Annotated in this window: 109 protein-coding genes and 1 pseudogene (1 of these 110 running past the window's edge); 48 read left to right on the top strand and 62 right to left on the bottom strand. The window is 40.8% G+C overall.

All coding sequences use genetic code 11. The annotated features are described in order from the left end of the window. The 3 genes from DSM107010_RS07015 to DSM107010_RS07005 form a co-directional block, all read left to right on the top strand. Nucleotides 1–721: the 3' portion of an ABC transporter substrate-binding protein gene (locus DSM107010_RS07015; RefSeq protein WP_106168077.1), read on the top strand. It extends 539 nt beyond the left edge of the window; 721 of the gene's 1,260 nt are visible here — the last part of the coding sequence; the start codon falls outside the window, past its left edge; the stop codon is at nt 719–721. An 80-nt stretch (nt 722–801) separates the two neighbouring features. Continuing rightward, nucleotides 802–1,638 (top strand): carbohydrate ABC transporter permease, encoded by an 837-nt coding sequence (locus tag DSM107010_RS07010; protein ID WP_241994148.1) that lies wholly within the window; start codon nt 802–804, stop codon nt 1,636–1,638. 77 nt (nt 1,639–1,715) lie between these two features. Continuing rightward, nucleotides 1,716–2,045: a peptidase M35 gene (locus tag DSM107010_RS07005; protein ID WP_015156582.1), complete on the top strand. Its 330-nt coding sequence runs from the start codon at nt 1,716–1,718 to the stop codon at nt 2,043–2,045. 40 nt (nt 2,046–2,085) lie between these two features. Here DSM107010_RS07005 and thyD read toward each other — a convergent pair whose 3' ends face one another. Beyond that, nucleotides 2,086–3,003, bottom strand: a complete 918-nt coding sequence (gene thyD / locus DSM107010_RS07000) for a thylakoid membrane protein ThyD (protein WP_106168079.1) — start codon at nt 3,001–3,003, stop codon at nt 2,086–2,088. A gap of 57 nt (nt 3,004–3,060) precedes the next feature. Then, nucleotides 3,061–3,432: a photosystem II reaction center protein Psb28 gene (gene psb28 / locus DSM107010_RS06995; RefSeq protein WP_015156580.1), complete on the bottom strand. Its 372-nt coding sequence runs from the start codon at nt 3,430–3,432 to the stop codon at nt 3,061–3,063. Between the two features lie 159 nt (nt 3,433–3,591). Here psb28 and DSM107010_RS06990 point away from each other — a divergent pair, with 159 nt between their 5' ends. Continuing rightward, a complete protein-coding gene (locus DSM107010_RS06990) occupies nt 3,592–4,167 on the top strand; it encodes an SMI1/KNR4 family protein (RefSeq protein ID WP_106168080.1) in 576 nt (191 codons plus the stop codon). A 73-nt stretch (nt 4,168–4,240) separates the two neighbouring features. Here the strand turns inward: DSM107010_RS06990 and DSM107010_RS06985 are convergent, their stop codons facing one another. From DSM107010_RS06985 to DSM107010_RS06895, 19 genes are all read right to left on the bottom strand, one after another. Further along, nucleotides 4,241–5,560, bottom strand: a complete 1,320-nt coding sequence (locus tag DSM107010_RS06985; RefSeq protein ID WP_106168081.1) for an APC family permease — start codon at nt 5,558–5,560, stop codon at nt 4,241–4,243. 241 nt (nt 5,561–5,801) lie between these two features. Continuing rightward, nucleotides 5,802–7,076, bottom strand: coding sequence for a hypothetical protein (locus DSM107010_RS06980; protein WP_106168082.1), 1,275 nt, complete (start codon nt 7,074–7,076; stop codon nt 5,802–5,804). Nucleotides 7,077–7,884: 808 nt separating this feature from the next. Then, nucleotides 7,885–9,747, bottom strand: a complete 1,863-nt coding sequence (locus DSM107010_RS06975) for a hypothetical protein (protein WP_127022648.1) — start codon at nt 9,745–9,747, stop codon at nt 7,885–7,887. Nucleotides 9,748–9,825: 78 nt separating this feature from the next. Further along, nucleotides 9,826–11,118, bottom strand: coding sequence for an NAD(P)/FAD-dependent oxidoreductase (locus DSM107010_RS06970; RefSeq protein ID WP_106168756.1), 1,293 nt, complete (start codon nt 11,116–11,118; stop codon nt 9,826–9,828). A 96-nt stretch (nt 11,119–11,214) separates the two neighbouring features. Next, entirely contained in the window at nt 11,215–12,171 is a 957-nt protein-coding gene (locus DSM107010_RS06965; RefSeq protein WP_106168757.1) for a lysylphosphatidylglycerol synthase transmembrane domain-containing protein, read from the bottom strand. Next, nucleotides 12,168–13,163 carry a glycosyltransferase family 2 protein gene (locus DSM107010_RS06960; RefSeq protein ID WP_106168758.1) on the bottom strand — a complete coding sequence of 332 codons (996 nt, stop codon included), beginning with the start codon at nt 13,161–13,163 and terminating at the stop codon, nt 12,168–12,170. The genes DSM107010_RS06965 and DSM107010_RS06960 overlap by 4 nt, the downstream gene beginning before the upstream one ends. Before the next feature lie 174 nt (nt 13,164–13,337). Further along, on the bottom strand, nt 13,338–14,252 hold the full coding sequence (rfbD, locus tag DSM107010_RS06955; protein WP_015156570.1) for a dTDP-4-dehydrorhamnose reductase: 915 nt from the start codon (nt 14,250–14,252) through the stop codon (nt 13,338–13,340). Further along, nucleotides 14,249–14,794: a dTDP-4-dehydrorhamnose 3,5-epimerase gene (rfbC, locus tag DSM107010_RS06950; protein WP_015156569.1), complete on the bottom strand. Its 546-nt coding sequence runs from the start codon at nt 14,792–14,794 to the stop codon at nt 14,249–14,251. Before rfbC ends, rfbD begins: the two co-directional genes overlap by 4 nt. 4 nt (nt 14,795–14,798) lie before the next feature. Beyond that, entirely contained in the window at nt 14,799–15,725 is a 927-nt protein-coding gene (gene rfbA, locus DSM107010_RS06945) for a glucose-1-phosphate thymidylyltransferase RfbA (RefSeq protein ID WP_015156568.1), read from the bottom strand. A 42-nt stretch (nt 15,726–15,767) separates the two neighbouring features. After that, the gene (locus tag DSM107010_RS06940) at nt 15,768–16,601 is read right to left on the bottom strand and encodes a class I SAM-dependent methyltransferase (protein WP_106168759.1); all 834 of its coding nucleotides are present in this window, start codon (nt 16,599–16,601) and stop codon (nt 15,768–15,770) included. 87 nt (nt 16,602–16,688) lie between these two features. Beyond that, the gene (locus DSM107010_RS06935; RefSeq protein WP_127022645.1) at nt 16,689–17,603 is read right to left on the bottom strand and encodes a hypothetical protein; all 915 of its coding nucleotides are present in this window, start codon (nt 17,601–17,603) and stop codon (nt 16,689–16,691) included. 10 nt (nt 17,604–17,613) lie between these two features. Continuing rightward, on the bottom strand, nt 17,614–19,101 hold the full coding sequence (locus tag DSM107010_RS06930) for an MBOAT family O-acyltransferase (protein ID WP_106166934.1): 1,488 nt from the start codon (nt 19,099–19,101) through the stop codon (nt 17,614–17,616). Nucleotides 19,102–19,295: 194 nt separating this feature from the next. Next, a complete protein-coding gene (locus tag DSM107010_RS06925) occupies nt 19,296–21,587 on the bottom strand; it encodes a GH39 family glycosyl hydrolase (protein WP_015156564.1) in 2,292 nt (763 codons plus the stop codon). A gap of 120 nt (nt 21,588–21,707) precedes the next feature. Further along, nucleotides 21,708–24,023, bottom strand: coding sequence for a GumC family protein (locus DSM107010_RS06920; RefSeq protein WP_106166933.1), 2,316 nt, complete (start codon nt 24,021–24,023; stop codon nt 21,708–21,710). Nucleotides 24,024–24,776: 753 nt separating this feature from the next. After that, nucleotides 24,777–25,712, bottom strand: a complete 936-nt coding sequence (locus DSM107010_RS06915; protein WP_015156562.1) for an NAD-dependent epimerase/dehydratase family protein — start codon at nt 25,710–25,712, stop codon at nt 24,777–24,779. Nucleotides 25,713–25,777: 65 nt separating this feature from the next. Beyond that, on the bottom strand, nt 25,778–26,857 hold the full coding sequence (gmd, locus tag DSM107010_RS06910) for a GDP-mannose 4,6-dehydratase (protein ID WP_106166932.1): 1,080 nt from the start codon (nt 26,855–26,857) through the stop codon (nt 25,778–25,780). A 55-nt stretch (nt 26,858–26,912) separates the two neighbouring features. Beyond that, on the bottom strand, nt 26,913–27,833 hold the full coding sequence (locus tag DSM107010_RS06905; RefSeq protein ID WP_127022642.1) for a hypothetical protein: 921 nt from the start codon (nt 27,831–27,833) through the stop codon (nt 26,913–26,915). 169 nt (nt 27,834–28,002) lie between these two features. After that, the gene (locus tag DSM107010_RS06900; protein ID WP_106166930.1) at nt 28,003–28,947 is read right to left on the bottom strand and encodes a glycosyltransferase family 2 protein; all 945 of its coding nucleotides are present in this window, start codon (nt 28,945–28,947) and stop codon (nt 28,003–28,005) included. Next, a complete protein-coding gene (locus DSM107010_RS06895; RefSeq protein WP_106166929.1) occupies nt 28,935–30,065 on the bottom strand; it encodes a glycoside hydrolase family 99-like domain-containing protein in 1,131 nt (376 codons plus the stop codon). Before DSM107010_RS06895 ends, DSM107010_RS06900 begins: the two co-directional genes overlap by 13 nt. Before the next feature lie 939 nt (nt 30,066–31,004). Here DSM107010_RS06895 and DSM107010_RS06890 point away from each other — a divergent pair. The 12 genes from DSM107010_RS06890 to DSM107010_RS41110 all read left to right on the top strand — a co-directional run bounded on the left by DSM107010_RS06890 (nt 31,005) and on the right by DSM107010_RS41110 (nt 43,232). Then, complete coding sequence (locus DSM107010_RS06890) at nt 31,005–31,865, top strand: DUF3102 domain-containing protein (RefSeq protein WP_106166928.1); 861 nt, start codon at nt 31,005–31,007, stop codon at nt 31,863–31,865. 579 nt (nt 31,866–32,444) lie between these two features. Continuing rightward, a complete protein-coding gene (locus DSM107010_RS42085; protein ID WP_256498615.1) occupies nt 32,445–32,579 on the top strand; it encodes a hypothetical protein in 135 nt (44 codons plus the stop codon). A 385-nt stretch (nt 32,580–32,964) separates the two neighbouring features. Then, the gene (locus DSM107010_RS06885) at nt 32,965–34,227 is read left to right on the top strand and encodes a glycosyltransferase family 4 protein (RefSeq protein WP_106166927.1); all 1,263 of its coding nucleotides are present in this window, start codon (nt 32,965–32,967) and stop codon (nt 34,225–34,227) included. Between the two features lie 3 nt (nt 34,228–34,230). Then, complete coding sequence (locus DSM107010_RS06880) at nt 34,231–34,995, top strand: FkbM family methyltransferase (protein WP_106166926.1); 765 nt, start codon at nt 34,231–34,233, stop codon at nt 34,993–34,995. Nucleotides 34,996–35,334: 339 nt separating this feature from the next. Continuing rightward, complete coding sequence (locus DSM107010_RS06875; RefSeq protein ID WP_127022639.1) at nt 35,335–36,201, top strand: ABC transporter permease; 867 nt, start codon at nt 35,335–35,337, stop codon at nt 36,199–36,201. Between the two features lie 97 nt (nt 36,202–36,298). Continuing rightward, nucleotides 36,299–36,898, top strand: a complete 600-nt coding sequence (locus DSM107010_RS06870; RefSeq protein ID WP_106169222.1) for a class I SAM-dependent methyltransferase — start codon at nt 36,299–36,301, stop codon at nt 36,896–36,898. 90 nt (nt 36,899–36,988) lie between these two features. Beyond that, nucleotides 36,989–38,293, top strand: coding sequence for an ABC transporter ATP-binding protein (locus DSM107010_RS06865; protein ID WP_106169223.1), 1,305 nt, complete (start codon nt 36,989–36,991; stop codon nt 38,291–38,293). Between the two features lie 4 nt (nt 38,294–38,297). After that, complete coding sequence (locus tag DSM107010_RS06860; protein ID WP_015156550.1) at nt 38,298–39,227, top strand: FkbM family methyltransferase; 930 nt, start codon at nt 38,298–38,300, stop codon at nt 39,225–39,227. 58 nt (nt 39,228–39,285) lie between these two features. Beyond that, nucleotides 39,286–40,212 carry a methyltransferase domain-containing protein gene (locus DSM107010_RS06855; protein ID WP_106169224.1) on the top strand — a complete coding sequence of 309 codons (927 nt, stop codon included), beginning with the start codon at nt 39,286–39,288 and terminating at the stop codon, nt 40,210–40,212. A 63-nt stretch (nt 40,213–40,275) separates the two neighbouring features. Continuing rightward, a complete protein-coding gene (locus DSM107010_RS06850; RefSeq protein ID WP_106169225.1) occupies nt 40,276–40,917 on the top strand; it encodes a class I SAM-dependent methyltransferase in 642 nt (213 codons plus the stop codon). Between the two features lie 62 nt (nt 40,918–40,979). Then, nucleotides 40,980–42,158: a glycosyltransferase family 4 protein gene (locus tag DSM107010_RS06845; protein ID WP_199755427.1), complete on the top strand. Its 1,179-nt coding sequence runs from the start codon at nt 40,980–40,982 to the stop codon at nt 42,156–42,158. A gap of 471 nt (nt 42,159–42,629) precedes the next feature. Next, a complete protein-coding gene (locus DSM107010_RS41110; protein ID WP_241994147.1) occupies nt 42,630–43,232 on the top strand; it encodes a glycosyltransferase family 4 protein in 603 nt (200 codons plus the stop codon). Nucleotides 43,233–43,707: 475 nt separating this feature from the next. On the opposite strand, the gene DSM107010_RS06830 is transcribed toward DSM107010_RS41110, so the two are convergent. The 14 genes from DSM107010_RS06830 to DSM107010_RS06765 all read right to left on the bottom strand — a co-directional run bounded on the left by DSM107010_RS06830 (nt 43,708) and on the right by DSM107010_RS06765 (nt 63,274). Beyond that, nucleotides 43,708–45,327, bottom strand: coding sequence for a hypothetical protein (locus tag DSM107010_RS06830; protein WP_106166979.1), 1,620 nt, complete (start codon nt 45,325–45,327; stop codon nt 43,708–43,710). 311 nt (nt 45,328–45,638) lie between these two features. Beyond that, nucleotides 45,639–47,096: a glycoside hydrolase family protein gene (locus DSM107010_RS06825; RefSeq protein ID WP_106166978.1), complete on the bottom strand. Its 1,458-nt coding sequence runs from the start codon at nt 47,094–47,096 to the stop codon at nt 45,639–45,641. Nucleotides 47,097–47,298: 202 nt separating this feature from the next. Beyond that, nucleotides 47,299–48,243 carry a glycosyltransferase family 2 protein gene (locus DSM107010_RS06820; RefSeq protein WP_127022636.1) on the bottom strand — a complete coding sequence of 315 codons (945 nt, stop codon included), beginning with the start codon at nt 48,241–48,243 and terminating at the stop codon, nt 47,299–47,301. A 5-nt stretch (nt 48,244–48,248) separates the two neighbouring features. Next, nucleotides 48,249–49,739 carry a lipopolysaccharide biosynthesis protein gene (locus DSM107010_RS06815; protein ID WP_206751816.1) on the bottom strand — a complete coding sequence of 497 codons (1,491 nt, stop codon included), beginning with the start codon at nt 49,737–49,739 and terminating at the stop codon, nt 48,249–48,251. Nucleotides 49,740–49,741: 2 nt separating this feature from the next. After that, complete coding sequence (locus DSM107010_RS06810) at nt 49,742–50,752, bottom strand: glycosyltransferase family 2 protein (RefSeq protein ID WP_106166975.1); 1,011 nt, start codon at nt 50,750–50,752, stop codon at nt 49,742–49,744. 69 nt (nt 50,753–50,821) lie between these two features. After that, nucleotides 50,822–51,781 carry a glycosyltransferase family 2 protein gene (locus tag DSM107010_RS06805; protein WP_106166981.1) on the bottom strand — a complete coding sequence of 320 codons (960 nt, stop codon included), beginning with the start codon at nt 51,779–51,781 and terminating at the stop codon, nt 50,822–50,824. A gap of 198 nt (nt 51,782–51,979) precedes the next feature. Beyond that, a complete protein-coding gene (locus DSM107010_RS06800) occupies nt 51,980–53,467 on the bottom strand; it encodes an NAD(P)/FAD-dependent oxidoreductase (RefSeq protein ID WP_106166974.1) in 1,488 nt (495 codons plus the stop codon). A 43-nt stretch (nt 53,468–53,510) separates the two neighbouring features. Then, a complete protein-coding gene (locus DSM107010_RS06795) occupies nt 53,511–54,536 on the bottom strand; it encodes a glycosyltransferase family 2 protein (RefSeq protein ID WP_015156537.1) in 1,026 nt (341 codons plus the stop codon). Nucleotides 54,537–55,549: 1,013 nt separating this feature from the next. Further along, nucleotides 55,550–56,365, bottom strand: coding sequence for a polysaccharide lyase family 20 protein (locus DSM107010_RS06790; protein WP_106166973.1), 816 nt, complete (start codon nt 56,363–56,365; stop codon nt 55,550–55,552). 431 nt (nt 56,366–56,796) lie between these two features. Further along, nucleotides 56,797–57,732 (bottom strand): class I SAM-dependent methyltransferase, encoded by a 936-nt coding sequence (locus tag DSM107010_RS06785; RefSeq protein ID WP_127022633.1) that lies wholly within the window; start codon nt 57,730–57,732, stop codon nt 56,797–56,799. A gap of 193 nt (nt 57,733–57,925) precedes the next feature. Then, a complete protein-coding gene (locus DSM107010_RS06780; protein WP_015156534.1) occupies nt 57,926–58,882 on the bottom strand; it encodes an FkbM family methyltransferase in 957 nt (318 codons plus the stop codon). A gap of 86 nt (nt 58,883–58,968) precedes the next feature. Further along, nucleotides 58,969–60,072 (bottom strand): glycosyltransferase family 4 protein, encoded by a 1,104-nt coding sequence (locus DSM107010_RS06775; RefSeq protein ID WP_127022631.1) that lies wholly within the window; start codon nt 60,070–60,072, stop codon nt 58,969–58,971. 89 nt (nt 60,073–60,161) lie between these two features. Further along, nucleotides 60,162–61,037: a class I SAM-dependent methyltransferase gene (locus DSM107010_RS06770; RefSeq protein ID WP_106167266.1), complete on the bottom strand. Its 876-nt coding sequence runs from the start codon at nt 61,035–61,037 to the stop codon at nt 60,162–60,164. 626 nt (nt 61,038–61,663) lie between these two features. Beyond that, a complete protein-coding gene (locus DSM107010_RS06765; RefSeq protein ID WP_051033292.1) occupies nt 61,664–63,274 on the bottom strand; it encodes a helix-turn-helix domain-containing protein in 1,611 nt (536 codons plus the stop codon). 779 nt (nt 63,275–64,053) lie between these two features. Between DSM107010_RS06765 and DSM107010_RS06760 the strand changes: the two genes are divergently transcribed. Then, complete coding sequence (locus tag DSM107010_RS06760) at nt 64,054–64,383, top strand: hypothetical protein (RefSeq protein WP_106167277.1); 330 nt, start codon at nt 64,054–64,056, stop codon at nt 64,381–64,383. 844 nt (nt 64,384–65,227) lie between these two features. On the opposite strand, the gene DSM107010_RS06755 is transcribed toward DSM107010_RS06760, so the two are convergent. Beyond that, on the bottom strand, nt 65,228–66,025 hold the full coding sequence (locus tag DSM107010_RS06755) for a DUF3102 domain-containing protein (RefSeq protein ID WP_106167267.1): 798 nt from the start codon (nt 66,023–66,025) through the stop codon (nt 65,228–65,230). Nucleotides 66,026–66,660: 635 nt separating this feature from the next. On the opposite strand from DSM107010_RS06755, the gene DSM107010_RS38215 reads away from it, so the two are divergent. After that, nucleotides 66,661–67,089 carry a hypothetical protein gene (locus DSM107010_RS38215; RefSeq protein WP_106167268.1) on the top strand — a complete coding sequence of 143 codons (429 nt, stop codon included), beginning with the start codon at nt 66,661–66,663 and terminating at the stop codon, nt 67,087–67,089. A 2-nt stretch (nt 67,090–67,091) separates the two neighbouring features. Continuing rightward, nucleotides 67,092–67,514 (top strand): cell division protein SepF, encoded by a 423-nt coding sequence (locus DSM107010_RS06745; RefSeq protein ID WP_015156528.1) that lies wholly within the window; start codon nt 67,092–67,094, stop codon nt 67,512–67,514. 279 nt (nt 67,515–67,793) lie between these two features. Here DSM107010_RS06745 and DSM107010_RS06740 read toward each other — a convergent pair whose 3' ends face one another. The 9 genes from DSM107010_RS06740 to cysE all read right to left on the bottom strand — a co-directional run bounded on the left by DSM107010_RS06740 (nt 67,794) and on the right by cysE (nt 73,498). After that, a complete protein-coding gene (locus DSM107010_RS06740; RefSeq protein ID WP_015156527.1) occupies nt 67,794–68,063 on the bottom strand; it encodes a hypothetical protein in 270 nt (89 codons plus the stop codon). A gap of 853 nt (nt 68,064–68,916) precedes the next feature. Continuing rightward, nucleotides 68,917–69,480, bottom strand: coding sequence for a (2Fe-2S) ferredoxin domain-containing protein (locus DSM107010_RS06735; RefSeq protein ID WP_106167270.1), 564 nt, complete (start codon nt 69,478–69,480; stop codon nt 68,917–68,919). Nucleotides 69,481–69,485: 5 nt separating this feature from the next. After that, on the bottom strand, nt 69,486–69,707 hold the full coding sequence (nifT, locus tag DSM107010_RS06730) for a putative nitrogen fixation protein NifT (protein WP_015156525.1): 222 nt from the start codon (nt 69,705–69,707) through the stop codon (nt 69,486–69,488). Beyond that, a complete protein-coding gene (locus tag DSM107010_RS06725) occupies nt 69,704–69,970 on the bottom strand; it encodes a nitrogen fixation protein NifZ (RefSeq protein ID WP_015156524.1) in 267 nt (88 codons plus the stop codon). The genes nifT and DSM107010_RS06725 overlap by 4 nt, the downstream gene beginning before the upstream one ends. A gap of 35 nt (nt 69,971–70,005) precedes the next feature. Next, a complete protein-coding gene (nifV, locus tag DSM107010_RS06720) occupies nt 70,006–71,193 on the bottom strand; it encodes a homocitrate synthase (RefSeq protein ID WP_106167271.1) in 1,188 nt (395 codons plus the stop codon). Between the two features lie 335 nt (nt 71,194–71,528). Further along, nucleotides 71,529–71,624 (bottom strand): DUF2949 domain-containing protein, encoded by a 96-nt coding sequence (locus DSM107010_RS42850; RefSeq protein WP_106167272.1) that lies wholly within the window; start codon nt 71,622–71,624, stop codon nt 71,529–71,531. A gap of 44 nt (nt 71,625–71,668) precedes the next feature. After that, on the bottom strand, nt 71,669–72,223 hold the full coding sequence (dpsA, locus tag DSM107010_RS06710; protein WP_106167273.1) for a DNA starvation/stress protection protein DpsA: 555 nt from the start codon (nt 72,221–72,223) through the stop codon (nt 71,669–71,671). A gap of 95 nt (nt 72,224–72,318) precedes the next feature. Further along, a complete protein-coding gene (locus DSM107010_RS06705) occupies nt 72,319–72,573 on the bottom strand; it encodes an Asr1405/Asl0597 family protein (RefSeq protein ID WP_106167274.1) in 255 nt (84 codons plus the stop codon). 235 nt (nt 72,574–72,808) lie between these two features. Further along, on the bottom strand, nt 72,809–73,498 hold the full coding sequence (gene cysE, locus DSM107010_RS06700) for a serine O-acetyltransferase (RefSeq protein ID WP_106167275.1): 690 nt from the start codon (nt 73,496–73,498) through the stop codon (nt 72,809–72,811). Between the two features lie 844 nt (nt 73,499–74,342). On the opposite strand from cysE, the gene nifB reads away from it, so the two are divergent. The 4 genes from nifB (at nt 74,343) to nifU (ending at nt 78,462) form a co-directional block, all read left to right on the top strand. Then, nucleotides 74,343–75,818: a nitrogenase cofactor biosynthesis protein NifB gene (nifB, locus tag DSM107010_RS06695; protein ID WP_106216734.1), complete on the top strand. Its 1,476-nt coding sequence runs from the start codon at nt 74,343–74,345 to the stop codon at nt 75,816–75,818. 2 nt (nt 75,819–75,820) lie between these two features. After that, complete coding sequence (locus DSM107010_RS06690) at nt 75,821–76,156, top strand: 4Fe-4S binding protein (RefSeq protein ID WP_015156518.1); 336 nt, start codon at nt 75,821–75,823, stop codon at nt 76,154–76,156. Nucleotides 76,157–76,251: 95 nt separating this feature from the next. Beyond that, complete coding sequence (gene nifS, locus DSM107010_RS06685; RefSeq protein ID WP_106170940.1) at nt 76,252–77,475, top strand: cysteine desulfurase NifS; 1,224 nt, start codon at nt 76,252–76,254, stop codon at nt 77,473–77,475. Nucleotides 77,476–77,577: 102 nt separating this feature from the next. After that, complete coding sequence (gene nifU, locus DSM107010_RS06680) at nt 77,578–78,462, top strand: Fe-S cluster assembly protein NifU (protein WP_106170937.1); 885 nt, start codon at nt 77,578–77,580, stop codon at nt 78,460–78,462. A 63-nt stretch (nt 78,463–78,525) separates the two neighbouring features. Here nifU and DSM107010_RS42080 read toward each other — a convergent pair whose 3' ends face one another. Continuing rightward, complete coding sequence (locus DSM107010_RS42080) at nt 78,526–78,648, bottom strand: hypothetical protein (RefSeq protein WP_256498613.1); 123 nt, start codon at nt 78,646–78,648, stop codon at nt 78,526–78,528. Between the two features lie 2 nt (nt 78,649–78,650). On the opposite strand from DSM107010_RS42080, the gene nifH reads away from it, so the two are divergent. The 16 genes from nifH (at nt 78,651) to fdxB (ending at nt 90,423) form a co-directional block, all read left to right on the top strand. Further along, entirely contained in the window at nt 78,651–79,541 is an 891-nt protein-coding gene (gene nifH / locus DSM107010_RS06675; RefSeq protein WP_015156515.1) for a nitrogenase iron protein, read from the top strand. Then, nucleotides 79,528–79,749, top strand: a complete 222-nt coding sequence (locus tag DSM107010_RS06670; RefSeq protein ID WP_158631745.1) for a hypothetical protein — start codon at nt 79,528–79,530, stop codon at nt 79,747–79,749. The genes nifH and DSM107010_RS06670 overlap by 14 nt, the downstream gene beginning before the upstream one ends. Next, the gene (nifD, locus tag DSM107010_RS06665) at nt 79,736–81,217 is read left to right on the top strand and encodes a nitrogenase molybdenum-iron protein alpha chain (protein ID WP_127022625.1); all 1,482 of its coding nucleotides are present in this window, start codon (nt 79,736–79,738) and stop codon (nt 81,215–81,217) included. Before DSM107010_RS06670 ends, nifD begins: the two co-directional genes overlap by 14 nt. A 168-nt stretch (nt 81,218–81,385) precedes the next feature. Then, nucleotides 81,386–82,924 carry a nitrogenase molybdenum-iron protein subunit beta gene (gene nifK, locus DSM107010_RS06660; RefSeq protein WP_106171456.1) on the top strand — a complete coding sequence of 513 codons (1,539 nt, stop codon included), beginning with the start codon at nt 81,386–81,388 and terminating at the stop codon, nt 82,922–82,924. Between the two features lie 83 nt (nt 82,925–83,007). Next, complete coding sequence (locus DSM107010_RS06655) at nt 83,008–83,325, top strand: Mo-dependent nitrogenase C-terminal domain-containing protein (protein ID WP_106171454.1); 318 nt, start codon at nt 83,008–83,010, stop codon at nt 83,323–83,325. 239 nt (nt 83,326–83,564) lie between these two features. Then, nucleotides 83,565–86,342: a bifunctional nitrogenase iron-molybdenum cofactor biosynthesis protein NifEN gene (locus DSM107010_RS06650; RefSeq protein WP_127022622.1), complete on the top strand. Its 2,778-nt coding sequence runs from the start codon at nt 83,565–83,567 to the stop codon at nt 86,340–86,342. Then, the gene (locus DSM107010_RS38210; protein WP_158631744.1) at nt 86,332–86,472 is read left to right on the top strand and encodes a hypothetical protein; all 141 of its coding nucleotides are present in this window, start codon (nt 86,332–86,334) and stop codon (nt 86,470–86,472) included. The genes DSM107010_RS06650 and DSM107010_RS38210 overlap by 11 nt, the downstream gene beginning before the upstream one ends. Further along, a complete protein-coding gene (gene nifX / locus DSM107010_RS06645; protein ID WP_015156510.1) occupies nt 86,450–86,860 on the top strand; it encodes a nitrogen fixation protein NifX in 411 nt (136 codons plus the stop codon). The genes DSM107010_RS38210 and nifX overlap by 23 nt, the downstream gene beginning before the upstream one ends. Continuing rightward, nucleotides 86,857–87,333 carry a NifX-associated nitrogen fixation protein gene (locus tag DSM107010_RS06640; RefSeq protein WP_015156509.1) on the top strand — a complete coding sequence of 159 codons (477 nt, stop codon included), beginning with the start codon at nt 86,857–86,859 and terminating at the stop codon, nt 87,331–87,333. Before nifX ends, DSM107010_RS06640 begins: the two co-directional genes overlap by 4 nt. A 25-nt stretch (nt 87,334–87,358) precedes the next feature. After that, a complete protein-coding gene (locus tag DSM107010_RS06635; protein ID WP_015156508.1) occupies nt 87,359–87,589 on the top strand; it encodes a CCE_0567 family metalloprotein in 231 nt (76 codons plus the stop codon). Continuing rightward, on the top strand, nt 87,586–87,900 hold the full coding sequence (gene nifW / locus DSM107010_RS06630) for a nitrogenase-stabilizing/protective protein NifW (RefSeq protein WP_015156507.1): 315 nt from the start codon (nt 87,586–87,588) through the stop codon (nt 87,898–87,900). Before DSM107010_RS06635 ends, nifW begins: the two co-directional genes overlap by 4 nt. A gap of 11 nt (nt 87,901–87,911) precedes the next feature. Next, nucleotides 87,912–88,748 (top strand): HesA/MoeB/ThiF family protein, encoded by an 837-nt coding sequence (locus DSM107010_RS06625; RefSeq protein ID WP_106168608.1) that lies wholly within the window; start codon nt 87,912–87,914, stop codon nt 88,746–88,748. Nucleotides 88,749–88,842: 94 nt separating this feature from the next. Further along, the gene (locus DSM107010_RS06620) at nt 88,843–89,214 is read left to right on the top strand and encodes an iron-sulfur cluster assembly accessory protein (protein WP_015156505.1); all 372 of its coding nucleotides are present in this window, start codon (nt 88,843–88,845) and stop codon (nt 89,212–89,214) included. Nucleotides 89,215–89,350: 136 nt separating this feature from the next. Beyond that, a complete protein-coding gene (locus DSM107010_RS06615; protein ID WP_015156504.1) occupies nt 89,351–89,650 on the top strand; it encodes a 2Fe-2S iron-sulfur cluster-binding protein in 300 nt (99 codons plus the stop codon). An 11-nt stretch (nt 89,651–89,661) separates the two neighbouring features. Then, nucleotides 89,662–90,051, top strand: a complete 390-nt coding sequence (locus DSM107010_RS06610) for a FeoA family protein (RefSeq protein ID WP_106168609.1) — start codon at nt 89,662–89,664, stop codon at nt 90,049–90,051. 75 nt (nt 90,052–90,126) lie between these two features. After that, nucleotides 90,127–90,423, top strand: coding sequence for a ferredoxin III, nif-specific (gene fdxB, locus DSM107010_RS06605; RefSeq protein ID WP_106168610.1), 297 nt, complete (start codon nt 90,127–90,129; stop codon nt 90,421–90,423). A gap of 48 nt (nt 90,424–90,471) precedes the next feature. Here fdxB and DSM107010_RS41105 read toward each other — a convergent pair whose 3' ends face one another. After that, the gene (locus DSM107010_RS41105; protein ID WP_241994146.1) at nt 90,472–90,648 is read right to left on the bottom strand and encodes a hypothetical protein; all 177 of its coding nucleotides are present in this window, start codon (nt 90,646–90,648) and stop codon (nt 90,472–90,474) included. On the opposite strand from DSM107010_RS41105, the gene DSM107010_RS06600 reads away from it, so the two are divergent. Next, nucleotides 90,631–91,299, top strand: coding sequence for a class I SAM-dependent methyltransferase (locus DSM107010_RS06600; RefSeq protein WP_127022619.1), 669 nt, complete (start codon nt 90,631–90,633; stop codon nt 91,297–91,299). The two genes, DSM107010_RS41105 and DSM107010_RS06600, sit on opposite strands and share 18 nt — an antisense overlap. Here DSM107010_RS06600 and DSM107010_RS06595 read toward each other — a convergent pair. Beyond that, complete coding sequence (locus tag DSM107010_RS06595; RefSeq protein WP_015156500.1) at nt 91,273–91,482, bottom strand: TOBE domain-containing protein; 210 nt, start codon at nt 91,480–91,482, stop codon at nt 91,273–91,275. The two genes, DSM107010_RS06600 and DSM107010_RS06595, sit on opposite strands and share 27 nt — an antisense overlap. A gap of 251 nt (nt 91,483–91,733) precedes the next feature. Here DSM107010_RS06595 and modA point away from each other — a divergent pair, with 251 nt between their 5' ends. Together modA and DSM107010_RS06585 are read left to right on the top strand one after the other, a co-directional pair. After that, complete coding sequence (gene modA, locus DSM107010_RS06590) at nt 91,734–92,540, top strand: molybdate ABC transporter substrate-binding protein (RefSeq protein ID WP_127022616.1); 807 nt, start codon at nt 91,734–91,736, stop codon at nt 92,538–92,540. Nucleotides 92,541–92,993: 453 nt separating this feature from the next. Further along, a complete protein-coding gene (locus tag DSM107010_RS06585) occupies nt 92,994–94,592 on the top strand; it encodes a helix-turn-helix domain-containing protein (RefSeq protein WP_127022613.1) in 1,599 nt (532 codons plus the stop codon). Between the two features lie 180 nt (nt 94,593–94,772). Here the strand turns inward: DSM107010_RS06585 and DSM107010_RS42075 are convergent, their stop codons facing one another. Further along, a complete protein-coding gene (locus DSM107010_RS42075; RefSeq protein WP_258184042.1) occupies nt 94,773–94,907 on the bottom strand; it encodes a hypothetical protein in 135 nt (44 codons plus the stop codon). A 53-nt stretch (nt 94,908–94,960) separates the two neighbouring features. On the opposite strand from DSM107010_RS42075, the gene DSM107010_RS06580 reads away from it, so the two are divergent. Together DSM107010_RS06580 and DSM107010_RS06575 are read left to right on the top strand one after the other, a co-directional pair. Next, entirely contained in the window at nt 94,961–96,733 is a 1,773-nt protein-coding gene (locus DSM107010_RS06580) for a S8 family peptidase (RefSeq protein WP_015156497.1), read from the top strand. A gap of 148 nt (nt 96,734–96,881) precedes the next feature. Continuing rightward, complete coding sequence (locus tag DSM107010_RS06575) at nt 96,882–97,106, top strand: DUF1344 domain-containing protein (protein WP_015156496.1); 225 nt, start codon at nt 96,882–96,884, stop codon at nt 97,104–97,106. 59 nt (nt 97,107–97,165) lie between these two features. On the opposite strand, the gene DSM107010_RS06570 is transcribed toward DSM107010_RS06575, so the two are convergent. Further along, a complete protein-coding gene (locus DSM107010_RS06570) occupies nt 97,166–97,477 on the bottom strand; it encodes a hypothetical protein (protein ID WP_015156495.1) in 312 nt (103 codons plus the stop codon). A gap of 363 nt (nt 97,478–97,840) precedes the next feature. On the opposite strand from DSM107010_RS06570, the gene DSM107010_RS06565 reads away from it, so the two are divergent. Continuing rightward, complete coding sequence (locus DSM107010_RS06565) at nt 97,841–99,637, top strand: PAS domain S-box protein (protein ID WP_106167739.1); 1,797 nt, start codon at nt 97,841–97,843, stop codon at nt 99,635–99,637. A 17-nt stretch (nt 99,638–99,654) separates the two neighbouring features. Beyond that, nucleotides 99,655–101,208, top strand: a complete 1,554-nt coding sequence (locus DSM107010_RS06560; protein ID WP_106167738.1) for a hybrid sensor histidine kinase/response regulator — start codon at nt 99,655–99,657, stop codon at nt 101,206–101,208. A gap of 55 nt (nt 101,209–101,263) precedes the next feature. On the opposite strand, the gene DSM107010_RS06555 is transcribed toward DSM107010_RS06560, so the two are convergent. The 5 genes from DSM107010_RS06555 to DSM107010_RS06535 form a co-directional block, all read right to left on the bottom strand. Then, a complete protein-coding gene (locus DSM107010_RS06555; protein ID WP_106167737.1) occupies nt 101,264–102,781 on the bottom strand; it encodes an aminotransferase class I/II-fold pyridoxal phosphate-dependent enzyme in 1,518 nt (505 codons plus the stop codon). Between the two features lie 193 nt (nt 102,782–102,974). Continuing rightward, on the bottom strand, nt 102,975–103,268 hold the full coding sequence (locus DSM107010_RS06550; RefSeq protein WP_015156491.1) for an NIL domain-containing protein: 294 nt from the start codon (nt 103,266–103,268) through the stop codon (nt 102,975–102,977). A gap of 263 nt (nt 103,269–103,531) precedes the next feature. Continuing rightward, nucleotides 103,532–104,068: a 2'-5' RNA ligase family protein gene (locus DSM107010_RS06545; protein ID WP_015156490.1), complete on the bottom strand. Its 537-nt coding sequence runs from the start codon at nt 104,066–104,068 to the stop codon at nt 103,532–103,534. A gap of 13 nt (nt 104,069–104,081) precedes the next feature. Then, nucleotides 104,082–104,318: a hypothetical protein gene (locus tag DSM107010_RS06540; protein WP_106167736.1), complete on the bottom strand. Its 237-nt coding sequence runs from the start codon at nt 104,316–104,318 to the stop codon at nt 104,082–104,084. After that, nucleotides 104,291–104,611 (bottom strand): carbon dioxide-concentrating mechanism protein CcmK, encoded by a 321-nt coding sequence (locus DSM107010_RS06535; protein ID WP_041463413.1) that lies wholly within the window; start codon nt 104,609–104,611, stop codon nt 104,291–104,293. Before DSM107010_RS06535 ends, DSM107010_RS06540 begins: the two co-directional genes overlap by 28 nt. Before the next feature lie 253 nt (nt 104,612–104,864). On the opposite strand from DSM107010_RS06535, the gene DSM107010_RS06530 reads away from it, so the two are divergent. Beyond that, nucleotides 104,865–108,065: a tetratricopeptide repeat protein gene (locus tag DSM107010_RS06530; RefSeq protein WP_106167735.1), complete on the top strand. Its 3,201-nt coding sequence runs from the start codon at nt 104,865–104,867 to the stop codon at nt 108,063–108,065. 78 nt (nt 108,066–108,143) lie between these two features. Here DSM107010_RS06530 and DSM107010_RS06525 read toward each other — a convergent pair whose 3' ends face one another. The 7 genes from DSM107010_RS06525 to DSM107010_RS06495 all read right to left on the bottom strand — a co-directional run bounded on the left by DSM107010_RS06525 (nt 108,144) and on the right by DSM107010_RS06495 (nt 114,087). Continuing rightward, nucleotides 108,144–108,332 (bottom strand): CPXCG motif-containing cysteine-rich protein, encoded by a 189-nt coding sequence (locus tag DSM107010_RS06525; RefSeq protein WP_015156486.1) that lies wholly within the window; start codon nt 108,330–108,332, stop codon nt 108,144–108,146. Between the two features lie 22 nt (nt 108,333–108,354). Further along, the gene (locus DSM107010_RS39450; protein ID WP_241994144.1) at nt 108,355–108,519 is read right to left on the bottom strand and encodes a hypothetical protein; all 165 of its coding nucleotides are present in this window, start codon (nt 108,517–108,519) and stop codon (nt 108,355–108,357) included. Between the two features lie 80 nt (nt 108,520–108,599). Further along, entirely contained in the window at nt 108,600–110,867 is a 2,268-nt protein-coding gene (locus DSM107010_RS06515; RefSeq protein ID WP_127022610.1) for an FdhF/YdeP family oxidoreductase, read from the bottom strand. Between the two features lie 223 nt (nt 110,868–111,090). Further along, nucleotides 111,091–111,951, bottom strand: coding sequence for a 3'(2'),5'-bisphosphate nucleotidase CysQ family protein (locus DSM107010_RS06510; protein ID WP_015156484.1), 861 nt, complete (start codon nt 111,949–111,951; stop codon nt 111,091–111,093). A 65-nt stretch (nt 111,952–112,016) separates the two neighbouring features. Next, nucleotides 112,017–112,829, bottom strand: a complete 813-nt coding sequence (locus DSM107010_RS06505; protein WP_015156483.1) for a TlyA family RNA methyltransferase — start codon at nt 112,827–112,829, stop codon at nt 112,017–112,019. Nucleotides 112,830–112,835: 6 nt separating this feature from the next. Beyond that, nucleotides 112,836–113,264: a DUF29 family protein gene (locus DSM107010_RS06500; protein ID WP_041463411.1), complete on the bottom strand. Its 429-nt coding sequence runs from the start codon at nt 113,262–113,264 to the stop codon at nt 112,836–112,838. A gap of 49 nt (nt 113,265–113,313) precedes the next feature. Continuing rightward, the gene (locus DSM107010_RS06495; protein ID WP_106169203.1) at nt 113,314–114,087 is read right to left on the bottom strand and encodes a nucleoside phosphorylase; all 774 of its coding nucleotides are present in this window, start codon (nt 114,085–114,087) and stop codon (nt 113,314–113,316) included. Between the two features lie 176 nt (nt 114,088–114,263). Between DSM107010_RS06495 and DSM107010_RS06490 the strand changes: the two are divergent. Then, a pseudogene (locus DSM107010_RS06490) lies at nt 114,264–115,268 on the top strand (dynamin family protein); the annotation flags it as partial. Nucleotides 115,269–115,343: the final 75 nt, after the last annotated feature.

Raw genomic sequence — 115,343 nt, 5'->3', positions numbered from 1 at the left:
CGATCGCGATCGCGATGGGAGAGTCGAGCGATATGGTTTTGCTTTAGTTCCAGAACTTGCTCGCCAAGTTTTTATTATCGAAGCTTTTGGGGGAAAGTTGATCGACTCGAATGGAGAAGTTGCATTTGCCGAGCCAGAGAGTTTAAAAGGTCTACAATTACTAGTAGATTTATATCGCTTAGATAAATCGGCAGCTCAACCTTCTGATGTTGGCACGAGTTCAGCAGGTGAAATGTTCGGTCAAGAAAGAGTCGCAATGGCGATCGATGGTCCTTGGTTAATTCCCTATTTAAAAGAAACTTTTCCTCAGCTTGAGTATGCTACTGCTGAAGTCCCAACTATTAATCAGAAAAAAGGCACAATGGCTTATACAGTTGCCTATGTGATGAATCGAAAATCGAAACATAAAGCAGCAGCCTGGGAATTAATCTCTTACTTAACCGGACAAGAAGGAATGCAAGCCTGGACGAGCCAAGGTTCTGTATTTCCTACCCGTAGATCTGTAACTGATACCCTACAAGCCGATCGCAATCCTCTTTATTCACCTTTTATTGCTGGAGCTGAATATGCTACTATTTGGCAACTAAATGAAGACTTACCAATTATTCTCAATAATTTTAACAATCAATTTGTCAGTGCTATAATCGGTCAGCAAAGTTTAGTTTCGGCAATGACAAAAGCGCAGAAAACTGCCAATAAAGAAATAGCTTTATCGAAGTAGATATAGGAATTAGAGTGATTGGCGATCGCATTTTTAAAAATAAACCTCAGCCGAGAAATACCTCAGTGGGTTATCTTTTTATGGCTCCTATAATTATTATTTTAGGAGTATTTGTACTTTTACCTATTCTGATTGCCTTGGTTCTAGCTTTTTATAAAATTCAGATTTTAGGAGAATTTAACTACAGATTCAACGGCTTCAAAAACTTCACTCGTCTCCTCAATGACGATCGCGTGTGGATTGCCCTCAGAAATACGGTTGAGTATGTGGCGATCGTCGTCCCAATTCAAACTATAATTGCTCTCGGCTTGGCTTTAATTCTAAATGCTAACTTAAAAGGTAAAAATTGGTTTAGAATTATTTTTTTTATGCCGACAGTTACTTCCTCGGCAGTATTAACGATAATCTTTTTATGGATGTATAATTCAAATGGTTTAATAAATAGCGCTCTGGCTTTTTTAGGTTTACCAACTTATAACTGGATTGGCGATCCAAATGTTGCTTTAAAAGCAATTACAATTATGAATATTTGGTCAACAGCACCTTTATTCATGGTTATTTATCTAGCTGCTTTACAAGATATTCCTGAAAGTCTTTACGAAGCAGCAGCAATTGATGGCGCAAGTTGGTGGGATAAACTAGTTTATATCACTCTACCAAGTCTAAAATCCGTCACATTTTTTGTTGTCGTGATGGGGATTGTTGGTACATTCCAATTATTCGATCAATCATACATTTTCTCTCGCGGTACGGGTGGTCCAGATAACTCGACCTTAACAGTTGTATTGCTGATTTATCAATATGCTTTTAAGAGCTTAGATCTGGGTTACGCCGCAGCAATTGCTTTGATTTTAGCTTTGGCGATCGCCATTACTACACTAATACAACGTTATTTTTTCTCCGAAAAGGCGAATTAATCCAAACGTTATAATACATATATTCGCTCGATCGCACCAGACAGCCAAACGCTACATCGCTGTAAGGAGGAAAAGCTATGAGGTTAGCAAGATTACTGACAGCAATGCTGGCGATCGCATCACTAGCGATCGCCCAACCCGCACGTTCGGACGAAGAACCGATTTTCGATCTTTCCGAAACTCAGTTGCGGTTACCAGGAGAATCGGAGGCTGAGTTAGAAGCAAGGAACGAGCGGCAAAGAGCAGAATTTAATACGGATATTACCAGAGCGCTATACGAAATCGAACAAACTAGAACTTTTGCCCAACCCATTCAAGCAGAATTTCAAAGGAGAGTTTTCGACCTCGAACATCGTCCTTTTACTCCCGATCCAGCTAGAGATCTACCGAGTAATTTCAGGCTATGAGCAGTCAGCAAATTTCACTTTTGCTAGCTAATCCTACCGACTACACAATTGTTTTTAATGCTTCTTTAACACTAGGATATTGATAGTTGAAACCCGATGCTTGAGTGCGTTTGGGTAAAACCTGCTGCCCTTCTAAAACCACGATCGCCCCTTCTCCTAATAATGCCTCGATCGCAAGGTTGGGAACGGGCAACCAGGAGGGACGCTGCATCACCTCTCCCATCGCCTGCGCTAACTCTGACATCCGTACTGGATTTGGTGCTGTCGCATTGAATACTCCTTCCATTTCCGGTTTTGTCAATGCTGCGATAATTAAGTTTACCAAGTCATCGCGATGAATCCATGAAAACCACTGGCGACCGCTACCGATGGGACCACCAGCAAAAAGTTTGAAGGGAGTAATCATTTTGGCGATCGCACCTCCCATTCCCAAGACAATTCCAAAGCGCAAAATTACCAATCGCGTCCCTAATTCCTTGACTTTCTGCGCCTCTGCTTCCCACTCTTGACAGACTTGGGCGAGAAAATCACTACCAGCAGGACTGGATTCATCAAATGTCGCAGTTTCACTCGTCCCGTAGTAGCCAATTGCCGAGGTATTGACTAACACGCTAGGTTTGGGATTTGCTTTGGCGATCGCCTCGACAACTTTTTGCGTCCCTAGCTTGCGACTATTGAGAATTTCTTGTTTGCGTTGGGGTGTCCAACGTCCTTCACCAATTGGTTCTCCGGTTAAGTTGACTACGCCATCACAACCCGCGATCGCATCTTGCCACGCACCCGATTCTGTTGGTGTATAGGCAATAATTTCTACATTTGGAAAAGTAGATTTAGGAAATACTTTTTCTGCTTTATTGACGTTGCGACTAAATACGACAACTTGATGACCTTCTAATTTTAGTCGTTCGACCAGACGACTACCAACAAATCCAGTGGCTCCAGTAATTGCTACTTTCATAAATCTAGGGAGTGTGATTACGTTCTTAGTAAGGGCGCATAGCTATGCGCCTTTATTCTATTTATTTGATTCGCTGAAAGCCATACCGTTAGCCTCTGCATAGCGATTCATAAACCGCATAAATCTCTCCCAGTGGTCTTCTTGCTCGATCGCAAATGTACAATCTAAGCGTTGAAATTCATCTCCGTCCATGCCACCAAAAATGAATTTTGTCGAGTCAGGCGTGACTTGGATTTCACCTTCTTCATCGACCAAACGCACGAAGTTATTGAATTTTTTGGTAAAACTATTGAATCTTTCCAAAGATTTGAGTTGCTCAAAGCGCAGTAAAACCGAACGAACTCCCGAACGGCGATCGCGGCGTAAGCTAACGTTACTCAGTTCTTCGGGAATCCCTTCAAAGAAATAAATTGCAGCTACAGAAGTCATTAGACAGTGACCAGTGACCAGTGACCAGTGACCAGAACAATTTGCATTTGGTCAACATATATTAATTATCCCTCTAAAGTGAATGCTTAAAACAGGCATTGATTCAAATCTATAATCTTTCAGTGGTATTAATGTACTACGATAGTAGGCGATCGCGTTATGGAAGACATCTGGAAAGGAATTGAAGCTTGGTTAGCGGTCAATGCACCTGAATTATTGGACAGTCTGAAACCTGGTGCGACAGAAGCAGAGATCCAAGAAACAGAAAGTTTTCTAGGTGTGTCTTTACCAGAAGATGTTAAGGCGTTTTATCGCATTCATGATGGACAATGGGCGTGGTATGACAAACCAGAATTAGAGCGATATAACTCGCTCTATAATCTACACCGATTCTTGCCCTTATCTCGCCTACGGGAAGAATGGAAAATTTGGCTAGATGTGTTTGAAAACTTAGAACCAGAGTATCAATGGGTAACTCTCAACAGTGGTGAGACAATTCCCACTTGGAGCGAGAAATTTATTCCTCTCACCTCTGATGGTTGTGGAGATGCCTATTTTCTGGATTTGAGTGCTGTACTGCTGGGTGGGAATGTCGGTCAGATTATTGAAAATCGTAAATGTAATGGACTTTATCCAGTGGCTTCTAGTTTTCGAGTTTGGTTAGAGATGTTTATAGCAGATTTAGAAGCCGGACGCTATTGGTATGATGGCGAAATAATGGTCGTAGCTCGATAATCTGGGTATCGAGCTACGACAAGCAACTGAAATCAGTATGGAGCGATCGCCTTTTTGCAAACTAATTTGCCAACTAAGTGCTTGGTATGTGTCCTTTTCGGAAAGCCTTTTGGATCAGAATTAAAAGCATTCCAATTCCTGCAAATATCAACGCCAAAATGTGACTTGCAGGAGAAGCAAAAGCCACCAAAACGAGATCGAACAGTAACGCGATCGCCGGAATTATCAAGGGAACCCGAAACCCGCTAGTTTCAGGTTCTCGACGTTTGATCGACAGTAGTGAAAGGTTGACCAGACAAAACATTGCCAGAATCAAGGTGGCAGTGGTTCCTGCTAAAAATTGCAGTGTCCCGGAGAGCGCTAGAAAAATGGCAATGGGTAAAATGACCAACAGCGTTCGATAAGGCGTGGCTCTACGTCGATGTAATTTTCCTAACCAAGCTGGTAGCAATCCTTCACGCGACATCCCAAACAACAGCCGCGATGCCGTGACAAAATTGAGCAGCGCCGTATTGAGTACGGCAAATAGAGCAATGATTGTAAAAATGACCTGGGGAAAATTGGGCTGCGCTCGACGCACCACATCCAGTAGCGGAGCGCTAGAAGCAGCAAGCTCTGATGGATTGAGTACCTGAATTGCCAGCCAGGAGACGAGTATGTAGACGACACCCGCGATCGCCAAAGCAAGTAAGATTGCTATTGGCACGTTGCGTTCGGGATTTTTGACTTCTTCCGCCACATTGACAATATCCTCAAATCCAATGAAGGCATAGAAAGCCAGTGCTGCTCCCTGAATCACTGCCGTCCAACCGATTGCTGGCGCGTTGGGAACAGCAGCAGGATTAACCGTGCCACCACCGCTCAAAAACAAGGTTGAAACCAAAATGACGATCGCAAGACCCGAAACCTCGACAGAGGTGCAAAAGATATTCAGCGCCGAGGATTCCTTCATGCCTCTGAAATTGACATATGCCAGCACAGAAAAAAGCGCTAGGATAATCAGCCAATCTGGAATAGCTGGTGCAAAAGCGTTGAGATAGCCAGCAAACGCTTTCGACAGCGTTGCCATCGAGACTAAGCAGGTACAAAACATTAACCAGCCAACTAAGATTGAGAGCCAGTCAATGCGAAATGCCCTGTGGACAAAACAGGCGACTCCACCACTTTGTGGAAATCGACTGCCCAGTTCGGCGTAACTTAAAGCGGTGAATGCCGCGACAATCATAGCGGTCAAGAACGAAGCCCAAACCAAAGTACCGGAAAGTCCGGCAATTTTTCCGACTACTGCATAAATTCCCGCACCCAGAATGTCGCCTACTCCATAGACAACCAGAGTTGGCAATCCAAACACTCGCTTGAGCGAATCTGTTTCTACTACATCATTTACTTGCATGTAACTTTTTTATTTCATAATAATTTTCAATTCTGTAGCTTTTGCGATCGCTCGCATATAGAGTTGTCATAATGCTTTACGGTACAGCTGAGTCCCTGCTGCATCTGTATCGAGATCTACCGCTCATGGAGTAGGATTGCTGTAGAAGCACGATCGCGAAAGCTAGCCGATCGCTCATACAGATTTCAAGTTTTGCGATCGCTATCAGATTTTTTACCTGCTCGTATTTAATACTATAGGTTTATAGACTGAAGTATGTCTCCAATATCCTTCCTAGTATTTGTTTTCCATAATCATTTAAGTGGTAATTATCTCGCATCCAAATGCTATATGGATTACCGTTAGCATCTGGTGAACCGAGCCCAGCAGCGGTAGCCGGTCCATAGATAAACTCACTTTGAATTCCTGTCATGTCCAGGTATTCTAGATTATTTGCATAAGCAAACCACAATAAGTTACCGCGATAATCATTAGGAATTGTCGTATTATTTGTCGGATTTTGATCGAGTTCCTTAATACTTGGATTCAGTTGATAGTCAATTGGGTTAGGATAGTTGTTAGGGCTCCATGCTTTCGTCAACAACAAGATCTCGGTTTTGTGCTTAGTGACGCGATCGCTAGCTCTCACTTGGTTAACTACGCTTTGGAAATCACTTATGTTATTGCCATTGCTGATTCCTCCAATTATCAGCAGATCTGGCTTATATGTCAGTATGCAGTCCTGCACGCAATTTTTATAGTACTGAACCCCCGTACCACCTATTACAGAGGGGATAATTTCAACTTTACTACCAGGATACTCACGTTCTAAAAAGACATCTATAGGTGCTGTTGCTGTATCATTCTGAATGCTGTCTCCGAGCATAACGATGCGGAGATTCTGCCCATTTCGTAACTTTTGCATCGTGAGCGGAATACGTTGCCATCGGCTGGTTTTGGGAACATAATTCAGTTTGGCAGGAAAGCTATTATAAATTCCGTCAGCCCACTGTGCTACCTCTTGGGAAGTTGTTGACTGTACGGTAATATCATCAATAAAAAGAGGCTGCGAACCGAGCGAGTGAAAATTGATTCTCATTTGAACTGGTAGTAGGCTCCCGTTCGCTCCAACAGTAGCTTTGGTTCGGAAACGAAATTCATTATGCACCCAGTTGTTCGACTGAAAAACACTAGAGAATGTAGCATCTGGTAATTGGTTGCCAGTTTGCTTGTCATAGAACGTCGCCGACCAATATCCATAACCAACACTTCCGGGGTTATTAGTCGTTCCAGGAGCTTTACTGTTGAACGAGAGCCGATACCATTGCAGGGGAGTGGTATTTAGTAGAGGACTCGACCATGCATCATCAAATGTATAGTTTGTAGGACCAGGATGCTGAACTCGAATGGAGCGAGTACCAGATGTACCCCCAATAACCCAACTAGCACCAGGACCACGAAATATCCAGCCTTCGGAAGTCGGGCTTCGTTCAAAAGTAGAATAGAGAATTATCGCTCCCGCCAATACTTCAATCATTGTTAACAACCTTGTTTTAGAAGATATTTAGTGCTTGAGATGAGGTTGACTTATTAAAAATAGCCGTCTGTTGTATAGAACTGGAGAATAAAGGTGATATAGAAGATATTGCTAGGTATCAATCTACATAAGCAATTCCTTTGTTTGAAATAACTACTTCAAACTCAGTTATCTGAAGATGACTAAGTAACGTTTCTGCTTTGACGAACAAGCTACTGATGTCTTTAGTTAAAAATACCAGTTAATTATTTTATAGATCGCAAAAACTACTCAAGTTGTTCTATATATCTACAATGCCATAGTTTTTTCTTCTATAATTACTGACTCGTATAGATTTAACACCTAAACTTAGTAGCAGCGACACTAATAGATATTATTTTTTTAAAGTTTTGAAGCAATTGAGAACTCTATCACAAGCATTTATCGAAGGCATACTTTACAAATATCGATCTCGTGCTTCAGAATAACCTTTTATGCAACTGAATTGCGTTTAACAATATCTAAAGCTAAGATAGAAACTTATATTTAAAGCTTGCTATAAATTAGTTTAATTCTAGTCTATGTATATTGTCAATACGATAAATTCAATAAGCATCGGAAATTATAAGTATTAATTTTGAATAATGATGGCGATTGCAAATAAGAGTTATCTAAAAATACGACTGTTATTGCCATATTTTTATCTTGGTAACGAGATTGCAAGGATAAAAGCGGCGAGCTATTTAGTAAATTTAAACTTTACTATAAAAAATCTACTTAATAGTAGGAAAAACTTCGAGATAGCACGTAATTTTTAAAAAAAATAATTTTATTTTGTATATCTGTATAAACGTAGATCGAGGATATCATCAAGATCTTTGCTTTTCAGATCTTTACCATTGGGAAATAAATCTCTTACTGTACTTACTAGTTGGTAGTCTTTAATGAATTCTTTGATGAATCCATGTAATTCCTTTGGAGCCGCTTGGTTAAATACGCCATAGAAATCTGGCGAGCCGTCAAAAGTATCATCAATTGGACGAGCGCCGACTGTACTAATAATCCATTCTGGAGGATTTTCTCTAAGTGAAGCAATGGCTTTTTTAATATCGTTTAAAGTATAAAAATCACTATATGTAGTATCGACTAATGTTGGATTTTTACACTGTAATAAGGTATAAAGAACAGGTGCTGAACCATAGATAAAACAAGATTCACCTGGTTTAATATTTTGACGTAGCATTGAGAAAGCAACAGCTTTATCTTTTGGAACTTGAATAAATTTTGTCATTGGTGAATCTAGAGAATAGCGAACATCCCCATATAAACCCTTGTTACTAAATCCTCCTATTTGAGACACGGTAAATATAATAACTGTAATTCCAATAAATAGTAAACAAAAGCTTTTTTTCCAGTAAGTAGGAACCTTAGATGACATTAATATAGTTATAATAGTTAGTGGCATCAACATTACAGAGTCTAAATATGCTCTGCCAGGCCACGACATCTGCATAGCCCAGGTCGAGCCGAGGGTGAGAGCTATTAGTAAGGGAAAAATTGGCTCTGGTACTCCTAAAAGTTTCTGACTGAACTTAGGAAAAATACAACTTCCTAAAAGAGCGAAGCTAAAGAATGTACTTGGTAAATCGTAGGTGAATAAAAGAGCTGTACTAGCAATTATAGTTGGTAAATTATGAGTATTTATTAAATGTCCTATCAGTGAAATACTAATTCCAATCAGTAATAGTGAAGGAAGTAGCAATATCCCAACTAAGTTTACATTATATTTAGAATTTGCTTTGGTCGGATACTGAATTAATCTAAAGACTATTGCAGATAATAATATAGGAATAATAACAACTTTGACAACTTCTTTAATAGAAGAATCAAATTTAATACCACCTAAGAAAACATCTATTAATGCAGCAAAACCACCAACTCTCTTTTTCTCAGATGCATCTAAAAAAAGCTGTTGAAAGGCTGGGATAAGAGCTTGATTCAGAGCTAAGAATAAAACTAATGCTCCTAAACTTAATAGAAGACCTGTAATAAAAGGAGTAGTTAGAGTACGTAAATATTTTTTTGGGTTCCGTAAGGAATAAATTAAGATAACTCCTAATGTTACTAATATGCAAAGGGTTCCATTGCTCTGACGCGCTGCTATAACGAGAGCAAGAGAGAATCCAGAAATAGCAATATATAGAAATGATAAAGTAGAACTTCCTTTTTCTAGCTTGTTTAACCCAAGAATAATGAAAAGAGCGGAAATCGACAAAAATAAGTATACGTAAGAAGTACTCCAGTGAACTAGTGAAGAGTTCATCAAAGCAAATCCACTACAAAGGGCTACTGATATAACCTGAGATGAGAATTGACGAAATATGAAATAATAAACTAGCAAATTAGTCGTCTTAACTATAAAAGCGGCGAACAAGCTAGCATAGTAACTTTGACCTAAAATATTTTGGAAGAAAGCGTCAAAGATAATGGGTATAAAACCAACTTGGAATACATAGTCTCTGTAAGGAAAGTCATTATGAAGTAATCTATTGCCAAGATGAAAGTATAAAGCTGAATCTCTCCAATTCATACCATAAAATGACCAAGGAAAAGAAGAGAAAAATGCGACAACTAATAAAATAATGAGAGCAAAACTCTTTTTATGATGCTTAAAACTAAGTAGAGTATTCATTTCATCCTTTGCTATTGAATCGAAAATTATTTTTTATTAGAAGTTCTTAAGTTCAACTAACTCGATATTGAATTAGTTTTAAGAAATTTGCAATACAGCATCTGCATTGAGTGCTACTTTTATACTATTATTCACGCTCCTTTCATCTGGATATACGTGTGCCATGCTAGCTATATAAAGATTGGGAATTGGAGTTTTGTAAGCTGGAATCTTGTCAGAAAAATTTTTATCGCAAACCGTAGCAGCTGTTTTTGTGCGAAAGACTTGGATATCTTTAATTCCTTTAGTTTCTAGATCGGGGTAAATTGACTGTAGCTGTTTCTTAAAAAGACTAATAATTTCTGGATCGCTTTTAGATAATATTGGTTCCCTCCAAGTAGCATATCTAGATAAATACGTGACGTGTAACCCTTGATATTCCTTTGAAGATAAAAAGTTCGTTTGCTCGATTACGCCTCCAAAATCAAAACCAGGATCTCCGACATTTAACCAATAGATGTTACTTAAAGGTTTTTCTGTAACAACAACGACGCAGATAGCCCCAAAATATTCAATTTTTTCTAGCTGTTTGCGATAGTTAGAAAATTTGCTTGGAATGAGCTTAGCTAAATAAATGGTGGGAATAGTGACTAATATTTTATCAGCTCTAAACTCTCCTTGAGGAGTTTTTACACCTATAACGCGATCGTTCTCGAAGAGTAGCTCTGTGACTGGAGTATTTTTGAAAATAATTACTTTCTTTTCTCTAAGTTTAACCTCAAGCGCATCAACTAATCTTTGTAGACTTCCCTTTAAATATCCTAGTTTTTCTTTTCCTTTGGAGCGAGATTTCAACCTCTGTGTCATTCGTCCAATCATCCAAGCAAGTGGAATCTTAGCGGCGTATTCACCAAATTTAATTTCAAGCATTGGATACCAAATAGTATTGGTAACTCGTCTCCCTGCCCACTTATAAAACCACTCTAAAGCAGAAATATTTTCATATTTTTGCCACTTTCTTTGTTTAGATAGAAATAAACTAGTTAGCCCAAAGCGGATTTTATCTAATAAGCTTAATTTTGGAAATTGTAATAAATCTTTTGTGGTTGTGAAAGGATGAATATTTCCATAACGATACATGCCCATTTTTGTTTCAACAAATCGTACATCTTGAGAAAGATTTAGTTCTTTTAGTAGCCAGTTAATCTCTGCGTCGTGAGTAAAAAAGTGATGATAAAAGCATTCGAGCTTTGTTCCTCCAATGTCAAAAGTTGATAATAGCCCTCCTAGCTTACTAGAAGCTTCTAATAGAGTTACTTTTTCACCACGTTTAGCTGCGATGTAGGCAGATGCTAAGCCAGTTGCACCACCTCCGATAATTAATAGATTCATTGCTTTGTTCAAATCTCTTTTTGTGATTTAGATATAGATTGAATTATTCGGACTTTGTAATTGCAGTCTAAAAATTGCTCTGTGTAAAAGCTAGGTTTACTCAATTTCACTTTTCAGCTTTGTTAATGACGTAAAGCCAAAGTAAGGAATGTAGCTCAATCCCCAGATTGTTATAGGTAAATACTGACAGGCATGAATGACTACAATACAGGCTAAAGCTGTTTCTGATGGCACTTGCCAAACATTTAGAGCTAGCGTTCCGAAATATTGAAAAGCTCCTAAATATCCTGGAGCAGTTGGAGCTAGGATGCCTAAATTGACTAACCCCATTACAAATAAGGGAGCTGTTAGCGGCACTTCCAGTTCAAAAGCTTGAATAGCAATATGGAAAACGATTCCCTCCACTAACCAAATAGTAAGGCTCAATCCTAATATAGTTAAAGGAAGGAATGGAGTTCGCCACACTAATGTTAATCCTTTGGCAAACTGCTGGAGAAAATTTTGTAACTTTGTCGAAGGTAAAATATTAGTTTTTGTATCCCATAGAGAACGAGTCAAAGTTAACAGCATGACTATTGTTAACGCTCCTCCAAAGATAGCGAGTCCTAAAACTCCTACTGACGAAACCCATGTAGGAATGCTACTGTTTCTCGTTCCCAAATATAACAATCCTACTAGCACTAAACCATCAAAAATACGTTCGACTAGGATACTGGCTAGAGCAAAAGAGCGACTAATTTGACAACTTTTACCGATCGCCTGCGCCCTAACAATTTCACCTAAACGAGCTGGTAAGATATTATTGGCTCCATATCCTAAAACTACTGCTCCCAAAGAATCACCCATAGAAACTCTATGAGGAAGTAAAAATTTCCAGCGCCACGCTCTGATGATGAATCCTAAACAATATACTCCTACCATCGTTATGAGAGTGGATAAAGAAACTTTATTAAAAGCCTCTATTACTGATACCCAATCCAATCTACGAAAAACAAAGTAGAGAAAAATAAAACTAATTAACCACCCTAACCAAACTAGTGAATTGCGTTTCAAATTCTAATATCTCCTGGGAGAAGTGTCGCAGTATTGTAAGCCTCTTTTTTAGTTTCAAAACCATCCTGTTCTTTGACAATATAGAGTGGACGTTGCTTCACCTCATCAAAAATTCGCCCTAGATACTCACCAAAAAGTCCCAACGTTGTTAGTTGAGCGCCTCCAAGAAATAAAGTTGCTAAAATCAAAGATGTAAAGCCTGGTACATCTTGAGGAGAATAGCCGAAAACCCTAAATCCTAAAATCCGATGCAGGAAAAAGAATACAATACTTACTAAGGAAAAGAAACAAATGAATAGACCGAAAATGCCACTAACTTGTAAAGGTCGATAGGAGAAGTCGATCATGCCATCCAGGGCCAGACGCAAAAGTTTCTGAAACGTATATTTTACCTCTCCAGCAAAACGCTTATGTCGTTCGTAGGGAATACCAATTTGCCGATAACCTATCCAAGAGCGCAGTCCTCGGACAAAACGATTGCGTTCGGGCATGACATTCAACCAATCCACGATGGTTCTATCCATAATGCAAAAATCTCCTGAATCTAAGGGGATCTTAATAGACGAACACCACGCTAGTATGCGGTAAAAAATGTAGTAAGCAGAGCGTTTGAAGATATTTTCTTTTCTTTTAGTTCTAACTCCGTAAACTACTTGATATCCTTGTCGCCACTTATCTAAAAAGCGGTAAAGTTCTTCAGGAGGATCTTGCAAGTCAGCATCCATGACAGCTATCACATCGCCAGTTGTATAACGAAGACCTGCACTGACAGCTGTTTGATGACCAAAGTTACGAGAAAAACTAATATACTTAAAACGCGAATCTTTTTGATAGAGTTTGCGTAAAAGAGAAAGAGTTCGATCGGTACTTCCATCATCTACGAGGATGGCTTCAAACGCAGAATTCCAAGTAGGGGAAGCACCAACGATACGCTCGTAGAGCTTCGGAATATTCTCTTCTTCGTTGAAAAGTGGGATTACAATTGACAGCATTGGAAGAGTAGTTCTTAAGGTGAAGTATCGTGACGATCGCTCAGTTTGAGGTATTCTGTAGATCGAAAAGTGAAATCTCAAACTAGCATTCAGTCAGCATTTTAAGAGCTGAAGCGCGATGCTAAAACACCCTGATAGTTTTCAATAGTTCTCAACCAGAAAGGGCTGTAGCAGTTAACTCGCGATCGCTTCTGGAGTTAGTAACAACTGTAGGGTTCTTTGCCAGTTTGGTAATACGATCCCGAATGTATCAGATAACTTTTGATTGTTTAATACAGAATAAGCCGGTCGCTTTGCTGGTGTAGAATACTGCTCTGAGGCGATCGCGACTAACCTCTGTAACTTGAACGTGTTAAACTTTCGCTCTTGTTCGAGAATCGCTTTAGCAAAACCATACCAACTAACTTGTCCCGTAGCACTCAAGTGATATATCCCACTTTTATGAGCTAAGAAATCATATAGATTGTGTTTTGTGGCTTGAAATAAAATTTGTGCTGTAGCTTCAGCAATTAAGCGACTCCAGGTGGGAGATCCAACTTGGTCGTTAACGACTCGCAATTCCTCTCGTTCCTGAGCTAGCCGCAGGATTGTCAGCAGAAAATTGTTCCGATGTCGGCTATATACCCAACTAGTGCGAAGGATAGAATACGAGCCACCCACTGCCTCAATAGCCTGCTCGCCTATGAGTTTGGTTTTACCATAAACATTTTGAGGGTTGGGTAAATCTAGCTCGGTGTATGCTGTACTTTTTTTACCATCAAACACGTAGTCTGTTGAATAGTGAATGACTGCTGCACCTAGTAATTTTGCTTCTTCTGCAATGATGCCAGGGGCAATTCCATTCACTGCCATTGCTGTATCCGAATCTAATTCAGCTTTGTCCACAGATGTATACGCAGCAGCGTTAACAATTAAGGTGGGTTTAACTTCGCGCAGCGTCCGACGAATAGTGTCTGGTTGAGCCAAATCCATTTGCAGCGCTCTTTGACTGGTGCTGCGTCCTGTAGAGATGACTTTACCCAAAGGCATTAAGGTCTGCTGTAGTTCCCAACCTACTTGCCCAGTTAGACCTGTCAATAGAATTTTCATGCAAATACCTCTGCTTCTCGTAGCAATTTCCCAGCTCGATCTTTGGCAGATAGAACTGGCTCATTTTCAAGAGGCCAAGCGATCGCCAGATCGGGATCGTTCCACAAAACACAGCGTTCGTGCTGTGGAGCATAATAATCTGTGGTTTTATATAAAAACTCTACGTATTCAGTGAGTACCATAAACCCGTGAGCAAAGCCTTTAGGAACCCAAAGCTGCTGGTTATTTTCTGCACTTAAAAAGGCTCCTACCCATTGACCGAAAGTCTTCGATTGCTTTCTTAAATCTACCGCAACATCAAATACGGCTCCTTGTACAACTCTTACAAGCTTGCCTTGAGGTTGCTGAATTTGATAGTGCAGACCACGCAATACATTCTTGGTAGAGCGAGAATGATTGTCTTGGACAAAACGAGCTGAAATGCCGATTTTTTCCCAAAAAGCCTTTTCGTTATAGCTTTCGTAAAAGAAGCCTCGGTTATCTCCGAACACGTGCGGCTCAATTATGAGAACGTCAGGAATGGCAGTTTCTATAACTCTCATGGTTCTATCCTTTAAGCGCATAAAATGCCTGCTCTAGCTCGCTGAGTGTCGTCATCACATGAGATTCATCATCTAGAAGCTCCATCAAATATCTTCCATAACTACTTTTGAGCATAGGTTTAGCAAGGTAGCGCAACTGAACTGAGTCAATATATCCTTGTCGATAGGCAATTTCTTCAATGCAAGCAATTTTGAGTCCTTGCCGTTCTTCTAAAGTTTGAATAAAGTTAGCTGCCTGATGCAACGATTCGTGTGTACCTGTATCCAACCAAGCATATCCTCGACCCAAAACCTCTACTCTTAGCTGACCTCGGTTGAGGTAAACTGAATTCACATCTGTAATTTCTAATTCATTACGAGCAGAAGGCTTAAGGCTCGTAGCGATTTTCACTACCTGAGAGTCATAAAAGTATATTCCAGGTACTGCATACTTGGACTTAGGAATGAGAGGTTTTTCTTCAATACTGACAGCACGTCCGCGAGGATCGAACTCAACTACACCGTATTGTCGCGGGTCTTTAACTGGATAACCAAATATTAATCCTCCTTTGCGAAGCATGGAAGCACGAGCCAATATTTCACTTAACCCATGTCCGTGAAAAATGTTATCACCTAGAATCAGACAAACTGGTTCGTTTTGAATAAAATCTTGACCTAAGATAAAAGCTTGCGCTAACCCTTCAGGTTTAGGCTGTTCGATATAACTAAACTTCAATCCCCACTGACTACCATCTTTCAATAACTCTTGAAACAGCGGTAGATCGTTAGGTGTAGAAATAATCAATATTTCTCTAATCCCCGCTAGCATTAGTATGGATAAGGGATAGTAAATCATTGGTTTGTCGTAAACAGACATTAACTGCTTACTAACAACACGAGTTAAAGGATAAAGTCGAGTTCCAGAACCACCAGCTAAAATAATGCCTTTCATTTGATATACCTCAGTTGATGATGTAAAACGACTAGTTTTACGTTAATTTCCGCTGGAATGAAGTTGATAATAACTAGGATCTACCGTAGCGACAGAGAGACTTTCATGATGAAAAACCTTTCTAGTAATAAAAACATAGCTGTTAAAAATTCCTAGTTTTTGGTCGGAGTAATTAGAAAAATCCACTCTTGTCTCAAATCCGAGCGAGTGTAAGAAATGAAAAAGATCGATTCCAAAAGTTCTATAGGCTAAAATCTTGCCGCGAATTTTATCTCCATGATATTCGGGAGGCAAAAGATATACGTCCTCATCCGTAGAAGTGTCAACGCGAACAAGAGTCGGTCTATCAAAATAACAAGGAACAGTAAAAATATGATAACCTCCTGTTTTCAAAACTCGATTGACTTCAGAAAATCCTCTTTGATAATCTCTTACATGTTCAAATACATCTTCTGTGATGACAAGATCGAAAGTTTCATTATCAAAAGTTAATTTTTCTAAATTTTGACAGAATACTCTTTCATGAATTTCCGTTCCTGTTTTGATATTAGGTGAGAAAATTGAGGATGTGTATGAGTCATAATTACTTAATACTTTATAAAAAGCATCGTTCGTGTCAGTACTATAAATTTTTAAGCTTTGTTTTTTTGGAATACAAGAAATAGAAGGGGTATTTTGAATAACTTCACTAAGAATGATTTTGGCAACGTGTCTTTTTCTAGACGAGCTACGACAAAACATGCAGTACATATTATTGCGTGCCATATCCACATTCAAGCAGACGAATAACGATATTTTTCCACATACATTACATCTCCCCAGCTTGTGAAAAGCAAAATTTTTTACTGCACTTTTAGCAACATTTAAGGCTCGCACGATCGCATCTCCAGAAATAGTTTTAACTCCCTTATTCTAAATTTTCACAACCTAAGTTTCAATGGAGAAAAAATCAGAAAAAATCAGTTAGTTGTGACTTTGATTCAGTAATTTATTAACTACTCGATCGAGTTGAGAAACATACTCTTTAGCATTTGACTGGACTAAATGAATTCCATCACTCGTTATCCATTTACCAGCGGGTAATTCTGGTAACCACTCAAAAGAGTTTTTCGGAAAAAGCGATTTTAGTAATTCTCTAATTTGCCTTTGTTTTGTAGTATTATCAACAACTGGTTCGCCAGGTATATCAAATAAAATAACTCGAACAGCTTCTTTTTGAATATCTGCAATTTGATTTTTGATAAACTCAGCTTCTTTTACTATCAACTGTTTTTGTTGAGTATCTAGTTCAATATTACGATCCTCAACCAACTGTTCTATCATTTTTTTACGAAAATCTGAATTAATAACTTGTTTTTCATCTTGGCGTTCAACGTCTTTTGCATTTCTTTGTTTATACTCATTTTCTAAATACTGCATTAAAACGCTAGTAGGACGATATTCTTGCCTAAACATCGGAAAATGAATTTTTATAAATGATGTTAAAGGATGAAATAAAGGATTGACTAACTTAGTATCTAATTTTCGCCCGATAGTATCATTTAATTCAACTAATAACAAACGCGGTTTTATGTCTTTTCTTCTAACAATCTCTAAGCCAGTTTGGGTAGAACCTCCAGACATACCTAAATTAGTTGCTCGATTGCTGAAATATTTAATAGGAAGATTATTTGCTAATGAACTTCCTACTAAAACAATAGGTGTTGAGCTTCGATCGTAAATATATTTTTCTGCTTTAATAATATTAGCTTGCCATTGATTGATTCCTTCACTAGAAGGTAAAAAACCATAGAATATAGAACTTTGATATAAAATAAGGCAAGCTATACAAACTAATAACGGACGAATTACTAAACTTAAGTTAGAAATAAAAAACATGCGATCGCTCCTAAAACTGAAAGTATATAAATGTATCAGTGCTGCCAGCATCGAGAAGAGTCAGTGCTAGTAGTATTCCTAAAACTAAATCCATACCACTTTTTAATGAAATATTTTTTAGTAGTTTATGATTAGAAAAATATTTATAAGTTAAGAAATAAAATGAGTGCGAGATAATAACTGGTAAAGCAAATAAAGTAGTAGGGACGATGAGGTCGAGAGACAATTTTTGATGAATATTTCTAGTTAAAGTAATGAAAAAATCTATTGCAGCATCAAAATTAACTAATTTGAAGAATATCCAACCTATTGAAACAAAGCTAAAGATCAGAACCCAACGAATTAAATCTAATAAGAATTGCTGCCAAAAAGAATTTGACCGAGCTTGTATTTCTTTTGATGTTTGGTTGACACCTAGTAATCTTTCTACAGCTAATCCGCAACCGTGGAAAATACCCCATACTGCATAGTTCCATGTTGCTCCATGCCACAGTCCGCCTAGTGTCATAACGACTATCAAGTTGATATAGGTTCTAATTTTACCTTTTCTATTCCCTCCCAAAGGAAAGTATAAATAGTCTCTTAGCCATGTTGATAATGAAATGTGCCAGCGTCTCCAAAATTCTGACAGCGAGAGAGATACATAAGGAAAATTAAAGTTTTGTGGTAGTCTATAACCTAGAGCCGCAGCTAGACCTATCGCTATTAATGAGTAACCAGCAAAATCTGCAAATATCTGTATTGAGTAGCCAACTAATAGAACTATATTTGTCATAGTTCCTAAGCTTTGATAGTAAGGAAAGCTAATCCAGTACGTGTAATCCTTTAAATTGTCAGCTATTACCATTTTTAAATAATAGCCAATTATCAGCGATCGCAAAACATCGTACCAAGGTATATTCTTCAAAAATTTTGGTTGAATTTGAGCATAAAAGTCACTTGCTCTTGAAATAGGTCCTGAAATTAAGCTGGGAAAGAAAGTAATAAACAATGACGTGCTAAGAAGATGATGCCTGAAACTGATTTTTTTGCTATAACTTCCTCTTAAAACGAAACTTTGTTCTCTAGTAAGATCGACTAGTAAACCAATAGATAAAAATGTGTAAAAAGATAAACCAATAGGTACTGGTAGATCGGATAGCAAGGTGATAATGCTATCGGTCAAAACATTTGATATATGAAAAGTAGTAGTAATAAAATTAGTTATAAGTATGCCGTATTTAAAAAAACCTAAAATAAGCAAGTTTCCTACTATGCCTAAAGTCATCCAAAGGCGTTTTTTGCGTTTGTTCAATAAGTTGATTATTTGAAAACTAGCAATCGCGTTAAGGCTAATTGATAGCGCTAGCAATCCAGTAAGCCATGAGGAGTTCCATCCGTAGAAAATGAAACTTCCAGCAATGATGATTATGGGTTGCTGTTTTTGAAAAAACGGCAAGTAATAAATTATAGAAGTAATTAAAAAGAAAATAGCAAATTCTGGGCTTGTAAATAACATGGCTTGTTATTTTTTGACTAAGGTTTGAATAGTTTAGTAACTAGTAATTAGGTGTTGAAGATCGTCAGTCGTGAAAAATTTTATCCACAGCTTGATGCTAATCGGAACTGATAATATTGGTCTATTGGCGATCGCTAAATGATTCGTGCAAGCTTTCAGCGGGGCGATCGCTCGTTAATGGTTCATTCTCAAACTTAGTTTTCTTGAATAGGTCTGAGAACAATACCTTCAAAAAAAGTGGTATAGAGTTTATCTGGAGTCGTCCGTCCTGCGGTCAACTCAAGGCGAAAAGTATGCTGACCTTGAGATAACTCTACAACACCAAGTTCTTGATAAAGTTCTGGACCACCCGTAGCTGCCATCTCCTCTGGTTTGACCAATTCATTCTTAGTTTGTGTCTGCCGATTGACACGCCAATAGCTTTTAAGTGGAGCTGTAACTTGTGTCTTCTGACCTCCATCAATACTCCATGCAAACGGTGATGTCCAACGATACTTCTCAAGTAGGGAGTTTGTGGTTATGCCCGTAAACAGTAATTGGTAACGTCCAGGCTTAGGCACGTTAATCGGGATCTCGACTGAGTATCCTTCTGGACTGGGTTCGCTGCTTGCAAATATTTGCAGAAAAGGTTGCCAGAAGTCACTCGCAGGTGGAGGATTGTGCTTTCCAGGTTGAGCCAACATCCATTCCTTTGTCCATTTACCTGTTTTGGCTAAAAATACGTACTGTAAAGGATCGGATTTCTCTCGCGGTAGGCTGTACTTGGCTATTTTAATTTTACTTGCATCTCGGATGAAAGTCGTTTGGTCGATTGGTAGAGTGACCTCACCATTCTTAAGCTTTAGGGGTTTGCTGCGACCCATGGCATCAATAAGCTGAGGAGTTTTATCTGGTAAAGGTGTTACTGCATATGTGACACTTCCACCACTCAAACCAGCTTGTAAGACTTTCCATGTTGCGATCGCCTCGTTGCCTTTTTGAAAGACGTAAATTTGCGCGGATGGGCGATCTATGCTTTCCACTACCTGCGCATTACCGATAATATGCGCCGCTACTGAGTAAGTAATTCCATCTGGGAGCGGCGTTAAGTCGCGATCTACAAGTGCAGCAAAGCTATCGTAATTCGTGCCAAATCGTTTGTGGAAGAAATGAAATTGCCGTGCATATCCTTCCTTCATCCCTCTAAGACTAACTAAAGTTGGATCTTCCGTTCCCCAGATGGGACGTTCCGCTGGCACGCCGTGTTTTGAGAGTAAGGCTTTATAAGGGGCTAAGTCATTAGTGTGAAAAGAAAAGACATCGATGAGAGGAGCTACGCCTTGCTTTAGCACTCGATCTAGAAAGGACACGCCATGACTAGTAAAACCAGATGCAACAATTTGAGCTTTCGGGTTAGCAGATTTCACTGCTCTGGCAGTTTGCCGGATCAGTTCGGCAAATTCCTCTGGTGTTCCTAACCAAAAGTTATTAGCATCTGGTTCGTTCCAGATTTCCCAAAATTGAATTTCTTGCTTAAACTCCCGCGCAGTTTTCTCCACAAGTTGATTCCATAACTGATAGTCTCTCGGCTTTACACGCGCCCATACTGCTGCACCTTCGCCTGTTTCTTGGGTTTCCTGTGGACGAGAAGACAATTCGCGAGGCATTTCTGCAAACTCGCCCATAACGCTAATCCCTTCCCGATGCAGAGCCTGAGCTATTCCTTTCCACTTGCTAAAACTAACTGAAACCTGCGAATCATTTTTGTTGGCACTAAGCAAGGGACACAAAGTATGCAGTTTCAGAAAATCAGCTTTTGCAACGATTTTTTGAAAAAAGTTGTCAGACTCTGTTTTATCTGTTGGCTGAAGTTGATTTGAAGAGGCAGAGATTTTTAAATCCCGCGCTTGAGCTGAGGTCGGCTTAACTTGTAGATTTTCATAAGACCAATGCCAAAAGTTGAGGCGACTCCAAGCAGCACCCAGTAGTCGGTGGCTGCGAGCTAAAGCGGCTGCTTTAGCAGGATCGTTTTCTCCATCATAAGGAATTGTAAACAAACCCCAGCGAGAGTCAGGGTTAACTGGACTAGGATCGAACACCACCCCAACTCTGGTTTTAGCCTCAACTTTTGACTGCCCTGCGCGGGCTGAAACTGTCAAGTAATACAATCCACGACTAGGTAGTTGAAGATGCAACGGAATCCCTTTAAGTGGATCGACCTGAGATCGTAATGGAATCTTAGCATTGCTAGTCCAAGAACCATTATGCTCCCGGATCTTATACTCTACAACGTCAGGCTTATTTCCTGAAACTTGAATCATTAAGTCAACTGGCTGAGACTCAATAAATAAGTTACCAGGTTGTTTTGAACTCACCCTAACTTGAAAAGCATCAGACGTACTAACAGCATCATTGAAAGTAGAAAGAACCACTGTTGCTGTACATGCGATCGCCAGGACAACATGGAAAAGGACGGCTCTTTTGGCAGAAGGTTTAAGCAATCTCATCTGTCTATAGGTGAAACTAGATGGAACCTAAGTTGGAAAATCTCTTGGAATACGATGTATTCTTCCAAGTCATCTGAGAATCTAGCAGCCTGTGTGTTCTTACTGTCTCACGACTGAATTCTAGAAAATTCCTCTACCTGCTAAATTAGGGTTAGTTGTAAAACCCCGCTCTAGATTGTCCTGGGAAGTCCCGTCATATACAGTGTACCTACTGTTACACTCCTTAGACTCATTAATTATGGCTCCAATAACGTTCAGCTTACTTAAGGCTTCTAAAGATTGATTGAGGTCAAATCGAGTCACGCGATTGAGGCGTTCGACTACCACAGTACCACTACAGAGTGATGCAACAATGCTGGCATCCGCCAATCCCAATATAGGAGGAGCATCTACGAGTACCAAATCGTAAGATTGTTCAAAAGACTCGATTAGATGCTTCATGCGTTGAGAGCTTAATAGCTTAACTATATCTGTTGGTGTTGGTCCTGCCGTCAAAACATCCAGTGAAGGTTGCACAGATTGAATGCAATCCCGCTCCCGTACATCTGCTTCTTCAGTCAATAGTGTAGATAACCCTCGATCGTTAGATAGATTCAGTAGTTTGTGAATATTGGAGCGTCGTAGATCCGCATCAATTAGGAGAACTCGCCGTTGTAAACGGGCTACACTCAGTGCCATACCCGCAGCCAGTGTTGACTTACCCTCACCAGTCAGTGCTGAAGTTAGTAACAAAGACTTGAAGGATAGGGGCGAGCCTAAGATTTGAATGTTTTGATATATCAGATCCATCGACTCGCGGAAAGGAAACCAGTTTAATGCTTGTATTCGTTGAGAGGTTAAACTTTGCTGTTTGAAGAAAGGTAGAGCGATCGACGGCTTCTTAAGCTCAAAGTTTGGTAATTTTGGTGTAATACCTAATACAGGTAGGGAACTCAGTTTCTGTAGTTCGTCGCAAGAGTGAATAGTATCATCGAGTGCTTCAAGAAGAAAGGCAGCTCCAATACCTAAAACTAAACCAAATACTGCCCCTGATACCAAAAGCATTATTCTGCCAGTTCCCATGTATACGCCAGGTTCGGGATCTCGGATGATTTGCCAGTTAAATCCGCCCTGCGCAATTTTAATCCCCAAATTTTGTTGCGTCTGGAGAAGTTGCTCCAGGGTTTTTCGATTGATCGCAATTTCTGGCATGAGACGGTTGTACTCTGCTAATAGTTGTGGGTATTTAAGCAGAGTAGAGCGCAGTTGCTGTTCCGATTTAGCAAGGCTTTGGTCGCGGGCACTCAAACCAAACCAAACTACCTGTGCATCAACCAAGGCATCAACTAGCTTCCGGTCAGAATCGCCAAGCTGTAGTTGTTTGGGCAGAGATTTTTCTGTGGTACTTAGTTGGGCAGGTAATCGATCCGCAGAGCGCCCTGCTTCCGTACGTAATAGACCAATTAGGTTTTGACGCTGCTTGAGTAAATCTTGAACTTTGGGGTAATCGTCTCTGTATTGCACCCGCAGCTTTTCTAAAGTGACATCTAGTGCTTGAATTTCATCCAGTAATGACTGATAACGAGGAGATTGGCTGAGACGAGAGGCAATGAGTGCTTGTTGTGGCGATCGACTTATTTGCTGCTGTAGCTTATTGTAGCGAGCTTGTTGATCCTGAAACTGGGCGCGAATTGTTCGTCGCTCGCTCTCGACAGCCGCCAGTGCATCCAACAAATTTTTTGCCTGTACTTCTGGGTCGAGTAGTTTATTTTGCTTGCGAAAATTTTCTAGGTTCGCCTCAGCCTGTGACACATCTTTTCGGATTTTGGGCAATTGCTCGTTAACAAAAGCAAGTCCATTGGTTAGGCGTAATTTTTGCTGTTCTAAATTATAAATTTGATAGACATTTTGTAGTGCTTGAAGAACTTTTTGACTCTTAATAGGGTCTCCTGCTACAAAAGTTACTTCAAAAACTTGACTGAGTGTTTGCAAAGTTTTTGTTCCGCTTTCTACTTGAGTTACTTTTAGCGGTGATTGTTTAACTTTCGCTGGTTTGCCGTTGATCTCTTCTACTGTAATATTAGGGTACTCAGGACGAAGTAGTTCCACAGCCCTCTCTACGAGCTTTGGACTTGTCATCACGCTAAGTTGCGCCGTGTAGTCAACTTTAAGATTTGAGTCAGTAAAATCACTCTCCTCTACTCCTCCTTGTGCATTACTGTTTTGTCCCTGGTAAAGATTAGAGCTGACTAGCAACTGCATAGAACTCTGATATGTCGGCTTTGCCATCAGTGCCAGAAAGCTTGAGGCGGACAGAGGAATGCAGAAAAGACTTAAGATCAAAAGGCGGCGACGCAGTAAAACTGTAAATAGTTGCCGAAGATCGGTTGCATTGGCTCTATTCTCTACTCTATGCTCTACGGACAGTCGCTCGTTATCTAGACTAGTATCAGCCATCACTAATTCCTTCAGTGTTAAATGTTTTAACAGATGCTTTCAAGTACGTGGTTGGAGTGAGGTGCAGAGAGAATGAATTATCGTTAAGTTGAAAGCAGTGCGAAAAAGAAGATTTTGTCTCACTGCGCCGATAAGATTGGTTTGCTGACATTAAAATGATAGTTGCAAGAATTGGCGATCGCAATAGCGGATTTCGGAAGCTAAAAATAATAAAAATCGCGATCGGGCAACTTCATTATTTCTGTTAAAGACTAACCTATCTTATCTAAGGTAGCTAAAATGTATTCGGAATATTTTCTTGAAAACCTCATACTGCAACAGAAGTCAGCTAGTCAGATATGCATGACTCAAACAACTATGACTTACCTGAATGTTACTATCCTTTTTAACTTACTTTAAATAATAGCAAACAATAGCAAAATAAAAAAGTTAATTTGTAAAAATAAATGTATTGTTAATCGAGCTTGACTGGATTAGTGTATTAGCAGGTCGAGCCTCGAAACTTCATCGTTAGTATTAATTGATTTGTACATCAATCTATCTAATTGTTTTGTTATCTCAAACAAATAATATATTTATGTCCGCCTCGGGTTAGAGACATATATCTTCTATAGCAATCCTATTTGATTCATGAACGTGGAGCAGGCTTCTAGCCTGCGGCAGGCTAGAAGCCTACTTTACAAATCATTTAGAACTACTATAGATAGATTAATTTTTTATGCCACTTATTATGCATCATAGTATACATATAAGTCATACCCCTACTAACTCCGCACGACACCAGCTTGCAAAAGAGCTAATGCCCTGTTCCAAACTCACAGTTGGATCGAATCCTAAAGTACTTAATTTTGTTGTATCTGCTTTCCAATAAAGCGGTACACCTGTGGGTACAACTCCGTCAAACTCCGGATTACAGTCGTAGCACAGTGTATCTAGAACTAGACTTACTAACTCTGCAATAGTCACCTCACGACCGCTACCAATATTATAAACTTCACCCTGCATAGAGCCAGTAGTGGCAATAACAAATAAAGCCGCAGCGATATCAATAGCATGAATAAAATCACGGCTTTCTCGACCCGTTCCTTGTAACGTTGGCGACCTTTGCGTAATGATTTTTTGAAAAATATCCCAGACTACCTGTCGTCGTAAACCAGGACCGTAAGCTGAAAAAATTCTAGCGCTAGCAGTTGGTAAACCATAAACATTGGTAAACTCTAAACACAATTGTTCGCACTGCCATTTATGAAATCCATATGGTGAAACTGGCAGAGGAGAATGAGATTCACTCACAGGTAGTGACTGCGGATTTCCATAAACTGCTGCACTCGATAAAAAGATAAACCGACAATCTGGAGCATTAAGACGCAAAGTATTAAGTAGCTCAAATGTCACTCCTGTATTAGCGTAGAAGTCTTTAGCTGGATCTGTAACAGATAAATTAACGGAGGCGCTACCAGCACAATGAATGCAAACTTGAGGCGAGTGTTTTTGTAACAAATCGCCTAATGCCATATCTGGCAGATGAATTTGGTAATAGGCTGATAAGTTGAGTAGGGAAGCATGTTTAACAGAAGAAGTATCGATACCGATAACAGTCCAACCTTGCCTTAAAAAGTAACGGGAGACGTATCGACCAATGAAGCCGGCAGCGCCTGTTACTAAAACCGATCTCGATTGAGTAACCATTGGTTGATAACAACCTCAATTAGATAAAAAAAATAATGACTTCGACAGGTCATTTTCTGACTACTTTAGTTATGGGAAGAAATCATTTCATGCCGAATCGTGGCAATATCCTCGATCGCATACGTACCACTACAGTTAGGTGAAGTTTGACCTATAGCTCTCAAGTCGGCTTCTACCATTAAGGCTACTAGTTGCTCAAACGTTACTAAAGGTTTCCAGCCCAGATTTTGTTGCGCCTTGGTAGCATCTCCAATCAACAAGTCTACTTCCGCTGGTCTGAGGTAGCGATCGTCAAATTCCACATAACGCTGCCAATCCAGATTGACATAACTAAAAGCGAGATCGAGGAACTCCTTCACCGAGTGGGTTTCACCGGTTGCAATGACGTAATCATCTGCATGTGGATGCTGTAACATCATCCACATGGCTCTGACGTAATCCTTGGCATAGCCCCAATCTCTTTTAGCATCTAGATTGCCCAAGTAGAGAACTTTTTGCTTACCAGCGACAATCCGAGCGATCGCGCGTGTAATCTTGCGAGTGACGAAAGTTTCTCCTCGTCGCGGGCTTTCGTGGTTAAACAATATGCCGTTACAAGCAAATAGCCCATATGATTCGCGATAGTTGATTGTTTGCCAGTGGGCGTAAACTTTAGCACAGGCATAGGGGCTACGTGGATAAAATGGTGTGGTTTCCTTTTGCGGCACTTCCTGCACAAAACCAAACATTTCTGAAGATCCTGCCTGGTAGAACCGTACCTGAATTCCAGTTCTGTGCTGGTAGTCGCGAATCGCTTCCAACAAGCGTAGCGTTCCCATTCCCACCGAATCTACAGTATATTCTGGCGAGTCAAAACTCACCCGCACGTGGGATTGAGAGCCTAAATTATAAATTTCTATTGGTTGAACTTCTTCTAAAATGCGACGTAATGTAGTGCCATCAGTTAAGTCTCCATAGTGCAAAAATAACTGCGCTCCCTTCTGGTGCGGATCTTCGTAGATGTGATCGATTCGGTCAGTATTAAATGTAGAGGTTCTACGAATAATACCATGCACTTCATAGCCCTGCTCTAGCAAAAACTCACTGAGGTAAGAGCCATCTTGTCCTGTGATGCCAGTAATTAACGCGCGCTTTTGTTTTTGCATCCTCAGTACCTTTTATATCTTTAATCTAAATCTGTAAGTTATTACGTTAGTCGAGTTAATTTCTAGCAACTGAAGCAGTAGAAAGTAACTGCTTCCTGAGCTGAGCCTCATCATAAGGTTGTTTTCTAGCTCTGCACTGTCTAACCATACGCCTCAGAGCCTTTTCTGCCTGTTTGAGCTGTTGTGTAGTATGTTCTTCTGGACGAGATTTTTCAGATAATTTAGCAAATTCATCTGCCCACGGGGTGAAAACTAACCATGATACAAACCATGATATCGGTAGTACTTCTTCTATTGCTAGCGAGGTGCTATCTTCACTCGCGTGCGTTGCTAATACGCACAACATTGCAACCTTGAGGAGTAGGTCGTTAGAGCGAGGTTGTGATAAAAAATCTAAAACTTCTGAACAAATAGCTAAGTGTAGTTCGATATTAAGTTTACTAACACGCCTAGCAACTTTTAAAAAATGATTTTTTTGCTCTTTTGCATCAGGAGAAGGATTTAGTAAAGTGGCTCTGTCAAGAACGCTTGGAGATCTCTCCACAAGCAGTTTAGCAGTTTTGAGAATCTGTTGTTTATTTTCCTTAACGTATCGCTTAAAGAGTTTTAGCCTTGGCGACCAATGTTTGGGAAAACCCTCTTTTTGTAAAAGATTTTTATACATATTAAACGAAGGACTATAAGCACCAAAGACCTCCCAAAACCACATATTTAAGAGCTTTTCTCGTTGACCCCTGGCGATCGAAGCACGATGCTCGATCTCTGTTTTATCGTAACGACTGACGCGCAAATGGCATAATTGAGCTGTGGCTGGATCGATCGCTTTTCTATGAACAAATGCAGCACTTATGTTAACAATTTTTCCATTCTGGAGTTGTCGTTGATAAGTATTTCGGAGGATAACAGGTTCCTGACATTCTGGGCAATGAAGACCTAATAATAAAAAATCATCATAACTACATTCTTCTGCTGCCACTAATTGACCACCATACCGGATTGAGCTTGCAAGTTTCATAAAGATTATCCTTTCTTTTTTTAGGTCGGTAAGTTATTCTTCTTTCATTCAGTACTAACAAACTGACGTTAGGATAAAAGGTTTAGGCTACAAGCGGGAAAAAGCAAGAACTATACTGAATGCTTCAAGACTAAACGTTTACTAAAAGCTTTTTAATAATTTTTTTAGTAAGCCTAAAATTAAGCTTTGAGTCTACCGTGCTAGCAACTTTATAGATCTTGTATTGGCGTTCCCAAGATGTTTTCTCATTCTTGGAAAACATGATTTTCAACCATCGATGAATTCTCGTTTCGCAGACTTGCTCGACAACCTCTTTCGGGCAGTCTATATTAGCTAAAATATAACGTACAATCTGATAGCTTTCCTCTGCAAAGACCCCATTTCTACTAGCTTCATATCTTACTGTTTCTGAATGGGCGCGGTAATAGTTAAGCGTTTCTGCTATGAAAGCGATATCAGAAACTAGAAGCATTTTTACCCACAGCAACCAATCTCCACAGAGCCGCAAAGATTCGTCTGCATATCCTACTTTTTCGTATATACTACGCCTGATCAAAACTGCACTAGCGTTATGAATTATGTTTTCAAAAATTAGGTATTTACTACATTCATCTATTCCATTATTTACAAAATCTTTCTCCCATCGTTCCTTGTCGGGGAAATAGAGTAAATCCTTACTATTAAATATAGAGCGATCGCGCTCATCAATAAACCATGACAAGCAATAGGCTAACCCAACTGTAGGATTATTATCTAGCTTGTCAACCAGCTCTGCAAGCAGTCGTCGATCTGCGTAGTCGTCTGACTCGGCAATCCAAATATACTCTCCCTGTGCTAAACGAATTCCTTTATTCCATTGTTTAAATGGAGAGCCACTATTCGTTTGATTGTAAATTGCTCGAATCCTAGAGTTGTTAGCAAATTTTGCAAATACCTCATTACTATTATCTGTAGAAGCATCATCTAAATAAATAATTTCAAAATCTTGATAAGTTTGATCTAAGACACTTTGGATGCGTTGTTCGAGAAACTGAGCATGATTATAATTTGGAATAATAACGCTTACTTTAGGCATGTTTCTCTTAATAAGGAGGTTGTAAAGTCAGTTTTCCTATCTCTCAGTGCCATTCGAGTAGCTTCTAAATAAGCATGTCCCCATTTCTGACAAGGTTCAAGATGATTACCCTCAGCCCACTCATTCCAAGCATTGATAAAAACAATTTTCTCGGTAGAGTAGTTATTGACTAAAGTTTTGTCAACAATCGTTCTTAACCAAGACTCGTAAACTTGAGGTGTAGAATTTTGAAAAATTATTGCACCAGCTTGACGGCGTGCAGTATTGTCCCATGATGGTGTAACGCAGGAAAATCGCTGATAGCTTGGATTTGGCTTCGCAAGCATATGTTTAACAACAGTAGAGTAATCATATATGTTGTGAGTTCCATAAGCTTGATGGGCTAGTCCTAACTTTCTAGCTAGATGCCAAAACCTACCTTTTTGCAGAGGTAAACCTAGTTGAGTCCAGTCTGGTTGAAACTCCACAGATGCATCAAAGCCAATCAATCCTGGATCTTCTTGTTCGCTAGCAAAACTTTCGACTCTACAGAGGAAAATTTCTCCAACACCAAGTCTTTTTGCCTCCTCACGCCAAACTTTTACGGTTTGCTTCGGATTTGGTAGTTTCGTAGCTCGATACACTAAAAATAAAGGCTTACCATCAACTTTGATATATCGAGGATCCGAGAATGCCTTAGCAAGCCACTGCATGTGTAGCCTATCGTCTTCCTCGCTGTAAACTTGCTTGAATAGCAAATTCTGCTCTTTACCATCCCATCTTCTCGTCCAATTTTCGTTCGCCCAACAAAGGCAAAAAGGAAAATCTGGTTTTCCAGAATTTAGAACATCATTGAAAGGGCGTTCTAATAAACGCTTGCCATTGAACCAGTAGTGATAATAACAAAAGCCATAAATTCCATATTCTTTAGCTAAGTCTGCTTGAGCCTGACGAGTCTCAGATAGACGCAAATCATAAAAGCCCAAATCGGCAGGCAAATGAGGCTGATAATGCTCTGAGAATAAAGGTTTAGCTTTAGTGACGTTAGTCCACTCAGTAAATCCCTTACCCCACCATTCATCATTTTCTGGGATAGGGTGATACTGAGGAAGGTAAAAAGCAATTAGGCGAGCTTGCATATCACAGCTAAAAATAATAGATTTTGTTAAATCAATACTATTTGTTCAAATTGTCAGAACAATTAGTTGGAGCTAAACCAGTAAGTAAGTTGTTTTGGATGAATTTAGCAGAGTATGGTGAAAAGTGAGTTTGAAAAACTTAATTAATAACATTTTTTATGACGCTAGCCTTCTAGGTTTCATGAGCTAGATGCACTGACTTCATTACTATCGCAAATCCGATTGAATTCAAGATTTTACAATAACTCGTAAGTCTTCTACGGATGCGCAATTTATTTGAACTTGCCGAGTATCATGAATAACATAAAGCATTCGCTATGTTTGCCTTCTTCATTGGCAAAAAAATAAAGAGTGCTGTTTGAGTAAACACATTCTATTATTTCCCTCTCTATAAAGGTTGTCGATACAGGAAAGTTCAGGAACGGTTCCAGAGTTTATAAAATTTTATTGCCTGTAGCAGAAAGAACAATTATCTATAACTTGAGAGAGAGCATTCACTATGAACTGAGAAGTTTAAGTATAACTAGTTTTCTACTTCAGAATTATTGAATTCTAGATTCCATAGTAATCGCACCTCCTTGCAAATCCCAATATTCTTTTTTAATTGTTTATGTACCTTCGCGCTCCCTCACAAAAAAGATACGTACTTGAACAAAAACCGCAGTTCTCTATTTGAGCCAATATTAGTAATTTAGCGATCGCAACAACAACAATGTAATAAATGGTTTTTATTCTATGAACTTACTATTCACTTGATAATACTATTATCCGACTACTATAAGATACCTGAACTTTCCCCACTGGACAGTAGTTAATAGACTCCGCATATTTAAAATTAGTAGTTTGTTTATATGAAGAGCTGTTCCTTAAATAAAATCCATACTTCAATGCAACATCAATAGCTCTGGCATTTTTTAATTCTGAGAGAAGGAGAATACTATGGCTTCAACTCAGCTATCTTCTGAATTGCAAGAACTATCATCTACTACTGAGATAGTTACTTTTAACTATGCTGAACTAGACAGTGAAACGCGAGCCGCTATTCAGCAAAATACCACTGAGATCAAAAGTTTAATGCGTCGTACCTCTCAAGATATTATTCATATCGGACAAAAGTTGAGAGCAGTTAAGCAACAGCTAGAACATGGACGTTTCCGAAAGTGGCTAAAAGCTGAATTTGATTGGAGTGTCTCTGCTTCAACCAAATTCATCCAAGTCAGCGAACAGTTTAAATGTGTAAATTTTACCCATTTAAATATTGCTAATTCTGCCCTCTATCTTCTGGCTGCTCCTTCTACGCCTGAAGTAGCTCGTCAAGAGGCTCTCCGTCGCGCTAGTTCAGGAGAGACAATAACTTACTCTAAAGCTAAGGTAATTACTCAAAAATATAAAAAAGTAATCCAACCTGAACCCGAATCAACTACAATTGACATTGAAGCTAAAACTTTAGAAAAAGATCGGTCTTCAGCAGTAAGTTTTTCACAGCAACCTACTTCTGTTTCTATCGTACCTACATCTAATTTACTAATAGATGAGCAAGAACTACAGTCTGAAAGCCATACCTCAGAACCAATCATGTATGGTCAATCGCTGTTTCAAAACTCGAATGAAAATCATTTGAGTTACACCGTAGCTAATGCTAACTTCTCTACAATCTCATTATTAGCTAATAATAATACTGACGTGCTTTGTCAGATTTTTATTAATCATATAGAGCGTCTGACTGACGCTCAAATTCTTTCTGTTTGGTATGCGATCGCCGAGCGCGTTCCTTCAGAGCTTCGGATGTTAAACAATTAGCCTGATATTGAATTGAACCACTTGGTCTAAAATGTTAGGTAGTAGCTATTTCTATGAGCTACTGCATATTTAGTTTGAAAAAATAGGTTTTGCTTTTATCGTTTAAAATGTTTTTTTAATTAGCTCTTTAAATTTAAACTCAAACAAAATAAATCCAATATTTTATTAACCTATATTACTTTTAAACAAGCCGTGAATTTAACAATATATTTACTGTGGCAATCCTATTTGATTCATGAACGTGGAGCAGGCTTCCAGCCTGCCGCAGGCTAGAAGCATACTTTATAAATCATTTAGAACTGCTATAGTTATTCAACTTATATTTCTAGTGTAAATGAAATTACTATCTCGTGTACGCATAGTAATTTCATTTGAGTTAAAGGTGATAAATGTTGAAATATAATAACCGATCGCAAAAGACAAGTATGACAACAATTATTTTACTTCAAAGTAAAGTACTCCTTGTCATCAACACATATCCTTATTCAACTATACTCTTTTATGCTTGAAAAGCACTGTGAACAAGATCGAAACATTCCACCTATTTACTGTCCCTATTGTAATCGACGGTTATGGTATATGGGAAAACATAAATTATTTCTGTTTCCTATGAGTAACTCAGGCGATCGACAACAAATTATTGAGAGTAATTCTACCGTGGAAGAATTAGTGTGTGGAGAACATGGTAAGTTTTTTGTAGAACTTCAAGAATAAGATAAGTTCTATTACTTATAGATAGTTTTATAGGCTTCTCAACCAATTGCAAAGTGAATAATATATTGCCAGCGTACTTACCCAATATCAACTATTAAATCTTTCAATTAGATGTTCGTAATTCAAATAGAACCGCCATATATTCATAGCGTTGCTTATCCTTCATAAAATATCAGAACTTTTCCATATCAACAAAGTCTGAGCTTAACAGCTATCATAAGCGTAACGTTTCCCCAGACTTTAAAAATAAAATTTTTCGAGCGTATATATGTATATCAAGCATAGTATAGATAAATCTATCCTGATTAGCGATCGCAATTTTTTAACCTTTAACTGAAAAATAGTTTGATTCACAAGCAACTAAAATGATTGTAGTAGGTTAATAATGAGAATTGGATTTGTTTCTCGATGGAATTTAGCAGATCCAGAGATTCGCCGCCGAGCATTTTCTGGGATTATATGGCATGTTCTTAAAGAATTTGAAGCTCAAGGAGATCGAGTTGAATATATTGGTCCAGTTCAACAGAACTTAATAGCTAAGTCTGTGAACACAGGTATTAAAGTACTTAATCGGTTAAAAGTGTTTAGCCCACATGTCTATGGTAAATACCATCCTGTGATTCTAGAGCAAATGGCGCGGCAGGCAGAGCAGCTAGTTGCCGATCGAAAAATAGATGTTTTGCTCGCTCAAGATTCTACTGTAATGGCTTACTTTCCGCCTAGTATTCCACTTGTCTATTGGCGAGATGCTAACTTTGCTGACATACAAGACGCTTACAAAGTATACTCAAATCTTCATTCCCTCAGCGTTGAGTGGGCTCATAAGCACGAACGTAAGGCGATGAATCGTGCAGACTTAAATATATTCTCCTCTGAATGTTCCTATAAAACTGCGACTTCAACTTACGGTATTCCATCTGCCAAAGTCGCAGTAGTACCGTTTGGTGCGAACCATGATTTTGTAGTGAGTTCAGAAGATACTGAGCGTTATATCACTGGCAGATCGCGCGATTTGTGCCGCTTACTATTTATTGGTATTGAGTGGGAACGCAAAGGTGGTGATACAGCTATTGAGATTTGTCGTATTCTCAATCAGAGGGGCATTCCTACGACGTTGGATATTATCGGTTCAGACTTCGCAGTCGATCCAGCAATCAGTCATAAAGTTCGCATTCACGGACGGGTAGATAAGTTTACCAGTGAAGGCAGTACAAAGTTGCAGCATCTACTCGAACAATCTCACTTTTTGGTTCATCCAGCGCGTGCAGAGGCTTACGGTTGCGTTCTATGTGAAGCTTGTTCATTTGGTATTCCTTGTGTTACGAGTTCCGTGGGTGGTATTCCCACCATTATTAAAAACGGAAAAAATGGTGTATCTTTTCCAGCAAGCACGCCCGCTTCTACATATGCTACATACATTGAAGAGACTTTTCGCAATTTCGATCTGTATATTCGGCTAGCAAAAGCTACACGCTCAGAATACCAAGAGCGTTTAAATTGGCAGGTTGCAGTAGCCAAAGCTAGAGAACTTATAACTGAGATGCTGGAGAGAAAACAAGATTTGTCTACACCTTCTGAAAAGGTTGAACTGTGTACCGACAATACACTTATCATGCCTGGAGCAGGCTACAAAATTACTAGGAATTGAGATATGGCAAACCTTTCTACCATAAAACATCTATACCAGTCTAATCGGTTGTATCACCCAGCTCGAACCCTATATTGGCGATTGCTAAAACAAGAGCGTCTAGTAAAATTTCATCAAGAAGTCACCTTCTACTCTCAGCTATTAGAACCCGACAGCCTATGCTTCGATATCGGTGCAAACATTGGAGAGAAGACAGAAGCACTTTTCAAAGCCGGTATGAGAGTGGTAGCATTTGAACCACAACCTAACTGTATGAAAGAACTTGCGGCACGATGCAGTCGCTATCGTAGCAAATTAGCCAAATGTGAATGCGCCGTTGGTGCAGAACCTGGAATTACTGAATTGTACGTTCATACTCACCACGCTCACTCAAGCCTAGACCAGAATTGGACAGTAAGTGAGGTTGTATCTAGTATTTATGTACCTGTAGTGACTCTCGATCGCGCGATCGCTAAATTTGGCAAACCACGATACTGCAAGATCGATGTTGAGGGATGGGAGTATGAAGTTTTAAAGGGATTAACACAACCAATACCGCTAATTTCATTTGAATACCATCTTCAGCAAGATAATATTGATAAAACCCTTGCCTGTATTGACTACTTGTCGCACCTTGGAGAATTACATATTAACATTACGCCAGCAGAAACGTTACTGTTTACATTTCAAGAATGGTTACCCGTCAAAGAATTTCTTAAGTCTTTTCCTAATAGTTTTCGTTCTCGCCAGGAATACAATTATGGAGATATTTTTGTGAAAATTCAATAGCTATAGGTAAAGACAGAATTGAATCAATAGCAGCTGCGGCTTTAGCATTCGTTATTTTCTCATTTTGTTCGGCGCGAACAGTGTATTTTTTGAACAAAATTTAGCAATCTTTACAACTTAGAGATGAATGTCATTCAAGTCTCTTAAGACTGAACTTTATGGTATCGACATCATTCACTCTCCAGAATAGCATGTAAACAACATCTAAAGCCATCCAATATTGAAAAAAGTTTACTTTCGACTAACTCAAGAAGAGATTAAAACTTAGAGTGAGAAATTGAAAAGCTAATCTAGAATTCTAGCTAATTTATATATAAAACAAGGGGTAAACAGCTGCAGATGACTCGATTAGTTAACCAAAAATTGTCTAAGGTAGTTTACAAGCCCGATAGCCAACTGAGAAATCCGGTTCGGCTATGTCAAGAGATGGCGCGAGATCTACTTGCTTCTCGGGAACTAGCATGGCAGTTAATGGTGCGAGACATTAGCGCTCAGTATCGCCAGTCCTTACTTGGAATCTGCTGGGCTGTAATTCCACCTATTATCACAGCTTTGGGCTTCACTTTTGCTAACAATACCAATATCGTAAATATTGGAGCAACAGATATGCCTTATCCAGCTTACGTGATGTTTAGCATGACCCTTTGGCAGACATTCGTAGAAGCACTAACTAGCCCTATTCAAGCAGTTACTAGTGCAAAGCAAATGTTGGTTAAAATTAATTTTCCGCGAGAAGCACTAATTCTAGCTAAACTAGGTCAGATATTTTTTAGTTTTGCTATTAAGTTAATTTTAATTATAGCGTTGTTTTTGTGGTATCAGATCCCAGTAAGTTGGACTGCGATCTTAGCGCCAGTAGCATTAATTCACTTAGTCATACTAGGAACATGTTTCGGTTTGCTACTAGCACCTCTAGGAGTTTTATATAACGACATTCTCAAAGGGATTACTTACATTACTGGCTTTTGGCTATTTTTAACGCCAGTAGTTTATCCACTTCCTAACGGAGGAGGATTAGCAACACTTGTACAACTGAATCCAGTCACTCCTTTACTAGTAACGACGCGGGAGTTAACGACAACAGGTGTGGTATCAAATCCATTTGGATTTTGGCTTGTCAGTCTTCTTGCCATCATAGGATTGCTCTTAGGGTGGCTAGTATATCGTTTAGCAATGCCTTTTGTAGTTGAGAGAATAAGTTCTTAAAAGAAATTAAATTTTCGAGAAGCAGAATTTTAAGTACTTAAATCGATCGATCTACCTCTTGCTAAAAACTCATTCTACCAATTAGAAATATTATTTTATGATTAAAGTACTGACACAACGTTCCTTCCCTATTTCAATACTAAATATTTTCAGCAGACGTAACACATTAAAAGTCACTACCTTGTCGAAAGCCTCACAGTCAAGACAAGAATCAAACCAATGGCTTAAGTGTCATGCAGCAAATATTGAGGGTTGTGTTCTTTCTATTGGCAGCGATACTGACGAAGATAATGACGGAGGACGGTATCGAGATTATTTCCAGAAATGCTCGTCATATACCACGTCAGAAGCCACTTCTGAGTTCAATGTCGATCTGGTACTTGACGTGCGATCGATGCCGCAAATTCAGAATAACACATTTGATTGCGTGTTCTGCTCTGGTGTACTTGAACATGTTGATGACTATCTTGCTGGTTTAAAAGAGATAACTAGAATTCTCCGCTCGGGAGGTATTTTGTTACTCGGTTTGCCTTTTCGACAAGCAATTCATATGGCTCCAAATGATTACTGGCGTTTCACCGAGCATGGTCTGAGATATATGCTTCGAGATGATTACGAAATTCTCGAACTCAAGTCAATAGATAATTCTGTGCCTAATTTTCCAGCTGCATACTGGCTAAAAGCGAAGAAGCGATGAGTTAGATATTTGTATATATTTTATCAGACTGTTAGATGCACTTACTTCAGCTTTTTTCTTGATTATAGTTAGTAGGAGGATAACTTTTTAATGACAATTAGTATTGCTAGCCAGGAAACATCAGAACAACAATTGGATAATGAGGTAGTTCTTTCAGTTGAAGGAGTTTCCAAAAAATTTTGCCGAGACTTGAAGCGATCGCTGCTTTATGCAGTACAAGATATTGCTACTGAGTTAGTAGGGATACGACAAAAGAGCGAAAAACTAAGACGTGACGAGTTTTGGGCACTTAAAGATGTTAGCTTTCAGTTACGACGCGGAGAAGCACTAGGCTTAGTAGGACCAAATGGCAGTGGGAAATCCACGCTACTACGAATTATTAGTGGTTTAATTAAGCCAGACAGTGGATTTGTGGAAATCAAGGGTCGAATAGCACCACTGATTGCGCTGGGAGCAGGGTTTAACCCAATACTGACAGGGCGAGAGAATATCTATGCCAATATGTCTATTTTAGGTTTGTCTAAGAAAGAAATCGACGAGCGATTTGAGGCTGTTTTAGATTTTGCAGAGATTGGTGCTGCAATTGATGCTCCAGTGCAGACTTATAGTTCGGGAATGGCTGCAAGATTAGGGTTTGCTTGTGCGATTTACACGGAACCTGACATTCTCCTGATTGACGAAGTGCTGGCAGTAGGAGATATAAAGTTTAGGGCTAAATGTTACCGTAGACTAGCTAAGCTACGCGAACAAGGAACATCTTTCATTCTAGTATCACACAACCCGCATTCAATCTTGTCTATTTGTGACAGAGCTATGTATTTATCCAAAGGTAATTTGATAGCAACAGGTAACACTGATTTAGTCATGAATAGATACGAGCAAGATCTATTTTTGAATGGATTAGAAAAATCTTCAGGATTAATGCTTTTATCAGAGAAAGCTAGAAATTCAGAATCTGATTTATATATCATATACTTATGTTTTAAGGATAAAGAAGAAAATATTCTTGATTATCCTATTACTGGTGAACCTACTTATTTTTGTGTGGGATGTAAAGTATCCAAAAAACTTAATGATTTAAGTTTAGCTATATTAATTACAGAAATGTCTGGAGAAAATGATATTGTATTAAATTTGTCGGCATACATGGATGATTGCCCATTACAAATAGATGATAAAAATACTGAAATTCAACTTCAGATGCCTTATCTAGGTTTAAAACCTGGTGTTTACAGTATGAAGGTTCATATTGCTCAAAACTCCCTTACACTTTTTGATGCGATCGAGTCCTTCAGATTTACAGTGAAAGGGAATAAAAGTATGAATCAGTGTTCATTTTACCAGCCGCGGGCATGGAAAGTTACTAATAAATTAAGTTACACCCAGTTGGTTTAAAAAAATGATGGGAAAAACCTTAAAAAAATTAATCTCTACCCCTTTTAGAAATATGCATAAGCAGCAAGCAAATGATTTTGACTTGCCGCAAGCTACAATATCTAGTTCTCATATTAAACAGTTAATTGCACAAGCTAATGAAGGCTTGTTTACTTTTGATGTTCGTGACAAAGCGGTAGGGTGGAGAATTGCACTTGAAGGTGTTTGGGAAGAATCAGAAACCAACTTTATAAAAACGATTGTTAGAGAAGGTGACTTTGCAATTGATGTAGGAGCAAATCTAGGTTGGTACACAATTACGCTTGCTAACTTAGTAGGTAAAGATGGTTTTATACTTGCTTTTGAGCCTAATCCTAGAAATCATCATCTTTTACTAGAAAATATCCGTCTTAACCAAGTAGAAAATCAAGTTAAAACGTATCAATCTGCTCTTTTAGATTCAAAGTCTACTGTAAGCTTTGAGTTATCCGAATCAAATTTTGGAGACCATAGAGTTAGGTTTCGTCACTTTAACTCTAAAGAAGTAGAAAAGTATAATGAAAGCTCTCGTTCAGTTATAACTGTTGAGGCAATTACCTTAGATGAGATTCTTGCGGATAATCTCGAAAAAAATAAAGTAGTAAGATTGATGAAGCTCGATTGCCAAGGTTCTGAAGTAGCAATTCTGAGAGGAGCGCACAAGACATTAGAAAAAATAGAATATTTAGTTACAGAGTATTGGCCTTATGGTATCCGTAGAGCGGGTTATGAACCTAGTAATTTTATTCAAATCGTCAAAAGTAGTTTCACTAGCTTTGCTGAAGTACCAAAGAGGAATGAAGTATTTTATAGCAATTTCAAGCCTATATCGGAGTTCGATGCCCATATAAAAACAGAATTTGGAGCTGATGAAACAACAAGTACAAAGGTCACTGATTATATATTTAGAAAGTAGCTTAATTATTTGCTAACCCATCAAATTATTTTTTTGTAATAGTTGGATAAATTAGGAAATGATTCATAACTCAAAGCATGATTTTATTAAGTATCTGCCTCATACCATAGCTAAAGGCTTAGTTCCTTATGGAATTTATAATTTTTTAAAAAAAGGCAGAACTTCAAGTTATACCAATCTTCTCAATAGCTATCATAAAAGTCAAAAAATTCCATTTAGTTCTGGTTATCAAGAAGCTAAGCTCGAATTCATTCAATCAACCATCTCCTCGAAAGAACTCTTTAGTTGTTTTGTACATCAATTTTTTTTACCTGAAGGTTTTGGAGCTTTTTTTGATGAAAGAGTAGTAGAGTATCCTTGGATTTTTGCCAACCTTAACTATAATCAAAATTCTAAACTTTTGGATGTTGGTCCTGCTCTTAATTATAAATTTTGTCTAGATCGGTTATTAAGCTCTAATCCAAATCAAGAAATTACAATGTTATCCTTGACTCCTGATGCAAGGTGTTTTTATCATAATAAAGTATCTTATGTATTAGGTGACGTTCGATCGCTTCCTTTTATCAACAATTATTTTGAACAGATAACCTGCATATCAACTATTGAGCATGTAGGTATGAACAATCAGAGGTATGGGGCTACAGTCGAGCATAATCCAGAAGATTATATAGTAGCTCTTTTAGAAATGAAAAGAGTGTTAAAAAACTCAGGTGCATTACTTATTACAGTACCTTTTGGTACTTACGAGGATTTTGGTTGGTTTCAGCAGTTTGATGAAACAATGGTTAATAGAATAGTTGAAGCTTTTGTACCTACAGAACACAGCATTACTTACTATAAATATACAGATAAAGGATGGAATCTATGTAGTTCGGATTTATGTTCATCCATAAGATATAATACACACCGCTCTAACGATCCTTTATTTTATACATCTAATCCTGTGTGTGCAGGTGCAGTTGCTTGTATCAAATTAATAAAATAATAACTGAAATAGCATAGTTTCATAGTACGAACAAAGTTTTAAACAAATGATTGGAAGGAATACATGTTAACACTCAAAAACTCTATTTCGTATGCTGTTAGAGGAGTAAATACTGAAAGATTAAATGCTATTTTAGAAAATGCTGGGCAATCTGTACTCGATGTAGGATGTGGTAATGGAACCTACGTACTAAAACTTGCAGATCGATACAATATTTTAGGTGTTGACATTCAGCATTTTGAAACCTGGAATGCAATGCCTCATCTTTTTTCCGTTTCAGATGCTTCTGAACTTAAATTTAAAGATAGTAGCTTTGATACAGTTCTTTCTTTTGAAACGTTAGAACATCTACCAGAACCAAAAGAGGCTCTCAGAGAGTACTATAGGATTTGCCGTAAAAATCTGATTCTTACAGTTCCAAATTGCGATATTACTTCTGGAATGCGTCAAAGCCTCATGACTTATTATCATTGGGTTGATAGAACTCATGTCAACTTTTTTGATATGGATACCATTACTGAAGCAGTTAAAGAAGCAGGCTTTAAAGTTGTAAAACATTACTATATTAATCAGCTTTCCTTACTACCTTTGTTGACTGAAGCGTTCAACTTATCTGGATTATTAGGTAAGCTCGTGCAAAAAATTTTACTAAAAAGACAACAGCGTAAATATTATATTACTTGTCTTGTGGTTGCTGAGAAATAAAAACATAGTATTTTTAGTTTTTTGCATTATAAAGTACAAATGTCAGCTATTCAGGTTTTAGAATGAGCAATAAAAGTAAGATGAGATTACTAATCCTTTTTCCTTCACGGCTTCGTGGGGGAGCTGAAGAATACTCTCTTACTATTGCGTCGGCAGCTGTAAGACAAGGATGGGATGTACATGCAGCATTTCCCAAAACTGAAAAAACAGTATCCTTAATTACTGACTTCTCAAAGAGTGGCGTGCAATATCATGAGGCAACCGTTGATGATGTAGAAACGCAGAAACAGAAAATAACATGGCAATTTTTGTGGTTCCTTAAAACTCTTATCTTATTACTCAAGGTTAAGCCAAATTTTGTTTTGATTAACCTTCCCCTAGCCGATCTCTGCTTAGGTTCTATACTTGCTTGCGCGCTTTTAAAAAAGCCAACAGCTGTACGTTTTGCTCTGATTTTTCCCAACCAGGCATTTACTAATAAAAGATTGAAACTTTACGCATGGGCTCGTGCTAGAAATCAGCAATGGATTGCGATCACAGAATGTGATCGCCAGATTATATGTCAATCATTTAATGTTCCTGAAACAGAAATAGTTCAAATTTATAATGGCGCTAGAACTAATTTACTTTCAAGTCATCGTAACGCCTTAGAAAAAACTGTTGAAATTCGTCGCCAAGTACGTCAAGAGCTAGGACTAGCTGAAACAAGTCAAATTTTACTAACAGTTGCTGACTTAAATCCTCGCAAGGGTCATGGCGATCTTATACCGATAGCACCATACCTAATCAAAGAGTTTCCAAATATTAGGTTCGTGTGGGCTGGAGGAGGTCAATCAAAGAATCTAATCAGTAGATTGCAAGAATATGGAATTGAAGATAAGGTATTGCTGCTAGGTTACAGATCTGATGTGCCAAGGCTTCTGCAAGCAGCAGATCTTTTTATATTTCCGACACATTCTGAAGGCTTTCCCTGGGCTTTATTAGAAGCAATGATCTATAACTTGCCGATCGTATCTTCAAATGCAAGCGGTATTCCAGAAATTGTGAAAAATAACGTTCATGGTTTGTTATGCCATCCAGGTGATAGTTATGGTTTTCTAGAAAACATTCTTTGGGCTCTCAGACATCCCGAACAGATGCAACTGATGGCACAGAATGCTCGATCGCGCGCTCAAGAGTTTTCTGAAGAAAAGATGGTAAAAAAAACTTTAGCTGCCTTGTCCAGATTAAGTCATACATAATTATGCAACATGACTAAATTTGATATAGAAATTATACGTAAGTTCCTTAAGAAAATAGCTTACAAATTTATATTTTTAACGTTTAAAATATTTAAAATACAAACTTACAAATACTTTTATTGTATTCGCTACACTGATTTTTTGATCGATAAGTATTTTAGTAAATCTTCAAGTGAATATTACGATCTCGTTTTCGTGATTTTTGAAGAAAGTAAAGGTTGGATACTTGAAGCAATATGTAAAGAGATTGCTACTTACTTTAAAGGAAAATACTGCTTTCACTACTCATCTTCTTCCCTACCTTTATCCAAAGGATATTTTTTCGCTCACTACTCATTCTATGTAGCATGTTTAAAACTAAATCCATGTCTTTGGGGTAGTAAATCGCTTATTTTCTACACTCACCCCAAAGGCATCATCAATAATGAAGAATTTGTTTATGCGATGAACTGTTCCACGAAAGTCATCTCTATGTGTTCGCAATTCGCTAGACAAATGCTTGCCGATGGAGTGAAACCTGAGAAAGTCAGCTTCATTATCGGCGGCGGAGCCGACCCAAAACTTTTCCGATCGCATCAGCGCATGAATGGAGCTATTGGCTTCTGCACTGCATATTATGCTCGTAAAGATCCCGATCGCATCTTCAACATTATTAAAATGTTGCCTCACCGAAAGTTTATTCTTCTAGGTAGAGATTGGGATCGGTATGAAAAGTTTACAGAGCTGACTGCCATGCCTAACTTTTCTTATATCGAAGCGTCTTATGCCGAATACCCTAGCTACTACGCCCAAATGGATGTCTTCGTCTCCACCGCAATCCTAGAAGGTGGTCCTATTCCTCTGATTGAAGCCATGATGTGCAATGTTGTTCCTGTGGCGAGCAAAACTGGATTTGCTCCCGACATTATTCACCACGGCAACAATGGCTTTCTTTTTGAAGTTGATGCATCTGCTGAATCAGTATGCAAGTTAATCGAACAAGCCTATCAGAGCGAAACAGATATTAGAAAAACTGTCGAACACTTGACATGGAATAACTTTTCACTTGCAGTTCAGCAACTACTAGAAAAGTAGTATTAATTCTCCGAGCGTTTTTGTAAATACTCGCAAAAGATTGAAGCTATATACAGCGGCAGATGTATCAAAAGCTCGGAAGATACTACTTTATCAACCCTAGGTTTCGTTGAAAGACGGCTTGGCACGAGAATGGGACTGGATTCAATCTTTAGCAAAAAGAGAAGAATGCGATCGGGAGAGTAAAGCTTTTATCCTTCAGTTGTAAGATTCACACATCACTCTCGCTACTTTGCAAATTCACGGATAAATTTGTAAGAAATACTCATAGATGATTACGAGACTGCCAATACCATTTTGATCTGACTGCGCCACGGAAGATCCCCCCAACCCCCCTTAACAAGGGGGGCTATGAGCGACCGATTTAGTGCAAGGATAAATAGAATTGGTACAAGCAGCGAGAATTGTTGTTTCACGTCTTTTTTCCAGCTTGGAACAGCTTAGCTCAAATTAAAAATTAAGTTTAACAGAAATCTCAAACCCCAGTTTTAGATTCTACCTGGTATAAATAATAAGTTTCACCAGGAGTAATACTCTGGCTAGAGTTGTATATTTCAGTTAGATGAAGCCCTGGTATCTCCTGATTGAGTTTATGACTAAGTATCAGTAAACTTTTTCTGTTATCTTGTTGTACAAGTCTATTTAATTTAGTAGGAGCTACTGCTTGAAAGTCAAGATTTTTTCTTTGATTCCAGTTAATAAAGCTACCATATCTACTGCTCTCAAAGTAATAAATTGGTTGTTTTAATAAAGCAGCAATGGGAGAAACTTCATTGTCCTGGCTACCAATAATTAAGTTATTTTGTAATTGACTATCGGTAATAAATTTTGCCACTTCTTTGCTAGCAGAAAAGGGATAAATTAAATCCATGCTATAAGCATAAATCCTAGTTAAAAGATGAATGCATAATAAAAAGTTTACGTATTGATTTTTGCGATCGCTTAGAAATTTGGCTGCACCTTTAATAAAAGAAATTACAGGACGATTTGATTCAGGATAGAAAGTGGAAATCCATATGCAAGCAATAAACAGAATAAATAAATGTCCGTGATGCCTTAAAGAACCGAAAAACTTTTCATAAGCAAACCAGATCAGAAGGCATGTTCCGAATGTGTATGCAAATAACACAACTGGTTTCTGATTAAATAGAGCTATGGCAGACAGCAATAGTAATAAAGATAATAAACAAATACATAGTAGTATAAGTTTAGAGCTACTATCATTTATAAAAGCATTAGTATTCCAAAAATTATAATTAAGAAAATTTGGTATAGGAATATAACTTTTCCACACGGATGGCAGAATTGTAAATAGAAGGTAATTAATGTGATTGATTGGCGTTAAGTCTTGTTTGGCAATTCCTTGAAACTTGGCATCAGTAGGTGGAATAATTTGAACAATTGCTATTGCTATACCACAAGTCAATATAGCTATGTTAGTAAAATTTAATCTCTTAGTAGCAGAGCTTTTAGTACAAAATTTTTCAAAGACGATAGTTATTGCTAAAGAAATAGCAATGATTAAGCTATATACGTTCGTATTTGCTAGGAAAGCTAGAATAACTGATAAAAGTAGGTAGTTTCGTTGTTGCTGCGTGAAAAAGTGACAAAAAAGGAAAATCAATAAAACACCTAAACTATAATTTCTACTAATTAAATGATACTCGTAAAAGGGGAAATACCCAAAAGTAAATAAGATTTTCTGCAACTTGGTAAAAGGAGAAAACTTAGCAAATACATAAATTGTTCCGCTGGCAATTAGTAAATGAAAAAGTTGCATTGCTAGCGGATTATCAGTGAATTTAGTAATTGCATATAAAAAGATATACCATAAAATCGGATGCCCTTCATATCTTAAGTTGTTATATAAATCAATCAGAGATGAGCTGTCTCTAGCTATCATCCATGCCTGTAGCTCATCGCGCCACATTTCGTGATTGAGAATACCAATCAAACCGAGTACTAAAAAAACGATAACTAACACATTTATCCAAGCTGTATCTTCTTGAAATGCAAAGTTTAACCAAGATATCTGTTTTCTCAAGCCAAGGATAGAACGATTAAGTCGCTTGTTAGCTTTTAGTAGAACATCCATAAAAAACTCTTAGAGGGTTTCTAAAAAATGACCGATTTGATAATTCTATCTTCACTGTCAGCATGACAAAATATGGAGTAATTCTTGCTTTTTATCATTAGACAAAAAGCAAGAACTGTTAGATGTAGAAATAGTTGCTAAGCACCCGTCCCTAAAACTCTCAAATCTTATGATTTCTAGAAATAGAATTCAACAGACTGCACGGTTATTGTTTGCGATCGGCGTGGAGATCGAGTAATACTCTACTTGAGAATTCTTCAACTTACTTGGAGAAATCTTGATGAATTTTTAGTATATCGTCAAATGACTATTTAAGGTGTTACAACGCTTACATCATCCCATTTTACATAGTCTCCTGAATTTCCTGTTCCCGAAGTACCTAGTTCGACAACCGCCCAGTATCTTGAAATCGGCACGGTGATTTCTAAATACTGCCAAACGTTTTTCTGACTTGCAGTTTTTGATATCTCAGCATCACCATCAAGATAGTCATAGCCCAAAGCTTTGAGCGTTGCTGTTGCTCCGCCATTAACATACACCCATGCACCGATTTTTATATTTCGATTTTTTGGCACATCGCCTAAAATTCGGCGGATAAAAATCTGCTTACCTCGTGATGCTCTACCACTATCGAGTCTGGCGTAGCAATTGCCCCCACGCGCTCCATTAGGATCGCCGCAGATAAAAGCAACATTTGGCGAAGCTCCCAGCCGGACATCATCGTTATCGAAATGTACCCATTCGTTGTCTGCGTTGTTAGCTAATTCAAAACCAGGGTTAGAGAACTTCTTGTTCAACCGCAGATCTTGAATTTGATAGTACGTTGCTGTTGGGTTAAAGTTCGGTGAAATTGCCCATTCGCCATGATTGTCCAGATCGAAAAACAATGCATGGTTATAGCCGTATCTTTTTAGCTGTTGTCCAAAGATGACAAACCATCTTTTGCGATAGTTTTCTCTTTCAGTACTAGAACCTTGATACCAACTAGAAATTGTACCGGATTCGCTTACTACAACTGGCTTTCTAATATTACGAGCTGCTAGCAATCGCCAGGGATTGCCAAATTCACCTTCTCGAATCTGCCCCCCATAAGCATGAATGCCAATAAAATCGGTGACCTTATCGATTCCTAAATCGATCATCTCTTTTAAGATATAGCTGCTAGGACTTGTAGGAGGGGGAGATTCAATTTTGATGTTAGGGTCAATTGATTTTGCTGTTTCGTAAGCAATGCGAGTCATATCTACGCATTGTTGTGCTGTCATCGTACCTTTGCCAAAATCTAGCTCAGGTTCATTGTTGATAATGTAGTAGAAAATCTTGCCTTTGTAACGTTCCATTACGTTACGTACGAAGTAGCGATAATTTGCCTTCCATTGCTCGTAGTTACTATCTCGGTCAACATGATGGCGAGGAGAAATTGTTGAGTGAATTCTCAGTCCAGCTTGGATATATTTGTTAACGACAATATCTCTAGCCGACCAATTGAAGCTAGCACCCTCTCGATTGCCATAAACTCCATCCATACCCATACGAACTAATTGTATACCTAAGTCCTTGGTTTGCTGGATAGAGCGGTCGGTAAATGTGGGATCGGTGTTGTAGCCAGTACCGTTGTTGATACCTAAATAGCTAGTTTGCGATCGCGCTGGTAGAGTGTAGAACAGAGTAGAAGTGACGAGTAAAGAAGTAAATATTCTAGAGAATTTATGCGCTTGTAATAGTGAGTACTTTTGAGCTAGATGTTGTAGCTTTTGAGAGAATTTCATTTTATACCTCTAAATGGAATCAATTCAGAATTAATTGGCTAAATCGCCTTATTTGTTTTCGATGCAGTGAAAGCGAGTGCTAGTTGTCAAGCAACACAGATTGCTGGCTTAAGCTAATACCTAAGCAAGCATGTTTCGATCGCTAAGAATGGTAAGAATTGCTGGCTCTAAATAGATTCTTTAGTAGTTGGAAGAACCTATTTCATGACAGTAATTCATAGAATAATGTCATAAAGCGCAGAGCTAAAAAGACGAATAACTCATCTTGAACAACTTGTTGTTTCCCAAAAAAAAAGCCCGATACATTGGCGATTTGAGACAACATAAATAGAGTTGCGATCGCTAGTGCTGGTTGACCCAATTTTTGCGAAAAAGGATACCTTAACAAGTTGAAATAGAACGAGAAAGGCTCTACTTTGATGCGTTCCATATTGCGACGAGCGCGGACTTGGTGAAAACAAAAAGCACCGCGCCCATAGTTGTAGTGTTGTCGCCAGAATGCGTATAACGTGAGTTTATGAGCGTGATAAACTTGGGCTTCTGGTGCATAAATCATTTGGTAACCGTGCTGTAACCAGCGATCGCAAAACTCTCTATCTTCTCCCGCAGCTAGGGGAAAAGTGGTGTCAAAGCCGCCCAGGGCGTGGAAACGTTCTGCGGGTAAAGCTAGGTTGTTAGAGGCAAAGAAGCTTGACCGATCGCGATCGGCATTGTAGTACTCATAGAGAAAATCAATTAGTACTTGGCTAGCTGTTGAGTAGAGATTATCGGGCAGCGCGTTGAGCGTCCGACCACCGACGAGACAATCTGGTGCTGCCTTGAAACGAACCTCTAGGGTTTTCAACCATTCAGGAGCAGGCATACAATCGTCATCGGTGAACACTAGAAACTTACCCCTGGCGCGAGTCGCACCAGTGTTGCGTGCGTTTGCTGGACCAGAATTTTGTTGCGCGATCGCAGTGAGATTGAGTTGTTTGCGAAAGGATGCAACAACTGGCTCTATTGGTGTCTCACTACCATCATCTACCACTATGACTTCAAAGCGATCTGGGGGATAGTTTAGCTGAGCGATCGATTGAAGGCAATTTGCTAGTCGTTCTGGGCGATTGTACGTAGGGATAATAATTGAGAAGAAAGGTTGTTCCATTCGCTCTAGTGGGGTTTGGATTTTTTGTATTTCTGCACTGTGTTAGAGAGGACGAAAGAGCGTACAAAAACGATTTCATTTGTACTCAATTCTCCCAACAGAAAAAACGAGAGCGGAACTAATAGTGTAGTCAATAAAAGTTTTAATAGTAGGAACCAGTCAGGAGTGTCCCAGTAAATAGCCAGAGCATAAATCAATCCAGAGATGAGCGTGCTACGACACAGAGTTTTGGCAGGCGGAAGAACTTGCCAGAGGCAGTAGACAGCCATTACCGTCGCTAGCGAACCTGTAACGGCAAACAAGGTAAATACCAAAGAAGCACCTATATGTCCTAAGCGAGGAACGAGCAAAAGGTACCCGATGCTTGCTATGGGTACTAGTGGTGCAGTTAGGGCAAATGTCCAGTTGGGTTTACCAGCAGCAGTTAATATAGCGGTGGTAACAGAAACCATTGCAAGAGCTAGGGTACCAAAGATGAGTAAGGACAATATAGGAGCAGAAGGCATAAACTTTGTACCAAAGAGCAATCTGATGATTTCAGGTGATGCTCCCGCAGTCATAGCAGCTAAAGGTAACATCACTACAACAGCACGCATGGCATTACGACTGATACTTTTCGCCAAATCTCGATCGCCAGTAGAAAGAGTACGGCTGAGGGTAGATAGTAGTAAAGGTGAGAAGGAAACAGCAAAAATACTGGGAATTAGCGATAAATTTTGAGCAGCACCGTATAATCCTGCCTGTGTTGCTGTTCCTCCTAGTATTGTTACGGCAAACAAGTCTAGCTTTTCGTAAAACCGCATTGAGAGTGCAAACAGAAATAGCGGTAATGCATAGTTCCAGAGTTGCCGGGCTGGGAAGGAAGATTTAGCCGATAGAGAAGGACGGATGTAGCAGCGGCAGATTGCTAGTTCCACTAAGGAGGCACCAACGTTGCCTAGAATTGCCCCAGGTACAGAAAGCCCCATTTCAACTAAGACAACAATTAAAAACAACCGCGCCAGCCAACGTCCTGCTGTAGCAAACGCTCTTTGACTAAAAGCTCCAACTCCCACCAGGATGCTACGGTGAGCGTAAGCTAAGCAGAAAACAGGGATGTCAAGAGCGAATAACCTCAGATAAGCAGCAATCGCTGGCTCTCCCAAAATTTTTGCAACTGGTGAGGCAAACAGCCAAACTAACAGCATTGCAATACTACTCACGACAAGATGCAACCACAACACTGTCGTTCCCACAGGTCGCCAATCTTCAGCTTCACCGACAAATTTAATCGTAGCGCGGGTAAAAACTGACGTGATACTCCACTGCACCCATGCAACCAGAGTTGCTACCAGTGTATATAAACCATAGCCCTCTAGTCCAAACTGACGGGTAAGGAAAACAGCAGTTAACAACCCTGTTGGTAGTAATAGAGCCTCAGCTAGAAATAACTGAATGGTTCCACCTAAAATATGACGACCAGATTTTGTAGAGACTGGATGCATCAGCTTAGACAAAATTAAGAATGTTCCCAGCTAGCTTCGACTTTGCTGTATTTTGTTAGCAAATAACTGGGACTGAAATAACCAATTACAAGACCACTAAAAAACAAAGTAAGTGATGCTAAAGCAATTGGTAATGCTAGTGGTAAATGAATTAAGAGGCGCGGTTCTTCAGAAAAAACTGCGTAAAATCTGTATAGAAATTCTTTTAATTTATCTAGACTAATTGATAAACAAGCAATTAGATCTGGCAATGGCTTAATAGTTATTTCTTGTGATAATTGCGAGTCGTTGATAATTCTTGAAACGGCGAGAGCATCGTAACCTAGCAGTAAGAAACGCCAGAAAAAGTGTGATAAACCATTAGGTACTGCATGGGTGGCACGAGCTTGAGGTTGCCGCCAAATTTTATAGTTTTGACGCTCTAAAGCGCGGCAGTGAACAGTGCAGTTTCCCCGATACACAGGGAGTTTTAATGGAATGGGGTGACACAGTAAAAAATTACGACGAAAAGCAACGTTGTTGCAGAAGTAGCTAGATGATATGTATGGTGCTTTCGATCTCGTAAATCTAGGAAAGATGTAAGTTAAGGCGATCGCCACATCATAAGAGCTTATAGTAGACGTAGTTGTTTCTCCAGCAACAATTTGGATTTCAGGGTTTTCTACGAAGGGAGTCAGTATACTTCTAAGCCAATTTAGCTCATATTTACAATCTGAATCACACAGAACAATAATTTCTCCAGTAGTTAGAGCAGTGCCTTTTAGTTTAGCTTCATAGTAACTGATTCCTAACTCAATTTTGCGAACTGTAATCCAAGGAAATTTCCTCTGTAAATGCTCCATCATTTCTATAGGTACGTCCCCACTCTCCATAATTAAAATTTCGTTGGCATTTTCGGGAGATAAGTCTTGCACAGCTAGTGTATCTAGACAGGCAGACAATCCTTCGATATCGGCACTTGCTAAATTTTCTGTTTCTATAATGATTGAAAAACTAGGTAGTTTAGGATGGAGTTTTGATTTCATGAGTATCTCTGGTTAGATATTGCTCGAATTTCAGTATCTAGTAGTTTTTTTATATCAAATCTATAAATTTCACTCTCTAGAGGCAGTTGCCCCTGTTTTTAGCTTCAACTTTTCCCAAGCACCAACATATCTGACAAAAAACATAACTAAAGAAACTTTTATTTTCTGCTCAAGTCCTTGCAGACGAGAATCTAGAAAAGTATGAAAAACGAACATTAAAGGAGGAGTTAAATCAAAGATCAAATTCTTTAAAAAAATAAAGTTGCTTCTGATAAAAGAATTATCTTGTCGCGTTTGTAAATTGTAGGCTCCTCCAGCAAGGCGAATGGTTCTTATATATAATTGTTTCCAAGAATACCTAGCTGGGTGTAGAACGCAAGCATCATCTGTATAAACCAGCTTATAACCAAATGAATTAACTCGCCTTCCCCATTCAACATCACCATTTGATTTTAAAGTAGCATCAAATAATCCTACTCTCTCGATGACTTTTTGAAATGTAAAAAGGTTGGCAGTTGCACCATATTTATGCTGCTCAACTAATTTTTTTTGGGGAAATGCAGTAATACTTTCATAAAGTTCAACAGGTGTTATGCAACTTAGATTTTGAAAGAAAATTTCTATTTTGCCTGCAACTAACCCACAATTAGGTACTTGCAATAAGTTTTTCACCCCTTCTTCTATCCAGTTAACAGATGGAATACAATCGGCATCAGTAAAAGCAATAATTTCTCCCTTAGCCAAAGCTATACCTTTGTTTCGTGCTGCATAGGAACCTGGAAGTTTCTCATAAGTAGCGATCGCTTGCCCAAATTGGCACACTATATCCTGAACATCTTCAATTTTATCCGAATCGTTATCGATTACAATTACTTCATAAAGGCTCTGTGGATAAGTTTGATTTTCCAGAGCCTTTAAACAAATTTTCAGCCGCTTAGCATCGTTAAAAACTGGAATGATTACAGAAACAAATGGTCTATCCCAATAATTTATGGGTTTAGGGCATTCTCGATTATTTAAGCCGTTCATCGCCTCAATTTTAGAGTAATTAGTTTGTTGACTTATCATCTGGCTAGTGAGGTTTGATACAAACAGCAAGAGTTTCAAGTCCACTATCTTTAAATAATTGGCGAGCAGAAAAATATTTTTTGAGACCAGTTTAATTTTTATAAAATTCTGCTCTAAGAAGTTCTGAAGAAAGCTACATGTAATTCTTCCTGTTCTAGGTTAATTACTTTGCGAACTTACTGAAGTGAATTGCCGTTCGTTGCCGATCGCTAGTTTCTTCAATCGCTCTTCTTTAGTAAAATCTTCGTAGTAAGAGCGTTCGGTATTGACATTCCACAAATCATGCTGCTCTCCAAGAATGTTTTTAGCTGCTAGCAGTCCAGTTAGCATGGAATGATCCTGATTGTTGTAGCGATGCATTCCATTACGCCCAATCGTTTGTAAGTTGTCAAACTGCTTTAAATATTCTTGAATGACTTGGAGATGCTGGCGATACTCGCCGTCATATACAGGATAAGCTTTGCGCTGATGAATCACAAATCCATCCTCGATCGCGGATAACTTAGACGCTAAGTTTAATTCGACAACCTCGCGACTTGCCAGATCGATCAATTCTGTATTAGATAATTCCCAAAGAGCATCGCCCTCACTACAAAAGTACTCCATCCCCAGACATGTCTTATTAGGGTTGGGAACCATTGCAGCACTCCAATTCTTAAAGTTTTGAATCCGCCCTACTTTGAATTCTGGGCTGTGAATATAAATCCAATTGTCAGGAAATAAATCTGGTTGGTTGACGATCAGCGCCACAATTAAAAAATCCCGATATTTCAAGCTACGTGCTGCTGTCAGTACCCGCTCGGGTGCTGGCGGATCGAGTCTTTGTACTAGTGCTGTTATAGGCATACTAGAGATGAAGCGATCGCCAAAGATCTGAATTGTGCGATCTCCTTGTCGGGCAGTAATGCTCTTAATCCAAGTTCCTTCCCGTTCGATGCGAGTTACTGCGGTGTTCAGTTGCACCATAGCACCCTGACTCTCAATAATTTCCTGGCAACGCTCCCACATCATTCCTGGATCTAAAACTGGATAGTCAAATTTTTTGATTAAGCTCTTAGCATTTTGACTACCGAATAAAGCGTTAACAACTGCTCGTTTGAGCGACATCCCTTGAATACGTTGAGCTGCCCAATCTGCCCGAATTCGACTGCAAGGAATACCCCAAACCTTCTCAGTATATGTTTTGAAGAAGATCCTGTACAGGCGATAACCAAAACGATCGATCGCCCAGTCTTCAAAATTGTCCGGTTCAGGACCGGGAAACAATCTCGTTTTGACCTTTGCCTTCAAGTAGCTAAACAAAATAAAGATACTCGGAATAATGCCCAAATTGGATAACGTATTGAACAACGACAGTGGATAACTGTAAAACTTACCTCCGTAGTAAATCCGGGATAGCCGAGGAACTTTGATAAAATCGGCTGCTAAAATTTCTTGCCAAATTTGCTGTACTTCACCAATTTTGGTATAGAAGCGATGACCGCCAATGTCGAAGCGGTAGCCTTTATATGTCTCTGTCCGTGAAATTCCACCTACCTTATCGCCTGCCTCTAAGACTATAGGTTTGATACCTTGCTTGATAAGTTCGTAGCCAGCAGTTAGACCTGCCGGACCTGCACCGATAATAACGACAGAATAATGGTTCATATTCATATATGGGTCAATCCAGTTGTTTAGTTAAATTCTGAGTTCACACAAATTTAGAAGAACTCGTTTTGAGCCAACCCCACTGCCGCAATTGATGGCGCGCTGTACCGATAATGAATGCTAAACCACTATAGAAGTAGTAAAACCAGTGCCAGGGGATGACTTGGAGCGCGAACCGTATCCCCCGTTTGCGCCAAAAGAAGTGATAGACAGGTAGGTTGAGAAATAAGAGCGCCATGCATATTCCCAAAGCTACGGCTAAAAATCCAGACCACCAGAAGGCTGCACCTACAGCAATAAGTAACCCGAATACTAGTACGATGCTCAGGCGATTAGAAACTTGGAGATTCAGATCGTTAATTAATAGGCGATCGCGCCAAATCAATTCCGTCCAGGGAAGGGCACGATAGTAGAAGTCAGCCTTCAGTAGAGAACCAACTTCCCATCGCTTTAGGTGCTTAACCTGCAATGCCTTATTCAGTCGAATTTTATAACCAGCTTGTTTGAGTCGATAGCCCAATTCAATATCTTCTATGGAAGCCTGTCGATAACTATCGTCAAAACCCTCAACTTCCAGAAACACCTCGCGGCGAATAGCACCGCAAGCACCCCAAAAGGTTGAAGCTTCTTCACAGCCAGACTGATGCACGTAGTGGTGCAACAGGTTTCTGTACTGTGACAAGAAGTTGGTTGCATCTGGGGTATCATCGTAGGAGCCAATCAGAGCGGCTAAGTCTGGTTCGCGCTTGAAAGTGCTGACTACTTGACTGATAGCATCTGGACGAACGACTACATCGGCATCGACAAAAAATAGGATCTCACCTTGAGCAAAACAAGCTCCTAAATTACGTGCTACAGCTGGACCGCTCCGTGTATTTGTTCTCACAACTTGAGTCCCAAATTCTCTAGCTATCAACCAAGATCCGTCTGTATCTCCATCCGCCGCCACAATAATTTCTAATGGAGAAGGGATTGTGTTAGCTAGAGCAGACAAGCAGCGACGAAAATTCTCTCCTCCGTTATAAACTGGAATAATGACAGATACTTCAAGTTCATGATTGCAAAACATAATAAAACATATCTCAAAAGCTTGTCATAACAGTTTTACAGGGCAATGCCTGCGTTTTAAGTTATTCAAATAAAACAGCATTAGCAATTTATAAAGAATAGCTAATAGATGCGATCGCGGATTTACAAATATTCTATAATTAATAAAATAATTGCCTATACCCTTAAGGTAAGGTCTAAGAATTTGTATTAAAAGTTACTGCCTGAGAAGTAAAGAATCGCCTGATAGCTACCAGTGAATCTCATGAATCAATTCTGAAATTTCTTCTCTCTCTTCTTTAAAATTAACTAATCTTGAAAAGCCAAGAAGGTATTTTAAGTACAGGTACTCTCTTGACCAAAGTTACTAGAGCGCACTCTTAGTGTCTTCTCTGAATAACTTAGCAGCTATAGTGCTGCCTCATTTATACTTTAACAAATCTGATATACACATTTTTGCTTCCTTGTTATGGTCTCTTAACAGCAAAAACTTGTCGATACAGAAAAGTTCGGAAAAGTTCAGTTATCTTGACAAAGCTGGCTTTTGTGGCACCAATATTTTTGGAAATTGTAGTTATTTCTGAGTATATAGCAGAAAAATATATACAAAAAAATTATTTTTTTATAAACAAACACATACAAAAGACCTCCTGCATGAATCAAAAAATCATGGATGTCATTCTGTTGGCGAAGCCTTCCCGAAGGGTACGCAACGCAGTGTAGTGAAGAATCTCCCAGATGTTTCGCCTCGCGTGTGGATGACAATTCAAGTATTCACGCAGGAGGTCTAAAGAACTAATTCAGGTATTTGTAACACGCTACCAACACCTGAATTAGTTGATATTTTCAGTAGATAAAAGAATGAAATATCGATTTAGTTCAAAAAGCGATAGACCGATCGGTTAAGGAAATTGGCTTTTCCAAGTCCGATCTGAGGCAAAGTATTGTAGTGTTTTAATTACTACCATATCGCTCTATAAACTTAACTACTCAGCTACCGATCGCGAACATCCTAACCAATTAATTCAAACAATCTCAAGGTGCAACTTGTCCAAAGCTAGAATTTGCATCGCCTAAGCGATATTCATCAGTATAAATAATTCGAGGGGCAGGACCTCGAAAGTTGGGATTGCCTTTGTATAATCCCATTTTAAAATACGGTCCTGTACCTTCATCATTCCAAAACGTAGCTCCTTGATAGTTGATTTTTTGAATGTAGTCACCGCTACCTGTTTTCATCCAAAGTCTAAAGAATCCATCATTGTTCCCCGTCCATTTGACGTTCACTACAAAATCAGTCCATTGCCCTCTTATTTCAGAAACTCGCGCTAAAGTGTAGTTAGTACATACAGCATCTACAGTATCGCCTCTACGTTGGAAATCTAAGATAAAGTTACTACCTCGGCGCGAGATTTTAGAACCAACACCACCACACGGATATCTCCTACCTGGTCTGCTAGGCCAAGCCGCAAATTGGTTGACAATATCAAAACCTGGATCGGTATCGCTCCAGTCTAGGGGGACAAACATCGACCAGCCGTACCAATAGGTTTTGCCGATTTCGGTTCTGCTCATTTCTAGCTCGGCACGTTCTCCGCAGCGGTCTATTCGATGTCTGAAAGCTGTTTGTCCAGCTCTTGTTATGTCGTACGAAGGTTCTATTCTGGAACAATTCCTATTTATAGATCGTGAAATTTCAGTCAATGAGTCAATTATACTTGCATGAGACTGACGTATTCCTACTACAAGCAGAAAGAACGTACTTAGAAGTAGAGATCTACTTAAAAATAAGGCTGAATGATGCAAACATTTTTTCTGATGTTTGTTCTGGCGATCGGTTTTTTTGGACATTATCCTCATTCTCATTGAATTACTCTCAACTTTTAGTTTGGAATGAACTCTATTTGAATTCATATTTTGCTTTTTAAAGAAAACGGGTGAAGTTTTAAAATACCGATTGTCAAGCAAGTTCGTTTGCTTCTCTAACACAAAAAACAATTGACTAAATTTCTATTTATTTGGTTTGATTAAAAAAAATCTGTATTTCTAAGCCAAAATCAATTTTTTAATTGCATTTTTATTAACTACAATGCCTGCATTTCATAAAAGCTACGAACTGTAATCTTAGCTTCAGATCAAATTTAAATTGACGATTTAAAGTTAATTTTTTGAATTGAAACAATCTCTACCTGACAATATGTTGACTTTGTCTTTGTCAGCTTTTATCAGTTTTTTGCAAATAAATTATTTGTAAAATTTTTGTTTTCCTTAAAACATTTTCTTTAAATTTGACTAATTTTTTTAAGCCAAATACTACCTCCTGTATTTTTCATGCATAACGGCATTCTTTGAATAAATTTATCTTGATGAAAAAGCTCTAGAAATGTATTAAAAAAAACTATTTCATAGTTGCGGTTATATTGTAAAAAGGCTCTCAGCATATAAGCCTCATTCCACGCCCTACCTTCAAATATCCATTCTCTTGGATATTCAAAAGGGTAAAAAATATCATGAAAATGTATATAAACTCCTTTATTTAAAAGCGGTAATATTTCAAAGAATATATGGTTAACATCACTATCTACTTTTGATACATGAGTTGAGTCAATAAAAAGAATATCTCCCGCATTTAATTCAGAAAACTTACCGATGTCCACGCTCTGAAGCTTTGTAGGGACTATTTCGATTTTATTTTTGTCTGTTTCTTTGATTAAAGATAATAATAATTGTGGGTAAGGCTCAATAAAAGTACAAGTTATTGAACTATTAAATAGTAAGTCGTTAGTATCCAAAATTAAGCAAGATGAATAACCAGAGCCTACTTCAATAATTTTTTTGGGCTTTGCATGATTAATCATGCAGTATAAACAAATTGCATCAGAATATGAATAGGAAATGTTTTCGTAGAAATATCTTAGATTTTCTTGTTGATTGGGAGTGAAAGGTAAACTTAGATAATATTCGCTAAATTCTTCAAATAGCTCAAGTTGCGCTTGTTCATTCAAATCAATTCCAGAAACTTTTTTTGTAAGGTGTTTGCTAAATATTTCGTCTTCTTTAGATTTAATCTCGGTTAATGATGGAATTGGTGAGTAAAAATGACCTGGAGGAACCCAAGTTTTATATAACCTTAACTTACCTAATTCAAGAAAATTTTGTTTTAAGTAAGGAGTGTTATAGAATAATTCCTTAATTGTACCTTTCAAGTTTTTTTTCATATTGGAAATAGCTTGATTTAGAAAAGTTTGTATTGTTGTAAAACAGATGAATCGAATACTTTTCGTTGCGCTCAACTCATTGCAGCACTACAACCGCTCTGGTTTTGCTCAAGTGAAGTGAGTAGTATTTACTAAAGAGGTGAATTTGCAGCAGAAATCTTATGAGATAATCCAATAGAGTTTCAGTAGGAAGTTATTTTTTTCCCCATTCAACAACTTCTTTCAAGCCATAAGTTAAACGCTGATTAATACTATTAGGTAAAAAGCTTAGTACTTTACCAGTTTTTGACAATGATTTATGTTTTTTCCAACTATCCGATCTTTCAATATTTGTCCAGTGTTCTGGCTTTTCAAGATACTTTACTGTGCTTGCTTCTATAATTCCTAAACTTTTAAAATAATATGCTAGCTCTAGCCCATAATCAAAATATTCTAAAGCTTGGCAGATTTTTAAATACTTTATAGCTTGTTCTGGCGTAGTTTTCTTTTTTGTACCTACGAAATCAAATAACCAAACAACTTCACACCATAAAGGCTGATGTTTGCCATGCTTGGATAGAGAATTATTACGACTAGCTTGATAAATTTCCATGTCAAACATCAGAAATCCTTGCGATCGCATAAATGCTTCAAGCTGTGTATATGTAGTTTCTCCAATATAGTTCTCCACAAAACCTGTCTCTGTTTCCACACAGAAAGCATTTTGCAAAACCTGATTCCCTGCTTTAAGAATCGGTAACTCTAATCCTTGCGTATCAAGCTTGATAATATCTGCTGTTAATTGTTGCTCGTTCGCTAAACTATTGAGTGTCATACATGAGACAGTATCTGTCCCAGTTTCTCTAAATTGATAATGATGTGAAAAACGACCAAGCCAGTCATGATTTGGGCGAAGCAGAGAATAGCAGAAAGGGTGATGTGTTTTGTACATTACCCGATCTCCTTGCTCTCCAGAAATAGCAAAAGGTAGGTAACGAGTTGACTTGTATGGATGAGGCTCGCGACTCAAGCGCCTGCATTCACTAGCATTTGGCTCGAAGCCAGTATATGCTAGTAGTTGTGCTAAATCAGACCATTTTGAGTCTAGTGGACCGCTACAGCCTATATCTAAAAAATTTACTTGCTGTACCTGAGTAAAAGGATTATTCATACTTGTTTGTTGACATAAAATAATAACGAGATTGTTAGAAAACTTAAGACACTTACCTTAGTTTTTTAAACATATGCTTTTTCTATTTATACTACTCCAGCAACTACAGAGTTCTGTGATTCTTTTGTAAGTAGTTCAAACCAATTTTCAAAACTATCGCTTACTATTAGTTTTTTATCTGGAGATACGACTCCTTCAGCACCTATAGATGTAGCAACAACAGGTAACCCAGCTTCCAGCATTTCTAGAGTTTTTAGTTTAACTCCTCCTCCTTTCAAAAGTGGAACTATCCCGATCTCCGCCTTTTCAAAGAAAATAGTTGGATCTTCAACGAAGCCTGTAACTGTGATCTGTTTGCCTGCAAGTGCTAAAACTTTTTTAGAAGGATTAGAGCCGACTATATAAAGTTTAAAATTTCGATCTTGCTGAAGTAGTTTTTTAAAACATTTGTCAACGAAGTTAAGAATTGCTTGCTCGTTTTCTGGTCTTTCCATAGCAGCCCAGAATAAAAGACTTTTCTTTTCTATTTTCTCCGCTCGGCGTTTCACTTGATAAACAAAGCTGCTAGCTTTTGGAGGCTTTACAATAAGCTTTTCACTACCAATTGAAAATAAAGAACTTAAAAGATCGCGATCTTTTTTAGATAATACCCATAGTTCGCTTGCATTCGAGTAAAGTTTTTGCTCGTAACGAAAGATTCTGGCTACTTCAAGATCGAAAAACGAACTTTTTACAGATTGTCTTAACCAAACTTGTGTCAATACATCATGTATACTAATGACAATTTTAGTCTGTTTTGAATCAATGTATTTTTTGACTATATCTAAATAAACGGCAGCATGAGAATATTCAAAATGAATTACATCATATGTTTTTGCAATCAGAAGCTCTTGAATTTTCTTACTAACTGCTCTATTAAAACGAGAAGCAAATTTTAAAGGCGCTTGATCATAGTTCAAGCAGTTTATAGCTTTTTTGAATTTAGTAAGTGGGTATGTATAAAGACTATTACCAAAATCTGTTTGTAGATCTTTAGCAACAACTATTTCTGTAGTATTAGCGATAACAATTACATCAACGAATTCATGTAAGGCAGCATACTTCGCAAGATTCATAAAAGCAATTTTTTGTCCAGCTTGAGGATACTGCGTTGTAGGAGCATGAGCTGAAATGAATAAGACTTTTGACATACCACAAATACTATTAGGTTAAGAAAACGAGTTGCAGCGAAAAAATAGCGCTAAATCACTCTATGTTAAAAATACTAACAATCCAACACTTACTTTGTTAGTACTAACCACTTAGATCCTTGTAATGGGGCTACAAATTCCGATACAGGAGTCTCTGACCTTTCAATCACTACCACGAACGGATATAAGTGAAAAGACTGAATAGCATCTTGAAAATAGGTTGAGAAACTAGCAAGACCGCTACCGCTTTTAATAGGCTTATATCCAAATTCTTGTAATGCATTTAAATTATGTGTCAACCCAGATATATAGGTATGAAACTGATTTAAAGTACCATGAATGTCTTCACATATATAAACTCCTCCTGGTCGTAAATGCGGCAATAACTCTTCTAAAGTTGCAATCTGCTGTTCTGGTTCATGTCCGCCATCATCAATTACGATATCGAGAGTAGGAACCTCACTTTTGAATCGCTTCCAGAAATTGCGATCTGTTTGATCGCCAATAAAAATTTTAATTGAATCTTTTTCGTATGCTTTACATGCTTCTTCAATATCTACACCATAAATTTGACAATTAGAACCAAAATAGTTTTTCCACATTTCTAGACTCCCACCGCTGGCAACACCAACTTCTAGAACCTGAACTTTTTGCCCAACAAACTTAGAAAGGTGACGATGGTAAATATTAAAATAGTGCTTCCACTTAAGTATTCCTAATCCTTCAGTATGAGAATTAAAATAAGCTTCTAAAGCATTGGATGGAGTATTTCCATTTTCTAAGTGAGATTGACAATGATTCGTTGTTATAGTGCTAGACTCACCATTAATGGTAAAATTCTGCCCCCATTGAAAACCTTTTTCTGCTATTGGGGAACTAAGTATTAGAGTTTTTATTGTCTTTATAGAAGTTTGATAAGAACGTGGTATTAACATTTTTGCTAAATGACGAATGATGCTTTTCATAAATGCAAATCTCTTAAACGATTTATCTATTTAATAATCTACTAGTTTTTAGTTAAAACGAAATCCTGATTTGTTCAGGATTGACATCAGAAAATTTAAGTTTATGTTCGGTTATATTACCGAAAAATATCAATTGTATCTTCTAACGTAGAAAATTCCGCTACATCCCGAAAAATTTTAGTTGGCAAGGCATAGGGAAAATTAAATTTTCAGTATATAGGTAATAGTGCAGCAGTGATTGAAAAAGCTTATTTCAAATGGAGAAACAGTTAAATAGCATGAAGCAAAGTAAGAGCAGTACAATCAACTATTCACAGATGTGTAGTGGCAATTTATAACTCAGGATACAAGAGTAAAATTAGAGTAACCCTTTACAAAGGCTAATCTGGTACAATTTTTTCTAGTAGAATAGTTTACATGACTATAAAAAATTAAGCTAAGAGAACAGAAACTAAGCTGTAAAATAGATGGATAGATAGTGAGAGATGCCCTGAAATTAAGTTATGAGACTACTGAAGGATCTGAGTAAGAAAAAGTTAATTAAAGTGCCTTGTAAAGTAATTTATCTAAATTAAGGTTTCACTTCTTTACCCGGATCGCTGCCCATAATTAGTTTTCTTCTCGGTCTACTTATAGCTACTTAGGTTCACTTGCATTCGATGAATTAAACTAATAATATCATCGGTAGTGTCTTCCAATTTAAAAGATTCATGCTGCAATGTAGATAAAATTGTATCTAATTGTGATTCCACATTCTTTTTACTTCCAAGTTCTAGGAGTAATTGATCTAAAACCATTCTAAAGAAAATATTTGATTGAGTAGTTCTAACATAATTTTTTACTATTAACTTTAGTAATTTGGAACTTTTCAAGAGCGATATTTGCTGCGTGCGTATTTCTTGACAAATTTCTTTTAGCAGTCGAGCTGTTGTGTACTCCATTAATACTATTTGTAATGTAAAGAATCCCTGATTTTTTTCAACTAAAGAGCGTCGCCTCAGAGATTCTAAAGCTTCTGCTAGCTCTAGTGACTGAACTTTTAAGCCAAAATCATTCTTCAATTTCTGAAATGAAACTGGTTCGCGCTCAATTGCTAAGCAGTACATTAACTCTTTTTCAATTGGTTGTAGGCGATTGAACTGACTATCAAAAAATTCTTTAACATCATTAAACACTATTATTTCCTGTTTCAGAAAATCAGAGGCACTACTATCAAATATGTTTTGTATAGTTGTAGAAACCATATTCAGTAATAAAGGATTGCCTCCATAAATTTGAATTATTTTTTTCAAATCATCTTCCGAACCATAAATTCCTTTACCTTTAAGGATATACTGTCCTTCTAACTCATCCAATCCTATCAATCGTAGCGATCGCGTAGGTAATTCTTCTCCCTCTCTTATCGCAACTTCCTTGGGTTTCTCTCTACTTGTTAACAATAGACAACTTTGATGATATGTTTCTCCTATATATTTGATTAGCCGCCCGTACTCCTCATCCTCTTCTTGATAGTGTGTATCTTTTCGATCGTAATTTAAGATTGACTCAGCACCATCAAGAATTAATAAACAGGGAGACTTACGGAAATATTTCAAGAGCAATGATATTCTTCCATTTGTAGTTTCTGGTAAATCTTTTTCTTGCTGATTAGATAGAAAATAAATTATCTCTTCTAAGAGTTCTCGTATTGGTGGAGCATGACGCAACGAGCGCCAAATAATGTATTTGAAATCACTCTGAAGCTGCTGAGCTAGCTTTATAGAAAGAGTAGTTTTGCCAATACCACCCATGCCTACTAGTGCTACTAAAGGACAACGATCTTGAACAATCCACTGTTGTAATGTAGCTAATTCTTGGGTACGTCCGTAGAAAGTATGTACGTCAACTGCCTCACCCCAGTCTTGACAACTATCCATATCAAGCTGTTGGTTGTGAGAGGGGTTCGCTAGGGTTAATCTTCTCTCAAGAGCTGTTCTAAAATTCTTTTTGCTTACTTTTTCGCCTAAAGCCTCTGAAAGTATCTTCCACAATCTAGGTCCAACATCTCTTTTTAAGTACTTTTCGCTGTATCCTTCTCGGTCGGCAATCTCTTCATATGTGTATCCTTGCCAAGCACCTCTAAGTACTATTTTTTGAATATCTGTCAAATGCGTACCCTGTTTGTTAAACACAACTGTATCTGCAACGATAAATTCTCTGGTTTCAAACGTTGAGGACTGAGAGTTGATTGCATTCATCTTGTAGTTGTCTCCAAAATAGTTGAAATCTGTAGCTCTACTAGGGCAGAAATGAGCGCTCATCATTTGATAGCATTGAGTTCTATGTAATTTCTCTTAGCGTGTAATGTCGCTCTAGCACGTTTTAAATTGCTTAACTGAGAGACTTTTTGGTTCTAGTAATTTCTCGTTTGCTCTTGTTATTCCGAATATCAGCTCCAAGTCTAATCTAGAAGTTTATCCGTTAGTGAATTGGAGTGTGCGATCGCATAAAACACTTGCATGTAAACGAATCTTTCACAATTATTTTACTCAGAATCAATTCAAAGCTTCTCAATAGAGATGTGCAGCTGTTTGCAGTATACAAACTCAACGATTAAGATATACTCTCTCCATCATTCATGTTCTGCTCTAAGTAAACCATATTCCTTCTGGCGTGAGTCAATAAAATTCTGGTATTACTTTAGTCACTTAATCTATATCATTACTTTAATCAGCATTGCAAGATAAATAAAGTTATTTACATGACATTTTTTGAATTTTTCGGTTGTTTTGGTTAAAACCTGAAAAAATCTGATATTTATCCGAACTTTTTGGATTGTTCAAATTAATTTAAGCATTTCAAAAACAATATTTTTCCTATACTTTGGGGAATGGTTAACCGTAGAAAAATTTAGTACATATATTAAGTGACGTTTAAATCTGTAATTATTTTGGTTATTTTTAATTCTGAACAACCAGAAAAATCGCATAGGTATCAACGCAATAGCCTAATTGCAAACTGCCGTCCAAGTTTCTATATGCCAGAGGAGTTATTAAAAACTATCGAAACTCAATCTCAACGAGAACACTCTTCCCGTTCTGGCTTTGTAACCAACTTATTATTTTTTTTACTACTATCGCCGATTGGGAAGCAATTACAGAAAAATGCTAGTCTAAATCGCCGTACTATAGCCCAAGAGTTGGAACAGTCGCTGGTACTATTTCAGCAGCAGTTGCCTCTACATCAAATCAATCAGCTTGCAGCAGCCACTCAGCGATCGCAGGCTCAGATGATGACTTATTTAGTTCTATTGGGATTGCAAGCTTACCAAGCAAAAGAACGTTTGAATAAAAATGCTGAATATTAAGTAATCAGTTCCGTTACTCTTAGTATTTTTCTAGTTGAAAGTATGGTATACCAAGTCAGTTGGTATACCATTTTTTAATCTGTAAAAACCTTTAGAAAGTGATTAACTACAAATACCGCAGCCATGCTGGCACAACTATCGAAAGCGGATGGATGCAGAAGGGAATTGCACAACCTTCTGACCACAACTAAGCTGACGTATGAGCCTTTATTGCCAATCAGATTGCCAGTTCACTTCTCGTGTATGCCCACTCTCAGATTGAATTAGCAATATCAAGCCAATCGATTAATATTCTTTTGTCTATTCCAATTGCTCGCCTTGGCTCTCAGAACAAAGAATATGAGAGATAAAGATAGAAATTGCCGCGATCTCTCAGCGAGAATTGTTAAATAACGATCTTTTTATGGTGTTGCAATTTTGACTTCGATCGGTGTATAATAACAGCGAAAGGACGTGATAGAGTAAAAAAGAATCTATTTAGTTAGTAGATACTTTTTGATTTGAGGTATTTGAATGCTCAAAGTGTAACTTTTTGTAACGTTGAAGAACCTTAAATGTTAAAATTAGAGGGCTTCATGCAGACACCACTATGTTGGCAAAAGGTTCTGATTAGCAAGCAGAGATAAGAGATTTTATATCCTTCCAAGTACTGCCGAGCAGCCGAAAACAAGCTTACAAAAGGCAGTAGCAAGCTTGAGCAGAAGATCGTCTCTAGTGCTTTTCGGCATAACTCAAAATAGTGAGAGAATTCCAGAACGTAGGAATTTCATAGTTTCGCTCTCAGTGAAGCTGCCGAAGCTGTCGAAGTTTCATCCAGCGATCGCTTTCTGAGCTGAAAAAGTGTTCATTTTTTAATTGTCTCTAAAATCTTCTCTACTGACCAGTGCTTTGCTATTGCTCTCACCAAAGCAGTTGCTTCTTCTTCTCTAAGAGACTCTACACTCTTAATCAAGGCTCTACAGTCGTCGCTAATCCTAATCGAGATAGGATTGGTCGATGGCAGGTTTTCGGCAGACACTTTTTGACTTCCCAAAACATCTCGATCGATAACTACAGCTAATACATCAACTGTTTGAGAATCTGGTAAACTTTCATGAAATGCTTCAACTGATGTAATTAACTTTGCTTGAAGAGAATCTACTTCATGCTTGTTTACATCTGAAGTAACATTACAAGTAGAATTTTTAAGTTTTTTTAATTCCTGATGTTGACTAATAATGCTTCTAGCTTTAGAGTAAGTGATGTGTTCGCCCTTTTTAGCAAGTTCTAACGCCTCCTGGCGAGCGCTTTCAGAAGTAGAAGGAGCAGCTAGAAGATATAGAGCGGAGCTAGCAATAAATAAATCGGCAAATTTTGCCGATTTAAAAACTTCCGCCACCCTCATAAAGTTTCTTGCGGTTCGTTCCTTCCAACCAAATTCAGTTATTAGCCAATTGCTAAAATGCCCAAACCCAAGATATTGCTTGACTTCGATCAGCTTTTCGCCTATTTCAATAATATCTTGTGTCGTTCTACGCATCATTCTTTTGATTTCACAAGTATGCTTTTGGACAGCAATTTGTGCTTCCATGTCAAGAGCTGCATAATCAAAGCTTTGCTGTTTAGATTGATTCCCATTATCAATATGATAGAGATTTTCCACGTTCCATCTTCCTCACAACTTTTGAAGATTTCTCGGCATCAATCGATTCTGCATAAGAGGCTGTGTCTAGATAATTATGAAGCTACAGTAGGAGCTGCGTTCTACAAGTAGCGTGTAAGCCTTTCTTAAACAGCCGGATTGATTCCAGTAAGCAAAAGCCTGCTACACTCTCTAGGATCTTAGTAAAACACGAAAATCACCTTGTGAACGGTAATTTAACCTCCATTCTCTACGAATAAGCTAGCTGTGTGCGCAATTGAGCTTTTTAATGGCAGCTACTACAGGTTAACTTCATACCGCTTTGCATCACTTAGAGTACTGGCATATACTTTGCAAGTCATATTGGCTGAAGTAGTTTACATCATATATATCAATCTGATTTTGCTATTTGATTACCTTGAATCGACTTGTCTTGAGAGACACTCTTGATAGCCCAGCAAGTTGCGTTAAAAATTGTTTAGTTGAATATTAAACAAGTCTTTAACACACCGCACGATGCTACTTAAATTACCATAATACACTAATTATTTTGGTAATTTACATGACTATTTCTAGGGTGAGCGATCGCAGCAGTCAGAATGTTGAATCTGCACGATTTGCGTCAGCTTGGGAAATTGCCGATCTAGCGATAGGATTTGATTGGTATATATTATTTAACTAATCGATCGTCTGCTCTACTAGCAACTTTTGTTCCTCTATTAGAGCCACTCAGTGTTTTAGGAAACGATTTCGGTTTCTATTACCATTTCTACAAGCAGGTAGTATGTCGCCCATCATTTTACACCGACAAAATACCAACAAAATCACTAATAATTAAAAATCTATCTGAAGAAGGGGGCAAACAAAGATTTAGTATACAAATATACGCTGTTAACAAAAAAAACTCTTTTGATGAGGAAGCTGCTAATTCCCGAACTTTTCCGACCTTTATTGAATTGACAAATCAGGGTAAAAACACTGAGTTGACAAGCTTTTCATTTAACCAGAGTATAGATGTAAAGGTACTAAAAATCATACCTAAAGCTCTTCACCAGCCCCAATTAGAAAAAACAGAGGATGAGTAAGCATGATGATGCATCAGCTAGAGGTATCCGAACTAGAAGAGGAATTGTCTCAACCGAATTACGGAAAATTAAGAGCTGCTTTTCCTGCAAGTGTAGTGCGGCGGCGGGAAAGAAGAGCGGCTGACTTGACAGCAAACAAACAGAGGAGTCTACCCCAACTAGAACAGAAGACACCACAAGTGGTAGTCATGCAGCTACAGTCTTTTGAACAAGTGACGCAAGCCGTCGAAATTCTGTGGCAAGGTCAACCGCTAGTCTTAAATGTTGTACAGATGGATGCAGAGATAGCACAACGAGCAGTAGACTTTGTGGCTGGAGCAACTTACGCACTAGAAGGACAGCAACAATATCTAGCGGCAGGGATATTTCTGTTCGCACCGAGCGGCGTGCAGTTAGCGAACGCTATTGATGAAACATGCTTATAAAGTCGTGCGTTTTAGCACGTCTTGCTGTAAGAAATAGTGATGCATAATTGCGATCGCAATTGTTTGTACTAATTTTGATGCAGAGCAATCTATCCGATTGTTCCCCTTCTAGGAGTTAGCGGTTCGTGCAGCTTAAAGATATCCGTGAATGTCTTGCCAATCCCCCACCGTTTTATCCTTGCCAAGAGAAAGCACTGTGTTTCACAGTGCCGATATAATTATGGGAGCAGATGGCGCGAAATTGGTATCTTAGCTCGATCTTGCGATCGCAGATCGCTACTATTGGTGAGGCTTGCCTTCCGCTAACTGGGGAAAATACCACCCACAGAAAGTGATGAATTCATCTAACGCAGCAGGCTCTAAACCTTGGCTATGCAGGTAGAAAATCCAATCTATTAACTCAAGCCAATTGAGCGTTCTCTTCAAATCGACTTCGTAAGTCCACTGAACATGACGTAGGGCTTTGGCACGTTTGCGATATTTCCAATACTTCATGACAGGTGATTTTTTGGGAGAGTCAAATATTGCCTGCGCGTAAATCACTGTCATAACAGCCTCGTTCGTAATATATACACCTTAATAGTCGATTGAGCTTTCTTTGTTCTAATTCTGGAACAGCTAGCGATAATGCATCGCAAGCTAAGCACAAACTTACTCTAGTTCTTATATCAGTTTACTCAATTTAGTTAATTAACGATCTGTATATTACAGAATTTTAAAAACTATGTAAATATATTTATGCAACATAGAACAATCATGTCTATATGAGAAAAAAGATAATCCACAAACAGAGGTGGTGGCGATTGGATTAAGCGATCGCCCCAAGAAGTTTTCTTTGGGTTGAGATAACCTTTTTCTCTGGGCTATTTCAATCAAACTGACATTTCATAAAAAAGTAAACAGCCCGCACCATCACGGGCTGACACGCGGCAGAGAAGGTTTAAAACTTTTGACCGATCTAACCCACACAAGGAATAGATATAAATGCCTTGAGCAGATACGAAAGGTAGATTTAAGCGTTAATCTTTTGCTCGTTCTTGAGTTAAAAAATAGCTGACAATTCACAGCTATAACGTTATAGCAGTTCTAAATGATTTGTAAACTAGGCTTCTAGCCTGCCGCAGGCTAGAAGCCTACGTTCATGAATCAAATAAGATTGCTATAGCAATGAAGTTTTGTAGACAATTTGGTTATATTTTTAGAAAAAATTGAATCATAAGATTTAGAATCTAAATTTACTCATAGGCGAACTCTAGAAATTACATAGCAAATTGATAAAAACTTAACTTAATTAGATAAATACAATATTTTCAGACTTAATAGAGTTTGTCGATACAGAAAAGTTCAGGTGTTGGACATCGACTCGGCAATTGATGACCTAGCACAGAACTGGATGAAAGCGTTATGCGAAATGCTCGTCCACCCGCTCCAACAGCGCGGCGATCGCGGCTTCAGGAGTCATGTTGTTTAAGCTGAGGTTGTCAGGTTTTAAGATGAGATTTGGAGCCTGAGAACAGCGTTTCAAACAGCCTGTTGTTTGAATAGTAACGCGATCGCCTAAACCGCGATCGCGCAACACCCCTTCTAGAACAGACACCAATTTGCTGCCACCTTTTTTCAGACAACCCGGCTTATAACAAGCAACAATCTTCACTTTGCCGTTTTCTGGTTGGCGATCGGAGTCATTATCTGAGTTTGCCGTCAGCTTGTGAATGCGATCGGCTTTCAATTTAAATTCGCCTGTCTCGTACTTGAACTTTTGCTCCCCAAAGACTTCAATCCGATCGCCAGGTTTTAAGGTCGATCCAAGCCTAAAACGGGACTGTTTGGCGATTTTAATCCTCAACTGTCCGGTTGCAACCTCTAGTTGCAAGTATTTAGGTGTACTGTCTCGATCGACAGTAAAACCTAAAAATTTCCCTTCTACATGAAATGCCAACAGGCGATCGTGTTTAAGCTTGCTCATATCCCCTACTCCTTGTGAGTACGTTTGCAGAGCCTTTTAGCCTCTACAGTCTGCGGTAATTTCATGGGTTCCGGTAAATTTGGGATTGCTAGTTCCCAACCGTTAGCTAAGGTAAAAATTTTACCCTCAGATCCTTCTGTTTGGTTTACTACTTCTTCCTCAAGATCTTTTTTGGCAACATAAATTACCAAATGTCCGGTAGCATTTTGACGCAACATGACTTTCATTTGATTTCCTCAACTGCTTCTAGTTCTTTTTTGCGACAACCAACGATAAAACCTTTTTCGATAAAATGCACGGCGTAGATATAGGAATTTTGCAAAAACGTACCAATACTGACGATGTAGCCGATCTCTCCCTTTTTCGCTAGTGTTGCGCCAATTTCTTGCCCTGGGTACGTACCATCGTTGCGGATTAGCTTGCGAGTTTTTACTTTTGAGCCAATTTCAAAAGCTGGTGGCAAGTCTAGCTCTAATTCATCTGATTGCATGGGATTACCTCTGAGATAGGATTGTACGGTTTCACTTAAGGTTCATACAAATAGGCAGTAGAGGAGCAGAGGGGCAGAGCGGCAGAGGAGGGATTATTTGTTTTTTTCATGTGATGAAATGGAACTAGATTCATTAGTTCTTGCAGATCGAGGCTGCGTTTGTTTTGTACCGATTGCTGCCGTACTGCATCTAAGATGGATTGGGTTTCATCTGTGTTTAAACTAATGCCCTGCTGCTGTAGCAAATGAGATACTAAGTGCCTACCTGAGTGCTTGCCTACGACTAAACGCCGCTCCCACCCCACTTCTTCGGGAGCGAATGGCTCGTAAGTCACGGGATTTTGCAAAACGCCATGAGCGTGAATACCAGATTCATGAGCAAAAGTATTTTCACCCACGATCGCCTTCCAAGGAGGTACTTTGCAACCCGATGCGGTTGCTACCAGTCGGGACAGTTCTAATAACCGCGTCGTGTCAATCCCCAAATCGATCCCTTGAAGGCGTTTGAGTGCCATGACGACTTCTTCTAAAGCCGCATTGCCAGCTCTTTCCCCCAAACCATTCACTGTTGTATTTACCGATAAGGCTCCCGCTTGCAGTCCAGCTAAAGCATTTGCCGTTGCCAAGCCAAAGTCATTATGGGTGTGCATTTCTACAGGCATCGATAAATACATCACCAATTGCTTGACTTTGGTGTATGTAGTAAAAGGGTCGAGAATTCCTACAGTGTCGCAAAAGCGAAACCTTGATGCGCCCCACTCTTGAGCGTAAAGGGCGACATCCAAAAGGAAATTTTCATCAGCTCTAGAGGAATCTTCACCCCCGACTGCTACCCAAAGATTGCGATCGCGGGCGAAAGTAATCGCATCTTTGAGTTTTTGCAACATTACGCGCCACTGTCCGTGAAACTTGGCAGCAATTTGAATCTCAGAAACGGGAATGGATATATGTACTCGCTGCAAACCACAGGCGATAGAAGCCTGAAGATCTGAAATTGTGGCGCGGTTCCAACCTAAAAGTTTAGCTGACAAACCCAACTCAGAAATTGCCGCGATCGCTTTAGTTTCAACTTCTCCCATTGCGGGGATACCAACTTCTAATTCACTTACACCAATCGCGTCTAGAAATTTGGCGATCGCTATTTTTTCCTCAATTGTGAAAGCAACACCCGCCGCCTGTTCTCCATCTCGTAGTGTCGTGTCATTAATCGCGATCGGATTCATAGCACAATAGCCCTCGTAGCATTTAGGTTTTCGCTCTTGAGTTTCAGATTTCAATCTCAGATGCGTGTCAATACTTTTCGGTTAAGGCAAGATCCCCCCCAGCCCCCCTTGAAAAGGGGAGGACTTCTGCCCCCTTTTGAAGCAAGTTGAGGGATCGCCAAGATTTTTGCATTGACGCTTCCAAGATGTATCAAAGTGTGTGTAGCCGTTCAAAATGGTAGGATGCCAGCAAAATTTACTTCATCGATCGCAATAACAAATAGCCGAAACAGCCATTCACAATTGCAGGAACAACTATCAAACTGAGGATAGCAACTAAGACTGTAAACATAATGTTACCCATTAAGAGTAATGTGAGGTTTGTTCTCTAGCCAAGCAAAAGTTCGTGCTAATTGATCTATGGAAATCAAACCGTATTGCCAAAGAATCATAGGTAGGGGAGCCTAATCTAACTCATGGTGATGCAGCCTTACATCTATGTCCCATTCGCAGGTTGAACAAAAGCCAAAGTTAGGCTATCTTCTGCTAAGAAATGAGCGAGATGAAAGGCACGTTCTTCAGTCTTCAATAAAATTTGCTCGTACAAATAGCGAGTAGCGCGATCGCCTACACTTTCTGCTTGAGCAGCTTGACGACGAATGAGATCGATCGCTGCTTGTTCGGCTTGCAGATCGTTTTCTACCATTTGGCGACAGGAAAAAATTCCATCTGCTTCTGGCGTAAAACAGCACAATTCTGCGAGTTTAGTAAAGCTAGCTGCTGGTACGCCGCCTAGTCCATCCAAGCGTTCGCCAACGTCGTGTACGTGTGCTTGAACTTGTTCGTAACTCTCGCTGAAATACTGGTGCAGCATATAAAATTCTGCACCTTCAACGACAAAGTGATGCTTTTGATATTGTAAATAAAGAGCTTGAAAACTTGCTAGGATAATATTTAATCCTTCACAAACGGGAACGGTAACTTCATGCCCTAAACCAATGGGGTTATCTAGCACTTCTCCGAAATTACGTAATACAGTTGCTTGTGTCATTAATTTTCTCCTTTTGATTTTGGTAATTGGTAAGTCAAAAGTCAAAAGTGAAAAGTTAAAACAGTACTCACAAATGACAAATGACAAATGACAAACTAAGAAAAAATGTCTGCTGTCCAGCAGCGTTCTAACCAATCGAGTAATTCTTGGCGAGTGGCTAAGAAATGCTGTACGGTGCTGCGGACGAGAAAGGCAGCGATCGCACTATTAACTTCAACCACTAAAGAACCATCCACAGGACAACAACAGGGGATACTTAACTCTTGTAAGCGGTGGTAAATTCGCCAGCGATCGCTGACAGGTATCTCGACAATTTGGACATTTGGATCGGAACTGGTGGGCTGAAACATAAGCAAGGTGTCCTTTTTAAAATTTTTCTCAATTATTAATTACGGGATATATAGCAATCCTATTTGATTTACAAACGGAGCAGGCTTCTAGCCTGCTTTTCAAATCATTTAGAACTGCTATAGCAGTCTTAAATTATTAGATTTGGTTTGAAAATCGGGAGTCGGGAGTCGGGAATCGGGAGCCGGGAAGAGTGTATTTTGATTCTTCCGTCTCCTATTTTTTGACTTTTGATTTTTAACTTTTGACTTTTAATTGTTGTTCGAGTTTTTCGATCCGTTCTAATAAAGAACGAATGATGCTTGCTTCTATATCAGGTAGTTTTGCGTGTTCTAGGGGACAGCCACGCACACCTTTATGGCAAATATTGCGCCCAGGAACTCCTACCGCAGTACAGTCTGAGGGGACATCTCGCAAGATAATTGAACCTGCACCAATGCGGACGCGATCGCCAATTTGAATATTGCCTAAAACTTTCGCACCTGCACCCACGACTACGTTTTTGCCCAAGGTAGGATGGCGTTTACCAGTTTCTTTCCCTGTCCCGCCAAGGGTGACACCTTGATAGATCAGTGCGTAGTCTCCGACGATCGCAGTTTCTCCAATTACTACGCCCATACCGTGATCGATAAACACGCCTTGCCCGATCTGTGCGCCTGGGTGAATTTCAATTCCCGTTAAAAATCGTCCTAGATGAGAAATCAAGCGGGGAACAAACGCAACTCCATGACAATGCAACCAGTGCGCGAGACGATGCAGTACCATTGCATGAAAGCCAGGGTAGCAACAAAGTACCTCGAACCAATTACGTGCTGCCGGATCGCGATCAAAGATAATCTGAAAATCTGTCAATAATGGCTGCAAAAATGACAAACGCAATTGTTTGTCCGTCTTTTGGGTTGTAAAGGTATTGGAGATCTGTTGCATCGGACTTGATGGGGTGGAGGAGCCGTGTGTTATCTCTGCTTATATCAGGCAGCTCTACCCGCAGCTATGCAGCCGATGTCGATTGGATTTATTGGATATATTAATTTGTACTCAATTAATCTAAACCCCAACTCAATTGGGATTTGCAAGCTAAAAAAAAGTTTTTTTGGAGTTGGGGTACTAGTATTTTTAAGTTAGGGGTACTAGTATTGATCGGGGTAGGGAGTCAGTATTTGTGTACTCAAAACTAAACTCTTAACCCAACAGGATTTAACGGCATTTTTATAACTGTTTTTTGGATATATTAACTTGTACTCATCTGCGATCGAGGGTTTGTAAGCTAAATTGCGATCGCTATCTAAATAATTAAAATAATCTTAATTTAGTTTGTTCGGCAAAAAAGTGATATTTTAGATACAGAATTGAATTCCGTGAAGTCACTGGGTTAGTTCTAAATTGACTACTCTGGTTCTTTACCCTCGAATTGCCTAAGTAGATGGCGCTTTGGGGGGCGATCGCATACGATTTGAGTACAGAACGGAAAAAAGCAAAAAGCAACTCAAATCGCATTTAAACCCTTATTATGCTTAAGTTTAAAGCGAGTACAGAAATACTTGAACCCCTTCACCATAAATACTCGTACCTCAGTCAAAAAATACTAGCACCCATACCCAAAAACTTTTTTTAAAAACTGCTAAAACCTTGGTATTTAAAAGCTGCAATTTTTGAGTACAAGTTTAATCAATTCAATAAATTCTATCCCGAACCACGGCAACAGCATCTTTTGAGGCGGCTGCTATAAAACCTATATCGCTAAACACCTGATGCACCAACAAAAACTTCAATGACCCCACCACCTACCGGACTCCTAACCCCCACCGCAGCACCAGCAAAAACTAAAACTAAATCTGGCAGTTGTGGTTGTAGCAGTAAAACCGATGCCGCACCCAGTTTAGATGAAAAAATGAAGGCGCGGATCGAGAAGCATCCTTGCTATAGCGAAGAAGCGCACCACCACTACGCTAGAATGCACGTTGCAGTAGCACCAGCTTGTAATATTCAGTGCAACTATTGCAACAGGAAATATGACTGTGCGAATGAAAGCCGTCCTGGTGTTGTCAGCGAGTTATTAACACCGGAAGAAGCAGCGCACAAAGTCTTGGTAATTGCAGGTAAGATTCCTCAGATGACCGTGTTGGGAATTGCGGGACCTGGAGATCCTTTAGCGAATCCAGAAAAGACTTTTCGCACCTTTGAGTTGATTGCAGACAAAGCACCGGATATCAAACTTTGCTTGTCAACCAATGGCTTGATGCTTCCCGATTACGTCGATCGCATTAAACAATTGAATGTCGATCACGTCACTATTACTATTAATATGGTTGACCCAAAGGTTGGCGAGAAGATTTATCCTTGGGTTCACTACAGACGCAAGCGCTACAGAGGGATTGAAGGAGTCAAGATTCTGCACGAACGGCAGATGGAAGGATTGCAAGCCCTCAGAGAAGCCGATATTCTGTGCAAAGTGAATTCGGTCATGATTCCAGGAGTCAATGACGAGCATCTAGCCGAAGTCGATGAAGTTATTCGTGCTAACGGGGCATTTCTCCACAATATCATGCCCCTGATCTCTGCCCCAGAACACGGTACTCACTTCGGTTTAACGGGTCAGCGCGGACCCACACCCAAAGAACTGAAGTCATTACAGGATAAGTGTTCTGGCAACATGAAAATGATGCGCCATTGTCGTCAGTGTCGCGCCGATGCAGTGGGATTGTTAGGCGAAGACCGCAGCCAGGAATTTACTAAAGAGAAATTCATGGAAATGACTCCAGAGTATAACTTGGAGACACGCCAAGAAGTTCACGCCGGAATTGAGAAGTCTAAGGAAGAAATCAAAGCTGTCAAAGAGAAAGCTATAGAGACATTGCATACTGTAGAGACGTTACATGTAACGTCTCTACAGGACAATCCAAAAATCTTAGTTGCAGTTGCTACCAAAGGCGGCGGTTTGGTTAACCAGCACTTCGGTCATGCGAAGGAATTCCAAGTTTTTGAAGTGGATGCCAACGAAGCTAAATTTGTCGGACACCGCAAAATCGACCACTATTGCCAAAGTGGATATGGCGAGGAAGCGACTCTAGACCACATTATCAAAGCGATCGCCGATTGCAAAGCAGTTTTGGTTTCTAAGATCGGTCATTGTCCTCAAGAAGAATTGCACAAAGCTGGAATCCAGGCTGTTGAAGCTTACGACGTGATTGAGAAAGTTGCAAGTGAATTTTACGCGCAATATCTGCAAAATCAGCAAGGAGAATAGTCATGGCTTACAAAATTACCAGCCAATGTATTTCCTGCAACCGTTGTCTTTCTGTCTGCCCCACGGATGCTATCAAAGTCACTGACGGCAAGCACTGGATCGATCCCACTCTTTGTACAAACTGCGTTGGCAGTGCTTATAGCGTACCTCAATGCGCTGCTGGTTGTCCCACATATGACGGTTGTATTCCACAACCTAGCGATTATTGGGAATCGTGGTTTACTACCTACAACCGCTTGGTTGGTAAGTTAACCAAGAAACAAGACTATTGGGAACGCTGGTTTGATACTTACTCCGAAAAATTCTCCGATCTGAAATTGACTACGCTTCATAACTAATGCACGGGCGGGTTGAACCGCAAGATTGTTGGTTTTAGTTCAGGTATTCGCGAACAAACCCGCCCCTACAATCCCCTACTCCCTACTCCCTAATCATGCAAACTTGCATTTATCTCGACAACAACGCCACCACTAGGGTAGACCCAGAAGTTGTAGAAGCAATGCTGCCTTACCTGAGCGAATATTACGGCAATCCCTCCAGTATGCATTCTTTTGGCGGGCAAGTCGGCAAAGTGGTAAAACAAGCACGGCAACAAGTTGCAGCCCTAATTGGCGCAGATGATTCAGAAATTATCTTCACGAGTTGCGGTACGGAAGGAGATAACGCCGCCATTCGCGCCGCCTTGCAAGCACAACCAGACAAGCGGCATATTGTGACGACTCAAGTAGAACATCCAGCAGTGCTGAATGTCTGCAAGCAGTTGGAAACTCAAGGTTATACCGTTACCTATCTTTCCGTAAATCGCCAGGGACAAATCGATTTGGATGAGTTGGCAGCATCAATGACAGGTAATACAGCCTTAGTCACGATTATGTATGCCAACAACGAAACAGGCGTAGTATTTCCGATCGAACAGATTGGATTGCGAGTCAAAGAGTATGGCGCTATCTTCCACGTCGATGCGGTGCAAGCAGTAGGGAAAATTCCCCTGAATATGAAGACTAGCACTGTAGATCTATTAACTTTGTCCGGTCACAAGTTACACGCACCCAAGGGTATTGGTGCTTTGTACGTGCGGCGAGGTGTCAGATTCCGCCCCCTATTAGTAGGAGGACATCAGGAACGCGGACGTAGGGCGGGAACGGAGAACGTACCAGGAATCGTTGCTTTGGGTAAAGCTGCCGAAATCGAACTGGCGCATTTAGCAGCCACGACCAACAAACAAAAGCAACTGCGCGATCGCTTAGAAAAAACTCTACTTGAGACAATCCCCAACTGTGAAGTTAATGGCGATGTCTTCGACGGCAAGCTACGCAAAAACAGATTGCCCAACACTACCAACATCGGCTTTAAGTATATCGAAGGTGAAGCCATCCTATTATCTCTGAACCAATTTGGCATTTGCGCCTCATCCGGTTCTGCCTGCACTTCTGGTTCTTTAGAACCATCCCACGTTTTGCGATCGATGGGCTTACCCTACACGACGTTGCATGGTTCGATCCGGTTTAGCCTTTCCCGTTACACCACAGATGCCGAGGTTGATACGGTTTTGGCAGTAATGCCTGGAATCATCGAACGCCTCCGCGCCCTCTCCCCCTTCAACAACGACCAAGCCGATTGGCTGCAAGGTCGGGAAGAAACATTAGCTCATCGATAGGAGTAGAGGGGCTTCAGGGGCAGGGGAGAAATAACTGTCAACCGTTAACTGTCAACTGCCAACCAACAACACTCAACCAACAACCAACAACCAAATTGTGCCATGTGGGACTATACAGACAAAGTGATGGAACTCTTCTACAATCCTAAAAACCAGGGATTGCTAGAAGACGATCGCGAACCAGGAATAGCAGTTGTATTTGGCGAAGTGGGCAGCATTGCTTGTGGAGATGCCCTGAGACTGCACCTCAAGATTGAAGTCAATAGCGATAAAATTCTGGATTCGCGCTTTCAAACTTTTGGCTGCACCAGCGCGATCGCTTCTTCTTCTGCTTTGACTGAGTTAATTAAGGGTTTAACCTTAGATGAAGCGCTCAAAGTCACTAACAAGGAAATTGCCGACTTCCTGGGCGGATTGCCAGAAGCTAAGATGCATTGTTCGGTGATGGGGCAGGAAGCGCTAGAAGCAGCGATTTATAAATACCGAGGTATTCCACTAGCCGTCCACGAAGAAGATGAAGGGGCATTGGTTTGCAGTTGCTTTGGCATCAGCGAGTCCAAGATTCGCCGCGTAATTCGGGAAAACAACCTCACCACTGCCGAACAAGTAACGAGTTATGTGAAGGCGGGTGGCGGGTGCGGTTCTTGTCTGGCAGATATCGATGACCTGATTGCTGCCGTGCAACGGGAACGAGTTGTAGGCGTACAGGTTGCTACAGGTATTGCAGCTACGAAGGAGTCGCAACGTCCGCTGACAAACGTGCAAAAAATTGCCTTGATTCAAAAAGTTTTGGATGAAGAAGTTAGACCCCTATTAATTGCCGATGGGGGAGATGTGGAACTGTACGACGTGGATGGCGATCGCGTCCAAGTGACGCTGCAAGGTGCGTGCGGTTCTTGCTCTAGCAGTACGGCAACCCTCAAAGTTGCGATTGAAGCAAAGTTACAAGAGCGCGTCAACCAAAACTTGTTAGTAGAAGCAGTTTAGCAGTTACAAAGCATAAATAGGCGTAATTAGCAATATCTATGCAAGATTTCTCTGTTCCAGTTCCTAAAGTTTTAGCAGTTGAGCGATCGCCCCCAGCGATGTTCGAGCTAAGCGATCGCGGATAAATAGGCGATCGTCGCTACACAACCCAGACCAACAACCACTAACTAATTTCAGGAGAAACAACCATGACTGACAATATTAGACAGATTGCATTCTACGGTAAAGGCGGGATCGGTAAATCCACCACTTCTCAAAATACGATCGCAGGTTTGGCTGAATTAGGCGAACGGATTATGATCGTAGGCTGCGACCCCAAAGCAGACTCCACTCGCTTGATGTTGCACAGTAAAGCCCAAACCACCATTCTACACCTAGCTGCCGAACGGGGCGCAGTAGAAGACCTAGAACTAGAAGAAGTTCTACTCACAGGTTACAAAGATGTCCGCTGCGTAGAATCTGGCGGTCCCGAACCAGGTGTAGGCTGCGCGGGTCGTGGTATCATCACCGCAATTAACTTCCTAGAAGAAAACGGAGCCTACGAAGACCTCGACTTTGTTTCTTACGACGTATTAGGTGACGTAGTTTGTGGCGGTTTTGCTATGCCAATCCGCGAAGGTAAGGCACAAGAAATTTACATCGTCACCTCTGGTGAAATGATGGCGATGTATGCTGCCAACAACATTGCACGAGGCATTCTCAAGTACGCTCACTCTGGTGGTGTACGCTTGGGTGGTTTAATCTGCAACAGCCGCAAAGTTGACCAAGAAATCGAACTGATCGAAACTTTAGCAGCTCGGCTCAACACCCAAATGATCCACTTCGTACCACGCGACAACGTTGTACAACACGCAGAACTGCGCCGCATGACTGTAATTGAGTACGCACCCAATTGCAACCAAGCCAACGAGTATCGCGCCCTTGCCAAGAAGATCAAAGAAAACGACAAGCTCACCATTCCCACCCCAATTTCGATGGACGAATTGGAAGAGTTACTCGTCGAATTCGGTATCCTTGGCGACGACAAAGAATACGAGCATCTCGTTGGCAAAACTGCGGAAGAAGTTGCTGCCGTCTAATTCAGACTCAGGGGACAAGGGAGACAAGAGAGACAAGGGAGACAAGGAGGACAAGGAGGACAAGGGGAATTTAACTACTATCTTCTTCCCCGACTCCCGACTCCCGACTCCCGACTCCCGACTCCCTACACCCCACACCCCACACCCCACACCCTTTCTTCACCCCGACTCCCTACACTCAAGAGAGGCAAATTATGACACCTCCTGAAAACACGACTCTAGAACAAGCAACCACGACAGTAGACAAGAAAGCACTGATTAAAGAAGTCCTAGAAGTTTACCCAGATAAAGCCAAGAAAAAACGAGAAAAACACCTCAACGTCTACGAAGAAGGAAAATCCGACTGCGGCGTTAAATCGAATATCAAATCCGTCCCTGGTTCCATGACCACCCGTGGCTGTGCCTACGCAGGTTCTAAGGGTGTGGTCTGGGGTCCAATTAAAGACATGATCCACATCAGTCACGGTCCCGTAGGTTGCGGTTATTACTCCTGGTCTGGTCGTCGCAACTACTACATCGGTACGACAGGGATCGACACCTTCGGCACAATGCAATTTACTTCCGACTTCCAAGAACGCGATATCGTTTTTGGCGGTGACAAAAAACTCGCGAAGCTGATTACCGAATTAGACGAACTTTTCCCACTCAACCGAGGCGTTTCCATCCAATCTGAATGTCCCATCGGTCTAATTGGAGATGATATTGAAGCCGTAGCGAAAAAGGCAGCGAAAGAAATTGGTAAAACCGTTGTTCCAGTACGCTGCGAAGGTTTCCGTGGAGTTTCCCAATCGCTGGGACACCACATTGCTAATGATTCTATCCGTGACTGGGTTTTCCCCCAAGCAGATAAGAAGAAGAAAGAGTTGGGCATTGAAGGGACACCCTACGATGTTGCGATTATCGGTGACTACAACATTGGCGGTGATGCTTGGTCTAGCCGCATCCTGCTAGAAGAAATTGGCTTGCGCGTAGTCGCCCAGTGGTCGGGAGACGGCACGCTCCACGAAATGATGATGACTCCAACAGTGAAGCTGAATTTGGTTCACTGCTACCGCTCCATGAACTACATCAGCCGTCACATGGAAGAGGCTTATGGTATTCCCTGGTTGGAGTATAACTTCTTTGGTCCCACCAAGATTGCTGAGTCCTTGCGGGAGATTGCTTCTAAGTTTGACGAAACAATTCAGCAAAAAGCAGAAGAAGTTATCGCTAAATACCAGGCACAATGCGATGCAGTCATAAAGAAATATCTCCCGCGTCTCGAAGGCAAGACTGTAGCATTGATGGTTGGTGGCTTGCGTCCTCGTCACGTCGTCCCAGCGTTCTATGACTTGGGGATGAAGTTGATCGGTACTGGCTATGAATTCGGTCATGGCGACGATTACAAGCGTACCACTCACTACATCGGAAATGGCACGTTGATCTACGATGACGTTTCTGCTTTTGAATTCGAGCAGTTTGTTAAAGAATTGAAGCCGGATCTGATTGCTTCTGGAATTAAAGAAAAATACGTCTTCCAGAAAATGGCGCTGCCCTTCCGTCAAATGCACTCCTGGGATTACTCCGGTCCATATCACGGTTATGACGGCTTTGCAATTTTTGCTAGAGATATGGATTTAGCGCTGAATAGCCCGACATGGAGTTTAATCGGCGCTCCGTGGAAGAAAGAGAGCTGAGGGAGCTGAGGGAGCTGAGGGAGCTGAGGGAGCAAGACAATTCGTAAGTTGTAAGTAAAACCTCTTGCCTCTTCTCACACCCCACACCCCACACCCCACACCCTACACCCTTTCTTCACGCACCACACACCACTTTCTTCCCCCAGCCCCTAATATTGGAGAACAGTCATGGCTCAAAACAACATAGACACCATTAAGGATCACGCTACGCTGTTTCATCAGGACGAGTACCAAGAGTTATTTCAGGCTAAAAAAGAGTTTGAAGGTGGGCATAGTCCAGAAGAGGTTGCCCGCGTTGCAGACTGGACGAAAACCTGGGAATACCGCGAAAAGAATTTTACTCGTGAAGCTTTGACCGTGAATCCTGCTAAAGCTTGTCAGCCTTTAGGCGCAATCCTGGCTGCTGTAGGTTTTGAAGGTACTCTGCCTTTCGTTCACGGTTCTCAAGGTTGCGTAGCTTACTTCCGCAGCCACTTTACTCGCCATTTCAAAGAACCATTTTCTGCTGTTTCTTCCTCTATGACTGAGGATGCAGCGGTGTTTGGCGGACTCAACAACATGATTGATGGTTTGGCGAATAGCTACAATCTCTACAAGCCGAAAATGATCGCCCTTTGCACTACCTGCATGGCAGAAGTCATTGGAGATGACTTGGGTGCTTTTATCAAAACTTCCAAGGAAAAGGGATCTGTACCCGAAGATTTTCCAGTTCCCTACGCCCATACGCCCAGCTTTGTCGGCTCCCACATTACGGGCTACGACAACATGATGAAAGGAATTCTGTCAAATCTGACTGAAGGCAAGAAGCAAGCAACAACCAACGGCAAGATCAACTTTATTCCTGGTTTTGAAACATATATTGGCAACTTGCGGGAAGTCAAGCGTTTAGCATCCTTGATGGGCGTTAACTATACTCTACTGGCAGATAATTCAGATTACCTCGACTCTCCTAATGATGGCGAGTACAGGATGTACCAGGGTGGCACTCCCTTAGAAGATGCAGCAGATTCGATTAATGCTGAAGCAACGATCGCCTTCCAAGCATACTCTACCACCAAGACGCGAGAGTACATCACAAAAGAGTGGAAACAAACCACTTCAGTTACCCGTCCTGTCGGTATCCGAGGCACGGATGAGTTTTTGATGAAACTATCAGAACTCACCGGACAGCCAATTCCCAAAGAATTAGAAGACGAACGGGGACGTGCAGTGGATGCGCTGACTGATTCCCAAGCATGGTTGCACGGCAAGCGCGTTGCTCTGTATGGCGATCCAGATCTCGTCATCGGACTAGTACAGTTTCTCCTAGAAGTGGGCGCTGAACCCGTACACATCGTAGTGTCAAACAGCAACGAAGTATTCGAGCAAGAATTGCAAGCAATCTTGGATGCTAGCCCCTTTGGTAACACTGCCAAGATTTGGGGTGGTAAGGATCTGTGGCATATGCGATCGCTCCTCTTTACCGAACCTGTAGACTTACTGATCGGCAATTCCTACGGTAAGTACCTGTGGCGCGACACCCACACCCCACTCGTACGAATTGGCTACCCAATCTTCGATCGCCACCACTTGCACCGCTATGCCACCTATGGCTATCAAGGAGCAATCAACCTGCTCAACTGGATTGTCAACACCTTGCTAGACGAACTCGATCGCAATACCATCGTTCCCGCCAAGACCGATATTTCTTACGACTTGATTCGATAATCGCTGGGCGATCGGTAATTGGTAGTAGAGAAATCTTATCAATTACCAATTACCTTCCAATACTCCAATTCATCCCATCCGCCATGTCTACCATCACCCACAGCCACCACGATCGCTCTGTAATTCCCGAAAAAATTCCAGGCTTCGATCTACTCTCTCCCCTACGTCGATGGGTGAATCAAATCCAAATATGCGATCGCCATACTGCCCATCTCATTTGTCAAGTCATTCCCTGCTGCTGCCCTTTTGAACGAGACGTAACTCTACTCGGACGCACCTTTCACATTCCCGCACTCTGCGAACTAAATCCACTCTACAACGAGCTTATAGGCTTGCGCTTTCGCAGCCTATCCTACCTCTCAGATGAGTGTGGCGAAGATGTCACGAAATACATTTGTTAATCGGTAAGTCAAAAGTCAAAAGTCAAAACTGTTAGAAGTTAAAGATTACGACTAACCCCATGTGTGACTTTGTAATAGCCCCCTTTCTAGGGGGGTTGGGGGATCGGAGAACTGCGCCATTCACGAAGAGATCCCCCCTAGCCCCCCTTCAAAAGGGGGGAACAAGAGTAAAGTTGCACCGAAGCGTGACTAACCACTCACCAGATCGTCCCACGCACCACTCCACCACCAGCTAAGTCATGAAAATCACCCAAGGTAAAATCAACGAGCTGCTCAGCGAGCCAGGATGCGAACACAATCACCATAGGCACGGGCAAAAGAAAAATAAGTCCTGTCAGCAACAAGCTCAACCAGGAGCGGCTCAAGGGGGTTGTGCCTTTGATGGCGCATCGATCGCCCTCGTCCCCATTACTGATGCGGCTCATTTAGTCCACGGACCGATCGCTTGTTCTGGTAACTCTTGGGGTAGTCGTGGCAGTCTTTCTTCTGGTTCCCATCTCTACAAAATGGGCTTTACGACTGACTTGAATGAGAACGATGTCATCTTCGGCGGCGAAAAAAAGCTGTACAAAGCCATTATGGAAGTGCAGCAACGATACAATCCTGCTGCGGTATTTGTCTACTCTACTTGTGTCACTGCCCTGATTGGCGATGACTTGGATGCAGTCTGCGAAGCCGCTACTAATAAAATAGGTATACCCGTCGTCCCCGTGAATTCTCCTGGCTTTATTGGGAGTAAAAATCTTGGCAATCGTGTCGGTGGTGAAGCCTTACTAGAATACGTTATCGGTAGCGCCGAACCAGAATTTACCACCCCTTACGATATCAACCTGATTGGCGAGTACAACATTGCTGGAGAATTGTGGGATGTTTTGCCTCTATTTGATAAATTAGGCATTCGCGTCCTTGCCAAAATTACGGGTGATGCTAAATACAACGAAGTTCGCTATGCCCACCGTGCCAAACTGAATGTGACGATCTGCTCCAAAGCGCTGATCAACGTGGTGAGAAAGATGGAGGAACGCTACGGCATTCCTTATATTGAAGAATCTTTCTACGGCGTGGATGACATGAATCGCTGTTTGCGCAATATTGCAGCAAAACTGGGCGATACAGATTTGCAAGAGCGAGTCGAGAAATTAATTGCCGAAGAAACTACGGCGTTAGATGTTGCCCTAGCCACGTATCGCGATCGCCTTCAAGGTAAGCGCGTTGTCCTTTATACCGGAGGTGTGAAAAGTTGGTCGATTATCTCTGCGGCTAAAGACTTGGGGATGGAAGTTGTCGCCACTAGCACGAAAAAAAGTACCGAGGAAGATAAAGCCCGCATTAAAGAACTGCTGGGTAAAGACGGCATCATGCTAGAAAAAGGCAATGCTCAAGAATTGCTACGGACGATCGCCCAAACAAAAGCAGATATGTTGATTGCTGGTGGTCGCAATCAATACACAGCCCTCAAAGCCAAAATTCCCTTTTTAGACATCAACCAAGAACGCCATCATCGCTACGCCGGATATACAGGCACGATCGAAATGGCGCGAGAACTGGATGAAGCCCTGCACAGCCCCGTGTGGAAACAAGTGCGTAAACCTGCACCTTGGGAACAGGGACAAGGGGGACAAGGAGACAAGGGGGACAAGGGGGACAAGGGGGACAAGGGGGACAAGGAAGCAACTACCAACTACCCATTACCCATTACCAATTCAAAATCCAAAGTCCAATCTTCCAAAAAGGCAGTTGCGGTTAATCCTTTGAAGCAGAGTCAGCCTTTGGGTGCAGCCTTAGCATATTTAGGATTAAAAGGTGTGATGCCTCTGTTTCACGGTTCTCAGGGTTGTACTGCTTTCGCCAAAGTCATGTTAGTACGGCATTTTCGCGAAGCAATTCCCCTATCCACTACAGCAATGACTGAAGTTAGCACGATCTTAGGTGGCGAGGACAATATCGAGCAAGCAATCCTAACGCTGATGGAGAAATCAAAACCAGAAATTATCGGTCTGTGTACCACTGGACTAACGGAAACTAGAGGCGATGACATGGAAGGCATCCTCAGAAGTATCCGCAAACGTCACCCAGAATTAACTGACTTGCCGATCGCATTTGCCTCTACGCCCGATTTTAAAGGTGCATTGCAAGATGGGTTTGCCGCAGCCGTGGAAAGCATAGTCAAGGAACTGCCTCAACCTGGAGAAACCAGATTAGACCAAATCAACCTTTTAGTAAGCTCTGCGTTTACGCCAGGGGACGTACAGGAGATTAAAGAGATCGTTTCTGCTTTTGGACTAAAACCCATCGTCGTACCCGATCTTTCCGCCTCGCTCGACGGTCACTTGGATGATTCCTACAGCGCGGTGACAGGTGGTGGTACGACTTTGGCAGAACTCAGAGCGATGGGGACTTCGTTGTTTACCCTAGCACTAGGCGAGAGCGTGCGCGGTGCGGCGGAGATTATGCAAAAACAGTTTGGTATACCCTACGAAGTCTTTCCGCAACTAACTGGATTAGATGCAGTGGATGACTTTTTCCAAGGACTAGTAGATTTGAGCGGTAATGAAGTCCCAGAAAAATACTGCCACCAACGCCGCCAGTTGCAAGATGCTATGCTCGATGCTCACTTCTACTTTGGGCGCAAGCAAGTATCGCTAGCACTAGAACCAGATTTACTGTGGTCGATCGCTTGGTTTTTGCGATCGATGGGAACTGAAATTCATACCGCAGTCACAACCACAAAATCACCCCTTTTAGAGCAACTACCAGTCGAGAGCGTCACAATTGGTGATTTAGAAGACTTCGAGCAATTAGCAGTAGGTTCTGACCTGCTGATCGGTAATTCTCATACTAAAGCGATCGCCCGTCGCCTCGACACTCCCTTCTATCGCCTCGGTTTCCCCGTATTCGATCGCTTAGGTAACGGACAGCGTTGCACAGTCGGCTACCAAGGCACCATTCAGCTTTTATTCGATCTCGGCAACCTGTTTCTAGAGGCAGAGGAGCGAGGAGCGAGGAGTGAGGAGTGAGGGGAAGAAGAGAGCTGACCTAGCTGGGGGAGCTGGGGGAGCAACTACCAACCACCAACTACCAATTACCAATTACCAATTACCAATTACTAATTCGGAGGATCGGTATGAAAATTGCCTTCACAACTAATGACAGAGTTCATATTAATGCTCACTTTGGTTGGGCGAAAAAGATTGATGTTTATGAAGTTTCGCCAGAAGGGTATCAGTTTGTAGAAACACTCCGATTTGATGGCGATCTTAAAGAAGATGGTAATGAGGACAAATTACTGCCAAAAATTGAAGCCCTATATGATTGCACGATTGTTTATGTATCGGCGATCGGCGGAAGTGCAGCAGCTCGGTTAATTAAGAAGCGCATTACACCAATTAAAGCCAGATCTGAAGATGACGAAATTCTCGATATTTTGGAAAAGTTAGTTCAAACTTTGAAAGGCAGCCCTCCCCCCTGGTTGCGAAAAGCCTTACAACAAAAATCACCTAGTTTTGCACAATTAGAAGAGGAAGTAACTGTATGAGCGCTACTGAAACCACCAACCAAACTACTACCAACGAAGCCTTCAACTCTCTGTTTGTTCAAGAGTTAGCCAGACAAATTCGCGCCCAAGATTCCTATGGTTTTTATCGCAACTGGGCAGATGAATTAGTTATCAAACCCTATATTGTCAGCAAAGAGGCTAAGCGCAAAATTTCTGTAGAGGGCGATGTCGATCCCGTAACAAAAGGCAGAATTTTATCATTCTATCGGGCGATCGCGGCTCGAATCGAGCAAGAAACAGGTTTATTATCCCAAGTCGTTATCGATTTGAGTCATGAAGGTTTCGGCTGGGTACTTGTTTTTTCTGGCCGTCTGTTACTAGTTGCTAGAACCTTACGCGATGCTCAACGCTTCGGTTTTGATTCTTTGGAGAAATTAACAGCGGAGGCAGACAAGCTAGTTGAAAAAGCGATCGATCTCGCTCAGCGTTATCCCGAAGTTGGCAAACTGTAAAAATAAAACATCTCAAAAGATTTGTATGGTACAAGTAACCAAAACTGCTGTTAACCCAGATATTAACGAGTTAAAAACTCAACTCAAAAAGCTTAACAGTAAAGCCGGACAAATGAAGATGGATCTGCACGATCTCGCCGAAGGTTTACCTACAAATTACAACCAACTTATGGATGTAGCAGGTCAAACCTATGAAATCTATCGACAGATTGACGAACTCAAGCAACAGTTAACAAAATTGGAGCGAGGACAATGAGCAGAATAGCCCAATTTCAACAAATTGTCGATGCAGAGCAATATTTTGAGTTCTTCGATCTGCCTTACGATGCTCAGTTTGTGAATGTGAATCGCCTGCATATTTTGCAGAAATTCTCTAACTATATCAAAGCGATCGATCGCGATTCTCCCGATCTAAACGACGAGGAAAAGCTCGGTCAATATCGTAACGCACTCCAACAAGCTTATGACGTTTTTCTTGCTTCCAAACCTGTCGAACAAAAACTATTCAAGGTGTTTAACGAGAAGCCACAAAATGTAGTTTTGCTAACAGAAATTGGTACAGATTGAGGAGAAAAACTGTGTTAAACCTCACCCCCATCGAATTAGAACGCTACCGCCGCCAAATTATGCTTCCTGGTTTTGGCGAGTCAGCACAGCAACGCTTGAAATCATCAACAGTACTGGTGACAGGTGTAGGCGGGCTGGGTGGCACGGCGGCGCTTTACCTAGCGGTAGCAGGAGTTGGACGGCTCATTCTAGTACGGGGCGGCGAACTGCGACTAGATGACATGAATCGCCAAATTCTGATGAGCGATGATTGGGTAGGCAAACCCAGAGTTTTCAAAGCTAAAACAACACTAGAACAGATCAACCCAGATATCCAAGTCGATGCTATTTGCGAGTATGTCACGCCAGAGAACGTTGACGATTTAGTACAAGCTGCTGACGTTACCCTCGACTGCGCCCACAACTTCATCGAGCGAGATTTGTTAAATGCTGCCTGCGTGCGCTGGAAAAAGCCAATGGTGGAAGCAGCGATGAACGACATGGAGGCATATTTAACCACAATTATCCCCGATCGCACTCCATGTTTATCTTGCCTATTTCCCGAAAAGCCCGATTGGGATAAGCGTGGTTTTGGCGTTTTGGGTGCGGTATCTGGAACCCTAGCTTGTTTGACTGCACTAGAAGCAATCAAGCTGATTACAGGAATCGGTAAACCACTGTTATCTCAACTACTCACGATGGACTTGGGCAGTTTAGAGTTTGCCAAGCGTCGCCCCTACCACGATCCTAATTGTCCGGTTTGCGGTACTCCGGCTTTCTCGCACTATTCTACTTCGCGATTGCGCGATCGTTTCGATCCCCCAACCCCCTTAAAAAGGGGGCTAGTAGCACAATCTCCCTCTTGTTAAGGGGGATTAAGGGGGATCTTCAAGCTTATGCATCCTCACCAAGAATTTTCGATTCCCTAGTCCCTCACCCCTAACAACTAACTCAGGAGAAATTATGACCCTAACATTAACAGAAGTTGCAGAATTCCGGCTTCGTACCTTCCTGCAAGCCGCTAGCAAAGAAGACAATTCCGCTCAACGAGGCATTCGTGTTGCTGTCGAGGATGGCGGTTGTAGTGGCTATCAGTATTCCTTAAACATCGCCAGCACACCACGGGCAGATGACCTTGTAGTAGAGCAAGGCAAGCTACGCATCTACATTGACTCGCAAAGCGCTCCGTTATTGGAAGGAGTTGTCATCGATTTTGTCGATAGCTTGCTAGAAAGCGGATTTAAGTTTAGCAATCCCAATGCTACCGATACCTGCGGCTGTGGCAAATCATTCCAAGCAGGCGATTGTACTCCTGCTGGTGTGCCATGTAGCTGAGTAGAAAAGTCAAAAGTTAAAAGTCAGAAGTCAAAACTTGTGGGGGTGGGTTTTTTGCAGATACTTGTGAAATCACAATTAGTTCTTTGATTTAACTAGCCCGTACAAAGATCGAATCATTTTGGAGGACACGACGATGACGACATATCAAGTGCATTTAATCAATAAAAAGCGATCGCTCGACATTACGATCCCTGTTGAAGAATCTATTACGATTCTGGATGCCGCAGAAGAACAAGGACTGGACTTACCCTTTTCCTGTCACTCTGGTTCTTGCTCTAGTTGCGTTGGCAAAGTGGTTGAAGGCGAAATCGATCAGTCCGAACAGGTATTTTTAGATGACGAACAAGTGAAGAAAGGATTTGTGCTTCTCTGTGTCGCCTATCCTCGCTCTGATTGTACGATCCGCACCCACCAAGAAGCCTATCTAGTCTGAGTACCCACGATATGTTTACTGACTTTACCATTTTTGGCTCCTCGCTCAGTTTGCTCCAACCTGGAGAACGGGGAGTCGTTAACAGAGTCGAGAGTGTAGACGAGGCTACGGTACAGGAACTCAGGGCAATGGGTATTGTACCTGGAGTCACCATTATTTTAGAACAGCGATCGCCTGCCTACAAGGTTATCGTAGGAGGCGATCGCCTGATTCTCTGCCAAAAGTCTGCTGATGCAATCTACGTCAGGTTGACGGCGCGATCGAATTCTGCCCCTATTCAAGCTGCTGGTATGGCTGGGGTGCTAACTGCTCTATTCCAATGGTTGGGTGCAACTCAAAAAAATAATCGGCGAATAGAATTCGCGGAACCACACATTCAAAGTCCGCAAGGCAAGGACTGAATCAACTGAAATACATCTAATTTCTTACTTTTGACTTTTGACTTTTAACTTTTGACTTACTCAAGAGGAGACACTATGGCAATACTTACTGGTTTGACTTTTGGGGGTAAAATCTGGACACCCCAATTCGTACAAGAAATTAACCAAGATAAATGTATTGGTTGTGGTAGATGTTTTAAAGCCTGCGGTAGAAACGTGCTACTACTGCAAGCACTGAATGAAGACGGGGAGTTTGTCGAAGATGAGGAGGCTGAGGAGATCGAGCGCAAAGTCATGTCTATTGTTCATCCAGAATACTGTATTGGTTGTCAGGCTTGCTCTAGAGTTTGCCCCAAAAATTGCTACACTCATAGCTCGTTAGAACAAAATTAGATAGCAATTCTGTTTGAGTTGTAAACTACTCGTGAAGGTGGTCATTGGTCATTGGTCATTTGTTGTTGGTTGACAGTTAACGGTTAACAAGTAGTTATTCTCCCTTGTCCCCCTTGTCCCCCTTGTCTCCCTTATCCCCCTTGTCCCCCTTGTCCCCCTTGTCTCCCTTGTCTCCCTTGTCCCCCTTGTCCCCCTTGTCCCTGAATTATGTCTACGAACGACCAATTAGAAAACCTGGTTTTTGAACCCAATTGGTCTGCTTACTACCAAGCAGTAGAAGGTCGTCCGCCGCGAGAAACCCTGCTAGCAGCATTGACAAGATTTGAGGCAATATCTCAGGAATTTTCCCGATTTGCAGTGGATTTGGGCTGCGGAGATGGACGAGACACGGCGGAACTGCTGAAGCGGGGTTGGCGGGTACTAGGAATTGACGGAGAAGCAAAAGCGATCGCCCGTTTGCAAAGTCGTCCTGACATCGATCTCCGTCGCCTAGAAACTCTGGTGATGCGCTTTGAAGATCTAGTATTACCAGAATCGGTCGATCTCATTAATGCCAGCTTTTGCCTACCATTTTGTCCGCCGGAACATTTTCCTAGCTTGTGGAACAAAATTATCGCAGCATTGCGGGTTGGGGGACGTTTCTGCGGTCAATTATTTGGCGATCGCGACTCTTGGGCAGTTTACCCTAACATGAGCCATCATACCCGCGCCCAAGTAGAAGAATTGCTCCAACCTTTCAAAATTGAGTGTTTTCAAGAAGAAGAACACCCAGGCACGACTGCTTTAGGCGAACAAAAGCACTGGCATATCTTTCATATTGTTGCTTGCAAACAGCAATTGACTCATCGACTAATCAACTGCAACCATAACGTCTGATGATTTAACGACAGCGTAAGCCTCTTTACCCTCTGCAAGTCCCAAGCTTTCAGCCGAGGATTTTGTAATAATTGCAACTATTTCCACTCCAGGCGCAAGTTCTAACGTGACTTCAGTATTAACGGCTCCTGGTACAACTTTTTTTACAGTTGCTTTCAATGTATTGCGGGCGCTAATCTTCATTTGTCAATCTTTTGTATATGTTTTGTTAGCTCGATCTTCTATCTATTTACGCTCGTTAAACTGTAAATTTAACTACTTTTTATTGCCGAGCGATCGCCTCATCATCTCCTTTAAGGATTAGTAGTTTCTACATATTGACTCATTGTAAGTATATGTTAATCTAATCTATCCATAAAGCATATCTAATATAGATTCTACTATAATTTATAGTTATTTTTTGTAGATAAAGTAGATATTGAACTGAAGATTCTATGAAAAGAAAAAATGTTTTTGCCTTTATTTGTGGAGTTGCGATCGCGCTGATTTTAGCAACTATTTTCAACTGGCTCAATCCATCTCCTGTTGTCGCACAAGCAAATACAAACTTACTTATATCTGCTGCTACTAGCCTCCAAGATGCCTTAAAAGAAGCCCAACCACTTTTTCAAAAAACTCAGCCGAAGATCGAAGTCAATTATAACTTTGGTGCTTCTGGGGCATTACAACAACAAATAGAACAAGGTGCGCCAGCAGATATCTTTTTTTCTGCCGCTGCAAAGCAAATGAATGCCTTGCAGGATAAAAATTTGATTCTTCTCGATACCCGCCGCAACCTCCTAACTAATCGCCTTGTCTTGGTTGTGTCGAGTAATTCCGATCTGAAGATCGATAAGTTCGAGCAATTAACAGATACTAACATAAAACGAATTGCTGTAGGCGAATTCCGCAGCGTTCCAGTCGGACAATATTCCGAGGAACTATTCAAGAAATTAGGGATTCTATCACAAGTTAAACCAAAATTAGTGTTTGGCAATAATGTCCGTAATGTACTAGCTGCTGTAGAAAGTGGCAATGCTGATGCTGGAATTGTCTATACCACAGATGCCAAACTCTCAAATAAAGTTCGGGTAGTGGCTACAGCAGCGGAAAACTTACATTCTCCGATTGTCTATCCTATAGCCATTATCAGTAGTAGTAAAAATCTTGATGCTGCCAAAGAATATATTCAGTTTTTAACTGACAAGCAAGCAAGAACCGTGTTTGAGAAATACGGTTTTGGCATAGCCAAAGCATCGTAAAAATAGCGATAGGTAGAAACGAGAACGTCTAGATTATCTGAGGCGATCGCTAATACCTATTTGATAAAGTACTCTGATTCAGCCGTATTTTCTCAGTTCTGTGCTGCCAATTGCAGTAGATTATTGACATCATCAGCAACAGCATACCAAGATAAAATTTGGTCGTTAGCTGGGCTGTCACTAGGAGATGCATGGGTTTTGCCCTTGCCGTAGGCATCGCCTCAAATGATTTTACTAAAATATTAAGACTTTATTTAATGGCTCAAAGCGAACAAAAATATCTGAACTTGCAGATTAAATATATTTACTATAAATAATTCGTAAGAGCATAGCTTCGAGAAAAACTCTTGGATGGCGAGGAGTTCAAATTTTAGTAGAGAAAATTTTCAGCGATCGCGTATTCATAGCATTCAGTAAAGCTAGCATCTTTTTGAAAAGAACCGCACAATACCCATGCCTTACGCCATTACTAAGCACTGTATTCGTTGTGACAACTGCCTGCCTCAGTGTCCTACAGGTGCAATCAAAGTTATAGAAGGTGAGTATTGGATCGATCCCAGCTTGTGTCATGACTGCCAGGATTCCCTAGCACCGCAGTGTGTAGACTCTTGCCCTGTCAACTCTCCGGTTCCTTGGCAAGCGAAGAAAGGTAGATGCAAGATTGATGTTAGAACCGTACCTAGCCTCGATCTTTTTCCCGACGGTAAAAGCCATCCTTTTGCTTCCGCGATCGCTAGTTGGGAATTATGCAATGTTCTAGCACAGCGACACTCTCTTACTTGGGAAATCGATGCTGCGGGAGAGTTGTACTATCAGCGGCAAATTCATGGAGGTAAGGGTGCGATCGCCTTCCGAATTACAGACAGCTTAGATTTGGAACCGCCAGTTGCGCTTAAAGGCGATCGAGCATTATCTGCGATCGAGACATTTGATATTAGATCTGCCTGCTTGCACTTAATCTACGCCGCTCATGTTACAAGCTTAGAGCGTCCTTGGGAAGAGGAATTCATTATCAATGACCGACAGATTGAGGAATACTTGGGACTGGACAAGCGCAAAGACCTGAGCAAACTGACTAAACTCGTTCTCATTAAAGAACTTGCCCAACAACCCTGCAAGCTAATAGCTTGTATCGATCTGCCCCAACAAGGAAAGATTAAGGGAATTCGGCTGGAAAAAAGTCGTTTGTGGCATTTACTGGACACTCAACATCACTTTCAAGAAGACGATTTGGGATGCAAACATCTGGTTGGGTTGACTTTCAAAATTAAAATCGGTCAGTGGGCGCAGCATTTTCTGAATCGGCAAGGTTGCAAAGAGCGGACTGCATTCTATCAGTACGGTACTTTACCCAAAGCCCTACTCAGCGCCGTGATGAGTATTTGGCAGCAGCATGAGGGTGCAGCGCGGATGATGCTATGGTTGCTATTTAAAACCAAAATGGGTAAAGAGCAGCGCGTTACGATTCCCACTCTCATGAGAGTAGCCTACGGCGAACGAAAACTGAGCCAAACATCTTTGCAACCCGAGAATCGCCAACGTCTATTAAGAATATTTGAAAGCGATTTAGAGGTACTCGATCGCTACGGACTCAAGCCTGTATTCGATCCTGTGACCTATCCACCAGAGATTCAACCTTTGTGGGCTAAGTTAGTCGATATTCCAGAAGATGCGGAAGCTGCATTAGAATTTTGGATTGATGATGGTAGCAATAGCACTCGATTGACCGATGCTGCCCCTCGTGGTAAGTGGAATCGATTAATGAATGCTCGGATTTTACATTTTGAACTGCCTCCAGAGTGGGAACAACAACTCGCGAAATCTAAGAAGAAGCAACGAACGACGAACCGCAAAACTAGGTCAAAATCGCAAGTAGCCCTCTCTACTGAATATATTATTGAGGCAAGAAAAAAACTGGGATTGAGCCAAAGAGATTTAGCCCAGCTAACGGGTAAAAGCCAGAGTTGGATTCGCGATATTGAAAATGGACGTTTTCAAGCTAAGTTAGAAGATCGAATATTATTGCAAAAAGCGCTAGGGATGAATGCTTGACTTGAATTATGGGTCTCTGCGCTTTAGCAGTTCTAAATGATTTGTAAAGCAGGCTTCTAGCCTGCTCCACGTTCATGAATCAAATAGGATTGCTATTGTTGGAATGGTAATTCCTGCTAGTTTGAAGCGATCGCTGAAAGTCTGCAAACTGCCCTCAAGCAACTAAAGTTGTAATGGGATTTAGAGAATTAATGGTGAGTGGATAGTAACGCATTGGCTAGCAGAGTGAAACTCTTCTTCTAGCCACCAGCCACCAGCCACCAGCCACTGATAACTGTAAGAATTCTGCAACATTTGTTTGTAGGACGATCGCATGAGTTATCTTGTAGATTAAGCTACTGCCGCTTCAGTACAGATGGATTGCAGGTATGAAAAAGTTTATTCTACTGTGTTTGTTTATTGGCGGGCTGTGGTTTGCTCTGTCAAGCTTTCAAGGTCTGGCAGCTAAAGGCGAATATCAGTCCATTGTGCTAGATTTTCGGGAAAATGTGCCGAATACGGAGATAGAAGCTAAATTAAACGCGATCGCGCAGCAATACAAAGTCAAGCCTCGGCTTAATAGTGAGTTTTCCGCAGCAGATAATGTATATGTCGTGGAAGGCGATCGCCAGACTCTGACTAGCCTGAGAAACTCCAAAATCGCTAAATCTACCGAATATATCGAACCTAACTACATTTACCGTGCCTATGAGGTTCCCAACGACCCCCAATACGGTCAGCAATGGAACATGCGTAGTATTAGCATTGAGTCGGCATGGGATGAAACCAAAGGTAGCGGCGTAACCGTTGCTGTGATTGACACGGGCATTAGTCAAGTTCCAGACCTGAAAAATACCAAATTCGTCGAAGGCTACGACTTTGTAAATGATAAAGTTGCAGCAGATGACGACAACGGGCATGGGACTCACGTAGCAGGTACGGTAGCGCAATCAACCAACAACAATTATGGTGTCGCAGGTGTGGCTTATGAAGCCACGCTCATGCCCCTGAAAGTCTTAAGTGCAGGTGGTACGGGTACGACCTCCGATATTGCCGAAGCCATCCGCTTTGCTGCTGACAACGGCGCAGGCGTAATTAATATGAGCTTAGGTGGTGGTGGTGAAAGCGAAATGATGAAAGAAGCGATCGCCTACGCCCATCAAAAAGGTGTCGTAGTCGTCGCCGCTGCTGGCAATGCCAATAGCAACGCTGCCGAGTACCCCGCCCGCTATCCTCACGTAATTGGAGTTTCGGCGATCGATTCAGCGGGAGAAAAAGCCCCCTACTCTAATTTCGGTGCAGGAATCGATCTTTCTGCTCCTGGTGGCAGTAATTCCGGCAAAATCGTCCAAGAAACTATCGATCCAGATACGGAAGAACCAGTATTTGCCGGATTCCAAGGAACCAGCATGGCATCTCCCCACGTTGCCGGAGTCGCCGCCTTAGTTAAAGCTGCTGGGATACAAGACCCAGATGAAGTAGAAAGCGTTCTGCAAAAGTCCGCCAGAGTCGTGCAAGATGACGGACTCAACTACTACGGTGCGGGACATTTAGATGCATCCGCCGCCGTGAAACTTGCCGTGCGCGGACAAATTACCTTCAAAGACTTCTTCCGCTGGCTGCGGGATAACGGCTACCTCAACCCCCGTTTCTGGATTGATGGTGGTGCAGTGGCATTATTACCTAAAGTCCTGATGGTACTCGGTTCTTACCTCTTGGCTTGGTTCTTGCGGGTTTACTTCCCCTTTACCTGGAGTTGGTCGCTGTCATGGGGGTTAGTTACAGGCAGTTCGGGTTTATTCTTCCTCAAAGGCTTTTATATCTTCGACCTACCTCAATGGCCCTTCCGCTTGCTGGGCAGTTCCATTCCCGAACTCGGTAGCGCTATTCAGGGATACTCTGAGTTAAACCCCTTCTTTGCCAGCGTAGTGATTCCCTTTGTGTTAATCGTGTTACTGCTGGGAAATCCGAATTGGAAGAAATTTGCTGTCGGTACAGCTTTAGGTGTCGCTAGCTGCTTGTTAATCAGTGCCTTTATCGCACCCGATTTAGGCTGGTTGGGAAGTGGGGCGATCGCTCGTACTTTTCTGATCGGTAATGCTTTAGCCTGTTATGGGATCGCTTGGTTGGCAATGAAAGGTGAAGGAAGCTTAGTCAGTTAACAGTGACCAGTGACCAATAGAGACGCAACATCTCTCGACCCCCCTTACTCCAAAGGGGGGATTTTTGTGTCTCATTTTCCTGGTTCCCGTAGCTCCTAGCTCAAGCGCCCCTAGTATAAGAGTAGTAATACGACATGGATCGAATAAGATGAGTATTAACATTACAGGGACGATCGAGCGGCGCGATATTGGTACTGGGGCTTGGGCTTTGGTTGCAGATGACGGCACGACATATGAGATTCCTAGAGGGACTGCCAAGGAATTGCTGAAGGACGGACAAAAAGTGAAAGTTGCTGGAGAGGTAAAAGAAGATGTGATGAGCCTAGCGATGATCGGTCCAGTCTTAGAAGTAAAATCGTTTGAAATTGTCTGAAAGAGAATTCTGGTAGAGTGCGTTAAATAACGCACCCTACAAATTTTTGCTTTCCTGCATTAGTTAGCAGACACGACTTCTTGCAAGCGCGTTCTAAACTCCCCTTTGGGATGACCCCCTTTCACTTCGCCCACAATTTTGAAGTCGCCTTCTGGCGTATCGCAAATAATATAAGTGGGCCATCCCATTTCGGCTTTATCTGGATATTGAGTTAATAAAATCTTGCGATACTTGCGATAAGTTGTCGTATCTTGCATTTTGACATCGATAAATTCTAAGCCTAATTCTTCACTAACTTTGCGATCGTAGAAAGACATTTTATGGCAAATTCCACAGTCTTCAGACGAAAATTTAATCACTGCTAATGCCATGACTTGCAACCTCCGATAGTTGAATAGTTAAAAAGTTTCTCAAATCGAATCGATCGGACTTAAACTATATCAAGTTTACTAGCAATCGACATTTATAGAATTGCGATCGCCTTTGACATAAAAGCGACTGCATAAAAACTACAGATGCGATCGCAACATAGCTTTTAAATTCAGTACAATTACTGAGTTACGTTTATCACAAGAGCAAGCGCTCGTGCAAGCGGGGAAGCACGGGGACGCAGATGAAGGTTTGCTGTTATTACTAAGCGACTTCAGAGAATTTACGGACAAAATCAAGTCGAGAAACAGATATGCTTATTATCTGGAGCCGATCTAATGATTTTATGGAAAAACTTCTGAGCAGTGGTTAAGCGTAAATCTCTATTTTGGCGTTACGGTGTAGCAGTGTTGACAGTGGCGATCGCCTTAGTTGTCACGCTCTTTCTCGCTACCCTAATCCATAAAGAAAGCCCATTTATGCTGTTTTTCATTGCGATTTTGGTCAGTGCCTGGTGTGGTGGAATGGGAGCGGGATTAGCAGCAACCGCACTCGCAGCAATCTTATGCAACTATTTTTTTCTCCCTCCTCAATACGTGCTATCCATCGCGAGTTGGGAGCAAGGCTTGCGCCTAACGATTTTCGTTCTCGAAGCCATCTGTATCTGTACTGCTATTGCTATCCTTAACTCTGCTAGAGTGCGAGCGCAACAGAGCCAAGTCGCAGCGTTACATTGCCAAGCAACTTTACTCCAAAGTGAAGAACGTTTCCGTCTGCTAATTGAGGGAGTGAAAGATTACGCAATTTTCATGCTCGATGCTGATGGAATAGTTGCCAGTTGGAATGCAGGAGCGGCTAGAATTACAGGTTATAAAGCTAGAGAAGCGATCGGGCAACACTACTCTCGATTTTACACCTATACCGACGTAGAAAGCGGTATTCCCCAACAGGAATTACAAACAGCGATCGCGCAAGAGCGTCTGGAAACGGAAGGCTGGCGGATACGACGAGATGGCTCTAGGTTTTGGGCGAATGTCGTCACGACAGCTCTCAAAGATAGTAGCGGAGAAATTCAAGGTTTTTCTCAAGTCGTGCGCGATGTTAGCGATCGCCAACGTAGTGAAGAGTTGCTCCGCCAGAGTCAAGAGAGGTTGCATTTGATTTTAGAAGCATCGCAGATAGGAATTTGGGACTGGAATTTGCATACGCACGAACTTAAGTGGTCTTTGCAACAAGAGGCTTTATTCGATCTCGCACCTGGGACATTTGCAGGTACTTACGAAGCTGTTCTCGATCGGATTTATCCAGAAGATCGTGCTTCGTTCAGCGAAGCTATTACCCGCGCGCTGGAAAGAACGGGAGAATTTGAGCAAGAATTTCGCATTCTTAGTGCTGATGGTAATATTCGTTGGTTGGCGGGACAAGGTAAAGTTTTTTATGATGATGCCGATCGAGCGATCTGGATGACTGGAATTAATCGCAACATTTCCGAGCAGAAGCAAGCAGCAGCACGCATTCAAGCTGTAGAACGAGAAAAAGATTTTTTGTTGAAAGAAGTTCACCACCGCGTTAAAAATAATCTCCAAATGATTTCTAGTTTGCTTAGTTTACAAACAAACTATGTCAGCGATCGCCAAACGCTAGAAATTCTAAAATCGGGTGAGGCTCGGATCTTTTCTATGGCTCTGGTTCACGATCTCTTGTATCGCTCTCAATCTCAAAATTTCGTTCAAATTAATTTAGCTGATTATATTGAAACACTAGTTAATAATTTATACAGTATATATGACACTGCTAAACTCAATTGCAAGCAAGTTACTTTAAAACTTGCAACAGAACCAATTTGGGTAAGTATAGATATTGCTATTCCCTGCGGCTTGATTATTAACGAACTTACAACAAATGCAATGAAACATGCTTTCAAAAAGAGGCAATTTGGGCAAATTTGTATTGCAGTTCAATTTGAAGAACCTCAAACTCATAATCATGTCATTCTCAAAGTCAGCGATGATGGAATTGGATTACCGCTAGAACTTAATTGGCAAAATACTAAATCTTTAGGACTACAAATAGTCAATATATTAACCAACCAGCTAAAAGGAAATATTGAATTAACTAAAAAAGATTTTGGTACGGAATTCATAGTGAGATTTTCGATCTAGACTGAGTTTACAAAAGAATGAATATTCAAGCAAAAATATTGGTGGTTGAGGACGAAGGGATCGTTGCCAAAGATATAGAAAATCGGCTACAGAAGTTTGGTTACCATGTCTGTAAAACTGTCGCAACTGGAGAAGATGCGATCGCACAAATTAGCGAACTCAAACCAGACTTAGTACTCGTGGATATTCGCTTGCAAGGAGATATGGACGGCATAGCGGTAGCTCAATTTTTACATCATCATTTCGAGCTTCCTGTGGTCTATCTAACTGCAAGTTCCGACGAATACATTGTCACTAGAGCGCTGGCAACACACCCCTTTGGTTATATTGTCAAACCTTTTAGAGAGCAAGAACTAAAAACAACAATCGAGATCGCGCTAAATAAATATTTAGTAGAACAAAATCTCAAACAAAACAAATACTGGTTGAGAACTGTATTAAAAAGTATTAATAATGGCGTAATTGCTAGCGATACAGAAGGAAAAATTACTTTGATGAATCCAATTGCAGAAGCTCTGACTGGTTGGAATCGACAAGATGCCTGCGGTAAAGAAGCAACAGAAGTTGTCAAAATTATCCCGACACAAACTATATCAGAACACCCAATTCAACAAGCTTTACAGAAAGGAATAACAGTCGAGATTTCAGAGCGATCGCAACTGATCGATAAAAATGGTTTAGAAATACCCATTGACGACAGCATTGCGCCAATTAAAGACGATCGAGGAAACATTGTAGGCACGATGTTAGTTTTTCAGGATATTAGCGAACGACAGCAGGTCGAAGCTATGCATCAAAAACAAATCGAGCAAGAACAGATGTTGGTGCAAATGGAGAAGATGCACGAACTCAAAGATGATTTTTTAAGCACTGTTTCTCATGAGTTACGTACACCGATTGCCAACATGAAAATGGCAATTCAAATGTTAAAAACTTCTCCTAGTAGTGAAAAAAGACAACGATATTTAGAAATCTTGCAAGCAGAATGCAATCGAGAAGCTGAGTTGATTACCGAACTACTCGATCTGCAAAGATTAGAAACAGCGTCTTATCCCACCCTCGTACAAGAAGCGGTTAACTTACAAGAATGGCTACCTCAAATTATGGAGCCTTTTCTGATTCGCGCCCAAGAAAATCAACAATTACTAGAAATTCGGCTCGATCCTAATCTATCGCAAATCTTGACAGACCGCGCCAGTTTGGAGCGAGCGATCGCCGAACTAGCAAACAATGCCTGTAAGTATACTCCAATGGGAGGCGCGATCGTCGTAAGCGTGCAGCCGCAACTTGCGCCTTGCACCGCTTACCAACTACCAACTACACGCACGATCTTTACCGTCCGCAACCAAGCAGAAATTCCCGCAACAGAATTACCAAAGATTTTTGAAAAATTTTATCGCATTCACAACAGCGATCGCTGGAAACAAGGGGGTACGGGATTAGGATTAACTTTAGTACAAAAATTGGTAGAACACCTTCAAGGAACGCTTCAGGTAGAAAGTCAGGAAGGGTGGACTACATTCACTATGGAATTACCTGATGAGCAGGGAGCAGTTATCAGCGATCGGTGACCAGTTATCAGTTATCAGTGTAGAGATGTTACATGTAACGTCTCTACAAAGTAACTCACTTCTTAACTACTTTTAACTGAGCGAGACTCGGCTCGGTGCATCCGGTAATGTATCCATCACTGGCTTGAATCTGTTGTAGGTATTCCAATGCTTCTGAGGTGATGATTTCTCCTGGCATTAAAATAGGAATCCCTGGAGGATAGGGACAGATAAGTTCTGCACTGATGCGATCGCGTGTCTGATGAAATGGTAGTGTTTCTGTTGGAGCAAAGAAAGCCTCACGCGGTGTGAGAAGAGAATTCGGAATTCGGAATAACGCTTCGCTTCGCCTTCGGCTGACGGAATTCGGAATTTGGAGTTGGTTTTGACTTTTAACTTTCGACTTTTGACTTACTTGTGTAGATCTTTCACCCAGAACAGCAAAACCTTCTACCAGACGCTCGATATCTGCTACTGTGTTGCCCAAGGAAATAATAAACGTGAGGTTCTGTAAAGATGGTAATTCGGCTGTAACGCCTAATTCTTGATGCAAGATTTCATCCGCCTCAAATCCCGCGATCCCCAAACCGGAGACAGTGACGGTAAGTCTCGTCTCGTCAAGTGCAACAAAGCCTGAGCTTTTTGCTGGCAGATGTAAAACTGAAAGATTGGGAATTTGACTAATCCGGTTTCTGGCTTCATCCGCTAAACGCAAAGTTTTCGCCATCAGTTCCTCGCCGTATAATGCCATTTGTTGCCGTGCGGCATCTAGGGAGGCTAAAAGTAAATAACTGGGACTGGTAGATTGTAATAATTGTAAGGATTTATTTAGGCGATCGCGATCTATTCTATTGCCGCTAACGTGTAGCATTGAAGCTTGAGTCAATGCCCCTAAAACCTTATGAGTTGACTGTACGCTTAAATCTGCGCCAGCTGCTAAGGCAGGGGTAGGCAATTCGGAATGAAAGGCAAAGTGGGAACCGTGCGCCTCGTCAACTAATAAAGGAATATTATGTTGATGAACTACAGCAGCGATCGCATTTAGATCGCCACATACACCGTAATATGTCGGATATACCATCAACACCGCTTTGGCATCGGGATGTGCGGCTAAGGCTGCGGCTACTGCTTCAGGAGTGATGCTGTGAGCGATATCCAGCACCGGATCGTATGCAGGAGCAATGAAAATAGGGACAGCACCAGAGAGAATTAGACCTGCGATCGCTGAATTATGCACGTTACGCGGCAGAATAATCTTATCTCCTACCCCACAAGTTGCTAAAATTGCTGCCTCTACACCACAAGTTGAACCGTTGACTAAAAACCAGGTTTTTTCCGCTCCAAACGCGACTGCGGCTAATTCTTGCGCTTCCTGAATGATTCCTTGGGGTGCAAATAGGTTATCTAACTCCGGCAATTCTGGTAAGTCAGCACTAAATATGGCTTTACCAAAGTAATTCACTAGCTGCTGGGTGATTCCTTCTCCCCGTTTATGTCCTGGGGTATAGAAAGGAGCATGATTGATTCGAGTTGCACATTGCCAAAGAGCCTCCAGAATTGGAGTTTTGGCTTGAGAGATGATGTCAAATTCCATCAGGCATACACTAGCAGCGTCAAGACGATCGTATAACAATATGCATGTATACCTGCACGCGCGATCGCGATCGCCCCACTAAAATCGTACTTTTATTTGTACGGGCGAGTTTTAGTGAGAGATCTTCGTTAGTTATTCAGGATTCTAGCTAAACCCACCCCTGCGAATTTTTCACTTTTAGCTTTTAACTTGCTTACCAGCCGTCTTCTTCTGGCGTAGAGTGTCCCCAAATTTCTAAATCCAAGTCGTTCAAATAGGTAATCGCGTTGCCAATCTGAGGTTTTGTCCCATGAAGTTCTAAATCGAACCAACCATCATCGCGTCCATTCGCACTCAGTAAAGCCGCCAAAATGTTTACAGTAATCCCACACTGGGAAGTGAGGCGAGAAATGACTGGTTCGCTATGCAAGCCTTTGGGTATGCGAATCTTGAGCCGAGTTTGAGTTGGTCTATGCGTACCTAATTCCACATCGCTTGGAATCGCCATAGTTATCTCCCATAAAGGTTAGTTTTTACATCTGAGATCTGAGATCGCAGCTCTACAAGCTATAGCCTTAATCAACGGTTAACTTATCGGAATAGTGTATTTATTAGTTGCGATCGCTATTATACCGACTGCACAGCAGAAAAGCAATCGGACAAGAAGTAAAGATTTATTACTATTATTTGATTTTTTGCAGATTTGGTAATTTGTCACGGGTAATTTGTCACGCACCACTCACCGCTGTATGGGTGCATGGCTGTGCGTCCCTACTCACAACTCCCTGGTAACTGACAACTGATAACCGATGTAATATTTTCAATATCTGCTTGCGATTGAGCGGTATCTGGAGTCAGCAATACTTGAATTTCATCGAAAAAAACCTCAGTTCTCGGTAGAGAAATGGTTGCAGCTATTGATTGTTTTACATCTGCATCGAGATGTTTGTACATCAAGCTGAGATGGGGATTGAGAGTAAAATCGGCAGGGGACTGGGAGTGATTCCGAATTGACTCTGTAATCTGACTTAAGATTATACTGGGATGAAATTGGACGAAAAGAGTTTTCGTAAATTGGTCTGTATATAAGACGCGATCGCACTGTAAACTAAAAGCGTTAATTCCTCGAACTGCCTGCTCTAAAATTTCAGTTAGAGATGCATCATCTGCAAATTCTCCCCAGTAAATTGTAACGTGAGGCGTGAAGGAGAAAGCAGCGTAATTTTCGGCAAGGCGATCGATAGCTTCCTGAAAGAAGATTCTATCGGCGGTGGCGGGAATTAACCAAAATGCTACTTTTTGACCCATAAGTGGCTAGTGGCTAGTGGCTAGTGGCTAAAATTACTTCCTTGTCTCCCTTGTCTCCCTTGTCTCGCTTGTCTCCCTTGTCTCCCTTATCTCCCTTGTCTCCCTTGTCTTCCTTGTCTTCCTTGTCTCCCTGGTCTCCCTGGTCTCCCTGGTCTCCCTTGTCTCCCTTGTCTCCCTTATCTCCCTGGTCTCCCTTGTCTCCCTTGTCTCCCTTGTCTTTCTCTACGCCGACAAAGGTGGGGGAAAGCAAATATCGTGCTGAAATTGAGCTACATCTTCGGTGCGGTGAATTGGTAAGATATACTCTAAATTTTCGTGAGGACGAGCAATAATGTGATGGGAAAGAATCTCGCCGCCATTAACCCGCAACACAGCTGCTAAGCCAGCCGTAATAGCTACATTCACCTCAGAAACAGCGCCTCTGATGATAACTGTAATGCGACCGAGATCCGTGTTTTCGTATGCAACAAGAGTCACCAGCGCCGCTTTACACATCGCATCCCCAGCTTCCACAGCAGCAGGAACGCCCGCAGTCTCAATCATACCGATCGCTAATGTTGCCACTTTATCAGTTGTCAGTTATCAGTAAGCAGTTACCACACACTACATCCTACACTCTTTCCCGACTCCCGACTCCTGTACGGGCGGGTTTAGCAAACATTTTGACTGCTAGAACTAGACATTTCGGGTCAAAACCCGCCCCTACCGACTCCCGACTGTCCAATCGAGAGATACTTAACTAGGAACGATATATTTGGATATAGTTGTCTCTATTAAACAGACAAAGGAAGTACCGATGGAACGCAAGCATTCAGAAGTCTTGACACTGGTATCTCGTAGTGGAAAGGTTCTCTCTACTTTCCTGCTGTCTGTAGGTATTGCAAGTGCTGGAGTTGCTAGCGCTAATAAGCCCATTCTTGCCCAAACAGCTACCCAAACTAACATTAGCCAAGAAAGACAGGTAGCGCAGTTACAGCCAAATAGCCAACAACAAAGTCCAGTCCAACAGCAAGTTCAAGCCGAAGCAAATCGCATATTTAGCCAGACGTTAACGATATTTAACATTCTGCTTGCCGTCCTAGTACTCATTTTAGCTTTGGCGATCGCGACTCTGTTTTTGCTACGGCGATCCGTGGTGCGCGAGGTAGCCGATTTAGTTGCAGCACGGATTAAAGAGGTGGGAGAGTTAGAAAGTAAGCTGAATACTGCTAACCAAGAAGTGAAAAAGCTGTTGCGTGCAGCTCAAGGTATCGCTGAGGATATGGATAATGAGGCAGATACTTTACACCAAGAAATTAATGCTAAAAGAAATAATCTCTCTCAGCTAATTTCTGAAGTCTACCAAACTAAGAATCAAGTCTTATCAGATCTAGCTACTCAAGTCAATAGTTCTAAACAAGCATTAGAAAATTTAGAAAATCAGTTCTCTACACAACTGACAGATTTACATTTAGGAGCGCAGAAGCACAGAGATTTAATATTACGTAATTTAGAACAATTAGGGGCTGATTTTTCACCTCAACTGATGGAATTGCAAGCCGACGTACAAGCACAAAAAGATGCGATCGTGCAGAATTTGAAGCGATCGGAGCAAGACTTTATCCAACAATTAAATGATATCCAAGGGACGACTCAAAAGCAACGAGAAGCTATTTTGGGGAACTTAGAACAATTAGCAGTTGCTTTTACTCACCAACTCTCAGAATTTCAAATTGACGTGCAAGGACAAAAAAATGTTGCATTACAACAATTTGAACAGACGAAAACAAATTTTGATACTCAGGTTTTAGCATTACAAGCAGATGCACAAGCACAAAAATCTCTAACGTTGCAAGAATTCGAGCAAGCGAAATCGGAGTTTGATGGTGAGTTATCAGTAATACAAGCAGAAATAGAAAAGCGTAGGGATACTGCTTTACGACAGTTCGTGCAAGCAAAAACAGATTTCGACACTCAAGTTAATGCCTTCAATGCCGATATTGTCGAGCAAAAAGATAGTTCTCTAAAAAACTTCAGGCAAGTAGAAGGTACATTTATTACTCAATTGTTTGAACTGGAAAAGCAGGCAGCAAATCAGAAAGATTTAACAATCCGCAATTTAGAAAGACTGAGTGCGGATTTTGCACCTCAACTAGCTGCGTTGCAAGCAGAGGTACAGGGACAAAAAGACGGTATTTTGAGGAAATTACAACAGTCAGAAACAGCATTTGTAGCACGGCTTAATGAGTTACAACAGCAGTCACAAACTCAAAGAAATTTACTAGTAGAAAACTTAGAAAGATTGAGTCTGGAGTTTGCGCCTAAGCTAGCAGAAATGGAAGCAGATGTGCGGGAACAGAAAGATACAATTTTGCAAAACCTGAGCAGATCGGAAACAGATGTTGTAAAACAACTATCAGCACTGCGGGGAAATATTCAAAAGCAGCGAGACGTTGTGATTCAAGGCTTGAAACAAGCGGAAGCAGATTACAAGCAACAATTGAATGCGATTCAAACAGAGGTGCAAGCAGAAAGAAACACAATTTTACAAAATCTCAGATCCTTACAATCTGAATTTGCGCCACAACTAGCTGAAATTAAAACTGAAACTGCACGAAAGTTTCAAGAACAAAACGATTTGGCGCTAGAGAGTATAGCAAAGTTGCGCCAAGCGATCGCCGCTCAAATTTCTGCATCTGGGACAAAACTGCAAACGGAAATCGAGCAAGCCATTCAAAACCTCAAAACGCGAGAAGTTGAGTATGAATCTGAGGTGGAAAATACTCAAGCTGGAATTAAATCTCAACAAGATCGGACAATTCAAAGCATAGCAGAACTGGAAACCGAAGCGAGAAATAAACTTTCGGGTATTCAAGCAGAAATTCAAACTCGGAAAGATAAAACGTTGCAAGCGATCGATAAATTAGAAACCACGCTGTCTAGTTTCTTAAAAGATTTGCAATCGGAGGCAACAACCCAGAAAGAGTTAATTTTGCATAATTTAGCAGAAGTTGCTCCCAAAGCGATCGCAGAAGCGGCATTTGCTGAAATGACTGAGAAATTAGAGGAATTGACAGCGCAGATCGAACGCCTGAGATCGAATCAACCGCACTTATTCCTTAACCCAGAAGATTGTGTAAATCAGGGTAATACTTTATTTGCTGAAGGTAGATACGAAGCTGCTGTTGTCGCCTACAATCGGGCTTTAGAATTGAAACCCGATAACCCCGATGTATGGTATCAACTAGGAATAGCACATTGGGAATTACAACAATACGAAAAAGCGATCGCAGCATACGATAAAGTATTGGAAGTTCGTCCTAACAATCCCGAAACTTGGTATCAACGGGGTTTGGCATTGAAAGAATTAAAACGCTATGAAGGTGCATTTGCGGCGTTTAATAAAGTCCTCAAAGTCGAACCAAATGATGAGAAAGCTTGGTTCCAACGCGGGATTGTGTTAGGAAGAGCGAACAAACTGGCTGAAGCGATCGCGGCTTATGACAAAGCAGTAGAAATTAACCCACAATACTATCAAGCTTGGATCGATCGCGGTGTTGCTTTAGGAAAACTACAACGCCATGAAGAAGCGTTTCAATCATTTGACAAAGCCGTACAAATAAAACCCGATAGTGCAGTAGCGTGGTTGAATCGGGGAATGGCATTAGAGGTATTGGAAAGGTATGAAGACGCGATCGCATCTTACGATAAGGCGATCGAATTTAATCCCGACTCATTCAAAGCTTGGAACTCTAGAGGATATCTCCTCGTACAACTAGAACGGGATGCAGAAGCATTAACGAGTTTCGATCGCGCTCTACAAATTAAATCTGATTATTCCAATGCTTATTACAATAAAGCTGCCTGTTATGCTTTGCAAGGACAAGCCGAATCTGCCTTAGAAAACTTGCAGCAAGCAATTAAACTCAATCCCAGCCACCGCGAAGAAGCACAAGCCGATCCCGATTTTGAAGGGTTAATTAACGATCGGCGCTTTCAGCAAGAAATTGGGGGATAAAAGCGAAAAGGAGTTTACTACAGAAAACAAATTCAGCGTCCTGTTAAATCAGTTTTATTAGTTAAAGAATAAATCAGTTTAACTTTCAGGTTCGCTACTAATTTCTATGTCTAAATTATCCTCGTCAATATAAATATAAAGTACGTTAGGCTGACAGCAAACTTGGCAGTCTTCCACATAAGATTGCTGCATTCCCCCGCTAAGATCGACAAACGTAGCATTAGGTTCGCCACAATAAGCGCAGAGATATTCAGATGTATTTTGCATATGCGATCGACCTACTAAAATATTATTCAGAAACTTGTACGAGATTGGCAATCGCATCTCCAAGGCGAGTAAAATGATTTGAATTCAATGCCAGGAGAATGTTTACATGTGCTTTCAAGACAGCTTGAGCAATCAAAGCATCAAAAATGCCACCAACTGGAACATTTATGGCTATCGAGCCAAGCAAGCGGGATGCTGAGAATGACTGACAAGTAGTGCAGCAACCAAAACAGAAGTATCAAACAAAACTCTCACTAAGCTATAGCGCTAAGCATACACAAAAATCGGTACTCGCTTAAAGGCGGGAATTCCACATTTAGGATCGATCCTTGCCTTAAATATCGCGTTAACTTCGGGATAAAACATGAAAGCCGTCCCTTGACGCACGGAACCAAAAATAATCTCTACATTTTCCATCTTGCCTGCATCACCCTGCACTGTGAGGCGCTGATGCTCTTGCAATCCTGCTTTTTCGGCATCGGTTGAATGCATTAATATACAATTTCGATGCGGCATTCCCCGATAGCGATCGCCTTCTTTGTACACTACAGTATTATGTTGTGAATAACTGCGTCCAGTCATCAAAATTAAGCTAAGACTGCGAGTAGATTCACAGATGCCAAAATCTTGCGGCTGAGGTGCGTGCAGTTGGGGTAAAAGCGTAACAAACATCTTGGCTTTACCTGATGGGGTAGCAAATTTAGGTTGTTTAAAGATGCGTCCGCCAATGGTAAATTCTTCTTTAGTTTCGTCAATAGTTGCCATTTGCTCGAAACCAGGGATGGTTTTGGCGATGAGTTGACGCACGTATTTTGTATCTTGAAGTTTGCGCCATTGAATCGGTTCTTCCCCGTGAAGCCGATGGGCTAATTCCGCGATAAATTCGACTTCTGAAATTAAATCTCCGTCTTTAATATGGGTTTTGCCTTCATCATTGAGCCGGACAAAATTATTACCAGATTCAGTCGTTGTTTTGTGTGGATTTTCAAATCTATTAAATACTGGAATGATAATTGTGTTTTTCTTAGCTAAGCCGTGGAAGTGTCCTAAATTTGGTTTTGTTGCGAGGTAGATAATGGTTTCGATGTTACCTAATGCCCGCTTAGCTTGGGTTAAATCTGGGTTAGCAGCATATAAATTACCACCCACACAAATTAACGAATCTACCTCACCCGCATCCGCAGCGTCAATTAAATTACGGGCGCGATAGCCGGGATTGCGGTTGAGCGATCGCCCTAACAATTTTTCTAAAGTTTGTTGAATTTCTGGCTTCAATTTTGCCGTGACACCCATCGAGCCAAACCCTTGCACGTTGGAGTGTCCGCGAATCGGCATCGTGCCAGCACCCTCTTTACCTGCATTTCCTGTGATTAAGGCTGTATTGGCGATCGCATAGACGTTATCTACCCCATTTTCGTGTTGTGTCGCCCCCATTGCCCAAGCAAAGACCACACCTTTTGAAGTCCCGATAATGCGGGCTGCTGCTTCAATTTCTGCTTTGGAAATGCCGCAAGTAGCTACAATAGTTTCCCATTCAGTAGAAATAGCATAATCTACGACAGCTTCCCAATCTTCAGTTCGATCGCGTAGATAATCAATTTGAATGAGATTTTGTTCGATTAATGCTTTTTGAATCCCCACAAATAAAGCAACATCACTACCAGGAATCAACTGAAGATAGAGTGAAGAAATATCCGATCCGGTGAAGAGAGATTTAAGCGGGTATGCAGGTGAGGCGAATTTAACTAACCCAACTTCTACAACTGGATTGACCACAATAACTTTACCACCGCGATCGCGTAATTGAATTAATTCGTTCATCAAACGCGGGTGGTTTGCAGGCGCATTCGAGCCAATTAACACTACACAGTCTGCTTTTTTTAGACTATCTAAACTTACCATTGAAGTACCGGAACCAAACATTTCCTTCAAACCTACGGTAGAAGGAACATGGCACAAATCGGAGCAATCTGCTAAGTGATTCGATCCCAAAGCCCGGATCGTTAATTGCAACAAAAATGCCGCTTCGTTAGACGATCGCCCCGAACTATAGGACGCAACTCGTTCTGGAGGGTGGCGAAAAGCTGTTTCGGCAATTTGATAAATCTCTTCCCAAGAAATACGTTCGTAATGAGACTTTCCTTCACGTAAAATGACAGGAAAGCTAAGACGACCGAGACGATCTGCTTCTAGAGAGGACAACTGCTGGAGTTCGGTAATTGTGTGGCGATCGAAAAAATGCCGTTCTACTGGCGGTTGCAGTTCGGCAGAAATAGCCTCTACACTCTTCATGCAGCGTTGTAGCGGTTCGTCTAGTTCGTTGCGAAACCCGCCTTTTTGTCCGCCCGTTCCCCAAGCACAAGATAGGCAAGAGCTTTTATGTAATAGAGTTTGCCACAGTTTCGGTCCCTCTGGAGACAACGTATGTTCTGCCCAATACTGAATTACAGGTAATCCACCACCCATCTCTGGGGTGTTGTGCTTCTCGCCGTTGTGGTTTGAGTGGGATTGTTCCTGTTTTGTATCTGCGTCCATACGGTTCTCTCCTAGCACGGCTTAAGTGCATCCTCTCCTTCAATGTAACGAGAATTGGAGGAGATAAAAAATTTCTCTAGGATGATTTTTGTGTCAGCAAGCAGAAGCCAGGCGATCGCGAGGTTATATGGTATTTCCCATGCGGGTGTAATACATTCGTAGGGGCGCACAGCCGTGCGCCCCTACAGATCCGTAATCGCGATAAAACCGTTCTCAAGAGCGTTTAAATCGCCTCATTTTCTATTTCTACTAATATTCTTTCAGCTTCAACGCACAATCGATCGTGACACTCACCATTACTAGCAATTAAACCGCCCCATTGACTGACATCTTCTTTGTTATAAATTAAAGGAGTTCCATCAAAGTGTGTTAGTTTTCCTCCAGCTTCTGTAAGAATCAACTCTGGTGCGGCTAAGTCCCAATCTTTAGGGGCAGATTTACCAGAAAGAGAAATATAAACATCTGCTTGTTGTTCTACAATAGCAGCTATTTTTCCGCCAATACTACCCACACTCTTTTGTTTTTTACATAGTAATTTAGATAAAACTTTCTCTAATTTCTTACCTCTGTGCGAACGACTCACAACTATTGTAAATTCTTCAACATTCTGCCGTTGAGAAACTTTTACTTGTTGAATATTGCCATCGCGAGTTTCAACAAATGTTCCGCCTCCTAATGTAGCAAAATAAAGTTTTTCTACTTCTGGATAGGCTACGACTGATAACACCGGACGACCATCTTTAACCAAAGCAATGTGAATTGTATATTCTCCAGTTTTATCGATAAAATCTCGCGTACCATCTAAAGGGTCAATTATCCAAACCCAAGATTTGGTGGGTTGTGGTGTAGAAGATTTATAAGTTTCTTCGGTAATGTAGGCAAATTCTTCCTGTCCCAAGTTAGTTTGCAGGCGATCGAGGATATAACGATTCACGGCTAAATCTGCTGAGGTGACAGGACTACCTTGCTTATCTTTAATGTCTAGGTTGTCTTTATTTTCACCATAATAGTAAGACCGGAGAAGATAGGATGCGCCCCAACCAACAGAACGAGCGATCGCGAGAATTTCTTCTAAAGCTGGCATGTATTTATAACTGTAATCGTTTTACCCCCATTAATTCTAGTTGTAGAAACGGAAGTCTTGCATCTTTAACTCGAAAATTGCTGCCGCGCTTTGCTAGCAAGCTGTTGAATTGCCTGAAGTTCGGGTTCTGGTGTCTGGCTTTCCATTCCCAGCCATAATAAATACTCAATGTTTCCTGCTGGACCCTGGATTGGCGACCAGGTTAAGCCGCGGTATTGCCAGCCTAGTTCTCGCGATGTTTGGAGAACTTGAAAAACTGCCTCTGCTTGGTCGTTAGGATCGCGCACGACTCCTTTTTTACCAACTCGCGATCGCCCAACTTCAAATTGAGGTTTTACTAATAATATCGTCTCGCGAGGCTCGATTAAAAGTTGCCACAATGCAGGCAAAACTTTAGTTAAGGAAATAAATGATACATCAACGACGGCTAAATCAGCTGGTGCTGCATTGCCATATAATTCTTCTGGGGTGAGATGGCGTAAATTCGTCCGTTCCCGCAGTACGACACGCGGATCGTTACGCAAGCGCCACTCGACTTGTCCGTAACCGACATCGACACCGTAGACTTGTTTTGCACCCGCTTGCAACAAGCAATCGGTAAAGCCTCCCGTAGATATTCCCCCATCTAAACAAATTCTGTCTGTTACAGAAATAGTAAATTCAGCTAAAGCTTTGGCAAGTTTTTCTCCACCTCTAGACACATATGGCGATCGCGCTTTAATTTCAATTTTTGCGGTGGTTTCAATTTCCGTACCAGCTTTATCAATGACTTGCCGATTGACCATGACTTCCCCCGCCTGAATCAGCCGTTGTGCTTGCTGGCGCGAGGTACATAAATTTAATTCTACTAATAAAGTATCGAGTCGTTGTTTAGTCAAGGCAATTCACTCTTGCGGTAATATCAATTTCATAGCGCGATCGAGAATGACTTCGCGATCGACAATTTCTGCTAATGCTTCTGGTTCGTAAAGTCCTTCTGCTACTTCTAAAGAGGCATAATCAATTGCATCAGGATAAGCTTCTTCTAAAGCTACGTACAGTTCCTCTAATGTTAAATAATACCCTCCCGCTTTACGTCGCTTATTCTTTTTTTGGATAGCTCGTACCGAATTGCGAATTGATACTTCCCAGGAGGCGGTTGAGCGATTTTCAACTTGTTGCTTAATCAGATGTAACAGGAGAATAACAGCATAGCTGCCAATAGCACTAATTTTATCGTCGCGACTCATTTCTTCTAATTCTTCAACAATCTCCAATGCTGCTGGGACATCACCTTTGAGCAGTAAATCTTTTAACTCTAGTAATTCTTCCATGACTAGCACCTCAAAATACATCCATCTCTATTCCGATTAATTCAGAGTATTATGCTAAATTTTCTATAACTCGAATCGCCACAGCGATCGCATTACCACCTGAATCTTCTTGCTGTTTTAATAATATCTCCTCACTACTCGTTCGCTGGGCAACAACAGTACAAATGCAAGCTGCGGCAAAGTTATAAACTCCCGCCATTTTAAACAGCGTACCGGATTCCATTTCATAGTTAAGTATATTCAACCGTCTATATTCTGCTGTAATTCCTTGTAGCGATCGCATTAAATGCGGATTGGCAGAATCGACTCGTTCCTGTCCTTCATAGAACGTATCCACCGAAGCTGTAATTCCTAAATGATACTCTACTCCTAACTCCCGTGCTGCCTGGACTAAAGCCACCGTGAGGAAAGGATCGGCAGCGGCGGGATATTCTACAGGTGCAATATCGTTGGCTGCACCCTGACGACACAAAGCCGCCTGACTGATGACAATACTTCCTGCTGGTACGTAGTCTTGGATCGAACCGCAAGTTCCGATGCGAATAATTTGCCGAATTCCCAACTGCACTAACTCATTCACCACAATACTTAGGGAAGGCGCACCCATGCCACTTGTCGCCGCTAAAAGCGATCGCCCATTCGCTAAATTGCCGATATAACTATTTAAACCGCGATTTGCCGATAACAAGCGATCGCCCTGTAAATAAGTTTTGGCGATGAAATGCGATCGTTCGGGATCTCCCGACAACAGCGCTATTGTGGGGGGTACAGTACCCAAGTCGTCTCGCCCAAAACCCAAGTGATACAAACGCTTACTTGTCATAACTTACTATAAACCAGTATTTTTACCATCTCATCATCTTCGCGATCGTCACTAACCACGGGAAAACTAGCTAAATTTCCCTAGTTTTGCTATGGGCATTGTAGGAATCTCAAGGTTACGGTTGTACAGAATTTACTCTTACGGACAAGATCGTTCCTTTACATAAGCGAAACAGCATGAATTACGAAATAGAAACCGAAAATTTTCTTAAAGATTTAGAACGAGTTGCTCAAGTGAGGGTAGAAGTTGCTAACTATCTGGAACAGATGGCTGAAACGATCGAACTAGCAGAATTAGAAGGAAAAATCTCTTCTGGTGGACTTGGTTTAAATAGCCAGTTAGAAGACATAAAAGCGGTAGAAAATGATTTACGTCGAGGAGTATTTCGGCTTTTAGTTTTAGAGAATATGAAGCGAGATAAGACTACCTTTTGGAATGCTTTGATTGGCGAAAATTTATTATATAGCGATCTCAATTCATATACGGCTATCTTAACTATTTTACGTTATGGCAAGGAGAAGAAGGTTACAGTTTATTTTAACGATGACACGAAACCCGAACAATTAGATTTTCAACAATTCAAACAAACTTATACAATCGAACCTTCAGAAGCAAAGCAGTTAAAACAAGATGAGCAACAGATATTTCCTAATGTTAGCCATGCCTTAGTCGAATATCCTTTACCCTTATTAGAAAAAGGTATAGAAATTATTGATAGCCCTGGTTTAAATGATACGGAAGCTCGGTTAGAAGGAACTGTTTTTCCCGAATTTTTAGGTTCGTTAAATACATTTCTCACCAAAGAAAGAGCGATCGCGCAACTGCGACAAGCAAGAACTATAGCGCGTCAAGCTTATACTCGCACTCACGCAGCGATCGAGCGTCGTATTCCTTTATTAGCGCAAGATGTCGATCGATTAAAGCGCAAAATTAATTCTCTAGAACCGGAATTTAAAAAGTTAACTGGTATTCGCGATCGCTTTCAACAAGAAATTCGCAGTATGAGAGATATCCAAGCAAAAGAAATTGCCGATTCATTTCGTAACTATATCTTAAATCTAGGTAATACTTTTGAAACTGATTTTTTAAGCTATCAACCAGATTTAAAACTATTTGATTCTTTGAGCAAAAACAAGCATGATGCTTTCAATACAGTACTAAAAAAAGTATTTGAGCAGTATAGAGCAATTCCTAGTCTACTGAGGTACGATTAATAGTAATGTTGTGTATTCTGCCCAGATAAAAATGAAGGCATA

Source organism: Chroococcidiopsis cubana SAG 39.79 (assembly GCF_003991895.1).
GTDB lineage: Bacteria > Cyanobacteriota > Cyanobacteriia > Cyanobacteriales > Chroococcidiopsidaceae > Chroococcidiopsis > Chroococcidiopsis thermalis.
This window is presented reverse-complemented; position numbering and strand designations above follow the sequence as displayed.

Bases quoted from the DNA above. Each gene is read 5' to 3' on its own strand.
- DSM107010_RS07010 (WP_241994148.1), top strand. From the start codon at position 802: ATGGCTCCTATAATTATTATTTTAGGAGTATTTGTACTTTTACCTATT.
- DSM107010_RS07005 (WP_015156582.1), top strand. From the start codon at position 1,716: ATGAGGTTAGCAAGATTACTGACAGCAATGCTGGCGATCGCATCACTA.
- thyD (WP_106168079.1), bottom strand. From the start codon at position 3,003: ATGAAAGTAGCAATTACTGGAGCCACTGGATTTGTTGGTAGTCGTCTG.
- psb28 (WP_015156580.1), bottom strand. From the start codon at position 3,432: ATGACTTCTGTAGCTGCAATTTATTTCTTTGAAGGGATTCCCGAAGAA.
- DSM107010_RS06990 (WP_106168080.1), top strand. From the start codon at position 3,592: ATGGAAGACATCTGGAAAGGAATTGAAGCTTGGTTAGCGGTCAATGCA.
- DSM107010_RS06985 (WP_106168081.1), bottom strand. From the start codon at position 5,560: ATGCAAGTAAATGATGTAGTAGAAACAGATTCGCTCAAGCGAGTGTTT.
- DSM107010_RS06980 (WP_106168082.1), bottom strand. From the start codon at position 7,076: ATGATTGAAGTATTGGCGGGAGCGATAATTCTCTATTCTACTTTTGAA.
- DSM107010_RS06975 (WP_127022648.1), bottom strand. From the start codon at position 9,747: ATGAATACTCTACTTAGTTTTAAGCATCATAAAAAGAGTTTTGCTCTC.
- DSM107010_RS06970 (WP_106168756.1), bottom strand. From the start codon at position 11,118: ATGAATCTATTAATTATCGGAGGTGGTGCAACTGGCTTAGCATCTGCC.
- DSM107010_RS06960 (WP_106168758.1), bottom strand. From the start codon at position 13,163: ATGCTGTCAATTGTAATCCCACTTTTCAACGAAGAAGAGAATATTCCG.
- rfbD (WP_015156570.1), bottom strand. From the start codon at position 14,252: ATGAAAATTCTATTGACAGGTCTAACTGGGCAAGTAGGTTGGGAACTA.
- rfbC (WP_015156569.1), bottom strand. From the start codon at position 14,794: ATGAGAGTTATAGAAACTGCCATTCCTGACGTTCTCATAATTGAGCCG.
- rfbA (WP_015156568.1), bottom strand. From the start codon at position 15,725: ATGAAAGGCATTATTTTAGCTGGTGGTTCTGGAACTCGACTTTATCCT.
- DSM107010_RS06935 (WP_127022645.1), bottom strand. From the start codon at position 17,603: ATGTTTTTTATTTCTAACTTAAGTTTAGTAATTCGTCCGTTATTAGTT.
- DSM107010_RS06930 (WP_106166934.1), bottom strand. From the start codon at position 19,101: ATGTTATTTACAAGCCCAGAATTTGCTATTTTCTTTTTAATTACTTCT.
- DSM107010_RS06925 (WP_015156564.1), bottom strand. From the start codon at position 21,587: ATGAGATTGCTTAAACCTTCTGCCAAAAGAGCCGTCCTTTTCCATGTT.
- DSM107010_RS06920 (WP_106166933.1), bottom strand. From the start codon at position 24,023: ATGGCTGATACTAGTCTAGATAACGAGCGACTGTCCGTAGAGCATAGA.
- DSM107010_RS06915 (WP_015156562.1), bottom strand. From the start codon at position 25,712: ATGGTTACTCAATCGAGATCGGTTTTAGTAACAGGCGCTGCCGGCTTC.
- gmd (WP_106166932.1), bottom strand. From the start codon at position 26,857: ATGCAAAAACAAAAGCGCGCGTTAATTACTGGCATCACAGGACAAGAT.
- DSM107010_RS06900 (WP_106166930.1), bottom strand. From the start codon at position 28,947: ATGCCTAAAGTAAGCGTTATTATTCCAAATTATAATCATGCTCAGTTT.
- DSM107010_RS06895 (WP_106166929.1), bottom strand. From the start codon at position 30,065: ATGCAAGCTCGCCTAATTGCTTTTTACCTTCCTCAGTATCACCCTATC.
- DSM107010_RS06890 (WP_106166928.1), top strand. From the start codon at position 31,005: ATGGCTTCAACTCAGCTATCTTCTGAATTGCAAGAACTATCATCTACT.
- DSM107010_RS42085 (WP_256498615.1), top strand. From the start codon at position 32,445: ATGGGAAAACATAAATTATTTCTGTTTCCTATGAGTAACTCAGGCGAT.
- DSM107010_RS06885 (WP_106166927.1), top strand. From the start codon at position 32,965: ATGAGAATTGGATTTGTTTCTCGATGGAATTTAGCAGATCCAGAGATT.
- DSM107010_RS06880 (WP_106166926.1), top strand. From the start codon at position 34,231: ATGGCAAACCTTTCTACCATAAAACATCTATACCAGTCTAATCGGTTG.
- DSM107010_RS06875 (WP_127022639.1), top strand. From the start codon at position 35,335: ATGACTCGATTAGTTAACCAAAAATTGTCTAAGGTAGTTTACAAGCCC.
- DSM107010_RS06870 (WP_106169222.1), top strand. From the start codon at position 36,299: ATGATTAAAGTACTGACACAACGTTCCTTCCCTATTTCAATACTAAAT.
- DSM107010_RS06865 (WP_106169223.1), top strand. From the start codon at position 36,989: ATGACAATTAGTATTGCTAGCCAGGAAACATCAGAACAACAATTGGAT.
- DSM107010_RS06860 (WP_015156550.1), top strand. From the start codon at position 38,298: ATGATGGGAAAAACCTTAAAAAAATTAATCTCTACCCCTTTTAGAAAT.
- DSM107010_RS06855 (WP_106169224.1), top strand. From the start codon at position 39,286: ATGATTCATAACTCAAAGCATGATTTTATTAAGTATCTGCCTCATACC.
- DSM107010_RS06850 (WP_106169225.1), top strand. From the start codon at position 40,276: ATGTTAACACTCAAAAACTCTATTTCGTATGCTGTTAGAGGAGTAAAT.
- DSM107010_RS06845 (WP_199755427.1), top strand. From the start codon at position 40,980: ATGAGCAATAAAAGTAAGATGAGATTACTAATCCTTTTTCCTTCACGG.
- DSM107010_RS41110 (WP_241994147.1), top strand. From the start codon at position 42,630: ATGTGTTCGCAATTCGCTAGACAAATGCTTGCCGATGGAGTGAAACCT.
- DSM107010_RS06830 (WP_106166979.1), bottom strand. From the start codon at position 45,327: ATGGATGTTCTACTAAAAGCTAACAAGCGACTTAATCGTTCTATCCTT.
- DSM107010_RS06825 (WP_106166978.1), bottom strand. From the start codon at position 47,096: ATGAAATTCTCTCAAAAGCTACAACATCTAGCTCAAAAGTACTCACTA.
- DSM107010_RS06820 (WP_127022636.1), bottom strand. From the start codon at position 48,243: ATGGAACAACCTTTCTTCTCAATTATTATCCCTACGTACAATCGCCCA.
- DSM107010_RS06810 (WP_106166975.1), bottom strand. From the start codon at position 50,752: ATGAAATCAAAACTCCATCCTAAACTACCTAGTTTTTCAATCATTATA.
- DSM107010_RS06805 (WP_106166981.1), bottom strand. From the start codon at position 51,781: ATGAACGGCTTAAATAATCGAGAATGCCCTAAACCCATAAATTATTGG.
- DSM107010_RS06800 (WP_106166974.1), bottom strand. From the start codon at position 53,467: ATGAACCATTATTCTGTCGTTATTATCGGTGCAGGTCCGGCAGGTCTA.
- DSM107010_RS06795 (WP_015156537.1), bottom strand. From the start codon at position 54,536: ATGTTTTGCAATCATGAACTTGAAGTATCTGTCATTATTCCAGTTTAT.
- DSM107010_RS06790 (WP_106166973.1), bottom strand. From the start codon at position 56,365: ATGTCCAAAAAAACCGATCGCCAGAACAAACATCAGAAAAAATGTTTG.
- DSM107010_RS06785 (WP_127022633.1), bottom strand. From the start codon at position 57,732: ATGAAAAAAAACTTGAAAGGTACAATTAAGGAATTATTCTATAACACT.
- DSM107010_RS06780 (WP_015156534.1), bottom strand. From the start codon at position 58,882: ATGAATAATCCTTTTACTCAGGTACAGCAAGTAAATTTTTTAGATATA.
- DSM107010_RS06775 (WP_127022631.1), bottom strand. From the start codon at position 60,072: ATGTCAAAAGTCTTATTCATTTCAGCTCATGCTCCTACAACGCAGTAT.
- DSM107010_RS06770 (WP_106167266.1), bottom strand. From the start codon at position 61,037: ATGAAAAGCATCATTCGTCATTTAGCAAAAATGTTAATACCACGTTCT.
- DSM107010_RS06765 (WP_051033292.1), bottom strand. From the start codon at position 63,274: ATGAATGCAATCAACTCTCAGTCCTCAACGTTTGAAACCAGAGAATTT.
- DSM107010_RS06760 (WP_106167277.1), top strand. From the start codon at position 64,054: ATGCCAGAGGAGTTATTAAAAACTATCGAAACTCAATCTCAACGAGAA.
- DSM107010_RS06745 (WP_015156528.1), top strand. From the start codon at position 67,092: ATGATGATGCATCAGCTAGAGGTATCCGAACTAGAAGAGGAATTGTCT.
- DSM107010_RS06740 (WP_015156527.1), bottom strand. From the start codon at position 68,063: ATGACAGTGATTTACGCGCAGGCAATATTTGACTCTCCCAAAAAATCA.
- DSM107010_RS06735 (WP_106167270.1), bottom strand. From the start codon at position 69,480: ATGAGCAAGCTTAAACACGATCGCCTGTTGGCATTTCATGTAGAAGGG.
- nifT (WP_015156525.1), bottom strand. From the start codon at position 69,707: ATGAAAGTCATGTTGCGTCAAAATGCTACCGGACATTTGGTAATTTAT.
- DSM107010_RS06725 (WP_015156524.1), bottom strand. From the start codon at position 69,970: ATGCAATCAGATGAATTAGAGCTAGACTTGCCACCAGCTTTTGAAATT.
- nifV (WP_106167271.1), bottom strand. From the start codon at position 71,193: ATGAATCCGATCGCGATTAATGACACGACACTACGAGATGGAGAACAG.
- DSM107010_RS42850 (WP_106167272.1), bottom strand. From the start codon at position 71,624: ATGATTCTTTGGCAATACGGTTTGATTTCCATAGATCAATTAGCACGA.
- dpsA (WP_106167273.1), bottom strand. From the start codon at position 72,223: ATGACACAAGCAACTGTATTACGTAATTTCGGAGAAGTGCTAGATAAC.
- DSM107010_RS06705 (WP_106167274.1), bottom strand. From the start codon at position 72,573: ATGTTTCAGCCCACCAGTTCCGATCCAAATGTCCAAATTGTCGAGATA.
- cysE (WP_106167275.1), bottom strand. From the start codon at position 73,498: ATGCAACAGATCTCCAATACCTTTACAACCCAAAAGACGGACAAACAA.
- nifB (WP_106216734.1), top strand. From the start codon at position 74,343: ATGACCCCACCACCTACCGGACTCCTAACCCCCACCGCAGCACCAGCA.
- DSM107010_RS06690 (WP_015156518.1), top strand. From the start codon at position 75,821: ATGGCTTACAAAATTACCAGCCAATGTATTTCCTGCAACCGTTGTCTT.
- nifS (WP_106170940.1), top strand. From the start codon at position 76,252: ATGCAAACTTGCATTTATCTCGACAACAACGCCACCACTAGGGTAGAC.
- nifU (WP_106170937.1), top strand. From the start codon at position 77,578: ATGTGGGACTATACAGACAAAGTGATGGAACTCTTCTACAATCCTAAA.
- nifH (WP_015156515.1), top strand. From the start codon at position 78,651: ATGACTGACAATATTAGACAGATTGCATTCTACGGTAAAGGCGGGATC.
- nifD (WP_127022625.1), top strand. From the start codon at position 79,736: ATGACACCTCCTGAAAACACGACTCTAGAACAAGCAACCACGACAGTA.
- nifK (WP_106171456.1), top strand. From the start codon at position 81,386: ATGGCTCAAAACAACATAGACACCATTAAGGATCACGCTACGCTGTTT.
- DSM107010_RS06655 (WP_106171454.1), top strand. From the start codon at position 83,008: ATGTCTACCATCACCCACAGCCACCACGATCGCTCTGTAATTCCCGAA.
- DSM107010_RS06650 (WP_127022622.1), top strand. From the start codon at position 83,565: ATGAAAATCACCCAAGGTAAAATCAACGAGCTGCTCAGCGAGCCAGGA.
- nifX (WP_015156510.1), top strand. From the start codon at position 86,450: ATGAAAATTGCCTTCACAACTAATGACAGAGTTCATATTAATGCTCAC.
- DSM107010_RS06640 (WP_015156509.1), top strand. From the start codon at position 86,857: ATGAGCGCTACTGAAACCACCAACCAAACTACTACCAACGAAGCCTTC.
- DSM107010_RS06635 (WP_015156508.1), top strand. From the start codon at position 87,359: ATGGTACAAGTAACCAAAACTGCTGTTAACCCAGATATTAACGAGTTA.
- nifW (WP_015156507.1), top strand. From the start codon at position 87,586: ATGAGCAGAATAGCCCAATTTCAACAAATTGTCGATGCAGAGCAATAT.
- DSM107010_RS06620 (WP_015156505.1), top strand. From the start codon at position 88,843: ATGACCCTAACATTAACAGAAGTTGCAGAATTCCGGCTTCGTACCTTC.
- DSM107010_RS06615 (WP_015156504.1), top strand. From the start codon at position 89,351: ATGACGACATATCAAGTGCATTTAATCAATAAAAAGCGATCGCTCGAC.
- DSM107010_RS06610 (WP_106168609.1), top strand. From the start codon at position 89,662: ATGTTTACTGACTTTACCATTTTTGGCTCCTCGCTCAGTTTGCTCCAA.
- fdxB (WP_106168610.1), top strand. From the start codon at position 90,127: ATGGCAATACTTACTGGTTTGACTTTTGGGGGTAAAATCTGGACACCC.
- DSM107010_RS06600 (WP_127022619.1), top strand. From the start codon at position 90,631: ATGTCTACGAACGACCAATTAGAAAACCTGGTTTTTGAACCCAATTGG.
- DSM107010_RS06595 (WP_015156500.1), bottom strand. From the start codon at position 91,482: ATGAAGATTAGCGCCCGCAATACATTGAAAGCAACTGTAAAAAAAGTT.
- modA (WP_127022616.1), top strand. From the start codon at position 91,734: ATGAAAAGAAAAAATGTTTTTGCCTTTATTTGTGGAGTTGCGATCGCG.
- DSM107010_RS06585 (WP_127022613.1), top strand. From the start codon at position 92,994: ATGCCTTACGCCATTACTAAGCACTGTATTCGTTGTGACAACTGCCTG.
- DSM107010_RS42075 (WP_258184042.1), bottom strand. From the start codon at position 94,907: ATGCGATCGTCCTACAAACAAATGTTGCAGAATTCTTACAGTTATCAG.
- DSM107010_RS06580 (WP_015156497.1), top strand. From the start codon at position 94,961: ATGAAAAAGTTTATTCTACTGTGTTTGTTTATTGGCGGGCTGTGGTTT.
- DSM107010_RS06575 (WP_015156496.1), top strand. From the start codon at position 96,882: ATGAGTATTAACATTACAGGGACGATCGAGCGGCGCGATATTGGTACT.
- DSM107010_RS06570 (WP_015156495.1), bottom strand. From the start codon at position 97,477: ATGGCATTAGCAGTGATTAAATTTTCGTCTGAAGACTGTGGAATTTGC.
- DSM107010_RS06560 (WP_106167738.1), top strand. From the start codon at position 99,655: ATGAATATTCAAGCAAAAATATTGGTGGTTGAGGACGAAGGGATCGTT.
- DSM107010_RS06555 (WP_106167737.1), bottom strand. From the start codon at position 102,781: ATGGAATTTGACATCATCTCTCAAGCCAAAACTCCAATTCTGGAGGCT.
- DSM107010_RS06550 (WP_015156491.1), bottom strand. From the start codon at position 103,268: ATGGCGATTCCAAGCGATGTGGAATTAGGTACGCATAGACCAACTCAA.
- DSM107010_RS06545 (WP_015156490.1), bottom strand. From the start codon at position 104,068: ATGGGTCAAAAAGTAGCATTTTGGTTAATTCCCGCCACCGCCGATAGA.
- DSM107010_RS06535 (WP_041463413.1), bottom strand. From the start codon at position 104,611: ATGATTGAGACTGCGGGCGTTCCTGCTGCTGTGGAAGCTGGGGATGCG.
- DSM107010_RS06530 (WP_106167735.1), top strand. From the start codon at position 104,865: ATGGAACGCAAGCATTCAGAAGTCTTGACACTGGTATCTCGTAGTGGA.
- DSM107010_RS06525 (WP_015156486.1), bottom strand. From the start codon at position 108,332: ATGCAAAATACATCTGAATATCTCTGCGCTTATTGTGGCGAACCTAAT.
- DSM107010_RS06515 (WP_127022610.1), bottom strand. From the start codon at position 110,867: ATGGACGCAGATACAAAACAGGAACAATCCCACTCAAACCACAACGGC.
- DSM107010_RS06510 (WP_015156484.1), bottom strand. From the start codon at position 111,951: ATGCCAGCTTTAGAAGAAATTCTCGCGATCGCTCGTTCTGTTGGTTGG.
- DSM107010_RS06500 (WP_041463411.1), bottom strand. From the start codon at position 113,264: ATGGAAGAATTACTAGAGTTAAAAGATTTACTGCTCAAAGGTGATGTC.
- DSM107010_RS06495 (WP_106169203.1), bottom strand. From the start codon at position 114,087: ATGACAAGTAAGCGTTTGTATCACTTGGGTTTTGGGCGAGACGACTTG.